Here is a 115,343-nt window from a genome sequence, read left to right as displayed (position 1 = left end):
GAAGTTAGTAGGTATCTGAAAACTACTGATTTTGCTCGGGATTATTGTTATTATGTCTCGCTAGGGTCAACCAATACAATTGCTAAGCAAATAGCTGAATCAAGTAATGCGCCAGAAGGGACTGTCATTGTAGCAGAGGAGCAAACAGAAGGTAAAGGAAGAATGGGGCGGCAATGGGTTTCTTTGAAGAATAAAGGGATATATATGTCGATTATTACGAGACCTAAGATTCCTATTAATAGAGCACCGCAAATAACACTTATGCTTGCTACAGTTGTTGCAAGATTTATTTCAAATCATTATCATGTTCCTGCTAAGATTAAATGGCCGAATGATATTCTTATTCACCAAAAGAAGGTTTGTGGGATTTTAGTAGAAATGTCATCAGATCTAGACTCCATTCACTATGCAATTCTTGGAATTGGCATTAATCTTAATCAAACTGCCGGAGAACTTAATATGATAGAAAATCAACATTATATGCCAACATCGATTCGAAATGAGACCGATATTGTGGTAAATAGAAGGGTTTGTTTCGCGAATCTCTTACTGGAGTTAGAAAGGGCATACCAGGCTTTTATTGAAAATGGCTTTACTGCATTTAAAGATTTATGGGAAGAATATGCGTATTCAATTGGTAAAGAGATTACAGTTCATACACATTCCAGTATCATTCAAGGAACTTTACTAGGTATTACGGATCAAGGTGCATTATCACTGGTCGGGAAAGATGGAGAAACACAGGTTATCTATAGTGGTGAAATTGTTTTATAGGTTGATTTATTCGACCATACCATATATACTATGTCACATAAGGTGGTATCCGTGGGAACTGCACTTATTGATATTGTAATATTATAACTTTTCCCATGTCGTATCGCCTTCTAGCGTAGCTAGGAGGCTATATTTGTTATTTTGGCCAAAAGCAAATCTTTCAATGATTGGGGATAATATATTGAAAAAAATTACGACTGCTACTATACGCAATATGAAAAATAAAGAACCTATTACCGTGTTGACAGCGTATGATTATCCAACAGCGAAAGCTTGTGATGAAGCAGGTATAGAAGTAATACTAGTGGGAGATTCGCTAGGAATGGTGGTTCTTGGATATGATTCTACGATACCTGTAACAATTGAAGATATGATTCACCATGGGAAAGCTGTTGTTAGAGGCGTTAAGAGATCTTTAGTTGTAATTGATATGCCATTTATGAGTTATCATATAAGTTTAGCGGATACTTTAGCAAATGCTGCTAAAATCATGCAACTTACGGGTGCAGCGAGTGTGAAACTGGAAGGTGGTTCCGAGATATCCGAAACAGTACGTGTTTTGACCAGTTCAGGCATTCCTGTTATGGGGCATATCGGTTTATTACCACAGTCTGTTCATCAGTATGGTGGATATATGGTTCAAGGAAAAGATATAGAAGCTGCTAAGAAATTATTACTGGATGCTAAGGAACTAGAAGCTGCGGGAGCATATGCAATCGTTTTGGAATGCGTACCTTTCGAACTTGCAAAGTCTATCACAGAACAAATCAATATACCAACGATTGGTATCGGTGCTGGAAATAATTGTGATGGTCAGGTGTTAGTAATCCACGATATGCTCGGCATTCAAGGAAATGTATCACCTAAATTTGTAAAGCAATATAATTCTCTCTCAACAGAGATACAAAATAGCCTTCAACAATATATTCATGAGGTCAAGAACAGACTTTTTCCTCTAAAAGAGCATAGCTTTGATATGACCCAAGAGGTATTGAATCAGTTATATGGGAGAAATGAATCATGATACCTATTCTTTATACAATTCAAGAAGTTAGAGATATAGTTTCAAAATTAAAATGTGCTGGGAAACGTATAGGTTTTGTACCTACTATGGGATATTTACATGAAGGTCATATTTCATTGGTAAATGAGTCTATAAAAGAAAATGATATAACAATTGTGAGTATATTTGTGAACCCAACTCAATTTGGTGAAAATGAAGATTTCTCGCAATATCCTAGAGATTTAAAACGGGACATCAGTTTATTAAATGATAGCGTAGATTATATTTTTTCACCATCAGTGGATACGATGTATCCTGGAAAACGTTTTACAGAAGTAATAGTAAATCAATACAGTGAAGGGTTGTGTGGCAAATCTAGGCCAGGACACTTCACTGGGGTAGCTACGGTTGTAGCTAAACTTTTAAATATTGTATCACCAGACCAGGCGTATTTTGGTCAGAAAGATATACAACAAGCTCTAATTATTAAACAAATGATTCGGGATTTGGACTTTCCAGTGAAGATTAGAATATGTCCAATTATCCGGGAAGCTAACGGTTTAGCCATGAGTTCCCGCAATGTGTATTTAACAGATGTACAAAGAGAAAACGCCAGCGTTATTTATCGATCTTTTAAAAAAGCATTAATAGCTTTAAAGCAAGGTCAAACAAATGCGAAAATGTTAGTTTCAACTATCAAAGATATGATAAACAATGTTGAAGGTGCAGAGATTGACTATATTGAAATTCGAAATTTGGGCACATGGGATATTGCGAGTACTATAGATACTCAAGAATATGTCATTGCAGTCGCAGTAAAGTTTGGAAAAACACGACTGATAGACAATATGATTATTAGGGGTGATTCGATTGTTTAGAACAATGATGAAGTCTAAGCTTCATCGCGCGACTGTTACAGAAGCTAATCTTAACTACGTAGGAAGTATTACAATTGATGAAGAGCTACTAGAGGTAGCAGATATCCTACCTAATGAAAAGGTAGCAATCGTTAACAATAATAATGGAGCCCGATTCGAAACCTATGTTATACCAGGGGAACGTGGTAAAAGAGATATTTGCTTGAATGGTGCCGCTGCTCGACTAGTTCAGCCAGGAGACCGAGTGATTATTATCTCTTATGGTATGTTTTCAAATGAAGAAGCGAAACAGCTTGTTCCAAAATTGATTCTTCTAGATGAAAATAACGAATTTTCTTTTATAGATCAAGAATTACCGAAGACAGTGAAATAAAATGTATAAAGCACACCCCACATACAAAAACTGATGAAAAATGATGTGGGGTGATTTTTTTGTCCTCTAACTACTATTTCGATGATTTATTCGAAAAGCTTGTTCAGATCCATGAGAGTTTGGATACAGCTTCCGTAGAAGAAAAAATACAACTTAATGATGAAATATCAATGATTTTAAAAGAAGGAGACGATATATATAAACAATGGATGATTTTACAAGAGTATGTTGAAATCTTAAATAATGAATATAAATTAACGAATCATAAACAAAATCAAGATGGTTCTAAGGAACTCAATGAAACAAAATTATCAGCAACAAATACAAATACTGTGTACTGGATGGCTGATGAAGATTCAGTGGCAAAGTTCCGCAAAGGACTTGGCTACTTTGATTTGTTAATGTTCGAAAACAGTGTTCCTTACTTCAAACAAACCGTCGAACAAGATCCGAATTTTATTATGGCGCGTGTGTATCTGGGAATTTCTTATATGAGTATCGGAAAAGAGAAAGAAGCTGAACAGGAATTGAAAAAGGCTTTATTATTCTCTGAACCCCATGACCCATACTTCGCTTTAACAAATCACGCGATAGGTTGTTTATATGCACAAACAAAGCAATATGATTTATCACAAAAGTACTTTGAACAAGTCGTAGAAAATGCGCCTGATTTCAAAAATGCATATTTTAATTTAGGGGCGACTCATTATAATCGAAAGAAATATACTGCAGCGATTCCTATTTTTATGCAAGGACTTGAATCGAATCAAAACGATTGGGAAATCGGTTTTTTACTTGGAAAATGTTACTTATATACATTAGATTTTAAACAAGCAATTTACCACCTTAAAAGAAGTTATGATCTTTCTTTAAAGACCGTAGTAGGTTTGTCGTTAGGGAAGGCTTATGAGCTTACAAATCAATTAGAAATGGCAAATCAACTATATTTACAATTAGCGGATTTGCATCCATTAGACTCACAAATTCAATATCGGATAGCATGGTTATCAATTTTTAAAGAGCAATATAATATAGCGAAAATGAAAATATTAAAAGCAATTACTTTAGATCCAGAAAATAAAACATATGCATTTACCCTCGGATGGATTTATTTACAAAGTGGAGAAAGTCTTTTAGCAGAAAAAACATTTCAACTTTTATATAACCATGAACAACCAAAATTTTTTGCTTTGATTGGGCTGTCAAAAGCATATACACTACAACATCAATATGATAGAGCTTATCAATATTTAATTGATGGATTGCAACAAAACAAGGAAAAAAATTACTTAGGAATTCTAGCCTATCATTTAGGTTGCTTATGGTTAGAACGGAAAGACTATAAGAAATCTTTAAATAGCTTCAAAGCATCACTCAATTACTCACCAAAAATTATTGAATCTTCTTTCTATATCCAAGTGTTAAATAAAATCATCCATAGAAAAGTAATGAAAACCTGCAGTTAAAAAACTGTAGGTTTTTTGTTATACTATCAGAAGTATATATTTTGATGTCGACAGTATAGCTGTGCAATAGCAACACATCAGCAGTAAACTGCTGTGTTAATGCGTCAGTGTAACTAAGGCATTCTCTCGCCAAAGGCTTGACGAATGCCAAGTTTTCTTTATGATACATATAATGAATGTTTAAGGAGTTAACCATGAGCAGGTATAACCATATATGTATTTATTTAAAACCGAATCAGTCTTTTGAATATTGTCTTATAGATTCCAGTGAATCATGTGAAGTGAAAGCAATAGATGAACAGGAAATCAATGGAATACTTCCGCTGTTGTATCAATATAATCTTGTATTGTTAAATCATAACCAAATGAGTTGTTTAAATTCTTTATTGACCGCAGCTGGTTACGGCGAATTTACAGGTTCGTATTTAGATTTACAAGAGCTTTCTGCAATTTTCTTTCCTTCTTGCGAAATACCTACCTCTATACCAGTATTTAAAGACTTAGTCGATCTTTATACTGAATTACAAGTAAAGATAGAGGAGACACCTTTATTAATAATTCAAAGGCTACAGGAATTATATAAAAGAAATAGTCATTCATTTTTAAGTCACTTCTTATTTCAAGTAGAAGAGATGAAATTACAACAGTTAGGTGCAGATTCTTTGTCATCAAATCTTGTTGCATATCATCAATATATCTTTACGAAATACGAGTTATCATTTCATAATGAGCAAAATTTGTCTTTGCATTCCAATGTTCATTTAAGCACTCTAGAGAATTCTAAGGAAATTTTTAATGAATATGAAACAAGACCACAGCAACAAGAAATGTTTCATTTGGTTTATAAAGCATTAACAGAGAATAAGCATGCAATGATTGAAGCTGGGACCGGTACTGGCAAGACATTGGCATATCTGATTCCAGCACTTAACTTCTCGTTGCAAAGCCAGGAAAAAGTTATCATTTCAACGCACACTATTCCATTACAGAGACAGATTTTTACTCGTGATATTCCAGTACTTAAAAACCTATATTCCCATGATTTTACGGTTAGTATACTAAAAGGTAGGGCTAACTATCTTTGTTTAAGAAAATTCAATCATAGCTTTTACGACCACAACATATATGACCAATCGAAATTTACTTTATTAGCAAAGATTTTAATCTGGCTTACTGAGACAAGTACTGGAGATATTGAGGAACTAGCTTCTGATTCGGCCAATCATATGTCTACTTTAGTAAGTGACACCGAGACCTGCTTGAATAAAAAATGCCTATGGTTCTCTTACTGCTATTACCATCGGGCAAAGGTAAAAGCACATTTTGCGAATATAGTAATTACAAATCATGCAATGGTTTTTACTGACATTAAAATGGAACACCAAATCCTACCACCTTATGATTATATTATCTTTGATGAGGCTCACCATATAGAAGATGAAGCAGGGAAACACCTAGGTATTAACCTTTCTTATCAGCAGTACAAAAATATTTTTTCTTATTTATACAAAGATGAACGAACTGGTGCTATTCCAAAAGCTACTGAATATATAAAGCTGCTAAGTAATCAGGGTAATGATGAAGTAGATGAATTCCAGAAACTTCTATATAACTTTACTCAACAGCTATTTCAAGCAAAAGAATATATTGATCATCTCTTTCAAGAAATCATAGTATGGATTAAAACCCTAAATTCTGCCCATAGCAATGATAATATTACGATCCGTATACGCCAGCACCATAAAGCCAAAATTACGTTTCAAAATATACTAGACGATTTCCAGCTGGTATCTAAAGCAATGAAGCAAACTTTTAAAAACCTAGATGACCTTTTATTACGGTTAGAGGATTTAGATAGGAAATTAGATGAATACGTTAAAGATATTTTGTCGCAGAAAAAACAATTCCAAGCACTTGAAGAACAATTACTATTCTTTTTTGCTGAAGAAAATTTAGATTATGTATACTGGATAGAAAGCGAAACGAGAGCAAACTATTTCCAAGTCACGTTACATGCAGTACCTATAGATATAGGTTCATTACTCAAAGAACACATATTTACACACAAAAAAAGCTGTATAATGACATCCGCCACTTTAGCAATTCGCGAATCATTCAAATATTCAATTAAGCGCTTTGGTTTAACTGAAGATTTTGCAGACGATCGATTATTAACATTAGCATTAACTTCACCTTTTGATTATCAAAAACAAAGTATATTATATATACCTTCAGACTTACCATCTTTAAAAATGGAAGACGAGTTTTGTCAATATGTTAGTCAGTCATTAGCAGAAGTGATTCAAGCAAATCATGGTCGTGCATTAATTTTATTTACATCTAATAAAATGCTTAGCACTGTCTACTATCAACTAAAAGACCTGCTTTCAGAAACAACTATTAAGTTGCTAGGACAAAACATTGACAGCAAAAATCGATCACAATTGATAAATAGCTTTCAAGAAATCGATCACGCTGTATTATTAGGAGCGAATTCATTTTGGGAAGGAATCGATATTCCAGGTGATAACTTAACGTGCGTTTGTATTATCAAACTTCCTTTTTGGCCTCCTAATCTTCCTGTTATAGAAGCACGGACGGAACTACTTGAAAAACAGAAGAAAAACTCGTTTATGGAGTACTCGGTACCTGAAGCAATCATTCGTTTTAAACAAGGGTTTGGACGTCTAATTCGATCGAAATCAGACAAAGGAATTGTAATCATTTATGATCGTAGAATTATCGATAGTAACTATGGTAAGTATTTTATTCAATCATTACCTCAACCAAGAATTAAAATAGCTCCACAAAATGATATTATTCAGGAAATCCATGAATGGAAGTAACTTTAGAGGCATAGTAATTACATATAAATAAAAAGAGGAAGGATTACTATGTCTCGATTTTGGTATTTTACGATTATATTATCAATGGTTACATTTATGTTATCCTCCTTCACTTGGATGAGCCTGCCCGTTACAAAGCAAGAGAAGTACATTGAAAGATATACGAAAAAGGATTCTGAAGATACACCCAATGAAAAGAGTTTCAAAAGCTATTATCTCGATTTAGGTAGAGGTGAATCCACAATCATGCTTACTCCGACAAATCAGGTAATACTTATAGATGTTGGGAATGTAGAGAGTTTTAATAAATTATCATTTATTCTTCAAGAACTTGGTATAACGACCATTGATTTTTTGTTTATTACTACAAATGAAATTGATCATAGTGGAGCTTTACCAGAACTCGCAAAAAAAATTGCAATAAAAAATCTATTTATATCTAAATCTATGACTGAAGGAATGGAAGATAATGTAAAACAGACAATAAGTAAAATGAGCAATGTAATCACAATGTCAGATGGGAAAAAGATACATATTGAAGATCAAGTAGAGATTGTCGCATATTTTGAAAATCCATTAGTACTTTCCATTAGGCATAATGAAATTACCTATCTTCATATGTCTGATGGTAATTTTGAAACGGAAGAAGAATTGATAAAAAAATATCCTAAACATATAAAAGCCCATATCTTAAAAGTTGGGAATCATGGACAGAGCCTTACTTGTAGTGATGAGTTTATTAAAACAGTAAATCCTCAAGTAGCTATTATCCTTGGTGGGGATCGTGAAGATAATAATAGACCATCCTATGGAGTATTAGAACGACTGACAGAATCTTGGATTGATGTGTATCAAAATGATGTGAAAGGCACAATTCTTATAACATCTGATGGTGCTAAATATGATGTAAAAACTCATATTACTGCCTATTAGAGTATAATTCACTAGCTTGACTTTTTTATTTTGGATTGATTTAATGAACCTAGGCATTTGCCTAGGTTTTTTTGCATAATCAGAATTTATAAAAATTCTGATTATAAGTAACGGCAACTAAGGCATTCACCTACGTCTTAAGGACTTGGCGTATGCCAAGTTTTGTTTAAGTTGAACTTAAGGAGTTGATTTTATTGGAAATAAAAATTCAAGCGGATATTGCAATCATAGGTGGTACCGGGGTTTATGATCCGGAGCTTCTGATAGATACCAAAGAGGAATTGCTAAATACGAAATATGGATGTGTAAATGTCATTCACGGTTCGTACGCTAATAAAAAAGTTGCATTTATTGCAAGGCACGGGAAAGAACATCATACACCACCACATAAAGTAAATTATCGCGCGAATATAGAAGCAATACATAAGATTAACGCAAAAAAAATCCTCGCTACTGCTGCAGTTGGGTCACTTAGGCTAGATTATAGGCCTGGCGATTTTGTGATTTTAGATCAGTTCGTTGATTTTACGAAAAGAAGGAATTATACTTTTTTCGATGGGGATGACGGTGTGGCACATATCGATCTAACAAACCCATACTGTCCCAAGCTGAGAGATCGTTTAATACAAGCTTCTCAACAATTGAATTTAAACTTTCATAAGCGCGGTACCTATATCTGTACTGAGGGTCCTAGATTTGAGACCCCAGCAGAGATTTCATTATATGCGAATTGGAATTGCGATGTGGTAGGTATGACCAATGTTCCTGAAGTAATATTAGCTCGTGAAAAGGAATTATGCTATGCTACTGTTGCAATGGTAACCAATTATGGTGCTGGGATATCGCAGCATCCATTAACACATAAAGAAGTTTCGGAAGTTATGGCAAATAATATCAAAGGAATAAGAGAATTATTTTTCTACATGATTGAAAATGAAGATCTTATTAGAGATTGCAATTGCCAATATGCAGCTGCTGAATTAGGAAAATTTTAATCAGGGGGTTTAAATATGCGTCCTATGTTATGGGAAAATAGAAGATTAAAGCTGATCAATCAGCTTTTACTACCAAATAAAGAAGAATGGATTGAGTATAGTGACTATGAAGATGTTGCCTTAGCAATCAAAAATATGATTGTTCGAGGAGCACCAGCAATAGGCGCAACAGCAGCGTTTGGATTAGCACTAGCTGCACTAAAATATAGAAATTTGGAAAAAGATGAATTTTTGGAGAAAATAGATAATGCTGCAAAAATTCTTGCGAACACACGACCTACCGCAGTAAATTTATTCTGGGCGATCCAGCGCATGAGAAATCTTCTTGAACTGAATAAAGATAATTTTACTGTACCTGAGTTAGTGGAGAAAATCGTAAGAGAAGCAGAAACGATAGCAGAAGATGATGTTCAAATTAACAAAAAAATGGGTGCCTATGGAGCTACCTTAATTCCTGAAGGAGCTCAAATATACACCCATTGTAATGCCGGTGCATTAGCGACAGTTGATTATGGTACTGCTTTAGGTGTCATTCGCTCAGCCCACGAACAAAACAAGAACATTCATGTTTACGCTGGTGAAACTCGTCCATATTTACAAGGATCAAGATTAACGACATTCGAATTAATGAAAGATAACATTCCAGTGACTTTAGTAACTGATAACATGGCCGGTTTTCTGATGAAGCAAGGGAAAGTCCACTGTGTAATTGTCGGTGCTGATCGTGTTGCAGCAAACGGCGACGTAGCGAATAAGATTGGTACATATTCTTTATCAGTTCTTGCCAAAGAACATAACATACCGTTTTATGTAGCAGCTCCAATTTCTACTATCGATTTACAAATTGATTCTGGTGATGAAATCGAAATTGAAGAGCGGGGTACTGAAGAAGTCATTAAAGTATATGATACGTTTATTGCTCCAAAAGATGCAGTTGCTTACCACCCAGCATTTGATGTAACTCCTCATCAGAATATTACAGCAATTATAACGGAAAAAGGCATTATTCATAAACCGTCGAAAGAAACAATGAGTTCATTTTTTTAAAACTTATGATTTTAGGGGTAATGAGTTAAATGTATAGAACAATTGCACAAGCTCAAAAGGCTGTTTACGAATCTGCTATGGATATGGTCCATAGCAAGTTAGTTGCTTCAACTTGGGGAAATGTAAGTGCCAGGGTAGAAGAGGATAATCTAATTGTAGTTACACCATCTGGAATCGATTATAAAAATCTTACGCCACAAGACTTGCCTGTCATTGATATGCAAGGTCAACATATAGAAGGTAAATATCAGGCCTCTTCTGAAAAGGCCTTACATATCGCATTGTTAAAAAACCGCCCAGATGTACATGGTGTTATGCATACACATAGCGTTTATGCTAGCGCATTCTCTGTTATTCGCGAGCCAATCCCGCCAATCATAGAGGATATGATACAAATTGCTGGGGGATTCGTACCTGTTGCTCCATACTATCTTCCAGGAAGTAGTGAATTAGCGGAAGGGGTCGTACAATCGATTCAAAATCAATATGGAGTATTGCTTGCAAATCATGGATTTGTAGGAATAGGTCGAACGGTACACGAGGCTTTTAAGGTATGTTTAGTAGTTGAAAAAGCTGCACAAATCTATTCAATTGCTCGATCCATTGGAAAACCACATATTTTAGATGAACATGATGTGAGTATCATGAGGGATGCTTATTTAAATCAATACAGTAAATTAGATATGAAAGGGGAGAGCTAAGTGAATCAATTACTTTACAATGGTTTAGTATTAACGATGGAAAAAAATTGGAAGCCAGAACTACTTGATATTATCATAGAAGGACAGATCATTAGGAAAGTTAAGAAATTATCGTCTGATGAAATACAAGAATATAAGAATAATAATTATGAGTGCATCGATTTATCTGGTAAAGTCATTATGCCTGGTTTTGTAAATACACATGGTCATGCGGCAATGACTTTATTAAGAGGTTATGGAGATGATTTGCCACTACAAGAATGGCTAGAAACGAAAATTTGGCCATTTGAAGGTCAATTATCCGATGATGATATATATTGGGGCACTAAATTGGCTGTAATTGAGATGATACAATCTGGCACTACTTGCTTTGCTGATATGTACTTCTCTATGGAACATGTAGCTAAAGCTGTTGAGGAGACAGGAATACGTGCTTGCTTATCCAGAGGGTTAATTGGTTTCTCACCTAATAAAGATATTGCTTTGCAAGAAAGTAAAGATTTTATTAAAAAATGGCATAATAAATCCGAAGGACGTATTACATGTACATTAGGTCCCCACGCTCCATATACATGCCCGCCAGAGTTTTTAGATAGAGTTATAGCCCTTGCTAATGAGTTAGATACACCACTCCAAATCCACATTTCTGAAACGAAGAAGGAAGTGGAGGATTGTTATAATCAATACGGTATGAGTCCAGTAGAGCATCTGGAAAAGGTAGGGGTGTTTACTAGACCAACAATAGCAGCACATTGCGTACACTTAAGTGATAATGATATAGAAATTTTCAAAAAATATGACGTAAAAATTTGTCACAATCCTGGTAGCAATTTAAAATTAGCCAGTGGAATTGCTCCCATCCCGAAATTATTACAAGAGGGGCTAACTGTTAGTATTGGAACTGATGGTGCATCAAGTAACAACAACTTAGACATGTTAGAAGAATTGAGGTTAACAGCGTTAATTCACAAAGGGGCTAGTTTTGATCCTTTGGCAATTCCTGCTCGAACAGCTTTAGAAATAGCTACGATAGAAGGTGCCAAAACACTTCGAATCGATCAACAAGTAGGCACTATAATAGAGGGGAAACAAGCAGATATTATTGCATTTGATACTGAATATGCCCACTATTATCCCAAATTTGATTTAGTATCACATATTGTATATTCTGCAAATTCTAGAGATATATCGCACGTCTGGGTTGCTGGCAAACAATTGCTGAAAAATCGTGAATTACATATGGATACCGTCAAAGTATTTAATAAATGTGAAGAAATTGCACAACGTATCATCGCGGAGTTAAAAAAATAGCGGCTTCTCAGCCGCTTAACAGAAATTGTTGTAGGAAGAAATTTTGAATAGAATTACCAATAGAAAATCATACTAATTAAAAAGAACTTCTTATCATTACGATATCTTCTGAATCATCGCAATGAGAAATGCATGCCCATTTCTCACATCGGACCTTTGGAGCCATTCCCAATTCCTCAGCGACTTCGAATTGGAAGTTCTCTATTACGTCCTTTGAAACTTGGAACATTTTGTTTGTCATTCTTGCCATTGCAACTTCACCTCCTCTAAAGGTGCATTCATAGTATGGCATGATACTTTATGTTTATGTCTAACATATTCAGGCAGAATAAACAGAACATACATCTATGCTTTTATTGAAATGTCCTTATTTATAGTACAATTAGGGCATTTTTATTTTTTTTGTGATAAAATTTACGTAATTTATTATAATATTAGGAAAAATATACAATGTTAAAATAGGAGGAATACATGAATATTTTAGTTACGAATGATGATGGAATTTATGCTGAAGGTATATTACACCTAGTAAATAAGCTGAAACGAGTTGCTACCGTTTTTGTCATAGCTCCAGACCGTGAAAAAAGCGCAACAGGTCATGCCATCACCATTCATGATCCTTTAAGAGTAACTAAATTTCATGGGTTTTCAGATGGTGTAAAGGCGTACCATGTGGATGGGACACCTGCAGATTGTGTGAAATTAGGTGTTAGTACATTATTAGATGATAAACCGGATTTAGTGATTAGCGGAATTAATGCGGGCCCAAATTTAGGATTAGATGTTTTATACTCAGGAACTATTGCGGGTGCTATTGAGGGTGTTGTTCAAGAAGTACCTAGCATTGCTATATCTCTTGGTGGTCACGATGATTTTAACTTTGAAAAAGCATCAGATATTGTAATGACTATACTACTGCAGTTATTGGAAACAGATTTCCTTTCAAAAAAAACAGTTGTAAATATCAATATACCTCCATTAAATAGCCAAGACATCAAAGGTGTGAAATTTACAAAACTAGGTATTAGAAAATATACTAACTTCTACGAACATCGTTCAGACCCTAGAGGAAAATCGTATTATTGGTTAGCTGGAGATTTAATGGAACTTACTAATACATTGGATACTGATGTACACGCAGTCGATAATTATTATGTGAGTATTACACCTTTGCATTTTGACTTTACCAGTCATAAAGATCTTGAACGAATGAAACAATCGAATTTTCATCTATAAGATAGAACAATCATATTGCTCCTGCTTTCCTGCATAGAATGTAGACAAGGGGGAGGAGCATATGAATAACTATAACCTTTATTTAAGAAATATAGTGTTAACAATTTTCTTCGTCACGCTTTCTGCCATATTAATATGGTTCATTCTTTTCCCTCCCAATACCTCGAATCAATTAACAAATCCATTTGATAATAGTAGTGAATTTTTAAAATTCCTCCAAAGAACCATTAAAAATGAAACCATGCACTTAGAAGTAACAATAAAAGAATATGAGATACCCAATGTTGATAAAATTCATGATTTCTTGCCATTATTAAAAACTAAGAGAAATCCTAACTATATTATATATACATATCAAACGATGTTGCTCTTAAAGCCTACAGACGACGCTTGGACGATACTAAAAAATAACAAAGAATACTATATGAAAAGTATTGAACAATGGATACCAATCGAATTTAATCCCGGTGAAATAAACCCTGTACATCATATACGTAACGCTTTGAATTTGCAGATTACTGAGAGTTATGATTTACCAAGTGAGGTTTATTATCTACAAACAATCCCGAGCGATACATTTTCAAACTTACATATAACTCAAGAACCAATTGATTATCAATCATCACAATATAAAATACACTTTATTTATAAATTCTCTAAAATCCATAGCAATCTAGAAGAATTCTCAATTGTAATTACAGATACCGCCAATAATTTTGTGGAAATTATACAGTATGCTTGGCTTCCAACCCAAGATAAAATAATAGCAGAGCAATTTAATTAAAAACGTAATGAATATTTATCTTAATTATGCTTCTATATTTTGGACAAACTTTCTAAACATATATTATGCTATAATTTTATCTATACGTCATTTATATATTTGTTTATACACTTAGATGGTCAGGTAAATTAGAAGGGTAGGGGTAGCATGAAGAAGATGCGTATTTATTTAATTCTTATATCCTTTATTGTTACAACAGCTACTTTAACATTGGGTTTTTATGCACATCAACATTATCTTGTGATACAACCGATTGAGAAAGTTTTAGATACTATGGGAGGCATAGAAAGTTACGAAATAAATGTCACGAGAAAAAGTAAAAACATTATAGTTACTATGAAGTCCGAACAATTTATGGAAGATTACAACGCTATTCACACGGCATTAAATGAACATCTTTCTAACCAAGCCTTTGTGATTACGCTGAAAGACAATAGAGATGAATTGCTTACAACGTATTTAAATGATATAAGCTTTCAATTATTTGAAGCAATCGAGACAAAGCAATACACATTATTACAGGCATTGAACCAAGATAAGAACACAACATTTGTAATGAAAGTAGAAATAGATGAAAAATTTATCTATTTAAATCTTAAAAATGGAGATAATTATCTTTATGAGCTAATTCCAAGAGTATAATGATTGGGTGGTAAAATGACAAAAGAGATAATTATCGGAATTATTCCTGCAGTTTTTATTTTTCTTATCATTATTGGTGTCAATGTTACTCCATTATTGTTATTTTTCATCATCATTAGCGGAGTGTTATTTTATATTTATACTAAGGATGGTTTTGCGAACTTCACGAAGCAAGATTATCGAATAAAAAATACTGAATCCAATTTTGACGATATAGGTGGTCAAAAACGCGCAAAAAGGGAATTAAAAGAAGCTTTAGATTTTATTATAAATGCTAAAAGCTATAAAAAAATAGGTATAAGACCGTTAAAAGGCCTTATGTTAGTGGGTCCTCCTGGAACAGGTAAGACGTTATTAGCGAAAGCCTCGGCGAATTTTACTAACTCTGTATTTTTAGCTGCAAGTGGTTCGGAATTTGTAGAAATGTATGTAGGGATGGGCGCGAAAAGAATCCGCGATCTTTTTAATAGTGCGTATAAGATTGCTGAAAGAGAACAAAAATCTAGCGCAATCATCTTTATTGATGAAATTGATGTAATTGGACAAAAAAGAGAATCAGGAATGGGCAACAAAGAATATGATCAGACACTGAATCAGTTATTAACCGAAATGGATGGTTTGAAAGAACACGATTCTGTCCAGATTCTTATCATAGCAGCAACAAACCGAGTCGATATTCTAGACCCAGCGTTACTTCGTCCTGGTAGATTTGACAGAAAAGTTATCGTTGATTTGCCAGATCGTGAAGGTCGCGCTCAGATTATCAAGATCCATGCTAAGAATAAACCTATTGATTCAGAGGTGACGATAGAATATATCGTATCCAAAACGTTTGGGTTTTCTGGAGCAGAATTAGAAAGCTTACTAAACGAAGCTAGTATATTATCTTTGCGAGATGATAAGGATACGATTACCAAAGACCATATTTCAGAAGCGATTGATAAGGTACTTATGGGGGAGAAAACCGATCGCAAAGCTTCTATTAAGGAATTAGAGCGCATCGCGTATCATGAATTAGGACATGCTATAATATCTGAAGAAGTAAATCCAGGTACTGTTGACTATATTTCAATAACCCCTAGGGGTGGAGCATTAGGGTATGTTCGGCATTCACAACAAGAAGATCACTATTTATACACAAGAGAAATGATTGAAAAGCAAATTATGATTGCTCTTGCTGGCTCGGTCGCCGAGCTAGAATTTTTAGGTAGTAAAAGTACTGGGGCGCAAAATGATTTTCAAAAAGCAGTCGATCTGTCCAAAAAAATCATTAACTCAGGTTTATCTTCAATAGGTATTATTGATGAGAAACTGAATAAAAAAGAGATTAATGATGAAATAAATTCCATAATTAAAAACCTTGAAGAGCGAACTACGCTGCTGATACAGAAACGTAGGAATGTAATAACAGGTATATTTAAAAAAATTATGGAGTTAGAATCACTTGACGGAGACGACTTGCGAGATTTAATTTCAAAATATAAACAATAAAACAGAATGAAATATTTAGTAAAACAGAGTTAGTACTCAAAAACTAGCTCTGTTATTATTTAATAGTCATTACTAAGGAATTCTTACCATATTTGAAAAATTACAATCTGATTTTTATGTGATAATATTACTGCTATAAGCTGATAATACAAATAAAAATAATTAATAAGGGGTGTCTTGGGTGAAATTATTAGTACTAAACTGTGGAAGCTCATCTTTAAAATATCAAGTATTTAATATGCAGGATGAATCTGTTTTAGCAAGTGGAAGAGTAGAAAGAATCGGTATGGAAGATGCGATATTAACACATGAGCCAGCAGGTAAAGAAAAGATTAAACAAGTAAAACAAATCCTTGAGCATAAGACTGCAATTCTTGAGGTATTAGAAGTACTAAGAAGCAAGCAAGCAGGAGTAATTCAAGATTTTTCTGAAATATCCGCCGTTGGACACAGGATTGTCCATGGAGGGGAGGATTTTTCTGCTTCAGTTTTAATTACACCAGAAGTCATGAACACTATCACAGAATGCATTGATCTTGCTCCATTACATAATCCGGCAAACATATTAGGGATCGAAGCTGCACGAGAATCTATGCCTGATACACCACAAGTAGCTGTATTTGACACAGCTTTTCATCAGACCATGCCAAAGAAAGCGTTTCTATATCCAATACCAATGCAGCTATACAAAAAATATAAAGTTCGAAGATATGGGTTCCACGGTACTTCCCATAAATACGTATCCGAAAAAGCTTTAGAAATCCTTAATATTCCACTTGAAAGCTCAAAAATCATTTCTTGTCATATTGGTAATGGCGGAAGCGTCACCGCTATCTTAGATGGGAAGTCTCTTGATACTTCTATGGGCATGACACCATTGGAAGGATTAATGATGGGAACTCGTTCAGGAGATATTGACCCAGCGGCTGTTTTGTATATAATGAATAAAGAGGAGTATACATTACAAGACATTAATTCTATGCTAAATAAACATAGTGGTCTTATAGGTATCTCTGGAATTAGTAGTGATATGAGAGAAATTGAAGAAGGATTATTAAATGGCAATGAAAATGCAACATTAGCATTTGATATGTATGAGTATAGAATTCGAAAATACATTGGTGCTTATGCTGCCGCCATGAATGGGGTAGATGTTCTTATATTCACTGCAGGTGTTGGGGAGAACTCTCCGATTTTACGGAAGAAAATTTGCGAAAATCTTACATACTTAGGAGTAGAGTTGGATTCACAAGCAAATGAAATTTTCTCTAAATCGGCAAGGATGGTTAGCACACCAAACTCTAAAGTGAAGGTTTTAGTAATACCGACTAATGAGGAACTTGTAATCGCAAGAGATACACAGAGAATCGTTAGTTCATAAAATATATAAATGTCACTGGGAGGATAACAATGAAACTTTCTAAGCGTGTAGAGACACTAACGCCATCAACTACATTAGCAATCACGGCAAAAGCGAAGGAATTAAAGCAGCAAGGAATCAATGTTATTAGTTTTGGAGCTGGGGAGCCAGATTATAACACACCTGAACATATCATTGAAGTTGCTTATCAATCAATGAAAGATGGTCAAACAAAGTACACTCCTGCTGCCGGGTTACCAGAGTTACGCAAGGCAATTTGTGCGAAACTTAAAGCAGACAATAATTTACAATATGAAGTTGCTAATGTATGTGTATGTAGTGGTGCGAAACATGCTTTGTATAACATTTTTCAAGTCATTTGTAATCCTGGTGATGAGGTAATTATACCGATTCCTTTCTGGGTGAGTTACCCTGAGCAAGTAAAACTAGCTTCAGCTGTTCCCGTTTATGTGGAGGGGATAGAATCTAATCTGTTTAAAATTACTGCTGAGCAACTAGGTGCATCTATTACTGATAAAACAAAAGCATTAATTCTTAATTCGCCAAGTAATCCTTCTGGAACTGTATACTCTAAAGAGGAATTAGAAGCAATTGCAGCAGTTTGTGTAGAGAAGGATATATTAGTTATTTCTGATGAAATATATGAAAAGCTTGTCTATGACGGAACGGAGCACGTAAGCATTGCAAGCCTAAATGATGAAATATTCAAACGAACATTAGTAGTAAACGGTGTATCAAAACCATATTCCATGACTGGCTGGAGAATTGGTTATGTAGCAGGTGATAAGGAAATAATTAATGCGATTATTGACTTATCAAGCCATAGCACATCCAATCCCACTACAATGGCTCAATGGGCTACATTAGAAGCCATTACTGGAACCCAAGAACCGCTAAATGAGATGGTTCTAGAGTTTGATAAACGCAGAAAAGCTATGGTTGATTTATTGAATCAAATCGATGGTATTTCTTGCGCAATGCCTACTGGTGCTTTTTATGCATATGCTAACGTACAAGAACTTTTAACTGATGATGTGAAAACTGCAGATGCATGGGCTGCAAAGTTATTAGAAGAAGCAAATGTTGCGGTTATTCCAGGATCTGCTTTTGGTTCTGACATTCATATTCGCCTATCGTACGCAACAAGTATGAAAAATATTGAAGCTGGTATCCAAAGAATTAAGGAATACGTAGAAGCATCAAATAAGTAGTATTTTATATTTACCACAATTGTAGTTTCAATATTTATTAAATCGAGTATGTTAATGAACAATATGGCTAGAGCCCTTTCTAGTCATATTGTTTTTACTTTCACTTCTTTTTCTTTCTTAGAATTATATTTCCACTGGAATTATTTTAGCTGGCTGATATACTTGAAGTAATAGAAAAGTTGTTTTGTTTTTATAAAGAGGAGTTACATCGATGAAAAGAAAAACCCAAAGTGTTATTAAGAGAATCATAAAAAGTTGTTGGGAATATAACGATATTCCTGTACCTAGCGCCTTATTAAAATACTACAAAAAACTTGGCTTAAACGAGCAGGAAGTCATGTTTATTCTTCATATTGTTCATTTCCAAAAACTTGAGGACGAGCTATTTCCAAGTTTAGAAGATTTGAAAAATAGAATGACAGCAAACGAATCGCAAATTATGAGTATGTTACAACGATTAATCAACGGCGGTTATTTAAAAATTGATGAAAGTAAAGATGATATTACCGACATGCATTATGAAGTATATAATACTCAACCACTATTTGATCAATTAAGTGGACTGTGGCTTAAAGAAGAAGGCTGGATGGAGCAAATAGAACGCATCTATTTGGAAAGTCATGCTAAAAAAGAGAATCGTGATATGTCGAGTTTAGATTTGTTAAAAGAGCATGAAGAGCAAGATCTTTTTACAATCTTTCAAAAAGAATTTGGTAGACCTTTATCACCAATGGAATATGAGAGAATCGTAAAATGGATTCAGGAAGATCAGTTTCATAAAGAATTAATTACAGAAGCTTTAAGACAAGCTGTTCTAATCGGTAAATTTAATATGCTGTATATTGATAGAATTCTTTTTGAATGGAAGAAGAAAAATATTCGTTCTATACATGAGGCACAAGCAGATCAGCAAATCTTCATGGAAAGAAAGAATACTAAACAGCAAAATCAAGCGGAAAGTAAACGTAGTACCAATCATGATAAGGATAAAGAACTCTGGTACTGGTTAGACATAGATTCAAAAGAGGGTAGGTGAGCTGTTCATGGAGCCAATCAATCAATTAATTAAGAGTTATAAACCCACGATTGATAGAAATGATAGAAAACAATCACATCAAGATTCTTATCAATGTAATGATTGTAAAGATACCGGCTATATTTTAGAAGGTTCTGGCCTTGATATGTTCGCGCGAATCTGTAACTGTCAAAAAAGAAAGAACATTGAGCGAAAAGTAAAATCTGCTAGATTATCTAAATTACTAAGGACGTGTACTTTTGATAAATTCGACTACCGATTTTATGCAAAAACACAAATTAAGGAAAACCAATTAACATATAGAGACCTAGCGGAGAAAGCTATGGAAGCATCTGCATGCTTTGTCTATAATATTATTGAAAATCGCACTTCTGATAGCTTGCTCTTTGTTGGTAAAACCGGTAGAGGGAAGACCTATTTAGCTGGTGCAATAGCGAACGAAATATTAGAACAAAAGCCATCGACACAACTTTTATTTGTTGTTGTACCTGATTTGTTAAACGAAATACGTTCAAGCTATGGGAAAAATACTGATAGTAGCGAATTTGAAATCATGGATGCTGCACGTAGTTCTGAAGTGTTAATTCTCGACGACCTAGGTGCACATAATTATAGTGATTGGGTGAAAGATAAGCTATACAGCATTATCGATTATCGACTACAAGAACAGCTACCAACGGTAATCACCACAAATTTACTAGACCCTCCAGCTATGGATTTAGTACTCGGAGAACGAATTACATCTAGAATATTCCAATTATGCTCCGTTTATCGTTTAATGTGTGAGAGAGATATTAGATTAGTAAGATCTCACGAAGATATGCTCAATGTGTTTGCAAAGAATGAAAATAATAAAGATTAAACGATTGCCTAGCGACATCAGCCATCAGTAGACATAATATTTATTATGTCTACTGATGGCTTTTATTTGAAACAGGTAGAATCGAGGGATACACAATGGGTTCTTTTTGCAAGTGGGAAATATATAATATTTTGAATAAAGATTCTAGGATTAACATGTTTTTACCAGAAGCTACACTTTTAACAAATGTGGAGCTAGCATTTGATTATTTACATTGTTATAAATCGATTTTTATTAAACCATGTGTACCACATGTCGGATTCCACGTGATTCATATTGTTAGAATTAAACGAGATGTGTACCATTACCATTATTATTGTAATGGTCAAATTTGCACAAGTACTGTAGGATATATAGAAATTGAAACGATGCTATTAAAGCAAATGAAATTTACTAAATGTTTTGTACAAAGAGGGATTAAAGTAACTTCATATAAAGGCAGTTTAATCGATTTAAACGTAAAAGTAGGACGTAAATTGGATGGTAGCTGGAAACAACATGGTATATATGCAAAATTAGCTGCTGCAAAATCAACGATTACTAGCCAACGTTTTGGTGGAAAAGTTTCCAGTCTTGATGAAATTACAAATTTATCTGGTTTATCAAAATCAGTATTTCAAAGTGAAATCTTAGAATATTCTTCTACAATCGTGAACATCTTAGATCCAAAACTTAAAAATGTAAATACAGGATCTTGGTTAGGATATGAAGTAGATTTTGCCATTGATACTGTTGGCCGGATCTGGAGCTTAGGAACCAATCCAATGAACATGCATTATGGAAATGCTTTAGAACTTGGTTTAGATATTTATAAAGAAATTAAAAAAATCAAGAAATAGAAGAGATACCAAATATATGTTATATTCAATTTATCATGTGTTCGTATAATGCAAATTAAACGAACACATGATAAAAGTTAATTAATAAGGTACCATCATAACATGATATAATATTTTACAAGCGAGTATAGTTTTAGGAGGTGCTTTTATGGCTGATTTTATAAATCAACTAACGAAAAAACAACAAGAAATTTTTAAAACATTATCTAAGCAACTTCCAAACTTTTGTGAGGTTGTAATAACCACTAAATTTGTCATTGAGGGTCGCTTAAGGTCTACTCTCATTCATTATATGCGCGACTGGCATTTGTTTTTTGAATACTATATTTCAAATGTCTCACCGAATGATGATTTACTTGTCAATGAACTTACTGTAGAACACATGAATAGTATTCAATTTGATCATCTAATGGCATTTGAGCAATGGCAACTGAATGAGCGCAATGTAACGAAAACTACTCAAGCACGTCGTAGATCATCATTAAAAGTATTATTTCAAACATTACATAAGAAAAACAAGATTCTGAATAATCCTACAAGTAATTATGATCATTTAAAACTAAATAAAAAAGGTATTATTGCTCTCGCTCCCAATGAACAAGTAACATTATTAGATGCGATTGAAAGTGGCTTTGGTTTAACGGATAAACAACGTAAATCCCGTACTGCATTATCAATTTCTCGTGATTTAGCATTGATTACATTATTATTAGACACTGGAATGCGTGTTGGTGAAGTATTTATACTAGATGTGAATAGTATCGATTTTCAAAACCTTGAGATTACGGTGTTAGGAAAAGGTGCGAAAGTTCGTACAATAGCCTTTTCGGAAGAATCAAAATCCTCCATTAATGCATATTTACATCACCAACAGCGTCCTAGACCAATGTCAAATGATCCTTACGCTATATTTTTAAATCGGGATGGTGGGCGGTTAACAATCCGCAGTATGCAAAAGATAGTGAAAAAGTATGCAAAAGCTATTGGAAAATACAATATAACTCCACATAAACTACGCTCATCTGCTGGTCTATCTTTATATGAAGCAACTGGGGACATTCGTGTTGTTGCGGCTCAACTAGGTCACGAAGATATTGCTGTAACAGCTAAGAAATATGTAGAAGCTTCCAAACATAGATTACATGATGCTATTCGAAAACGTGGCTCTATAAGGTGAAAATCGAACTTTTGTTTGCCACTTAAGAAAATTATGCTATAATTTGTATATACATATCCTCTTGCTCTTATTCATTTATTTTACAATCAACTAGGAAAGGATGAGCAAACTCAATGAAACCAATAAGTAAACGTCAGACTAATATATTAAATTTTATAAAAGCAGAAGTTCAAAAAAAAGGATATCCCCCTTCTGTTCGTGAGATTGGTGAAGCTGTAGGGCTTGCTTCAAGTTCAACAGTCCATGGTCATCTTTCAACTCTTGAGGAGTTGGGATATATTAGAAGGGATCCAACAAAACCAAGGGCCATTGAAATTTTAGATGGGACTGGTAAAGAGGATTTCTCCTTAGATCATACATATATACCTGTCATTGGTAAGGTTACTGCTGGCCTGCCAATTACGGCTACCGAAAACATTGAGAATTATTTGCCATTATCGAACTCCCTTGTACGGGACGATAATGTTTTTATATTAAGTGTTAGTGGTGACAGTATGATAGAAGCTGGGATATTAGATGGAGATTATGCTATTATTCGTCAACAAATGAGTGTAGAAAACGGGGAAATTGCAGTTGTTATGACAGAAGATGATGAAGCTACAGTTAAGCGTATCTATAAAGAAAAAGGAAGATTCCGTATTCAACCAGAGAATTCAACTATGGAAGCAACGTATTATGATCGTGTATCCATCTTAGGAAAAGTAATTGGTATATATCGAGAATTTTAAACAAAACGCCCTCAAACAATCCGTTTGAGGGCGTTTTGTTATTTCTCTATTTTAAGAATTTAAGAATTTAAGAATTTAGGATTAACTTAAGTATTGAATTACATTAGAACTGAGCCATATATTGCTCTCTCTCCCACTCATGGACTTGCGTGCGGAAGATATCCCATTCAATTTGTTTTGAACTGATGAAATGGCTATATGCGTGCTCGCCTAATACATCTTTCATGACTTGATTTTTCGCAAGTTCCTTAATCGCCTCTTCTAAGCTACCTGGTAAAGAATCAATTCCAGCTTCTTTAAGCTCTAAGTCGTTCATAACATAGATGTTACGATCGGTCGGTCTAGGAGCTTCTAGTTTGTTCTTAATTCCATCTAAGCCTGCTTTTAACATAACAGCTAAAGCTAGATAAGGATTGGTAGCTGGATCTGGGAAACGAGCTTCGATTCTCGTGCTCATTCCTCTTGCCGCAGGTACACGAATCAATGGACTACGATTTTTAGCAGACCATGCAATATAGCAAGGAGCTTCGTAGCCTGGAACTAAACGTTTGTAAGAGTTAATCGTTGGATTAGTAATCGCTGTCATACCACGTGCATGCTTTAGTATACCTGCAATGTACTGCTTTGCCGTAACACTTAAGCCTAGTACATCACTCTCGTCATAAAATGCATTTTCATTGCCTTTGAATAATGATTGATGACAATGCATTCCAGATCCATTAATACCATAGAAAGGCTTTGGCATAAATGTTGCATGCAAACCATGCTCCTTAGCTACTGTCTTTACAATTAATTTAAATGTTTGGATATTATCAGCTGCAGTAATTGCATCTGCATATTTAAAATCTATTTCATGCTGTCCAGGTGCCACTTCATGATGCGATGCTTCAATTTCAAAGCCTAATGATTCAAGTGTTAATACAATATCTCTACGGCAATTCTCCCCTAAATCTACAGGAGCCCAGTCGAAATATCCACCCTCATCATTCATAACATTCGTTGGCTTACCATTTTCATCAAGCTTTAATAGGAAAAACTCAGGCTCAGGTCCTACATTAAAAGATGTATATCCCATTTCCTTAGCTTCCTGCATAGCTCTCTTTAATATCCCACGAGGATCCCCAAGGAAAGGAGTACCATCAGGCATATAGATATCACATACAAGTCTAGCTACTTTTCCTTTGTTGGCAAACCATGGAAAAATAACCCAAGTATCTAAATCCGGATATAAATACATATCAGATTCTTCAATTCTTACGAATCCTTCAATCGAAGAACCATCAAACATCATTTTGTTATCTAGTGCTTTGTCTAATTGACTAATAGGAATTTCTACATTTTTAATAATACCCATTAAATCAGTAAACTGTAAACGAATAAAAGATACATCATTCTCTTTTGCTAATTTCATAATATCTTCTTTTGTATAACGACTCATGAACATTCCTCCCAGAATAATATTAACTTATTCACTACTTTCGATAGAACCTAGCTAACTGACCCTGAATTAATGGATTCCCTATACTAGGTCTAGCGATTTGTTCAGAAATATGAGCTTGTAATAAATCGTGAAGTTCTTTATCTGTAAGATCTACTTTAGGTTCTGTCTTCTCAGGAGCCGTAGGAATTGGCTCTTCATCAATCGTGCCTAAAACAGTCTTAATACCAGCGATATTAACTCCTTGATCAATTAAAGATTTAATCTCTAATAGTCGATCTACATCTTCAAAAGAAAATAGTCTCTGATTCCCTTCTGTACGCATTGGCTGTATTAATTTATGCTCTTCGTAGTAACGAATTTGCCTAGCAGAAAGGCTTGTTAATTTTTTAACAATCCCTATTGGGAAAAGTGGTTGTTTACGTCTATCGTTATTATCCATTGTTTCTCTCCTCTAGAAAATCAATGAAATGCATGAATAAATTAATTATAAACTTATCACATAAAGCTGTCAACAAATGTTAAATAGATTTACATGAGCATGTACATTGATCATTGATTTAATTGTTCGTTAAATTTTTTAAGTTTGTAATAGCTTGTAAAATTGCAATTTTTACATGATGATACGTTAGACCACCTTGCATATAAGCAGTATAAGGTTCTCGCATGGGACCATCTGCACTTAATTCAATACTTGCCCCTTGTATAAACGCACCCGCCGCCATAACAACATCATCAGCATATCCAGGCATATAACTAGCTTCCGGTTTCACATGAGAATCCACCGGCGATGCCTTTTGAATGGCCTGGCAAAAAGCTAATAAATTGTCCGGTTTTTGCAAGTGAATGGCTTGTATAATGTCTGTTCGCGGATCGTTCCATAAAGGATCCGTCTGATACCCTAATTCTTCTAAAATAGCAGATGCAAAAACAACTCCCTGAAGTGCTTGTCCGACTACGTTAGGGGCTAGAAATAACCCTTGAAACAACTCTCTTGTAGTTCCAAGCATAGCACCACCATCTCTTCCTATACCTGGGGAAGTAACACGGTAACTGACTTTCTGAACTAATTCTTCTTTGCCAACAATATAGCCACCAGAACGTACAATACCTGCACCTGGATTTTTAATCAGTGAACCAGCCATAATATCTACACCCACGTGTGTAGGCTCTAGAGTCTCTACAAACTCACCATAACAATTATCAACAAATACTATAAGATCTGGTCTAATTGCTTTACAAAATTCCACCATCTTCTTAATTTCTGCTATTGTAAATGACGGTCGATTGGCATAACCTCTAGATCTTTGTATTCCAATCATACGTGTATTCGGTTGAATACTTTCTTTAATTCCTTGATAATCTATTGTATTACTTGCTGTTAAAGGTAACCAGCTATAATCAATTTGAAATTCCTTTAATGATCCTTGATTGGAACCACGCTCACCTACCACTTCTTCCAAAGTGTCGTAAGGTTTACCTGTTATGTATAGTAGATGATCTCCAGGTCTAAGAATGCCGAAAAAGACACTGCTAATGGCATGAGTACCAGAAACCACATGAGGTCGAACAATGCTCGCTTCTGCTCCAAATGCGTTTGCATACACTTGCTCTAATACCTCACGACCTAAATCATTATGTCCATATCCTGTAGACTCTACAAAGTGATAGTCACTAACTTGATTTTTTTGAAAGGCTTCTAATACACGATATTGATTACTCTCCACTATCATTTGTATATTCTGGAACACAGGAGCTATTTTTTTTTCAATAGAATCCTTAAGTTTTAATATTTCTGAATCAAACGGTAAACTCATGATTTTCACGCTCCAGAATCTCAATACTGTTCATGTGTTTCTTTATAAATCCTTCATTTGCGCTCTTTCTAGCGAATATAGCCATTATCCAACCATGTTCATCTTCCTGCTTCGATAATACTTTGCCTATCTCATGAGCAGCAGCATATATATCAGAGCGATGATATGGAATAGATAGTGTGTTTTGGCTATAGTCTTGGAATATGTATTGTAATATTAGCGCTCGCAATTGATCAATACCATTTTGATGCAAAACTGAGACCTGTACACTGTTTTCAGTTACTACAAGTTCATAATCTTCACTGTAGTTAGACCTGATATCAATTTTATTATATACATAAATAATTCTTGGATCTGTGACTCCTAAATCTGTTAAGACCTTCTCCACAGTTTCAATTTTATCATTATGGTGAGGATCACTTACATCTACTACATGAAGTAGTACGTCAGCATATAATACCTCTTCCAAAGTAGAACGAAACGCTGCTACTAGATTGTGCGGTAAATCCTGAATAAAACCAACTGTGTCAACCATAAGTGTGGAAATTTTAGGCTCTAATTCGATAAGTCTTACAGTTGTATCTAATGTAGCAAACAGCTTATTTTCTACTAATACCTCGTCTTTTGCAGACGCTGGATTCAATTGCTTATACAATAGGTTGAATAAAGAACTTTTTCCTACATTCGTATATCCCACTAATGCTATAACAGGAACATTGTTTTTTATCCTAAGGTTACGTTCAATTTGGCGTTGTTTTTTTATTTGTTCAAGATCTTTAGAAATTTTGGTCACTTGATCTCGAATTTTTCTACGATCAACCTCAATCTTCGTTTCACCAGGTCCTCTAGTTCCTATCCCTCCACCTAGACGGGACATTTCAGTTCCTTTTCCAGTAAGACGTGGCAATAGATATTGTAATTGCGCTAATTCTACTTGCAATTTTCCCTCATGAGTACGTGCACGCAATGCAAAAATATCTAGTATTAGTTCCGTGCGATCTATTACTTTACACGGCACAATCTTTTCAATATTTCTTTTTTGCTTAGGAGATAGTTCACTGTTAAAGATGACAACATCAATTTCATTCTCTTCCACGTATAACGTAATTTCTTCAAGCTTGCCCTTGCCTACTAAGGTGCTAGAGTCATAACCGTCCCGATTTTGTGTAAAAACCTGAAGTACTCTAGCACCTGCAGTATCGGCGAGTTGTTCCAATTCTTGCAAAGATTGTTCATATTGCTCTTGAGTCTGGTGTCTCTGTGAGAGATAAGCACCTACTAGTATAGCCTTTTCCTCTGTTGCGATGGACTGAATGGTTGAAATAAGAATCACCTACCTAACAATGGTTGTTGCATGACTGTTTTAATTTGCTGAAATACATGGAAAAAACCTTCTTTATATATTGATGAAATAGGGTGAATTGGTAATTTAGTTTTTTTCTTATAGTCTTGAAATTTAAGCATTGTTTTTTCTAAATCTGTCTTGTTTATTAACATCATATAAAATCGCTTTTGCTTACCTATATTGTATAGCTCTAAATCAATAGGGTCTAAACTCTTTTTATCAAGGTTATTATGATCAATAATATGGATTAAATTATCACATTCCATGATAGCTTGAAGGGAGGTTTTAATATTTTGTCTATCTATGCTATTATACTGTATTCCATCAATTAAACCATACGTATCAGTGAATTTTAATAATTTATCTTTAGAGTGAGTAGACATTGTTATACTCTTAGGAAGATTGTTCTTTCCGATATCCTCATTGTAAATTTTAATTGCATTACCTATGTCCGATATTTTTCGTAATTGAACGCCTTTTGAGGATTGATATAAACAATCATATCCGTTTTCTTTAGCAATATACTCTGAAAACTGCAACATAAAAAGTGTCTTACCAACTTCTTTTCTCCCGGTAATTAAGAATTCTATCATTAGAAGTCCCTCCTGTGGTTTCAATATCTAGATCAGAAATCATCATTAATTCGCTTCTACTTAAAAGACTTGCCTGGTTTTCTCTTATCAAACGTGTCGCTTGCTTGCGAATAGCCTTTTCAATAAGATTACGAACAAATCTGGCATTACTAAAGTTCTGATTTCGAAGTTGGTGGTTTCTTTCTAGTTGGTTGCGTAGTTTTAGTCGAGCTTTAAAAGTAAACTTATATTGTCGCTCCTCCAACATTAATTCTGCGATGTCCATAAGCTCAGTTATTGTATAGTCAGGAAAATTTATATTGATAGGAAATCGAGATGGCAACCCGGGATTTGACATAAGAAAATTATCTATTTCCTCAGAATATCCAGCTAAAATAAGAATAAATTCGTTTTTGTAATCTTCCATGCCCTTTACTAATGTATCAATTGCTTCTTTCCCAAAGTCCTTCTCGCCGCCACGATTTAAAGAATAGGCTTCATCTATAAATAATATTCCACCAAGAGCTTTTTTTATTTGTTCTCTAGTCTTCTGAGCTGTGTGACCAATATATTCACCAACCAGATCAGCACGCTCAACTTCAATCATATGGCCTTTCGATAAGATATTCATTTCCTTAAACATTCGTCCAAACACCCTTGCAACAGTTGTTTTTCCTGTGCCTGGATTACCTTTAAAAATCATGTGTAAAACAAGCGCATCAGATAGAAGACCATTCAATTTGCGCTGATTTTGTATTTGTAAAAAAGAAAAGATTTCCCTCACTAAACTTTTTACTTCTGCTAATCCAATTAATTGGTCCAGTTCCTGATATATTTCTTGAATCGAAGTATTTGGTATATCTAAATTTACATTTTGTATGGATTGATCATGATTGAGGAAACGCATGGTTTCAGCTAAATTGATTTTGCCAGTTTCGTATTGGTCTAATATTGTTTTCATCCCTCTTTCAATCAAAGTATCCTGTTTTTTCAACATATTCACCCCACACCTCAGTTCGTATATTATCTTATGTATCAACGAAGTAATAGGTGATTGCCCAGAAATGAAAAAAACTTCACATTCGTGAAGTTTGTATACTGAATTATCTATTTGTTATGTTATTTAAGATATTGGTTCTAGAATAATCTTGTGATTGACGAGAGCCATTTCTTTAATAGAAGCTTTAACGATCTTCTGTTCTCCAAAAATATTTTTTAAGAAGATCCCATCTTCGTGGGGAACTATTTTATCCACTCGTTCTAGCAGCAACTCTTCTTTGCCATCTTTAATAATATAAGCATTTGCTTCGCACATGCCAGACCCCTCCTTACTCTTAATATTATCAATATATTGATACAAAATCTCGATAGATTCTTTTACTAAATGTGGAAGTGGTTCATTATTTAATCCTACCAACGAGTAATTTCCTCTCGTTAACGGAATTAAAATCTTGTATGGTTTAGAACAAGCTATTATGCTCGCAATACTTGGAGTAATCTCACCTAGAAATGAATGTGGGATTACAATCCCTATTGGTCCAATGACAACATCCACATGGGCAATTCCACGAGCAATTGCATTTTCTCCAGAAGCACCTTCATTTGCCCCCGCTTTTAACATAACAGAAGAAGCCAATGCATTCGTACCTAGGGCCACTAGATATACCTCTTCACCTAGTGCTTTTCGAATGTGCTCAGTTAATACCTTTCCGATTCCTCCACCTTGTCCATCAATGATGGCTACTTTTAACATAACCAACCTCCGCTACGTAATTATTCTAGTCTCTCTAGTATTTCAGTCATCTCTATATGCTGAGCAAGCTTTTGAATATCTGCAGGAATTTTTGCAGAAATACATTGTTTCCTATCGTCTATCGGGTGTGTCCATTGCAACTGATAAGCGTGTAATGCTTGTCGAGTAATATTTCTGTTGGTACTTCCATAAAGGCGATCACCTGCTACCGGATGACCTAAGTGTGCAAAATGAACACGAATTTGGTGGGTTCTTCCAGTTTCTATTTGAATTTTAACAATAGAATAATCTTTCGTTTTCCCTAAACATTGATAATGAGTGATTGCTTCTTCTCCATTCTTAGATACACATCGCTTTGTTTGATGCGTTGGACATCGATCAATAGGCAAGTTAATAGTATCTACTTCTTCCTGAATGGCTCCTTCTATTATAGCAATATATGTTCTAGAGATTCTATTATTTTTCAGTTCTTTGTCAAATAATTGGTGGGCATAGCTATTTTTAGCGACCATAATAGCGCCAGATGTCCCAGTATCTAATCTATGGACTAAATGAATGCCAGCTTGTCTTTTTTGCGACTGATAATAGAACTGAATTGCATTTGCTAACGTTTGTACATCATTTGCGTGAGTTGGATAGACTTTTAAATCTGGAGCTTTATTAATGACCAAAATCCATTCGTCTTCATACATCACTTCAATTGTACGATTAAATATTGGTATATTAGGATTGCTTTCTTCCACTCGTACTTTAATCTCGTCATGCGTTTTTAATTTCTTTTCAAGGAAAGCTTTTTTTTGATTTACAAAAATACCCTTCATACGAGTGAGCCTTTGAATGGATCGCCCTGATAAGGACATTTTATCTTTTAGTATTTGTTCTAAAGATTGACCAGCATCCTCATCTGTTAATACAAATGTTAACCATTTGCCTTTCATATGTATATTCACTCGAACTCTCCTAATATAATCAAAGTATTCGTTATAATATAAGAAATAAAAAAAGAATTTACAACAATACTGTAAACTCTTTTTATAAAAAATGCAAAGCTATGATTAATAATAAATCGTTGCAATCCCTATTACAACCATTGTAAATGCAGCCAGTCTAACGAACATTAACTGCTGACTCGATGGGTCAACATTTTTCGTAAATACCACCCTTGGAAAAACGAATAGGAAAATGTGGAAGATAATAAATAATACCAGGAAGACTACAAACATGTTTTCACCCACTTATATCGCTAAAGTTTTCTTCATAATACTAATAATAATGATATTAGACACATTAGGCAACATTCTTTTTAGTTAAATTATAATAGTATCATGTTACTATTTTTGTACTAGTAGTAGGTTGCAATGATTGTGTTTTTCCATTGAAATGTATATGATGTATGTCAGTTAATATATAACTTTTGAGGAGGTATAGCCTTGGATAACAAACAACAACAAGTGGCAGTTCCTAAAAGAGAGACAATCGAAGACAAATATAAATGGGATTTAACCAATTTTTTTACAGATGATGGGGCTTGGGAAGCTCAATATGATGAAGTTAAACAGCTTTTACCTAAAATTGATACATACATAGGTTCGCTAAATCACTCTATTGATTCACTTGTCGAATTCTTGACAATGCGTGAAAAGATTATGATTGGAACAGGACAACTGTATACATATTCCAAAATGAAGTGGGATGAAAATACAAAAGGTCTCAAATACCGTGGGCTTTTTGATCGTGCACAACATTTAAGTACTGAAGTGGAAACTAAATTCTCTTTTGTAGAGCCTGAGATACTTGAACATTTCGAACAAATAGAGTCCTTTATATCACAATCTAATGAGCTCAAAAAATATCAACGATATTTTGACAAAATTAAAAACCATCGACAACATATTTTGTCTGATAAAGAAGAGGCTATTATTTCTGAGGCAAGTGCTCTTTTTCAAGGACCTGAAAACATTTTCAGTGTCTTATCAGATAGCGATATAGAATTCCCTATAGTGAAAGATGAAAATGGTAATGAGAGAAAGTTAAGTCATGGTAGGTTCATTCAATTTCTAGAAAGCTACGACCAACGTGTCCGTAAAGATGCATTCCAAGCTATGTATACTACCTACAGCAAATACATAAATACCTTTGCCACGATTATCAATGCTCATTTAAAAACTGACGTGTTTACCGCGCGCGTGAGAAAATACGACAACTCTTTACAAGCTGCTTTGAAGCCAAATGAAATCCCTGTAGAAGTATATACGAATTTAATTTCAACAATAAACGAGTCGCTCCCTGTACTTCATAAATACTTGTCATTACGAAAACAGCAATTAAAGCTGGATGAATTACATATGTATGATTTATATGTTCCTATGGTACCCAATGTTCAGTTCTCTATATCGTATGAACAAGCGTGTGAATATATGGAACAAGCGTTTCGACCATTAGGGAATGAGTATATTTCAATCATTCAAAAGGCTTTTCAGGAACGATGGATTGACGTTTATGAAAACGAAGGTAAAACAAGTGGAGCTTATTCTTGGGGAACCCATAACACTCCCCCATATATCTTGCTAAATTACCAGGAGAATATCAATTCTGTATTTACACTTGCCCATGAATTGGGACATTCTTTACATAGCTATTATTCAAAGCAAGAACAACCATTTGCTACTTCAGAATACGTTATTTTTGTTGCGGAGGTTGCCTCAACGGTCAATGAAACATTGCTCTTCCATTATTTGTTCCAAAAAACTGAAGATAAAAAATTAAAAGCGTATCTCGTTAACCATTATTTAGAAGGCTTCCGGACTACAATTTTCCGCCAAACATTATTTGCAGAATTCGAAAAAGTCATTCATGAAGCATTAGAGCAAGGGGATGCTTTAACTAGCGAAGATTTGTCTGAAATATATTATAAAATCAACCAAAGTTTTTATGGCGCAGTTGTCATCGTTGACAAAGATATTGCGTTAGAGTGGGCTCGTATTCCTCATTTTTATTACAATTTTTACGTGTACCAATATGCTACTGGCTATTCTGCTGCCACTGCATTAGCACGTAAGATTCTACAAGACGGTGACGAAGCAGTTAAAAAATATCTAGAGTTTCTATCAAGTGGAAGTTCCAAAGATCCGATAGAGCTTCTAAAAGTCGCTGGCATTGATATGACATCTGCTGAACCGATTAAGGCTGCAATAAAAGAATTTGATATGTATACCGATATATTAGCAAATTTATTAAAAGATATAGAAAACGAATTATAAGGCGAACAAAAAAGAAGCAACAGAATGTATTACATCTGCTGCTTCTTTTTTGCATTATCAAAATTTATAAATTTAATGTTGATAGTATTAGCGTAACTAAGGCTATCTCTTCGCTAAAGCTTGGCGAAGCCAAGGTTTCTTTTATGTTTTTCAGCTTTTAAAACACTTATGTAGCAATGCCATCCTTACGTACAATCCGTTTCTCGCCTGTCGAAAATAACCAGCACGATGATCCTGATCAACCTCTATCTCGATTTCTCCAGCTCTCGGAAGTGGATGTAATATCACGCTATTTGACTTGAGCTTGTCCAATAAACCTTTATCCACAACATATTTTCCACTAGCCAATTGATAATCTTCAATAGTTGGAAATCTCTCTTTCTGTATTCTCGTCTGGTACAAGACATCAATTTTTGATGCAATCGAGTTTAAATCATCTACTTCCTGATACCATACTCCTTTTTCTTCTAAAAACTTCTTTACATATTGCGGAATCTGCACATTTTCAGGTGCTGTATAATAAATTTTGATATTATTGAAATACGATAGCAGATAAGAAAGCGAATGTACGGTTCTACCATACGTTAAATCACCAACCATGGCGATTGAAAGACCATCCACATAACCAAGCTCTTTCTTGATTGTATATAAATCAAGAAGCGCTTGTGTAGGATGTTCTCCTGCCCCGTCACCAGCATTTATAATTGGTACTGTCGCTACATCGGCAGCCCGGTTAGCCGCACCAATTTCTGTATGACGTATAACAATTACATCACAATAATTAGAAATAACACGAATTGAATCTTCAATTGTTTCACCTTTAATGGCTGAAGAAAATTGCGCTGCGTTTTCTGTACCAATAATCTTTCCTCCGAGTCTACACATAGCTGACTCAAAAGATAAACGAGTACGAGTACTAGGTTCGAAAAATAAAGTAGTCATAACTTTATTGGAATAAAGATTAGAGCCTCCATTTTTCTCGATTTCTTCCATATCTTCTGATATTCTAATGATCTCTTCTAACTCTAATCGATTAAATTGTTTAGCACCAAGAACATGATATAATGACATTCTTATAAGTTCCTTTCTCGTGTGATATGCATCTATTATAATCAATGTCGTTATGATAGTAAAAGATATATTTTAATTAAAAAGAAATGCAGACCGATTGGAAATCGCTGTCTGCATTCTAATTTAATCTTTTAATTAGTTAAGCTCTTGTTGTAAATTAATATTACGGGAAGGAATGAATGTAGAAATTGCATGCTTATATACTAGCTGCTGTTTTCCTTCTGCTTCAATAATAACCGTAAAATTGTCAAAACCACGAATTAATCCACGAATTTGAAATCCATTCACTAAATATATAGTTACAGGAATATTTTCTTTTCGTAATTGATTAAGAAAAACATCTTGAATAATTATTTGCTTCGTTGTCATAATCGCGTATCCCTCCGCATTTCTTTTTTTTATACTTATTATGTATATTCTCTAATTAGTTAAACTTTCCTGCAATAAGCACATCAATTTTTTCAACTATTGTAGACCAATCCATCTCATCCACATGAAACCATTGAATTCTAGGGTCACGTCTGAACCATGTCAATTGCCTCTTGGCAAAACGACGAGTATTCATTTTAAGTGTTTCTACACATTCCTCTAGACCTATTTCACCTTTTATATACGGAATGATTTCCTTGTATCCAATTCCTTGCATTGCATTGCTAGTCTCAGATATTCCATTATTTAATAAAAATCGTACTTCTTCCACCAGCCCCTTTTGTATCATAATGTCAACTCTTTGATTAATAATTTGATATAATTTAGAACGTTCCATATTTAATCCAATATACAAAAGATTATATGGTGATTCTTTTTTATGAGCTAAAGATGAGAGTTTCTTACCATCTGTGAGATGATATACTTCTAATGCTCGCATAATACGTTTTGTATCATTTGGGTGAATTTTGATAGCTGATTCAGGATCTTGTACTTGCAACATCTCGAAGAGCACTCTTTCACCCTTCTCTTGCATAACTAACTCCAACTCTCCACGGTAAATATCTGACCTTTGTACGTCCGTAAAGCCGTAGTCATCAATTAAAGATTGTACATATAGTCCAGTACCGCCGACTAAACAAGGCAACTTCCCCCGTTTATGAATGTCGGAAATAATAGGTGGGACCATTTCCTTAAATCGAGCAACGGAAAAATCCTCCCGTGGGTCTATTACGTCTATGAGGTGATGTGGAATACCCTGCATTTCATCAATACTAACCTTAGCAGTACCTATGTTACATTCCTTATAAACCTGCATAGAATCTCCAGAAATGATTTCGCCGTAATGTTTTCTAGCAATCTCAACACCTAATTTAGATTTCCCAACTGCCGTTGGCCCAATGATAACTAATAAATTATCCATTAACATCCAACCTCCACGTCTATTACTCCATAGGAAAAGGATGCATTAGATCTATAAATTTCCGTGAAACCTAGTCTAGAAAACTCACGACTTCTTGATGTTTCTTTTAAGATTACTTTTTTCCTTGCTACTCTCTTTGCGTGCTCTACAGATTCTATCGATAAAGGTGAATTACAACAACGACTTTTCATATGTTGAATACTACTAGAAGAGTCGACTGTTCTTCTAAACATTGGATCAAAATACACAACATCAAAAGAATCGTTTGGTGAGTCTTTTAAGTAATCTTCGTAATTTGAACATATCACTTCTATCTTTCTCATCGCTTGTTTGATATCATCGTCTTCAGATTGATAGGTTTGTAACCCTCTTTTGGTAAAGAGTGCTAGCAATTTCTCTGATTCTAACCCAACCACTTTACCTGAAGTAGCTACAAATTGCGAAACTATCGCATCGCTTGCCATACCTAATGTACAATCTAACAAATTTGAAGTAGGCCCAATGTTTAAAAAATCTATCATAGGATCATGTTTTCCAATTTTTAGCCTTTTTATACGAATAATCGACATCCCAGGATGATATTTAATTGGTTCATGGCCTTTTTTATACCATTTAATATTAAGCTGATGATCAAGTACGAATATATCTTCCATCTGATATTGTTCCATTAAACCTAACACTGAAGTTTTATGTCTAGAAACAAAAGGGATTCCCCACTCAAGTGAAAGTTTTTTTGCACCTGGTTCTATTTCTTGTTGGTTTCTAGAAGCTGTTGTCATCATTACATTCATTCTATTAATTCTTCCTTTTAAATAGTTTTTCTAATTCATAAACACTATAATGTATGATGATTGGCCGTCCATGTGGGCATGTGTATGGTAATGACGTATTCATTAAATCTTCGAGTAATTGATTTGTTTCCTCTATTGAAATCCGTTGATTTGCCTTAATTGACATTTTACAAGATAGCTGAATACATGCGTCTTCTTGTAATTCAATCACATCAATTTCTTTTTCTCGTAATATCATACTATCAAAAATAAAAGAAATATAAGTCTGAATACTATCGTGTGGAATCCAATCAGGATATTCGCGAATCACTATCGTTTGCGAACCAAAGCTTTCAAAATTTATACCAAATTTCTCAATTAGCTCTTTTTTTTCCTGAATGATTGTTAGTTCTGTAATAGAATAAGTTAACGAAATAGGTATCAGTAAATCCTGTTTCTTAAACTGATAATTTCTTAGTCGATTCAGGAATCTTTCATAATTAATTCTTTCATGGGCAGCATGTTGATCAATGATATATAAGCCATTTTCGTTTTCTGCTAGTATATAAGTTCCATGAAATTGCCCTATAACACGAAAAGTTTCCTTCGGTTTAATTTCAATAGTTTTAGCTTCTATTAGAGGTTGATTTTGTTCTACGCTTTTATTAATAGGCTTGTATTGGAATTCATTCAGAACATTTTCCGAAGGGTTTAAAGTTAATTGCAAATTCTTACTTTTTTCTTTTACTAGATCAATCTTCTTGTGCACTAAAGGCTGATTGTATTGCGATACTATGCTTGAATGTTTTTTATCTGCTAAGATTTTAGGAATTAATGATTGATTCATTAAGTTCTTATGGATGGTCTCATATAAGAACTCTTTTAATTCTTCTTCTTTGCTAAAGCGTACCTCTAGTTTAGAAGGGTGTACATTCACATCCACAAGTGTGTAGTCCATATCGATATTTAGAATCGTAATTGGAAAACGGTTAATCGGTAATAACGTGTGATAAGCATGGATAATAGAATCTGCAAGTTTCGTACTGCGAACATATCGGCCATTTACGAAAAAAGTTATGTGTTGCCGATTCGCGCGGTTCAGCTCAGGTTTTGATATAATTCCGGATATTGCATAATCCATATTTTCATTTTTAATAGAAATCCATTGTTGGTTTGTCGGAGCACCATACACCCTTAAAACAGTGCTATAGATGTTTTGATCCCCAAAGGTTTGTAGAATCTGTTTTCCATTATGCCACAATTCGAAACTAATATGCGTATGTGCTAAAGCAATTCTACTAATATATTCACTGATGTGCCCTATTTCTGTTGTTAATGACTTAAGATACTTCAAACGAGCGGGTGTATTGTAAAATAAACTTTTAACAGAAATTTCTGTACCAATTGGACAACCAATTGGCTCGTATTTGAGACTTTGGTTTCCTTCAATTCGTATATGTGAACCAATGGTTTCCTGTTGCGTTCTTGTTTTCACTTCTACTTTACTAATGGCAGCAATACTAGGTAAGGCTTCACCACGAAACCCTAATGTTGATATTTTAAATAAGTCTCTTGTATTACGAATTTTACTAGTAGCATGTCTCTGAAAACATAACTGAGCATCAGACGAATCCATACCAGCACCGTTGTCCAAGACTCGTATTAGCTCTAAACCAGCTTGTAATAATTCTATTTTAATTCTTGTACTTTTTGCATCAATGCTGTTTTCTACAAGCTCTTTAACCACAGACATTGGTCTTTCTATCACTTCACCAGCAGCAATTTGATTGGCTATATGATCTTCTAGAATATGAATAATTGACAAGAAATCACCTACTAATTCTTAATCTTAGTTTGTAAACCATGTAATAGGTTCAGAGCGTCTAATGGTGTCATTCGATGAATATCCGCTTTTTGTAATGTTTCAATAATATCTAGATATAGATTTGTATGAGAATCTAAAAATGATAATTGCATAGATGATGTACGCTCTTCTGTTGGTTTAATTTCTGCCTCATGCTTTACGTCATTACTTTCATAATCCTGAAGAAGATATTTCGCTCGATCAATAACACCCTTAGGCATACCAGCGATTTCTGCAACATGAATCCCATAGCTTTTATCTGCTTTCCCTCGTATAATTCTTCTCAAGAATATTACTTTGTTGTCTTTTTCCATACAACTCGCATGGTAATTTTTTAGTTTTACGAGACTATTCTCTAAAGATGTGAGCTCATGATAATGCGTCGAAAATAACGTCTTAGCGTGGATATGATTATGAATATATTCTATTAGTGAGTGTGCTAAAGCCATACCGTCATATGTCGAAGTACCCCGACCAATTTCGTCTAATAAAATTAAACTGCGATTTGTCGCTTCATTGATAGCATCTTTAGCTTCCACCATTTCTACCATAAAAGTACTCTGACCACTAGCTAAATCATCACTAGCACCAATCCTAGTAAAGATTCTATCAACTATTGATAAATTAGCACTCTCAGCAGGAACGAAGGAACCTATTTGAGCCATAATTACAATTAATGCTACCTGCCTCATATATGTGGATTTACCTGCCATATTCGGTCCCGTAATCAATTGTATCTGATGATCTGCAGAGTTTAATAATACATCGTTCGCAACATATTGTTCGTTTTTTAACACTTTTTCAACTACAGGATGTCTTCCTTGAGTGATTTCTAATAACCCATCCGTGTTAAATGACGGCTTTATATATTGATTTTCTAATCGAACAAATGCTAAAGATTGTAGAACATCAATGGTAGCTATAGCCTTAGCAATTGTCTGAATTTGTGGTAAATACTCTATAGCTAATAATCGTAATTCGGTAAAAATTTGATATTCTAAATCAATCAATCGTTCTTCCGCTTTTAGAATTAAATCTTCCTGCTCTTTTAATTCTGGAGTTATATACCTTTCGGCATTGGCTAATGTTTGTTTTCTTTCATAATAGTCAGGCACAGAAGTAATATTGGATTTTGTCACTTCAATATAATAGCCAAAAACCTTGTTATACCCTACCTTTAAAGATTTAATATTAGTTTTATCCCGTTCTTCTTTTTCTAAATTCAATATCCAATCCTTACCGATTTTACTTGTATTTTTATATTGATCTAAGAGTTCGTAATAACCTTCACGAATCATCCCACCATCTTTAACAGAAATAGGTGGTTCTTCTGTTAATGCTTTTTCAAGGATGTCTGTTAAAGCACTTATATCAATAAGTTTTTCATTCATATCTTTTAGTAATTTAGCTTCACAATGATATATTGTATTTTTTACCATGGGTACAATTAATAATGATTTGCTTAATGCTGCTAAATCCCGGGCATTGGCATTCCCGTAAGCTAATTTTCCCATAATTCTTTCGATATCATATACATTTTTCAGTTGATCTTTAATCTCTGATAACAAACAATAGTTATTACTTAGCTCTTCGACTGCATCCAAACGGCTCTCTATATGAGATAGAGACTGTAAAGGATTTTCAACCCAGGATCGTAACATTCTCCCTCCTATTGATGTATGGGTTTTATCTAGTATCCATAGGAGAGATCCTTTCTTTTCTTTCGTGCGAATTGTTTCAATTAATTCTAAGTTTCGTTTCGCATTACCATCTAACAACATTTTATCGTTAGGTATATATCTTTGTATTTGATTGAAATGTTGGCAATCTCTTTTTTGTGTTAGATAGATATATTCTAATAACCACCCAACTGCCAATTTCTCTACCTCGTGAAATAAATGTATATTAATCCGTTCTTGGAAATGCTGAATAAATGTTTGCAACGGTTGAAAACATTTATTAGTATTTTTATATAATTGTGTTGTATAAATACTTGTATCTTCTAATAGTTTCTCCCATTCTTTGTTCTCTTCAATGATAATCACTTCTTTTGGTGCAAATGACATCATTTCATCCATTACCCTTTTAAGAGTGCTATTATCCAGTGAGCAGACAAACAGATCACCCGTGGTAATATCTGCAGCTGCTAATCCATAAGAATCCTGATGTTGAATCATACAACTAATAAAGTGGTTGTTTTTATCCTGTAGCATCTTTTCTTCCATTACAGTGCCAGGGGTAATGATACGGACAACATCTCTTTTTACTACACCTTTAGCTTCCGTTGGGTTTTCTAATTGCTCGCAAATGGCAACTTTAAGACCCTTTTCTACTAGTTTAGATAAATAATTATCTAATGCGTGATATGGTATACCGCACATCGGAATTCTATCTGCTTGTCCAGCATCCCTACCAGTTAATGCTATATTTAAAATTTGTGAGGTAATCTTAGCATCTTCAAAAAACATCTCATAAAAGTCACCAAGACGAAAAAACAAAATACAATCTTGATATTGGTTTTTAATATGTAAATATTGTTCAATCATAGGAGTATATTTAACCATAGAAACCTCCAAGTACAAATATAACTTATTATATCATACTAGAGTGTAAAGAAAACTACGCTTTCACCTAGCTTTTGCGAAGGTAAGCAAGGTATAACTTTCGCTCTATGCCTTGCATAAGTCACGCCTTAAGAGTGCCTTCTCTACTTCATACTTATATTTTTCTAATACTACAAAAAAAAGCAAGTAGCGGCATCAGCTGCTTCTTGCTTCTCTATTGGTTGCCATAACTTCTTTAGACGTCCAATTATTTTTAAAGTCACCAAGCTCATTCCAAATCTCATCTTTATCAATCATATCTCGGAGAATTTTAATATTCTTATAAATATTTATGAACCCAGGGATTTTCTCTAGTTCCTCCCAAGTTTGGATGAAGTACTTTTTTAATAGATTTCTATCAGTAGCGTAGAATTTCTGTTGATTGTTATAGGTTAAGAACAGATCTTTTCTTAACTGTGTGTAGTTCTGAACTATGAAATAGCTCAGATGTAGGGCTGCCTTTGTTATTTTAGGACAAAGGATCCAGCTACTCAATGTTCGATATTCAAAACCACCATGGAACTGTGTGCGTACATCACCAAGGGTCCCATATTTCTTTCTTCTCTTTTTAGCGATCTCCGCATCTTCTATTAAAGAAAAAGGAATGGCTAGATAATTATCTAATGCGCGAACCATTGGAGTGTTTAATTTAACATCACTAAAGTGAATGTGCCCTCCTACAGTGTATCCTTTAAAGGGCATACTTCCTGCTACCCACTCGATACTAGATACATTTACTTTTCTTATTGCATCATTAAAAATTTCATATATATTATCTAGTACAATATCTGGTTTTGTACTAGGATCTGGCCTAATTTCAGCTAATGGTCTTTTCTTTTGATCTCTATTAATTGTCCTCGCATCACAACCTATTTTGCCGTTTTTCGGAAAATATTTAGAAGCAAGTACCATCTTGCCTTTTCTTCTTAACATAAATTCAGCATCTGCACCTATCACAGGTAATGTTCCGTTAAGATCGTTAGTATAATTAACTATAAATTGAACAATCGCTTCGTAATACAGTTTTTTTCTTTTTAGATTTAGAATAGGTGCACTATCGACATTTAGAACCACTCTTTTTTTATCGGAATCTATACCGATCCATACTTCACCAAAATCTAAACCTAAGGAAAAAACTGCTTTTTCAGCCAAACGGGCAACTTTTTTAGTTTCTCTATTGGCATCTTCTAGCACTTGGTAATATTTAGTTAGTGGCTGCTGTGTATTTGCTGATAACCATACTAAATTATCATTGGAACGATAGATAATTAGTGTCTGAAATTGGAAAACGAATATTCGGTAGTTTCTAATTGTTTTAATATTGTTAATTTGATATTTAGATAATCCATTGGGCCTGGCTCCTGTTTTAACAATTTCTGGTATATCAATGTTGTTAAGTTGCAATATTCTAAACATTCGCAGGCGATTATTCGTATTTTCGATTCCGACTGTAGGATTTAATGTATATAAATAAGGATTGTTAGTGTTATGTTCACTTTTTCCCCATTGTATGAGGTATTGTTTATTATTATGCACATGTTGTGATGCAATGTTTTCATTGATTTCCTTTGATAATTGTTTTACAAAGGATTGGTTACTATGAACAATTTTACATTCCACAATGTCTTGTGCCCCCTTTTTACATATCGGGCATTTCATCCCAGCTGCTAAGATATGAAATGTAGTGTGTTAAATTTTCTACTGACTTTTTCTGAATTTCAGGTTCATCAAAACGCATTGGTTTTGCATTGATTTCAATTAAGTACATTCTATATTCTCTACTAATCCCTATATCCATAGATATTTCACCGAAATGAAGACCAAGTTCTCTTTCTAATGTCTCTGGAATAACAACAGCTATTTCATCCAGCTGTTTTTGAAGCTTAGTAATAACTTCTTGTTTTCCGATAGTTTGCGTGAAAATATGAGTTAGATTGAAAATTTCGCCCCCGTTCGGAACATGCGTCATAAATGCATTCGGAGCCGCAACCCTAGCTCCTGCTCCTGTCAATTGCCAGTTACCCTTGGAATTTTTTTGTGCAAGAGCACGAATATCAAAAATACGATTGTTATATTGAAGCAACTCTATACCTTGTTGTATTAAATAGCCCTTATGCCGATGCACCTGAAAAAATTTCATAATGTCTGATTTGCTTTTCAAAGTATAACTGACAAATCCATTATCCTTTTTTGCTTGTAGAGAAAATTTTCGGTCGTTCATTTTTTTAAGACGTAGGATTCCAACTCCTAAAGAATTCCTAACAGGTTTTATATAAAGTGAATCATATAGATTTAACATTTCCTTTAGGGTCTTTAAAGAATATTTTCTGGTGTCTAATAAAAATGGGGTTGCATTGGGATTATTTTGAAGAATATCGTAGGATGTGAATTTATTAAGAAAACACGAATTGAAAAATCTCTTTCCTAAACGGCAATTTAAAATTTCTTTTGCGTTTTGCGACACTTTAAATGCTTCCCAATTTCTTGCAGAAATTTGATTATAGACAACCTTAGGAAATGGGAATACTGCCTTTTGCCAATTTGTTTTCATCCGTCTAGGGTCTTTGGTCAAAATATGTCCAGCAATATATTGATCTTCTTTGACAAGAATATCATCGGGTTGAACGGCCGAGATTAAAAACCCTTGAGTCAGAAGGTTGTATGCAAGTTGATTAAGGACTTCCATTTTACCTTTCTTACTTTTAACAGTTTTCCCTTTCACACAGCATGGATCTAATAAGATACTAATAACTGGTGCCAAAAAAATCGTATCACCAATCTTTTGATACTTTATTATAGTAGTGGGAATCGATAATGGTGATGTTTTTAATAACCTAATTTTACTCACTATATTTTCCTTATATTTTTTGCTGGATAATACGCCTAATTTCTCATTACCCCATTGAATCCTAAGCATTTTGTGATGTATTATTTCGGTTACAGCATGAAATTTGATTGATAGCTCATTTTGTTTGATTTGAATAGTGCATAACATGAACTACACCTCATTTTTTCCTATAAAATTTGCTAGAAATCCAGCGTATTCCATAGGCCTTCTAAAAGATTTTTCTACTAATTCTTGAGTGCCTGTTTTCGTCTCAATCGTTTTCCATGGTTTTGAATTTATTTCAATTAACCATATTTGGCCGTTATCCGTAATTCCTAAATCTAATCCAAGTTCCCCATAATGCTTCTCAGATGACTCTTCTATAGCCTTTGCAATCAATCGCGAAATACTTCTTAGCTGTTTTTTTATATTTGCAATTTGATCTGTAGAAAAATTATTAGTTAAGACATCATCTATGGTTTTTGCTTCTCCGCCACGACTTAAATTCGATGTAATTGAGCCTGGTTTAGATACGCGTGCGAAAATTTTTGTTCGAATCCATTTACCTCGTTCATTTTTTTGCATGAGTACTCGGATATCGACTGGACGCTGCTGATAGTTAATTAATGGTAGGCCTTTCTGGATAATGTACTTTCGTTTGCCTATGATATTACTCAGAACTTCTTCGAGTTTTTTATGATTCGTACATTTACCTTCGACAATTGTTCTACCTTGATATTTATAATGATACACTCCATTATGATAAGTTACTGTTACAATGCCTTCCCCTAAGCTCCCATTTACCGGTTTAATGTATGATACCCCTAATCGTTGTGCCTCATTTGGTATCATAGAAATGCTTCTCACTAGTTTTGTATATGGATTAAATCTTTTCGCAATCTCGTGAGCAGATAAGTATTCGTATATTTCCCATTTATTTAAGTATCCAGGATTAAAATAATTTGGAATATGACTATAGAGTTTTTGTAGAGTTGTCACTACTTTCTGTTTTCTTTCATAAGTTCTAGAGCAGTTTTGATCATACATAACATCAGGAAACGGAAAATATCCTTTTACAATTACATTTCTATCATTTGTAAAATATCCATGAATGAGCTTCCTCTTCCAATCTATATCATCCGCAGAAAAAGCATATGCGCAGTAATGTAGATCTTTTGCATGTTTAAAATATTGGGATAGAACAGCTTTTTGAACTATTGATATACTTCCTTTTTTCTTACCTGGTTTTATAAAAATACCTATTAATGGTCCGAATTTTATGAGCCGTTTACTAGAGTCATACTTAGCTAATATTGTCATATTATCTTTTGGAAGATGTAGTTCTCTGGCGATATCTGGAGATATTTCCATGAAATCATATTGAATGTTTTTTACATAATGAAGGTAAACCGTTGGGATACGTACTGTCTGACTCCCGAATTCTAGGTTCATGTCCCTGCTATAACTGTGAATATCTTGAATTTTACTGGCAGTAATTTTAACTTCGTTTTTTAGTTTATGATTAATTTGAATGACAAAAATCTTGCTTTTACTCACTATAATCCCTCCGGATGCGATGAAGCCAAAGTTCTAAACTGTATATAACAGGGTTTTCTATTGATTTATCTCGCAATGCCACGTCTAGCATTTTTAATGCCTTCCGCCCTGGTCTAGGGTTCACTTCAATAATCCATGGTTTACCATTACGGTCGACACCTATATCGATGCCTAATTCACCATAATCCCCATTTTTAGTCTCTAATGTAAAGGCAGTTAAGAGAGCTACATCTTTAATATGTTGAATTAAATGTTCTGGATCTTGCTTTGTTTTCTTTGCAATTTCTTTTAATACCAATTCTCCGTTCTTAACGTTAGCGCCCTTTGAGATATTGCTCGTAATTGTTTGTTGTTGACCGATTCTAGCTACAATCGCCGTTACTCCCCAGCGTAAATTTGGTCGCTTTTGCAATAACACACGGAAATCTATAATTCTCTGGTTAGATTTTGTAAGATCTATACCTTGTTGAATTAATAGCTGGTTTTGTGAAATAGAAGTCAATATAGAGCGACTAATAAACGCTTTGAACTTCTTTAATCCTTGGAATGTATATCGATTGGTGTTGGTCTGAACTAGATACGTATTGTTTTTGGAAGTAACCTTAATTATTCCTTGGCCCATTGTTCCATTCACAGGTTTAATATAGACCTCTTTGTGACGGTCAAGCATCTCAAGTAAGGTGGATTGTGATTTTAACAAATATGTTTCAGGTAGATATTGATTGATGATTGCATTATCTAATAAAATTTTATGAGTGACATATTTGTCTGCGAACCCTGCATTAAAATGTGTTATTTGTTTGATTTGTCTCAATTTAATACGATCCTGATGCGCAACTCTCCATTGATTGGAGTTTCCGTAAATACCACGATCCATTATTATATCCGGCAACGGCATACGTACATAATTCCAAGTATCTTTTTCAAAACAGTAGTATGCAGCATAGGCTTTCTTTTCTTTAAAATCGATGTTTCCAGGAGAGAATACCATACCTGCTAATCCGTTCTTGGCACAGCGTCTCATAAAATCGATTAATAGCTTATTTTGTTGTCCAAAGTTTCCTGTATGTTCTTCTTTCGCATAGATTCCAAACAAAGGTCCTATTCGAATAACTTTCTTGTTTATCAAGACATGTAAAATTGTCGTTGAATATGGAAATCCAATGGCTTGTGCAAGCAATTTTGATAAAATCAATTGGTTGCCTACGTGGAAACGAATCGGTACTTGTAAATCAATCATCCCAAAACTTACTTCGATGATTTGTTTATCTTGATCAGAAACGAGCTGTTGCCATGTAGTAGGTAATATTATACATAGCTCTTTATCTTCCATAACAGAAATCGGTATCTTATATATGTTCATAATAGAAACCTCCTACAACCATCTAGCAATAGTCTATGCATGGAATAAAATATAAGTGAGCGTAATACTTTATTTGGATAAAAAAAAACGGGCGATTACGCCCTAAAAATAATTAATATTATTCTTCGTCATCAATGAGAATTTCTGTTTCGTCTTGATCGTATTCCTCATCATATGCTTCTTGTTCGTCAATCTCTTTATCCTCTGGTTCAAGAACTAATACCGAAATTTTCGTTTCTCCTACTAATTCTACGAAGAACTCTTTTTCCACTTTAATTCGAATACTTGCTCCATCTAGATCAATTTTTGCTTCTAAACAATTTGGTTGCTGCTTTACTAGGGTAATGACTTCCATTTGATTCCCAGTATAGTTTGTGTCAATTTTTTGTAGAGGAATTTCTTCTACATAAGTCACTAACTCTTTTGCTACTGTTGTTTTGGTATTATTATCATAAGAATACCAAATGTTTAAATCATAACTTCCAGCAACCTCGACAATGTCTCCAACCTTTTCTGAGATACATGTGTGATTAATAACCCAAGCTCCTAAAATACTTGTTGGAACGTTCACTGGTTTCACTATATGGAGAGCTTGCGAATACTTACGACCTTTTGCACATACCGCTTTAGTGAAGATTTCGCGAGTATTGACTTGGTTATCTACATAAACCATAAAATTAACCTCCTCTTTCTTTTCGCTTGCAGATAGAGATATAAATATAAAACTGCAAAGAATAAGCCTATAAAAGCTTTTAGTTCAATTGTATGCAGGTTAGGTTCCTATAGTGCATAAAAAAGCACACATTTTTTAAAAATGTGCGCTTTTTTTTATATTATTTTTAGTGACAGCCGCCACAGCCGCCCCCACAGCCACCTGAACTTTTTTCATTAATTGAGATATTAGGTGAAATCGTTTTTGTAAATATATAAATCGTATCTTTGAGAAAATTTTCTACTTGTTCTTGTAATTCCATGTATTCTGAGAATAAAGGGTTGTCCATTAACTGTTTATATAGATGATCAATTACGCTTTGTTTTTGCACACTATCAATTGATGCATATTGTGCATTTTTTAAATCTTTTAGTAATTTTTGAATCGTATCATGTTGATTTACGAGCTCTTCCACCCTTTTATATCTTTGAATAAACTCTACGTTGGAAAGTTTTTTTGCTAATTGTTCTACTTCATCTAATATTGCCACTGTTTCAATTGAATCATTAGACATCGACTAGCACCCCTTCTAAACTCCAAGTCTTTGCATGCTCGATTTTAACATTTACAAATTCACCAATTAATTTATCGTCTCCTGAGAAATTAACAACCTTATTTGTTCTAGTTCTACCTGTTAGTTTTTCAGCATTTGTTTTGCTATACCCCTCAACTAGGACCTCTACTATCGTATCAAGATAAGCCAAATTTTTCTTTTTGCTAATCTCATTTTGCGTTTCAATTAAAGCCTGAAGCCTTCTTTTCTTATCCGTTTGATTAATTGAGTCGATTAAGTTAGCTGCTGGAGTTCCCTCTCGAGGTGAGTATATGAAAGTGTATGCTAAATCAAATTCTACCTGTTTCACAATATCGAGTGTTTTATCAAACTGCTCCTCTGTCTCATCTGGAAATCCAACGATAATATCTGTACTGAGCGATACATTTGGAATGATTTTCTTGATCATGTCAATTTTCTCTAAATACCAATCCCTAGTATGCTTCCTATTCATTCGCTTCAAGACTTCATCGCTACCTGCTTGAAACGGTAAATGTATATGCTCACATAAATGTTTTCCATTTTTAATGACATTCGTTAACTTTTCGTTGAAATCCTTAGGGTGGCTCGTCATAAAACGTATCCGTGGAATTCCTATAGCATCAATTTTCTCTAGTAACTCAGGAAAATCAATACCCTCTTCTAAATCATTGCCATAGGAATTTACATTTTGTCCTAAAAGCATAACTTCTTTATAACCTAGATCTTTTAAATCTTGTAATTCCTTTAGGATATTCTCAGCTGACCGACTTCGCTCTCTGCCTCGAGTATGTGGAACGATACAATATGTGCAAAAATTATTGCATCCGTACATAATCGTTACCCATGCTTTTAATCCGTCCCTTCGAACACGCGGAAGATTTTCCACTACTTCTCCCTCAGTCTGCCATACATCGACGACGGTTTCCTTTGAAAGTATTGCTTGTTCAATTATATCTGGTAACTTATGTATATTGTGAGTGCCAAATACCATATCTACTTGAGAATATGATCTTAAAATTTTGTCTACTACAGGTTGTTGTTGTGCCATACAGCCACATAGTGCTAACAACATGTTAGGATTCTGACGCTTAAGATGCTTCATGCGTCCAATTTCACCGAAAACTTTATTATCCGCATTCTCTCGAACAGAACATGTGTTGAAAATGATTAAGTCTGCTTGCTGCTCTTCAACTGTAGGCGAATATCCTAATTCGTTTAAAATACCTTCCATAATTTCCGTATCGTGTTCATTCATTTGGCAACCGAATGTACGAAACATATATGTTTTAGGGTTCATTGCTATCACTCCTATTGTGTATAGTTCTTAATTTTTCCTAAGTTTTATCATTATAACAAAAATCACATAAAAAAATAAGATTACTCTCTTCAGAATAATCTCAAAAGATAACTAAGTTCAAAAACTGAATTTATACATCTTCCATAACCTCTTCAATTTTGTCATCAATTACAAGGTTTTTTGCTAAAGTAGCATGGCAATGAGGACAATATGGTAAAGCATCTAAAGCTACTCGTTTACAATTTCCACAGACCATTAGGTTCCCTACAGGTCTGATAAGCAGATAGATTCCTAGTCCTATAATCGAAAAAAAGAAAATTATTATCGCCCAAGCAACACCACCTGTGATACCCGCCCTTGCACTTGCATCACGATAGGCAAAAACAGCTAGAATACTGTTGATTAGAATATATATTCCTAACATTAGTAGCATAACTAAAAAACTATTTCCATTACTAGACGTTGAGTTTGGCTCACTCACTTGAGGAGCGACTAATGATGATTCTACTGGTACCTCCATAGGAGGTTGTTCTATTGGTACGTCTGGTGAAGAAGTAATAAGTAGTACAATTGCAATAGCTACAATAGCTACTACCGAGACCCCTAATAAGATGGCCCAGAATTTAAAATAATTTGATTTTTGTTTATACGATAAAAATGTAACAAGTGAAGTGACGAGAAAAATAATTGCTAATATTCCATATAAAATCGCGACCATAATTATTTTCTCTCCCTTTTTCTCTATAATAACTTTATTGAATCATAATTATATAGAGATAGCTATCTCTTTTTTTCAATACCAATAAAAAAAGGTGACTTTTCCTTATTCATTTGTTTATACAAAATAACTCCATAATCATACGAGTTTAATTTAGTCACATACTCTGAAACTAGATTTGCCTCTTTGTCTCCACCATCATGTCCTGGATATAGAACAACGCTTATAAGTCCAGACGTTTCTAATAACTCTAGACCGGACTCTATTGCCTCTAGTGTCGTATTTGGCTTTGTAATGATGCTTACATCTGATCCTGGAAGATAACCTAAGTTAAACATAATAACTTTTACTTTTGAATGGACGTGCCGCTTTAAATTTTCATGTCCTGTGCACAAGAAATGTATCTTCCGATTCGCATTTATAATCTCTTGAGTACCAAATTTGTGTATAATTTTCTCTTTCGTATTGTTTAATGCTTGTTCTTGAATATCAAAAATGTATAAATGAGCATTTTTTTTCATGTGGTTAAGCATGAATAGCGAGTCATTACCATTTCCAGCTGTTGCATCTACGGCATGACCACCAGATTGAAGTTTTGTTGCTACTAATTGGTGAGAAAATTGAATGACTGGAAGTAGCTTTCTCATCGGATATAATACTCCTGTCCTACACTTGCTATAGTAATTGGACCTTTGAAGTTTTGTTGCGCTTCTTGTAATATCAAATCGGTAGAATAATAAGGCCATAGATGCGTCAATAATAGTTGTTTCACATTCGCTTTATGTCCTAATTCTGCTGCTAACCTTGCAGATAAGTGACCACTATCTGGCTTAAAGTCCTTTTCTAGCATGGTAGCTTCAATTATTAATAAGTCTGCATCAGTTGCAAAGTTAAGAATTTCATTGCAGTACTCAGTATCAGCTGTATATACGATTACTTTATTATGATATGTAAATTTCATAGCATAACAAGGAACGGGATGTTTTGTTTTACAAAACACTATATCTACACCTGAAATATTTAACCGATCGTTACAACATATAGGTTGATAGATTAAACTGTCCTTATATTCGAATTTACTATATTCGCTTTTCAGTTCAATCGGGCCATAGAACGTTAAACTATTCTTAGTAATTCCTAAATGCTTAGGAATATCGATGGCATATTTTAATACTGATAAATCACTTATATGGTCTGCATGCGTATGAGAAATAATAACTGCATCTAGTTTATGTGCCTGAATGTGTTTGTGTAATTGGTGAATCACACCACTTCCACAATCGATTAATATATTTCCATATTCCGTTTGTAAAAGGTACCCAGAAGTACCTCCTAATGCTGATGGAAAAGGGCTATAACAACCTAAGATATGAATTTTCATTATTACACCACCCCTAAATATTAAAATAACACCAGGATTTCTCATGGTGTTATCTTAATATATGAACACTAATAATTTCAACTAATTGTCCATTTTTTAAAGAGGCGGCATTCCCCTCATCCGTATCGACATGAAATTCTAAGGAAAATTTATCGCTTACGCGAATTAACACATTCTCGAAAATAATCGAACGGTCTCCTCCAGTTTTAACAAATACTCGGTCTTTATCTTCTAAGCCATAATTCTCTGCATCTTTAGTATGCATATGAATATGCCTTTGTGCTATGATCACACCTTCATCAATATGAACACTACCATTCGGCCCTATAATTTCCAAACCAGCACTACCTTCTACATCTCCTGAATCACGAACAGGTGGATTAATTCCCAATGTAAAACAATCTGTTCTAGAAATCTCAATTTGCGTTTGTCTTCTGGTAGGTCCTAAAACTCTAACCTTTTCTATGAATCCCTTAGGGCCTTTGATTGTTACTGTCTCTTCAGCAGCATATTGTGCAGGCTGCGATAGAGGTTTAAATGGTGTAAGCTCATGATCATCACCAAAAAGAATGGCAACTTCTCGATCTGATAAATGTATATGTCGATTCGAAATTCCTACAGGAACTTTCATTAAACTTAACACCCTTTCAAATTAGTTTAAAATGAATAACTGTACTAAAACTGTATGATTAAACGCAGTACATTTTATATAACAGCTTACAAAAGAAATATGTACTTATCTTTATTCTAACACGTTTCTAGTCATTCTGCACTCATTTTTTATTAAAACTGTGTAGTTCCTCTTATCATTTTGTACTATAAAGTACTAGTTGCTAAAAACCTATGATATAGCTTTTATTATATACAATTATCTTTTTTTATTGTAAGAAATGCATGTAATAATAAAGTAAAATATTTGGATAAAAAAATAAACCTTAATCAAGAAGGTTTACTTTTCTATAGATAGATTTGCTTCTACTTCATCTTTTTTGACCCTTGCCATTAGGTTCTCAACAGCTTCTTTAGCGTTTTTATTATTGAATAAAATTTCGTATAATTGTGTTGTAATTGGCATTGTTACATGGTGCTTCTTAGATAATTCATAGGCTGCTTTCGTTGTTCTTACGCCCTCTACAACCATCTCCATTTTAGCTATTGCTTCCTCTACTGTATTACCTTCTCCGATTAGTTTGCCAGCTCGGTAATTACGACTATGAATACTCGTACATGTAACAATCAAATCACCAACTCCTGCTAGTCCAGCAAATGTTGATGGATCCGCACCTAAATGTACACCTAGCCTAGTAATCTCCGCTAATCCTCGCGTTATCAGAGCCGCCTTTGCATTGTCCCCATATCCTAAACCATCAGAAATTCCAGCACCTAATGCGATAATATTCTTGAGAGCGCCACCAAGTTCAACTCCAATGGTGTCAGTGTTTGTATATACACGGAAATTTTGATTCATAAACATATCTTGGAACGTTTCTGCTACTGTAATACTTTTTGAGGAAATAACTACTGTTGTCGGTTTACGTAAAGCAACTTCTTCGGCATGACTTGGCCCTGACAAAATAGCTAAATTTTCAGGAAGGAGTTTAGGCATATAAGTAAGTAGTATGTCGGAAACACATAAAAGTGATTCGGGATCGATACCTTTAATCGCATGGACTATTTTGGTCTCATTAGATATCCATTGATTAATAATTGGTGCAAGATCATACAAAGAATGAGACGGTGTAACCAAAACAATATATTGGTTTTTGGTTAATGCCATTTCAAGGTCAGTCGTTGCAATTAAATTGTGTGGTAAAGGAATGTCTTTAATGTACTTTGGATTCATATGATACTGATTGATAAATACAGCTTGGTCTTGAGAGCGAGTCCACAAGGTCACTTCCTGCTGATTATCAGCAAGGACCATCGACAAAGCAGTACCCCAACTACCTGCTCCTAATACAGTAACTCCGTACTTCATACATACACCTCGTTAATATTACCTTGATTTTTCGCCGAACTTTCTCTCCGTACCTTTTAGTAATCGCTTGATATTTTCTTTGTGACGTAGACAAACTAGTATCGCAATTAAAATTGTAAAAATAATATATGATAGCGAGTAACCTAAAAATATAACAAATATCGGTATTAAAATTGAAAAAACAATGGATGCTAGCGACACATATCGAGTAGTAACCAGAAGAATGCTTGCAATAAGTGCTGAGTATAGTGCTGGCCAGAATACCAAGCTAGCAACAACACCAATTGTTGTTGCTACGCCTTTACCGCCTTTAAATTTCAAATAAATTGGCCAATTATGACCTACAATTGAAGAAATACCAGCTACTATCATCACCAACGGATCTCCAGATGAGATAAACTCAGCAATTAGGACCGACATCACACCTTTTAACCCATCAAAAATAAAAACAATGATACCCGGCCCTACTCCTAAAACTCGCAAAGTATTGGTTGCTCCAGCATTGCCGCTACCAAAATTCCGAATATCTATACCAGCCCAATATTTACCTACTAAATAACTGAAACTAATACTTCCTAATAAATAACCGATTAAATTGCTTGCAATCATTTCTCCTATACCCCTTTAAAATTCGAGCTTACTAAAAATTACTTATGTTTTTTGTCGGACAAAAAATTTGATTGGTGTAGCTTCAAAGTTAAAACGCTCACGAAGTTTATTTATAATAAAACGTTCATAGGAAAAATGTAATAACTCTTGGTCATTCACAAAAATTACAAATGATGGTGGCTTTACAGAAACTTGAGTCATATAATATATCTTTAATCTTCTGCCTTTATCAGTTGGTGGTGGGAAAATCGCCATAGCATCCCTTAAACATTCATTAAGTAAGTGTGTTTCAATACGTAAATTATGTTGTTCGGCGGCAAATTTAACCATCGGTAATAAAGTATGTAATCTTTTCTTCGTTAATGCTGATAAAAACACAACTGGTGCGTAATCCATAAATATAAATTGTTCATGGATTTCTTTAGTCATTCGATCATATGTCTTATCGTCTTTTTCGACTAGATCCCACTTATTCACAATAAATATGCAAGCTCGTCCTGCTTCATGAGCATAGCCTGCAATTTTTTTATCTTGCTCAATGATTCCCTGGGCTCCATCAATAACTATTAAACAAACGTCAGCATTCTCTATAGCAGACATTGCACGTAACACGCTGTATTTCTCTATCTTTTCATAGACCTTCCCACGTTTTCTTATTCCAGCTGTATCGATTAAAACATAGCGCTGATCATCAGCCTCAAACGGTGTATCGATAGCATCTCGAGTAGTCCCAGCAATATCACTTACAATTACCCGATCCTCACCTAAAATTGAGTTAATAAGAGAAGATTTGCCAACATTTGGTCTTCCAATAACAGCAACACGTATTACATCTTCATCATAGCTGTTAAGTTCTATGTTAGAAAAATGATCTGTTACTGCATCTAATAAATCTCCTATCCCAATACCATGTACAGATGAAACCCCTACTGGATCTCCAAAACCTAAAGAATAAAATTCAATCGTATTATTTAACATTTCTGGATTATCAATCTTATTAACTGCTAACACAATCGGCTTATTCGAACGATACAATAGTTTTGCTACTTCTTGATCTGAAGAAGTAATCCCCATTGTTCCATCAACAACAAAAACGATTACATCAGCTTCATCGATTGCTATTTGAGCCTGCATACGAATTTGGTTAATAATCTTATCATCATCGACTATCTCTATACCACCTGTATCGATAATATTAAATTGGTGATCTAACCAATCCGTCTTTGCATAGATTCGGTCTCTTGTTACCCCTGGCTCATCCTCTACTATCGACAAACGTTCTCCTATAATTCGATTAAATAACATAGACTTTCCAACATTCGGTCTTCCTACGATTGCCACTACATGTTTACGCAAAAAAGTCACACCCTTTCATATCGTTGTGAGCGGTGTAAATGCATTTGATAATCTTCTTCAAAGTATGATGGTTTATAATCAGGAAAAGAACAATTATAGATTTGTTCTAATAGCCCCTTTGGTGTTGTAGGTACAACACCAATAGGTTTCCTGATAGTTTCTTCCACATCACAAATCGTCAAGTTGTCCAAAAAGACATCTTCATCATCTTTTAACATTACATCTGGAATAATAATTTCGTCGACATTGCAATATCGGTCTAGCTCTTTTATTGTTTCCCACTCTTGAATAATATCATAACCAGTAACTAAGCCAGTAACAGTTACCTGTTGTCCAAAATATCTATTAGGTATCACATGATACAAAATCTCCACGTCTTTCAGTTGATTAGTCAAAATTGCTGAAATATTTCGTATCATCGACTCTGAAGAATTCCCAGTGAATAATAAAATTCTTTTGGGTTGATTATTATAGGTTGGTAACTTATCCATATAATAATTAAATTCATCTAAGAATAATCGTAATAGCCCGATCCCATTCTCCGTTTGCTCAAACGAATCATACATAATTGAATTAGGTACTTCTTTACCTGCTATTACATAGAACTCATCAGCAGCATATACAAAAGCAGCACCAAAATCTTGAATGTTTTTCTTTTGCCAATTTTCTATTTGCTTAATGGTAAGTTCCGCTAACTCCTTACTAATCGGTGCAATATTGGGTAAGTTTTCTCTATAATCTGTCAAACCAACTGGTACAATCGAGAGAGTCTTTACAAAAGGAAATAATCTTCTCAAATCACCTATAGTACGATCTAATTCAACTTGGTCATTGTACGAAGGACATAGCACGACTTGTGTATGCACTGTGATACTATGGTCAGTCAAATATTGAATTTGATTCATTATTTCGCCTGCGCGCTTATTTCCTAACATATTTCTTCGCAAATCAGGATTTGTTGTATGTACTGAGATATTAATTGGTGATAGATGGTATTGAACGATTCTTGATAGTTCATCCTCTTTTACATTCGTGAGTGTAACAAAGTTACCATGCAGAAACGATAAGCGATAATCGTCATCTCTAATCTGTAAGCTACTCCGCATATTGGGTGGAGTTTGATTGACGAAGCAAAAAACGCATTGATTATGACACGTACGTAATTTATCAATCGTTGGCGTCAACCATTCAACACCTAATGGTTCATCATAATCCTTATCAACCTCTAATACCCATATTTCACCAGACTTCTTTTTTACTTCTAACTCTATATATTCATCACTTAATAACATATGTAAGTCTATAATATCAACAAAACTCTGGCCGTTTACACTAAGAATAGCATCTCCCGGCTCTAAATTTATTTCTTCTGCTAGGCTTTCAGGCTGAACTTTTGAAATGATGGACAAAAAGTCATCTCCTTAGTACTTTAAACATACATTATTTAATTATCTCCTAATCCCAAGTAAGAGTCAAGGTGCTAGTCTTTATTTAAGACAATTGTCTTCCGACGAATCATACGAGCAACAGGAAATTCTCTGATTTTTACTATCACGGTTAGAAATAACAAACTAATAGCAAATAAATCCCTTGCATATGCATCACCAATATATCCTATATGTTCACGTGGAATCAGTAAAATAGAGAGTATATCTAATATAAGGACAGACAATGTGATACTTCCAATTGCTTTATAATACACGTTCGAGACATTGCTTAATGGATTTTTCAATATGACTAAAACAGACAATACTAAAACCGCTTGGTAAATGATAAGATGATCAAAAATAAACAGTTTTGGATCTCTAGGGATAACCTCATGTAACAATAGAATCAAACTGGAAGCTAGAAAACTAGCGCTAATTGAATCTGTTATCTCTGTACCCTTGAGCATTTTTATATATATCCATAACAAACTAGCGATAAGTATTGAAACTCCTCCAACGTTTATATATACAAGTGAATAAGGTATTGGAATCCACAGATATGTGGTTATGATAATACTGACTATGAAGTAAACAATCCAAGAAGATTTTAAATAAAATTTCAGAAAAAATTCTGCGAACCAGTCTGTAAGCAATAATATTATAATACTAATAAATATAATACTAGATATGGTGCCGTGGTTCATAGATTCTTTTCCTTCTTTAAATATTCTTTAATTTTATTCCCTATCTTTCCGCATTGTTTAGAGGATATATCCCCCCAATCATCACCAATATATTTATCGATACCATTCTTCTTTGCTAGTTCGTATTTTAGTTGTTCTAAATCCCATTCTGATAAATGTTTTTTGATATGCATATTCCTCACCTTTCTTTAACATCTTTATTATTATAGTTTGCCATATCTTTCTAAAAAAATACGCAAGCTTCTTCTAATTTGAGAAGAGCTTGCGTTGATATGCATATGTATACAATGAATGCTTAAGTACAAATGGAATGTTTTTAATTTCATCAACCTTATTAGCACCAATTAAGGCCATCCCGATTTTAAATTCTCGATGCAACTTCGAAACTTCTTGGTCTAAGTGTTCTATAGATTTCAAATAATATGTCCTTAAGAAATGTCCGGCTATACCCACTGCACTAGCACCTAGCGCAAGACATTTCACAATTTCTAGTCCATTCTCAATCCCACCGGAGGCAATCACGTGTACATCCGTATGTAACGCTCGTATCCTTTGATATTCTATTAAACTTTCTGCTAATGTTAGACCCCAGTCAACAAATGTATCGTCTTGGATACCCTGCCTTTGCAACTCTATCCAGGCAAAGTTAGTTCCCCCTTTGCCACCAAGATCAAATATAGCAGCACCCATCGATATCATTTCCTTCATAAATTCCCTACTCATTCCAGACCCTACTTCTTTCAAGATTACTGGAACAGGTGAATGAATAAGAATTTTTGATAACTCCTCTTTCATATGTTGAAAGGTGCGATCTCCTTCATTCATTAGTAATTCCTGTGGTAAATTGAAGTGATATTGGATGGCATTTGCTCGTAACATTTCAACTGCCTGCATTGCCATGTCGAATGTCGAATCCATCCCAATATTTGCTATAACTATTCCATCTGGGTTATTTTCTCTAACTATGCTATAAGTGTATTGCATTACTGGATCTTTTATTGCTGCTTTTTGTGAACCAACAGCAATCGCTAAATTATGTTTTCTTGCAATTAAGCTTAAGTCTTTGTTGATTTGATAAGCCTCTTTCACGCCTCCAGTGATTGCATTAATAATAATCGGCGAACTCAAACAAAGTTCACCGATTTTTGTTTCAATATTGATATGATCAGCGTTTGCAATCTTTGGAAGCGAGTTAGGAATCAACTGTATATCGTTCAAACCATTCGAAAGCGTAAGACATTGCTTTAATGCTAAATCAATGTGCTCTATTTTTCTCTGCATAACTTTTCACCCTATGTTATTTTAAGCTTTTCAACTTATCTCCTAACATTTCCCCTAATGTAAAGGTTGTTGGACCTTGATCTGCAGTTAATTTGCGGATCTCTTCAGCTTCTTGTTTAGCTTTCACATCTTCTGTTGTTTGGCGGATACTTAAACTAATGCGTTTTTCTGCTACGTTATAATCTAAAATCTTAACTTTCACTTGTTGACCAACTTCTAGTACCTCATTAGCCGAACCAATATGATCATGGGAAATTTCTGAAATATGCACAAGACCCTCGACACCCTGAATAAGTTCTACAAAAGCGCCAAAACTAACGAGACGTTTCACAACTCCATCTACGATATCGCCTTGTTTATATTGATTGCTTATTGTATCCCATGGACCTGCCTGAGCAGATTTTAGACTCAGACTGATTCGTTCTTTTGATGAATCAATACTTAGAACCTTCACCTGAACTTTATCACCTTCTTTTACTACATCCGAAGGGTGGTCTACCCGATACCATGCAAGTTCTGATACGTGAATTAAACCATCGATGCCACCAATATCTACAAATGCCCCAAAATCTGTTAACCGTTGGACAGTTCCATCAATTATAGACCCGATCTGTACACGAGACATCGCTTGTGATTTAAGATTATTATTTTCAGCTTCTAAAACCATTTTTTGCGATAAGATAACCTTTTTATTTTCAGGGTCGAATTCAATAATTTTCACTTGAATTGATTTACCCTTGTATTCAGAAAAGTCTTCTACAAAATGTCTTTCCACATGAGAAGCCGGTATAAATCCTCTAACCCCCAAATCAACAACCAAGCCACCTTTTACTACATCCGCTACTTTTACTTCAAAAGTAGTACTATTTTCATACTTATTCTTTAGATCTTCCCAAGCAAGTTTTGCATCAATCGTTTTTTTAGATACAACTACCTTTTCCTTGTCATCATTTATACGTAACACTTCAAGCTCGAATTGATCCCCAACTTTTACAAAATCGCTAGCTTTTTCAATATGCAGATTTGATAGTTCCCCAATTGGAATAATGGCATCATATTTGTAGCCAATATCTACAGTTACCTGATTATCTTCGACATTGGTAACTACACCTTTTACAATATCACCTTGATTCATAGCTTTTACATCAATCATTTCATTTTGCATTTCTTCTACCATTTCAATTACCTCCTTAAGTATCCAATCTGGTGTTGATGCCCCAGCAGTAATTCCAATCGAGTGATTACCAATCAGCCAATCTTTGTTCAAATCAGATTTAGATTCAATCTGATAAGTCTTGGTACCTTGTAAATTACATACTTGGGTTAATTTATTAGTATTAGAACTTTTAAAGCTACCAACCACAATCATTACATCGACCTGTTTTGCTAAGTCAATAGCTGCTTCTTGTCTCTCAGAAGTTGCTTTGCATATAGTGTTGAAAAATTCAATATTTGTATATTTATTTTTCAAGCAGTCAGTAATTTGATTCCAGTTCTCACCAGTCTGTGTAGTTTGAGCAACAACAACTATATCCCCATTGATAGCAGGCAAGTTCTCAATATCATCAATACTTTTAATCACATAACCTTTATCTTCTGTCCATCCAAGAATCCCTTCAACTTCAGGATGTTTTGGGTCGCCAACTATGAGTACAGTTTTGTTTTCTTTGTAAGCCTTAGATGCTAATTTATGTACTGCTTTAACAAAAGGACAAGTCGCGTCTATGTAAGAAATATTATTTTCTTGCAAATTGTCGTATACCAATTTCCCGACACCATGGGATCGTAATACCACCGCTTCATCCGGTTTGACTTCTTGAATACTATCGATGGTTTGCACACCATATTGATATAAATAATCTACTACATGTTGATTATGTACAATTGGACCCAATGTTACAGCCTTCCCATGGTTCTCGCCAACTTTTTTGGCTGTATCAATTGCCCTTTGTACACCTTTACAAAATCCAGCATGACGCGCTAATGTAATAGTCAAGTCTCCACATCCATCTCTCTAACTATATCAAACGTAAAAGTATATATATGGTTACACTTATAGCAGTTAGTATGGATAAAACAAAATAAATCCATACAATATATTTTACCTGCATAAATGTAAAGCGTGCTTTGATTAACGCGGACAATAATAGTTTGCCAAGAAGAATAATGGCAATAATCAATAGGTAAAAACCTACGATTGTGATTAAGACTTTACTTGGCAATGATTTAACTCCTTAATCATAGTCCTAGAAATCGCAACAATTTCTTGAACCACTTCGTCAATTGTTAAATTTGTTGTATCAATGCGTATGGCATCCTCAGCCTGAATGAGAGGTGATTCCTTACGCTCGGTGTCTTGCTTATCTCTATCTGCTATTTCTTTTTGAAGTGCACTTAAATCAATCTCATAACTCTTAGATTGCAGCTCTTCCGCGCGTCGTTTCGCACGTTCTTCTAACGAGGCCGTTAAAAATATCTTCACTTCTGCATTTGGTAGTACATACGAGCCTATGTCTCTACCATCCATAACTACTCCACCAGTAACTGCCAACTTCCGCAAAAGGGATAAAATGTAACTACGGACGCCTGGATAGGCTGCAATAGACGATACATGTGAAGTAACTTCCGGTGTACGAATCGCTTCAGCATATACTTGTCCATTTATCATTAATTTTTGATTTTGATCAAATGCTAATTCATGACGTTGAAGTTCTTCGAGTATCGCTCTCTCATTTGTAATATCAATGCTATTATAGAGAACAATGTAAGTAATTCCTCTATACAAAGCCCCTGTATCTATGTAGTAATATCCTTTTCCTAATAAATCTGAAACTTTCTTTGCAACAGTGCTTTTCCCTGCTCCTGCAGGACCGTCAATTGCTATATTGATATGTGTCATAGTTCCTCCTGTAAAGAAATTTCAGTTCACTATAAAAAAAATCTATAGATTTCCCAATTAAAAAGAGCAGACCTTGTCTGCTATCTAGCAGCATATTTACGCATCTGTAATAGATAATCAGTTCAAAACTTGTCCTAATAAAGGATTTCAAAATATACCATTTATAAAAAGGATATCATAACAATATATCTTATGCAACAAGCCACAAATCAGTATAAACTAGTTATAAAAGGCTTATCGACAGATACCTCTAATACTCTGCCAGGTACTAAAATATTGTGTTCTATTCCACTACTATCGTTTACCTGAATATTATAAATTCCTGGTATTCCTTTAGGGATAATAGAGAGTGTCTGATTATTATTTATTAAAACTCGTTGTGTATCCTTCTGAAATGTACCTACAACTACATCATCAACAAGTATTATGATTTCTTTTCTTGGAGAATCTAATAAACTAAACTCAATCCATTGACTTTGTGTAACTTGCTTAGATGCGGGAACAATCTCAGCATTCTCTATCACCCTACCTTCTAATCGATCTACTTGTGAAATGTACATTCTAGTACTAGGGTGAATTAACAATAATTGAGAGATTAATAACATACTGATTAACCCAATAATTGTCTTTTTTAATATTATTTCTAATGGTTTAAAAATATTTAATATATCGTTCATAAAAAAACCTCCTTATGCACATTTTACGCAACAGGAGATTCATACATACATATTATTTACCGTGTAGTTCAATTTGTCTTTCAAACGTATACTGAATAACTTTACTTCGTTCACTTTCTAGAATTTTCGAAAATTTAAATGACGCCCAAGCTAATGCCTTCGGATTATCTACCACAGGATAAATTACCCTAACGACCTCTCCTTCACCATGGCTGTGATGGATTACTTTATTCTTTTTAGGTAGCACCATCCAGAACTTAATTTTTTGTCCTTCCGTAATCTTAATATCTCTGTTGAACTTAACAGAAAAACCTCCACCACTCAAGTCCTCACTCTTACACAAAACTCTCTCTTTCGTTAAATCTTTTTTTATGATTTCAAGAGAAACCTCTACATGAGCTGGCATACGTATAAAATCGCGCCTTTGATTTTTTTGAATGCTACTTGGATCAGGTTTAGCGACTATAAGCATTGCAATGTTATCACGGTATCTACCAGTGACTTCTGTATCAAAATTTGCCTTCGCACCATCCTTCGTCTGATACCAAACCCGTAATTTAGTACCCTGCATAGGAGCTTCTATGCGTTTTGTTTCTTCATTCATTGGCATTTCTAGAAATAAAGAATCTGATTTTATATCGGCTATTCTTGCCTTATATACTTTTTTATGCTCAGTATCTATAGTCTCTAAGACTAAAGAAGTATTCACTTCATAGCTCACGATTTCACCACCTGCAATTAATACTCAATTCCTTTTCTTGCTTCCAACCTAGTGTGATACGGGTGTTTAATCTCAACTACCTCGGTAACTAGGTCAGCTTTATCTATGAAACGCTTACTCGCTTTTCTGCCCGTTAGTACAACTTCTAAATCTCTTGGCTTATTATGTATAAAATCCAGCACTGCATCTTCTGATATAAGATTAAAATGTATTGCATTTAATATTTCATCCATGATTAAAAGATCGCACTGATTAATTAAATCTTTACACTTCTGCAAACCTTGAATTGCCTCTTGACGATCAATATCTTCGAGTTGATCTTGTAACACCCACCCAGCTTTCCCATAAAAAAATACCTGCAAGTTATTTGGCATATTCTTTTGTAGTAAAGCAAGAGTTTGATTCTCACCCATAGGAAAAAAGCTAGGATTTTTCATAAAAAATACAATACCAACTTTAAAATCATGCCCTAATGCACGAATAGCAAGACCGATTGCAGCAGTTGTCTTGCCTTTTCCATCGCCAAAATAAATTTGTACTAACATATATTTCCCCACGGCCTTTCCAATGGCACTATTATTCATATTATATCATATTAAAAAATATTGCATCAAAAAAAATCCCTGAGCAGGGATTTTTTCATTTTCTAATACCAACTGTTAACTCTTAATAAACCAACTTGCTCTACTTTCTCAACTTTCTCTTCTTCACCGTTTTCAACATTTAAGTATATCTTATACGTATTATTATCAATCGTCCCTATAAATTCATAGGTTAACACTTCTCTACCATCATCAGCTTCAATAATCGCCATTCTTTGCTCTTCCACTTGCAAGCGCTGATTCAAGCGTTTGCTTGCATCATCTATCGAAATTTGTGGACTTTCAATATCTCTTTCCGTATGATTTAGCAAGAATTTTTCGGATGCAAATCCAACGATTTCGCCGTTATCTAAAGCTATTTTAACAGTGATAGTATCTGGATACACTACAATATCATCCACTAGCGAAGAAAATGAGATAACTGCTATATTCTCATAATCATCTATATTAGTAGCAATAGCATTTGTGACTTTTAATTTTTGCAGATACTCTACAGCTTTTTGTTCAGCTTCTTGAAGGTCCATGGTAGGTCTACCTATATTTCTGTCATGTAATAACCATAAGATATTGCCAGCCCTTTCCATAACATCTAAATAAATAATGTCTTCATCACCGTTTGTTACATACACACTATAAGTATTAAACTCTCCACCATCAGGATTTCTAACAATTTCAAAATTCTTTTCAGGCCCTAAGTCAAGAAAATCGGTAACTTTTTTACGGACCATCTCTTCGGTGAAATTTTCACCCTCTAAGCGTTTAATCTTTTCTTGTCTGATTTGTTTAATCGTGTCTATACCAGTCCCCCACTGAATCTCAGGGAAATGATTCACTTCTTCTTCCAACGTACTAAAACCATTTACAATATGATTGTCTAATGGTTCATCCGGATTCTGTTTAAGGCTCATCAGTTCAAAATCTGTCCATTTCAAATTTTCATTTAGAACAACCGATTGGACACCACGAATTTCACCTTGAAGTGTAGAAGCACACTGATATAATTGTTTTAATGTTTGCCATTCTTCTTCTGTAATTGGTTCAACATCTAAATTCCTTACAGCTGCACGATATGTAAAGTCACCAACGCGAGCTAAGAATTCTTCAGTTTGACTAAAATCCATAATTCCTAAAGGGAGATGACCAATGCGCGCTTGTGCGGCATAAGACAATCGCCAAACATTTGATAGGGATTTTCTAAATTGTCCTGGGGTGCTAACAGCAATTGTTTTCCCTAACTCATCTTGGATCGAGTCGACGAAATATCCTAAATCGAAAAATGCTCTTTGATAGTTATTTTCTGAAGTATTATATAAAGCTTCCTTAGTTTGAAATAGTGTATATCCCCAATATCCAATTCCAACAATAGCAATTGCTAGAACTGGAACTAACCAAGCAGCAATTTTTTTATACATATGCATCCTCCTTCTTAGTCACAAAAAATATGCTTCCCAATCTTCTTCTTTTGCGGTCTAGTCCAAATCCAACCTGACGTAGCTGTGTCAGGATTAAAATAATAGGTCGCTCCACTTGAAGGATCCCAACCATTGATAGCGTCTTGAACGGCCTTCCTTGCAGAATCATTTGGCTCCATCCAGATTTGTCCATCAGCAACTGCTGTAAATGCCCTTGGTTCAAAAATCACTCCTGATACTGTATTTGGGAATGTTTCACTACGCATTCTGTTTAAAATAACTGCTGCAACTGCGACTTGACCAATATAAGGCTCGCCTCTAGCCTCTCCGTACACGGCGTTGGCCATAATCCTCATATCATTACTATTGTATTTTCCAGTTGTACTATTCACTGCTGATTGTTGCGCTTGTCCAGGATTTTGTCCTTTTGGTTGCCCTTTTGTGCTTCGTAACAGTGACTCTCTAGTTTGTTTCCCTACAACTCCATCTACTTTTAACCCAAATTCCTTTTGATATCTTCTCACTGCATATAATGTTTGGTGTCCGAAAATACCATCTACATTCGCTTGGTAGAAACCGATCTCTTTCAACCTACTTTGTAGTTGGGAGACATCATCGCCTCTACTTCCCAGAGACAACGTGCGATTTGAAAATACATCTTGGATTTCTCTTGTATCAAAAACATTTCCTTCTGCTAACATAAACGTTAGTGCTAAGGTGGTCAACGCTAGAGCCAATACTGTTTTTTTAGCCATATTTCACCCTCACTTATTTTTGTTTTAATAATTTCTCTTATTTTGCATTATTTTCTTATTTTTATACATATTGTCATTGGACCAAATATAACGGACCATTATATCTCTTAAATTCAGGCATCAAAAAAAGACTACCCATGAAGGTAGCCTTACAATGATTGATAAGATTAAAGTTTAATTCAATAGATTATAGAATAAATTTAGAGAATACAATGCCTGTCAACATGCTTAATATAATAAGAAACACTGGGTGAATCCCTAGAAAAAATACACCGATAAATGCGCCTACCGTAATCAATCCTAAACCCATTGTATAATGATTATACGTACTTTTACTCATCTCATACACCACTTGAAGTAATAAGATAACGATTACTGGTTGTATTGCTTTCATCAAACCTTTTATAGCTGCGGTATCTTTATATTTCATTAAAAAACTAAACAAAAGAATCATTGCAATAGCAGTAGGCCCAACAGTCGCTACAATACTGATAATTGCCCCGCTCACTCCACCAACCTGATATCCAATATACGCCGCTAATTTAGTAGCAATTGGTCCAGGTAGTGAATTTCCTATAGCTAAAGCATTCGCAAATTCTTCATTGGTCATCCATTCAAAAACATCTACAACTTCTTTTCGAATCAATGGAATTGAAGCAGGTCCACCGCCAAATCCAACAATATTTGAACGAAAAAAAGCTACAAATAAATTCCACAAATTCTCCATATTATTCTCCTTATATTTATAACTATAAATATAATACCAATGATTTCTTAAATAAAGTTGATTAACTAACGTATGGATATTCAAAGCAAAACACTTCTCCATGATTTGCAGAGTATTGCCAATAATCCGAAGGCGTACCCTTGTGAATCAACGACTTCAATACTCGTATCACACCACCATGAGTAATTATAAGAAGTGTATTTATATTATGAATATCTTTAACATCATTATATATGTTTTGAATTCCGTTTACTATTCTATCGCTAAATTGTTCTAGATTTTCTCCGTTAAATAGTAACTGATTCGGTTGTTTTAAAAATAAAGCCGCTTGTTTCGGATACTTGTCTTGGATTTCATCAAAGGTCAAACCTTCCCAATCACCAAAGTCGATTTCTCTAAAACTTTTATTAACGATTATATCCGTTTTCACATGTAAACGTTCTTGAACCCTCTTCGCAAGGTACAAACAGCGTTGCAAATCACTGGAAGCTATAAGAATATTACCATTTAGCGGTGCCAAATCACTCAATAAATTTTCACATATTTCTGCCGTTTCGAAATATCCTTTCTGGTTTAACGGGACATCCGTATGTCCAAGGTATTTTCTGTGTAAATTCCAATCTGTTTCTCCATGCCTTACCATTACCACACGCATCTATTCACCCTCTCAGTTAACGAAATTTTGAAACAGCATCTAGTAATTTCTGATTCTCTGCTTCGCCTTTCACTGCTATACGTATATATCCCTTCTCCAAACCTACAAAGTTACTACAATCACGAATCAATATTTTATGTTTATATAAATGAGATATTAGATTGCCGACAAGGTGAGAATCAGTTTTTAAAAGTAGAAAGTTTGTATAAGACGGATAGATTGTAAATAACTTATTACTTTGCAATACAGATTGCAAATAAAATCTCTGCATTCGATTTTGAAAGATGGAATTATTAACAAAATTCTGATCTCTCAACACGTATTCCCCTGCGTATTGGGCAAATACATTCACTGACCATGGCGGCTGATAAGATTCTATTAGCGAAGCTACTGTAGGAGCGCAAATCATGTATCCTAATCGCAAGCCTGGTATACTATAAAATTTAGTCATGGAACGAATTAACAGTAAGTTATGGTATTTCTTTGTATAATGTATCAAACCACAGGTTTCTGTGAACTCGATAAATGACTCATCTACAATGAAATCAATTTGATTGTGAGCGGTGAACTCTAATAATGGTTTTAATTGGACAGAAGGAACATAACTTCCAGTTGGATTATTGGGATTACAGAAATAGATGGCATCGGGTTTGCCATCTATTGTATCAATCCATGTTATAAATTCTTTAACTATAAGAGAAAATTTGTGACCTTCCTCAAGAAAATAATGAATTATTTTTGCACTACTTTTTCTCAAGCTATATTCGTATTCTTGAAAAGTAGGTGTAATAACAACAACTGTCTGATACCGCTTTGCTTGAGCCAGCAAATAGATCAACTCTATAGCTCCATTCCCAACGACTAGACTGTCCATTGCTACTTGTAAATCAATACTTAACTGGTTCTTAAGGTTATTAGCGGTAGGCTCAGGGTAGTGAATAATTTGATCATAAGCTGACATTAAGTGATCTTTTAAACCTCTTGGTGGTCCCCATGGGTTGATATTCGCACTGAAATCTATTGTATCGCTATTTTCGCTATGTACATTTCCTCCATGAATTGGTCGCACAATCATAAAACTCTCCCCCGCCGTTACCTAAATATGTAAACTCAATTTCCCACTCATTTTCTGCTGCAATATGACTTAGTACTTTTTTTTGTGCCATTGATAAATCTTCTTTCAATACATAGCCTTCAATGGAACCACTATGCGAAGGAATGATAGCTTCAATGCAACTTTGCAAAGAAGTAGATAATTGATTATAAAACCCTAACATCGGGTAATATGGTATCTTATATTGGTTGAGATATTCGTGAAGTATATCTCTACTAATCGCACATCCCATTTTAAGAGCAGGTAGATTATTGTAAGCAATTCCATCCCTAATACAACAGAAACTGTCTTTCATTTTATGAGAACGCTCACTCTTTGAATAAAACTTTGCTTGGTCCTTAAGTAATTGATTCCATTCTAGAGTGTTAATATGGATTCCATAATCTATAATAAATACTGGATTTGTAAGGGGGGGGGCTATGAGTAACATCTGTTTGCCATCCCTTTGATTGACTGCAGCAATTCCGTTATACATCACGCCGTCCGAAGGCTCAATCTTTGTGGCTATATCTAAAATTTTACTTGCGTCCATTGGAGTATTGAAGAGTAATTTGCTTACCCCTAATAAAACGGCTGTAATATCAGCAGTACTACTTCCATAACCTTTGTGCATTGGTAGCTCATCAAGAAACTTAACGGTGAAACTACCACTAACTTCAAGTGAATGTAACAATAAAGCTAGCGCTTGATGAACTTTTCTTTTCTCGTGGCTCATCACGAAAGACAAACTAGAACCAACGGTCTGCGGAGAGTATTCTATTTGTACTACAGTGTATTTTTGAATAGGGCAAGTAATCAGAAAAGGTTCCCCATCTATATACCCTTGGGACCATTCCCCGCAAGTACCAGGTACACGAACCTGAATAGTTTGTTGATTCATCTAAAGCCATCCGCCTTTAAATACAAATACAGCAAATAAATAAACGTAAAGTTCAGCAATTACCTGAATTGCTCCATAGGTATCTCCTGTCATTCCACCAACTTGCATGCTGATATATTTCATAGTAAAAATTGAAAACCCCAATACGAGAATAAATAACAAAACTCCATACATTTGCAAAGCAATTACAGATAAACCAATCGTAATGATAAATACAATCGATAATTGGCGAATATTAACTTTTTTTGCAAAAATCCCACCCAAGCCTTCTCCATGTTTTGCTGATGGAAATAAAAACATAGCATAAACCATCATACTTCTACTGATGATTGGTGCTACAAATAAAATTGCTAATATGTATATTTCCGGAATGCTCACAATGGCAGACCATTGTAATAACGTAATAAAAATAGTCATAATAACACCAATTGCGCCTACTCTACTGTCTTTCATAATTTCTAAAATAGCATCTTTCGGTTTCTGGCTGCCGATTCCATCAAATGTATCCATTAAACCGTCATAATGCAGAAAACCTGTAATTACCGCACCAAAAAACAAAACGAATACACCTGCAATCATAGTAGTTAATAACCCTTGGGCCGCAGTATAGATTAGTACATATAATGAACCGATTAACGCTCCGACCACAGGGAAGAATATCACAGATTCTCTGAGTCTTTTTTCTTGATACGGTATCAAGGGCATTGGAATTTTTGTTAAAAACGTAATAGCTACAAATAAAGTTTTTAGTAGTTCCATTTGACACCTCCTACCATACAAGATGAATTAATACGGCTATGATACCTAGCATGCTAACTGTGATCATCATAGTTAAATCTAATAATTGGACTGCTTTCTTGATGTCAATAGGTTCCGATTTTCTCCCAAACTCATTTAGATATGCTCTAAATGATGGGGTTCCTTGATAGTAGTTTGTACCACCTAATTGAACATTTAATGCACCTGCAAAAGCAGATTCAGGTATGCCACTATTGGGACTAGGGTGCTTGGCGGCGTCATTTCTAACAGTTAAAGCAGCTAAGCGAAAGTGAAATTTGCCAATCATTACTGCAAGCATAATAAGAACATAACTAATTCTTGCAGGTATCCAATTCATGACATCATCAATTTTTGCAGCGCAAAAACCAAAGTCAGCATAGCGTTCATTTTTATAACCTAACATGGAATCCATTGTATTAATCGATCGATATACAAATGCACTTGGCATCCCAAATAAAAACCCATAAAATACAGGAGCGATTACTCCATCTACTAAGTTTTCCGATACGGATTCGATGGTAGCCCGGCTGATTTCCGAATCATTTAGTTCTACAGTATCTCTTCCTACTATCATCCCTACTTCATGTCTGGCGTTTTGTACTCGATTATCCATTAATAGCATATAGATTGAGACTGCAGCATCCCTTAATCCCTTCCAAGTCATTGTTAATGACATGAGATATATTGCAATCGCGTAACCAAGCCAATGATGAATGGCGAATACTAATATATAGACGTAGTAAGAGACAACCCAAGTAAAAATAATCACAGTACTAACTAAAACACCACCTAAAAACTTTTTGACGAATGGGGTTCCTGCTAACTGTGGATAAAGAATTTGCTCTAATTTACTAATCATATACCCTATAAGCACTACGGGATGATATCTCTTAGGATCTCCAATAAAACGGTCAACCATAATTGCAAAGATCACAATACTTGATGAAAAAAACATAGATCGCCTCGTGTCTACGATTTTTGTTGTATTTATTTATACAAAGAAATCTGTTGATAAATAGTTTCAATATTCACGTTTTCTCTAACAATATTTGCTAGTTGATCGAATTGATAGTCATGACTACCCTCGTACTTGATAAAATCAGACTGATCCAATGGCTTTTGACCCTTTCGAATCATCATATAATTTATCCACATTCGGCGAAATATATCATTATCAAAAATCCCATGAAAATAGCTACCAAATACATTTCCCATTTGATTCCGACAACCATCCAAACTATCAGTAGGGGTGTTCGAACGTAAACGTATTTTAATGAGCGGAATGGCATTCTCTAAATATTCCGTTCTTCCTGTGTGAATTTCAAACCCTTTTACTGTCTTTCCTAGGCAATTATGCGTGTCGGAGAATAATGAGTCTACAAATTCTCCTACGACCTGTTGCGTAATCTTCGTTTTTTCGAATCGAGTTTCCACAGGAATCAGACCTAATCCTTCTAAATATTCAATCTCCGAGTCATTACTATGCGGATTATAGAGATGTTTGCCTAATATCTGATATCCTCCGCAAATCCCAATCACTAATCCACCATCATTTGCATATTGAATGATTTTTCTATCTATGCCAGAGATCTGAAGTTGATATAAGTCGTCCATCGTGTTTTTCGTGCCAGGTAATATTATCGCATCAAAGTCTAAGAAATTCGTCTCTAGATCAGTTGATTGAATAAATTGTAAATCTATCATTGCTTCTAACTGCAAACAATCAAAGTCTGTAAAATTTGATATTTTAGAGAATTGTATAACCCCAACCCTTACAGTACACTGTTTGAACTTTTGTTGCGAAGATTGATATGTTTTGGTTAACGCAAGCGAGTCCTCAGCTTCGATCTTCAAATTTGTGATATAGGGAACGACACCTAGCACTTTTTTACCTGTACGTTCTTCTAACCATGTAAGACCAGGCTGTAAAAGCTCAATATCCCCACGAAATTTGTTAATAATAAAACCTATAATTCTGTCTCGTTCTTGTTGTGATAGTAATTCTAACGTTCCAACAATAGAGGCAAACACCCCGCCTCTATCAATATCTGCTACAAGGACTACTTTAGCGTCTGCTAGTTCAGCTATTTTCATATTTGCTATATCTCGGTCTTTCAAATTAATCTCTGCCGGACTCCCTGCTCCTTCTATAACAATTACGTCATATTGGTTTTGCAGTCTTTGCAAAGATAAATTAATAGATTGTAATGCTTGATCAATGAAATGATTTCGATATGCTTTTGCACTCATGTTTTCTACAGTTTTCCCGTGAACTATTACCTCTGCCATCATTTCACGGCTAGGTTTAAGTAGAATCGGATTCATATCGACTGTAGGTGTGACTTCCGCTGCAAAAGCTTGTACTGCTTGTGCACGACCAATTTCCCCACCATCAGCTGTAATATAAGAATTTAATGCCATATTTTGAGATTTAAAAGGTGTAACTGCAAACTGATCCTGCTTAAAAATTCTACATAACGCTGTAGCAAGAATACTTTTCCCAACATCAGAAGATGTCCCTTGGAGCATAATAGCAGGTATCTTCATTGAGCATTACACCCCTTCCCACGATATTTTCTTTAAATCAATTGGTATTCCGGAAAGAACAAAAATCTTCTCATCTGCATAATAATTAAGTATTTGATTTGATAAGCCAGCAATATCTCGAAACTTCCGAGATAATTCATTTGATGGTATAATTCCTAACCCAACCTCATTGGTGACAAAAATACATTGATGAGAAGTTGTTTTCATGTATTGGCACAGTGCGTGCAAACGTTCTATTATTTCCTCTTCTGTGTGGTTTCTAACGAGGAGATTTGATATCCATAAAGTCAAGCAATCAATTAGAATGATATTTTCGCTTTTAAAACTAGCAATCATATTTTCTAATTTAATCGGTTCTTCTATCGTTTTCCAATCGCTAGGCCGTTGCTCTACATGTCGCTTTACCCTGTCTGCCATTTCCTCATCAACGAACTCACAGGTGGCAATATATATAACTTCGGTTTGATATTTTTCAGATAATTGCAATGCAAGCGCTTCAGCAAACTTACTTTTTCCACTTCGGGCACCGCCACTAATTGAGTAAATCATTAATATTCAATCCCTCTTCTAGCTTGTATATTTTTCTCATATGGATGTTTTTCTTGACGATAGTGCATAACACAATCTGCTACTTCCATTAGCTCATTAGGCATATCACGACCAGTTAAAATCAGTAACGTTTCCGGTGACTTTAAGCGTATTAACTCTAAGATATCAGTGATTGAGATTAATCCTTTGTTAATTGTATGGGATATCTCATCAAGCACAATTGTTTTGTAACTTGGGTTTTTCACGAACTCGTTTGCCTTAAGCAAGCCATTCTCAGCTTCCCGATAATCATCTTGTGTTGGATTTGAGTTTCTTATAAATTTACCAGTGCCACATGTAAATAAGTCTACTTGTTCTAAATGATAGAATACTATTTTTTCACCAGTGTCTCTTGAGCCTTTAAGAAATTGTACAATACCTGCCTTATTTGGTAATCGCGCAATCACATTCCCGATTGCAGCTGTGGTTTTCCCTTTACCATTTCCCGTATGGACTTGAATATTCAATTGATTTTCAATGCTATTTTGTCTTTGTTTCAACTGATTTCGATACAAGTAAGCGGCATTAACGAACGAAGAGACAAAATCAATATTACTAAGAAAATGTACATGAACATAGCTAGCAAATATATGATTGGAATGATAACCAGATATCTTGCCTGCTTTACGTCCTAAATATTGAAATGCAGGTTTTTGTTGATCTGCTGGTATCTCTGAGGTAAGTTTTGAATAATGAAATTCATGCCCTCTTATAGGAATCCCCTGCATCATAAAACCTTCAGATGCCGTTAATGCTTCTACGTATCCCAATGCTTGAAAACGTGATTCCATGGTAATTTTGCCTGGAACCACACCTACCATTGGAACCCCATCGATAGCTTCTGCCAGATACATATATCCGCCACATTCAGCAAAAACAGGCATTCCATCGTTAATTTTATCTCTTAGATTTTTGATAAAACCAGCATTATGGGCTAATTGCTCTTTATATACTTCAGGATAGCCACCACCAATGTATATAGCATCTACATCGGGAAGGGTCCAATCATTCAGCGGGCTAAATTCAACAAGATTTATTTGGGAAGATTTCAATAGTTCTAGATTCTCATGATAATAAAATTTAAATGCCTCATCTTTAGCAATCCCAATAGTAATTTTTTCGTCACTATGAGATTCTTCAGTCTTAATTAACCTATTTATACTATATTGTATTGTTTCAGTGACTAGCTCTTCCTGAATTGTATTAGAGTTCTGTGGTACTGCTGTATATTGTAACAGTTCTTCAATATTAACATGCTTTTCAATAAAATTAGCTATCAATTGAATTGTCTCTGACCAAACATCAACGTTATAGTCAGTACGTAATCCTAAATGCCTTGAAGGTAGTGTAATGTCAGGATTTTTAGGTAAGAATCCAATCACTGGTACGTTTAAATTTTCTTCGATTAAACCTTTCAATAGGTTTCCATGACTTTCGCTACCGACTCGATTTAGCAGAATACCACAATATCGAATTCCCGAATCCCATTGTAGGAAACCTGCAATATAAGGTACAATACTTCCAGCCATGCCCTGTGCATCAACAACAAGGAGCACAGGCAATGACAGTAGTTTTGCTAAATCGGCGGTACTACCCTTTTGACCAACCCCTTCACTTCCATCAAAAGTTCCCATGACTCCTTCGATGATTGAGATATCACAGTTACTAGCATATTTATGAAATATCTTTCGATTGCTAACCTCATCTAACATCCACGTATCCAAATTATTGGAAGGACGATTCGTCACATACTCATGCAAAATTGGATCTAAGAAGTCAGGACCACATTTAAAACTTTGCACATCATATCCTCTATCTATCAATGCTTTTAATAGCCCTAATGTAATTGTTGTTTTACCACAACCACTATGTGTTGCTGCAATCACAAATTGATTTTTCATATCTAAGCCCTTTGGTTCATTCTTTGTTTCAAAATTGCATTTAAAATAGCAGCAGCCACTGGACTCCCACCTTTTCTTCCGCGTGAAACTATAAATGGAATATTCAATTGTTGCAGTAAAAGCTCCTTTGCTTCTACGGCGCCCACAAAACCAACAGGAGTTCCTATAATTGCTGCAGGTCTAAGGGATTCATTTTCAATGGCAGACAATAACTCAAATAAAAAAGTAGGTGCATTTCCAATGAGTACAATACTATTCGGTAAATAAGGTTTGGCAAACTGTATGGACGCCATTGACCGAGTAATGGATTGCTCCTTGGCTAATGACTCCACTTGTGAATCGGAAATAAAACAATACGTTTGGCAACCAATATTCTGTAATGTCTTCTTGTTCACTCCTGCTAAAACCATTTGTACATCTGTTATGATATTACAACCATGATTAAGAGCTTGTTCGATGACCTGTAGGACCCCATCAGAGAAATGCAGAAGATCTGCATATTCAAAATCTGCAGTGGTATGTATAACCCTATGAATGATATGTTGAAACTCTTGTGGTACTTGTTTTCCCATCTCGTTAAGTTCATTATTAATAATATCAAAACTAGTATCTTCAATTTTCATTGGATTGTGAATATAATTACGCATCAATATCACCATCTACTATTCTTTCAACAGCTATCTCTGCTATTTTTTTATGGGCTCCAATATGCTTTGTTAACGCAAATGAAATGTCCGGATATTGACTACGGTATTCCTGGATCAGTTCAGGAATATCTGTTTGCACATGAACACCTGCAAATAAAAGTAATGGCATAACCGTGATATCTTGAAAGCCATCTTGAATCATTTCATTTAATATATCTTCAAACTTTGGTTCGCATAGTTGAAAAAACGCATTTCTCACTGTATAATCTGGTAGCATTTCTTGAATCATAGGAATCACTTGATTTTGCTCAGCGATTGAATCTTTATTCCTACTACCATGTCCTAAGATAATAATACCTTTCATTACGCCACCTCGTAAATTTTTTTATAGATATCTTCAAATGCATTTGTATAGAATGGATATTGAATATTAGGTCTTGCTATGACGATAGCTTTTATATTCATTTCTAAAGCGGCTTCAACCTTTTCTGCAAATCCTCCAGTAGCGCCACTTTCTTTCGTTACCATTACATCTATTTTATAGTCCTCTAGGATCATTTGGTTCATTTTTTTGGAAAAAGGCCCTTTCATGGCGATAATATGATCGGGTGTGAATCCAAGCGATTCACATATAGTAATCACCTCTGAAGTTGGTAATACACGTACCATCAAGTGTTTATTAGGTGTACGGTAATCAACAAAAACCTTTAAAGTCTTACTACCTGTAGTAAGAAGTATTCTCTCACCTAAAGAAAACGCTACTTTTGCAGCTTCTTCATAGCTATATACAATATGCAGGTTATCATTGGCATGATGAGATAAATTAGAAATGTGTATCGGTTCGCGTTCAAAACGAATGTATTGAATTTTTAACTTTTCCGATGCGTCTATAGCATTAATACTAACCTGGGCTGCAAATGGATGACTCAAATCAACAATACATCTTACCTTTTGCACTAAGCAAAATTGCAACATATCCTCCACGTTCAACCGTTGAATATAGACTTGAGTTCCACATGGTAACAAACTAGCGCCATAAGATGACGTTACTGAAACAATGGTAGAATCAAAAAGATCTGGATGATTGTTTTTCAAATCCATTACGAATTCTCGAGACTCTTGAGTACCACCAAACAATAATATTCGATATCCAAGCGGGTTACTCATGAATATTATAACCCCTAGGAGTAATCATGTGTGTCTTATTCATAAAAGTTGATTGATTTCCTATAATAATGGTAGTAAACATATCAATCTCATGCTCTAGTAATGACTCCAAACTCGAAATATGTACTTCTTCCCCTTCACGATAAGCGGATTTGACAATTCCAACAGGAGTATCTGTTTTTTTGTATTGTAACAAAATATCAACTGCTTCTTGTATTTGCTCGATTCGCTTCTTACTCTTCGGGTTATATAAAACAATTACAAAGTCCCCTTGAGCTGCATGATGAATCCTTTTTACAATTGTCTGCCAGGGAGTTAGTAAGTCACTCAAACTGATACATGCAAAGTCGTGCATTAACGGTGCCCCTAATCGAGCGGCAGCAGCTTGTACGGCTGAAATCCCAGGTACAATTTCCACCTCTATATATTCTTCTAGATTATTCTTATACAATAACTCTAGAATTAATCCTGCCATCCCATATATCCCTGCATCTCCACTAGAAATTACTGAAACGACCTTACCAGCTTTCGCTTCTTCTAGTGCTTCTAGAGCACGTTCTACTTCCTTTTTCATATGCGAACGGATTACCGTTTGATGAGGAGCGATTATATCTTGGATCAACTCTATATACGTAGTGTAACCTACAACTACTTCTGACTCCTGTAATACATGCTTTGCTTGATAACTCATAAGCTGATGATCCCCAGGTCCTAAGCCAATAACCCAAACTTTTCCTCGACTAACGCGATTGTGACACCTTTGTAAATTGTTTTTGGCAAGATTACTTTCCCTTGATTCGCAACAATCATTGCTGCTGGTTCGCATACACAATTCACTCCTACCTTGTCTTTTACTTGCTGTGACTTAGAAAATTTTCCTTCGTGATGCTGTTCCCACACTAATATTTGTTCCTTCGTGACAGTAAGAAAAGAGCAATTATATTTTTCCGCTACGTATTGTATTCCTAACTCATCCTGTTTTAAATCTATCGATGCAATCGCCCGTACTGAATCAATACTAACGTTCGCTTGATGACAAGCATCTAATATACACTGTTCAATCATATCAGCTGGTGTATTGCGCTTACAACCAATACCAAGAATAATGTTTCTTGGCGTTAGGATATAATAATTGGAATTCAAGTTTTTATCAATTAACAGTTCCTTGATATTACTATTCAATAACAGATTGTGATTCGAATTCGTGATAATCACATGAATCGGTTCCCTGTATTTTCCACAATTAACTCCATTTGATGAATCTTTAACCAGCTTTGTAACTGTCGGATGATGATTCTGATGATAAATAATTTTTGTAAAATGTATATGTTCATGCTGATTGAATTGACAATAAGCATCCAATAAAACGTCCGCTTCCCAATCACTCCAAAAGTATACAGGCATTCTATGGATGATAGCGCTATTAATAGCTAAAACTGTATCTCTAGAGATCCTAGTATTAATATTTTTCGCTATGACATCAACAGCTGGTAACATCCAAGTATCTGTACCAGTAGTAATCACGGGCACAGCATTGATAATTGTAGCTATATATTTTGTGAATTCATTGCCCCCACCCCAATGACCGGAGCATACAGCGACTGCAAATTGACCCGCATCATCAATAACTGTAATCGATGGATCAGAAAATTTATCGATTAAGACAGTTGGTGCCATTCGAAATACAATACCTAAAGACATAATCATAGTCCAGTGATTATATTCATGAAATTTGCTTTGGAACGTTTTTTTCAATCCTATATCATCATTTATAATCTGAACGTACTTTCCCAACTCGGAGTCTACAGTAATAGAATCATAGCATCTGCTCGTCACAAAAATAGTAGCTGCTGTATCTTCACGCAGCTGTTTCACGATTTGAGTTGCCATATGATAGCCATTTTGAGTAAGGCAAGTAATCGCTATTTTCATAGTTTCACTCCCGTACGGAACTCGTGTTGAAAGGATTGATCGTATAATAAAGAGCAAGTTGCTAGTTCATCATTTAATGCATTCCCTACAAGAATCATAGCTGTTTTTTTGATTTCTGCCTCTTTAACCTTCTCTGCAATATTGTTTAAAGTACCTTTGACTATCCGTTGCTCAGGCCAAGATGCTTTTTCAACAACAAAAATTGGTGTCGATTCTGGATAACCTGCTAACAATTTATCGACTACTTCTTGTATGTAATGAACACTTAAGAAAATACACATGGTCGCTTGATGCATACTCAACAATGCTAAATCTTCTTTATTTGGAACAGGAGTTTTGCCTGATATTCTAGAGATAATAATTGTTTGTGATACTTCCGGAAGTGTTAGTTCTTTTTGTATAGAAGCGGCAGCCGCAGTAAATGAACTGACACCAGGAATCACCTCAATAGGGATATTATTTCTCCTTAATTCCCTTATCTGTTCATCTATCGCTCCGAAAATACTAGGGTCGCCTGTATGAAGCCTTACAACCTTATAGCCCTTATTATAATGATCAACTATACAACCAACGATTTCTTGTAAATTCATAGTAGCACTATTAAAGATTACTGCGTCTTTCTTTGCATATGTAAGGATCTCAGGATTAATTAAGGAACCAGCCCATATAATTATGTCTGCTGATTGTAATGCCCTTAACCCCTTTAACGTTATTAATTCAATGTCTCCTGGTCCTGCACCTACAAACATAACTGTGGACATTCCCACACCTACCTTTTTTTCTTAATCATCATAGTTGTTAAATAATCCAATTTACCATTCAATAATTCTTTAGGTTGGTTCGTAATGATACTGTCTTCCATTCCAATCCGTTGACCGACCCAACAACAATCTAGTAATTGCATCTCGTCCAGAAGTTCTACTATGGCCGGATAATCTTTGTTTATCTTCATTAAGATAATATTATCATGTAATTCAATCGCTTTTTTCACTTCATCAAGAGAACGAATCACTGGAATAACGACAAGATTTTCATCACGTTCTGCAATTGGTATTTGTGCCATTGCCGATAAAGCTACAAATGAAGGAATCCCCGGTACTACTTCAATCGATAAATTCGAAAGTTGCTCTTGAATAGAATGTTTAAGATATATAAAAGTACTATACAAAAGCGGGTCCCCTAACGTGATAAAGGCAACAGTTTTTCCTTCCATGAGAAATTGTGCTAAATCGTTACGCGCTTCTTCCCAAGCTACTTGTAACCGTATCGGATCACTTGTCATCGGAAAAATAACCCTATGAATTTTTTGGTTTGTGATATATTTTTCAACAATAGATAACGCGATACTTTGTTTATCTTGATTAGAGATTGGTGTCATTATTATATCAGCCTCTTGTATTACATGAACTGCTTTCATAGTTAACCAATCTGGGTCACCTGGCCCAACACCTACCCCATAGAGTTTCATATCTATAATTCTCCTTTACAACCCCATATGATAAATACAGGATTATTAGATTTCCAAAGATGATAAGATCCTGATTGACTTGCTCTTGAAATGTTAACAGAACAGATATCCACTTTCATCCCCAAACCTTCCAATATTTGTGTTGCAAGGTATGGGGTTTCAAGAGTTACACCAGTAATCGCTAGGATTCCATTAGCTTTCAATTGCTTATAGGAAGAGTGCAGAATTTCTTGCAGGTACCCTCCACTGCCCCCTACTATTATGCCATCTGCTAATGGTAATTCGGGGATAATCTCAGAAGCCTCTCCGTGATGTACGTGAATATTATCTACTGCAAATTTTTGTATATTTTGTTTTAATAGTTGGATTGCCGCATGGTTTCTCTCCATAGAGTGAACCTCTTGAACATCTTGCATGAGTCCTAGTTCTATAGAAATAGAACCTGTACCTGCGCCAATGTCATAAAAAACACCGTGTTTTGGAAACACAAGCTTAGATAAGAGAATCGAACGTATTTCTTGTTTTGTCATAGGAATATCACCTTGTATAAAGTGACAATCATCTATCCCGGGAGCAAAAATCCTATGACCTTTGTTTATATGTTTTTCTTTATTCGTTTTTTCTTTGTGCAAATCTATTAAAAGAACACTATTCGTAAATTGTTGGTTCCAATGGATAATATCCTCTGCTAGTCCTTTTACAAGAGTTTGTTTGTCAGTTCCTAAACAATCCCCAATGTGAATTTCCGCTAAATGATATCCGTAATCTATAATCTTACTAGCAATCTCTTGCACAGTCATATCCTGATCTATTAATAAAGCGAACCTTGAATACTTATGGATATAACTATCAAGTAATGACTTATCCCTTCCATGAATAGAAACAACAGGAGCATCCTGTTGAGGTATTTTAAACTTGCTATAAGCAATTTGTGCTGAGCTAATTCCTGGTATTACCTCAATAGATTCTTGGCTAAAATTTTTTTGTAGATATGGTAAAATACTGTAACATAACGGGTCACCACTTACTAAAAAAGCTACATCTTCTTCCATTTTTCTTACAAACTCTATCGTTGATTTTATATTTTTATTTAATACAAGTGTCGTATGTTGATCTTGTGCGTACATATCTAAAATACGTTGAGTTGCTATTAAAATAGCTACTTTTTTAATTGTTCGCAAAGCGATTGGTAAGATATAGTCACGATCACCCGACCCCATACCAATGACATATATTTTTTTACTTGACTGAGTATTCACTACTTCACCACCATTGATCTACGGAATTACTCTTTGCAACAATTTTGCCATCTATATCAAGAAATACTACACCTATCTCTATTTCATTTTGAATATAATCAGCGGCTTTCATCGCAGCTTTTTCACAAAGCTTTTGCAGAACTACATGATACCCATGTTCTTGTAAAAGCTTTACACTCGCTTCAATCGTCACTTCATTGCGTAATTGAAATAATAAATCAATAGGAACTTCGTTGAGCGCAGCTTCACTGATTAAAATCTCAATACGCGCATCCGCGACGCGATGATGTGTATGAAAAATCCCCCCGGCAAGTTTGATTAACTTTCCTTGAGTGCCAAACAAAATGACTTTCTTAAATTTCCGAATTTGACACTCTTTCAACATATACCCAACAAAGTTACTCATTTGAACCGTCTGTTCTAAAGGAATTCCGAAAGAATTCAGTGTTAACTGCCCGCGCCTCCCAGGAGTAAGAAAAACAGTATCATATCCTAAAGCTTGTACCATATCTAACTGCGGGACTAAGGATTCTTTATATGCTTCCTCCGACATCGGCTCAACAATTCCTGTAGTTCCAAGAATTGATATACCACCGATAATACCTAAGGCAGGATTTAATGTTTTATGAGCAATTTTCTCTCCCTCAGGAACAAAAATGGTAATATTAATAGTCTTTCCCCTTTGAGCATAGGTTTTAGCGACATTTTTTATCATTTGCCTTGGTACTGGGTTAATTGCATGCTCTCCTACACGAACTTTCAGACCTTGTTTAGTTACGATTCCTATTCCTGTACCACCATTAATGTGTATAGCTTGGTTAGATTCGTCTAAAGTTGTATCCGTATGGTTAAGAAATGAGACATATTTCACTGTAGCACCAATTTTTATACCATTCGTTACATCCGGGTCGTCTCCCCCGTCTTTAATAACGAATGCCGTAACGGAGCCATCTTTATTATAAAAGCAACTATCAATAGGTATAGAGACAGTATATTCTTGTTGCGTTGGCAGAGAAATATCAACTTTGGATGATACGAATTGCCGGCTAAGTAATTCTAATGCAGCTTTAGTAGCAGCTGTAGCAGCCGCCCCAGTTGTAAATCCCCGTCTTAGTTTTCTGCCTTCCACTAACCGATACGGTTGCCATTCCATAATCGACACCTCATAACTCATTCAAACACTCTAGTTACCTCAACAAATGTACTAAAAAAGATTGGTCCATCTCCCATATCTGAAAGTTGCTGAGAAACAAATTGGTTTAAATTACTATTGTCTATATATGATTCATTCCACCATAAACCTAAACTGATTACAGTACCCTGTGGAACGTCCTTAGTAACTCTTATGTGAATTCTACAGGATCCTCTCTCGTTACGAATCTCAACAACTGAGTTGTCGTCAATACTCCTACTGACAGCATCCAAAGGATGCATTTCTAACATTGGTCGTCCTTCATATTCTTTAGAGACACTAGCATTAGCGAAAGTGGAATTTAGAAACATGTGATTCGGTGCATTGATTAAAACGAGCGGATATCTTGTCGTATCCTGTAAGACTAACTCTTGAATTCTAGTAAATGATGGCACAGACGAGTGCCCTTCATTCTTCATAGCAATAGAATCTAGCTCAATCCTACCACTTGGCGTCTTTAAGTTCGATAGAAATTCTGTACAAGCATTCTCTGACTTAACTTTGATATATTGTTTTTCTTTTAGTACTTGTAATATTTCACGACCAGTTTTATTGGGAATCATATCTGATAAAGCCTGAATCATTAGCTCCTCATCAGAATCTGTAAAACATGATTCGTGAAAACCAAATCGTTTCGCTAAACGCCTGAATAATTCAGTATTATGAATCGCTTCCCCTTGCAATGGAATCACTGGTTCAGATAATTGTAAGTATAGATGCCAATATGACCTATATAAATCTAAATATTCAAAGCTTGTTGGAGCTGGCAAAACAATATCAGCATATTTAACTGTGTCTGTAATAAATTGTTCATGGACAACTGTAAACAGGTCATCGCGCATAAACCCTTGTATCACTAGATTTTGATTAGGAACTACTGTTACAGGGTTAGAATTATATACGAAAATGCAATGAATGTTCGGATTCGAAGCATTTAACAGTGCTTCTCCTAGCTGATTCATATTTATACTTCTAGCAGGTTTGATATCCATATTTGCATATTCTAAATGTTTTTTATTTATATTGAAGTATTCTGAATTGCTTTTTAATGCTCCGCAGCCCTTATATTTCCAGGCTCCTGTTAGAGCAGGCAAACAGGATATATTTCTAGTTGCCATACCGCCATTTACATGATGCTGTAACCCATTCCCAATTCGTATAAAACTTTTCTGATTTTTGCCATATTCTCGAGCAAGCTGAAAGATATGTTCACTTGATATTCCCGTAATTTTCGCTACTGTTTCTGGATCATAAGACTGAACTTGCATTTTTAATGAGTCAAATCCTGTTGTTTTGTTTTCTATAAATTGTTTATCTATAAAGTTATCGTTAATTAAGACATGCATGATTGCCAATGCTAAGGCACCATCAGTTCCAGGGTTTATTTGCAAAAACCAATCTGCTAATTTTGCCGTTTTGTTTCTATGTGAATCGATTACTACTACCTTGGCACCCATTCTTTTTGCACGATTGACATACTGCCATTGATGCAAATTTGTACTTACAGTATTAGTTCCCCAAATAATAATATATTCAGCATTTACTGTATGCTCAGGGTCAACACCTTTACTTTCACCCATTGTATAAAAATAACCAGTACAACCAGCAGAAGCACAAATTGTACGATCTAATCTACTAGCTCCTAATCTATGAAAGAACCTTCGATCCATCGAACTGTTATTGATGATCCCCATTGTGCCAGCGTAACTAAAAGGTAAAATACTTTCTGACCCGTATTTATCAATAGAATCTTGAAATCTATCATATATGATGTCAAGCGCTTCATCCCAAGAAATCGGTTCGAATTTAGCTTCTCCTTTTTTCCCGATTCTTTTGAGCGGTGTTTTAATTCGTTCAGTATGATAGATACGATCCTTATAAAATCTCATCTTATTACATATTAAACCTTGAGTTATGGGATGCTCTTTGTCTCCTTCAATGCTTTGTATCATATGTTGATCATTAATTTTTACTTTTAAACGACATGTATCTGGGCAATCAAGCGAACATATTGCAAACGTTTCCTTTATCATATCAGTCACCCCAATGGGAAAAGTTAATTTTAACTATTGTAATCAATAATTATAGGATTGACAATTATAATCTAGTAGCGTATTCTCATTTATATGTTAACTCGAAATAACGAAACGGTTAACATATGTTTGATTTATAATCATATACTATACATAAAAGGGAGGTGAAGCAATGGATTTAACACACAATCACCAAAAACAAAAAATTAGAACTTATTATATTGTACTTGTTCCGATGTTTACTGCTCTTACTATTATTGGTGCATTTATTAAGATTCCTACGCCGATTGTAAGTCTAACGTTTCAAACGTTGTTTGTTATTTTATCCGGGGCATTGCTTGGTAGTAGAATGGGAGCATTAAGCCAAATTTTGTATGTCACACTTGGACTTATTGGAATTCCCGTATTCACTAAAGGTGGCGGATTCGGATATATATTCCAGCCAACTTTTGGCTATCTTTTAGGCTTCGTTGTTGGGAGTTTTATCATTGGTAAGATTATTGAAATGAGGAAAGATAAGAATCTCATAACATTCTTACTAGCTAACTTAGCCGGCCTAACAGTGATCTACACAATTGGCGTTGTCTATTTATACTTAATATTAAATTATGTATCATTATCGCCAATTAGTTTTGCGAACGCAATTAAGGTTGGAGTCTTAACTCCTCTTCCAAAAGATTTAGCTTTAGTGGTAATTGTTACTATCGTTGCGCAGAAAGTTTTTAAAAGGTTAGCCCATTTCCGCGTCAATCAGTAAAATTTAAGCAATAAATTAGGCGTATGCATCGCTAAATCTGCATACGCCTAATTTTACATTGTTAACACGCTAAACACTTTAACGACTCAACTCACCAGCAAGTCCCGCCAGTCCCTCGGCTAACATTGCAACGTTTTCTGAAGCATCTTTAATTTGTTGCGCAATATTCGCGTTATAATCAATCCCATCTGCTACTCGTTCAGTAATCTCTAAACTTGATTTAACAGAATCGATGATACTCTTAAATCCTTCAATCGTCTGCTCAGTTATATCGGTACCCTCATTGACTGATTTACTAGCTCTTCCCATTGCAACAAGCACTTCCGTTGTATCTTTACGGGATTTTTGTATTTTAATCGCAATGTCTTTAAGCGCCTTATCCGTGTCTTCAGCTAATTTTCTAACCTCTTCTGCTACAACTGCAAATCCTCTACCATGCTCCCCTGCCCTAGCTGCTTCTATTGACGCGTTCAGCGCTAAGAGATTGGTTTGACTCGCGATTTGGCTAATTGTATCAATAATCTTAGCAATCTGTTCTGAGCTTTCATTTAACCCAGATACATTTTTTTGCATATCTCCAAAATCTTCTTCAATTTCCTTCATTGCTTCAGTAACTGCTTTTATCTGTTCCCCACCCTTTTTAGCTAGTTCCATTACTTTATTAGTAAATGATGCTGCCTCTAAGGCTTCTTGACGGATATTTGTCATTGTATGTGACATTTCATTTGCTGATGCAGTCGTTTGTTCTGCTGCGGCAGCAAGGTTTTGACTATCGTTTTGTAATTGAAACTGAATTTGTTTCACTTGATCTATCTCTAACATTTGAGATGTAAAACTCTTAATGTATTCCTCAATCATTAGTATATTATCAAAAGAAGTTATATTATCTAAAGCAATAATTGAATCTGATAAGGTTTGTGGATCATGTTGATATTCATCTACAATTAGAGGAATGATATTTTTTCTAAGAATATGATAAGCTCCCATAAACCATTCCGGCTTAAGATTCACATGATCATGTACTTGACCAACTTTTTGTCTTTCTTTGACATATTTATCATTAATACTATCTTCGGCGATAGAATTTAAGTACCACTTAAAGGTTTTCCGTAGTTTATCTACGTTACTATTTTTTTGAATAATCTGCTTAAGCTCTGGTACCTGCAGAATCTCATCATAAAAAGCGTTTACAATATAATCCGCATGTACGTTTAATAAAGCTTTCATGTTGCCCATTTTCTCAGTTTGTAGATTCGATAATTTCATGAAGCTAATTTTAGTTTGAACGGTTTGGTCTGAAATTCGATAGAGAGTACCTGTTGTAGGGAAATTAACAATTTTAATTTTTGCTTTCGGTTGTTGTTTCTTTGAGAAAAAAGGCATTATCGAACCCTCCAAAAAAATTATCTTTTCTTAATATTGTACTATATAAGTACTATATAAGAAAGCATAACATTTTTCTAATCTTATGTTGCGATACTCTTCTAATCTTGAGTTTAGTAGATTATGATATTTTTATAGGTTATGATATAATGTACAAAAAAATGAATAGGAGAATTAAATGAGGAAAGTATCTACTAGAATACTCATATTATTCACTTGTTGTCTATTTATAGGTTTAGGAAGCACCACTGTTTACGCAGAATTATCAGTACCTATCAACCAAGAACAGACTCCTATCAATGGGCAACAAGAACAAATTGAACAAGTAAGCGAAGATAATTTAGCTGAAGAGCCTGTAGAAATAAATCATCATCCATATTTTATTGATGTTCCTTTGAATCATTTTGCCTATGAATCTATTGATCGCCTCTACTCTTTAGGTGCTATTAATTATCGAGTAGAACAGCAATTCATGCCTAGTGCTCCTATTAGTCGAGCTGAGTTTGTTCATATGCTTTTATTAGCAAAAGGACTTTATTGGGTAGATTTTGACCCACCTTCTTTTTCTGATGTTGATATGAATGATGCTTTTGCACCATATATTAACATAGCGCATCGATTAGGAATTGTAGATGGTGTTGGGAATCAACAGTTTCGACCTGGAGATCCTGTTCGCAGAGATGCATTAGTAAAAATGTTAACTACTGCTTCAGGAGAATTGAATGTAAAGCACATCCTAGGGTGGCAAGAACGCAGAGATTTACTTGCAAATTTTAAAGATAAACAATCGATTGTAGAATGGGCAGAACATTATTTTGCTTACGCTATCAAAAATAATTTTGTTTCTGGATACCCAGATCAAACGATTCGCCCAAGTCAATTTACGACCCGAGCTGAGGCTGCAGTTCTGATTGATAGAGTTATTTTATCAAATAATTCAATACAACAAGATTCTAATACGATTTCAATCAATGGAGTTCCTGTCGCTTATACAAAACAACTCACTATGCAAGCGACTGCTTTTAATAGTTCTGAGACAAAGCTATCAAATGTAACCTATACTGGACTAACTACTAGAGTAGGAGTCGTAGCTGTTGACAGGAGTGTAATCCCGCTTGGCACACACTTGTATGTTGAGGGCTATGGATACGCTGTGGCTGCAGATATTGGCGGTGCAGTAAAGGGTAACAAAATAGACTTATATACTGCAACTCTACGCGAAGCCCGAACTTTTGGTAGACAAAATGTTACTGTGTATGTTTTACCATAATAATTAGACGAAATATAGTATATCGCTTAGCGACTATAAACATAGCTTAGCATTCGCTAAGTCCTTTTGCGAAACGATTGCTTTAGTTGCCGTTACTTATCGTCAGAATTTTTATTAATTCTGATGATGCCAAAAGAAACGGTCTCCCAACTTAGGGTTAGACCGTTTCTTTCTTCTCAAGCTTTAATTTCATATACTCTGTATGTAACTTGTCTATTTTTTGGCTTAATTCTAACATCCGATCTTTATCTAAAAAATATCCATCGGAGTCCACAAATTGATTCAATTCTACGCGAAGAACCTCAAATTGCTCTTCCAATAATCTTTGCTTATTGTTTGCTTCCATAGTTTCTTTGAATTTTTTCCTCATATAATCATCCTCATATTTTCTAATATCTTACAAGACTCAGAAAATCATAACTAATTGTATCATGTTCTTCTCAATAATGATAGATGTAAATTTCTACCTGCTACGTAGAAATTTTAATATTATAAATCAAACAAGCAACTGCCACCAATAAATTCTTTTAAAAATGAAGTGCATGGGATATATGTGTCTTCTATCGGTTCGACGTAGCTTAAAAACCGTAATAATCTTTGTGCTTCTACGTACTCAAATGATTCTAGAGGGATCTCGTAAAGTAATTTTTCAGCAAATGTCTTTAGGACTGAAATTTCATACAATAATGTAGAATTAAACATAATATCCGCTTCTTCTTGAAAAGGAAAAATGTTTTTCTCTTCACCCTTTCTTACAGATTGCCACATTCGAATCGTATTTTGAGCGGAATTGCCACGATACTGATGGTCACGAACAATACGTCTTAGTAAACGTAAATCTGCAGTAGGAATACGATTATGTCGATCAAAGTTCAAAGATGTAAGAGCACTCACATAGATTTTATACTTATTACCTTTTGGTATGTATTTCGTTAATCTTTCATTTAGACAATGAATTCCTTCAATAATTAGTGGCTGATTCGGAAGTAACTGGATAGACTTTCCTCTATACTCTCTTTCACCAGTCTTAAAGTTAAAAGTTGGTAATTCAATCTGAGACCCATTGATTAATTCACTTAAATGTTCGTTGAACAATCCAATGTCAATTGCTTCTATCGATTCAAAATCAAAATTACCGTCTTCATCTATAGGTGTCTGTTCTCTATTCACAAAATAATCATCCAATGAAATTGGAATAGGGTCAATTCCATTGACTTTTAATTGTATTCTTAATCTTTGAGCAAAACTAGTCTTACCTGATGATGAAGGTCCAGCAATTAATATTAACTTTAAGCGATCTTTAGAGCTAGCAATAGCATCTGCAATCTTCGCAATTTTTTTCTCGTGAAAACTTTCATTAATTAGTATCAGCTCTTGGACCATTTTAGCCCATATTTGTTTATTTACGTCAGTTACAGTATGTATTCCCAATACATTATTCCAACGCTGAGACTCCCGAAATATTTCAAATAGTTTCGGTTGCTCCAAATATTCAGGAAGCTTTGTAGGTTCACTTGCATCAGGAAACCTAACAATAAAACCCGGAATATAAAATTTCAAACCAAAATACTTCAAAAACCCTGTCGTCGGTACTAATGTTCCAAATAAATAATCCTTATAATCTTCTAACCGATACATCGTAAGACTTGTTTTATCTCTAAAGCTTAAAAGCGCTGCCATATCGTCCCGTTGGTTATGTATAAAATAATCTCGAGCATCATCAATATCTTCATTAAGCTTCACAAAAGGTAGGTTCTGATCTACTAAATTGCACATGTAAGATTCTATGTGTTTTATTTCTTTATTCGATAGTTGAATCACTTGGTTTGTCATAGAATGATGTAATTGACAATATACTCCTTTACCTAAAGAATGTTCCACAGATAAGACATACTGCGGATATAAGTCGTAAATTGCTTTTAATAGCAATAATTTTAGGCTTCGCTGATAAATCCTCTGACCGTCAGGATCCGTATAGTCAATAAACTGTACACTTCCAGATTTCAGTTCATCCTGCAAAAGACTTTTTATTTGACCATTCACTTTTGCAGCAAAGATCTGCCCCTTATAATGTACTTGTAACTTTTTACTAAGATCGTACAATGACCCTTCTTTTTGTATTTTTTTGCCATCTGGTAAGATGATATTCCAACTCATTAAATTCCTTCCCTTCCGACTAAAATATATATAATGACAATAATGTTCATATTTTCAGTGAATAATTCTTTTCCACTATGTAATTATAGATTATAATATAATGAATATTCGAGTTTAAAATCATAAGATCCACAATAGGAGGTTTTTCTTTTTTATGACGAAAAGAATTTTCAACTTTAACCCAGGGCCGTCCACAATTCCATTATCAGTATTAGAACAAGCCCAAAGTGAATTATTAAACTATAATAACACGGGAATGTCCGTTATAGAAATCAGTCACCGTTCAAAAGACTTCGAGAATATCATCTTTCAAGCGGAAACCCGTTTAAAAAATCTTTTAAACTTAGATGATAATTATCGTGTCCTCTTCTTACAAGGTGGGGCTTCTAGTCAGTTTTCAATGATTCCCCAAAACCTATTAACAGAAGGAAAGCAAGCAAACTATGCAATCACTGGTAGCTTTGCTAAAAAAGCTTGCGAAGAAGCGAATCTGTTTGGTACGACACATATAGCTGCATCTTCAAAAGATCAAAACCATAACTATATTCCTTTAAAGGACAAGTTTTCTCTTAGCGAAAACCCTGCATACTTACATATTACAACAAATAATACCATATATGGTACTCAATACAAAGAATATCCGTCGTTCGATAATATTCCGTTAATCGCGGATATGTCAAGTGATATTTTATGTAAGCCTATTGATGGAAAGCAATTTGCGCTTATCTATGCTGGTGCTCAAAAGAATTTAGGCCCTTCAGGTGTTACAATCATAGTGATTAGAAAAGACTTACTTGAAATAAGCAACAAAACGATTCCAACAATGCAAAGATACGACATTATGGCAGATAATAACTCCTTATACAATACACCACCGACTTTCAGTATTTACTTATTAAACCTAGTGTTAGGATGGATTGAGAATCAAGGTGGAATCACTGCTATTGAGGATCATAATGAAAGTAAGGCAAAAATCATTTATGATGCGATTGACAATAGTAATGGATTTTATATGGGACATGCTGTTCCAGAATTCCGTTCGACAATGAACGTAACTTTCACACTACAAAATAGTGATTTAGATAAACAATTTATTGCAGAAGCAAGCGAAAAAGGAATCATTGGTATTAAAGGCCATCGTTCCGTCGGTGGAATGCGCGCTTCTATTTACAATGCAATGACTCAAGAAGGCTGCCAAGCTTTAGTCGACTTCATGCTTTCCTTCCAAAAAAATAATAAATAATTTAAACCAAATACAAAGAGCCACTGGTTATGAGTTATAACTCCCCAGTGGCTCATTTTCTATCTATTCAAACAAACGTTTTAATAATGACACGATTTCTTCGGTTTTAAGACCTTCCCAGAATAACTGCCCGTGAATCATAATGTCTAAATGTAGATGAATGCCTTCATCATTACCTATGACGCCATAACTAGTTCCACTATTCCCCGCTGTTCCGATTGCTGTTCCCTGCTTGACTTCTTCCCCTACTACTATGCTTTCTGAAATACGATCTAAATGTACATACCTTGTAATGACTCCATTTGTATGCTGAATCCAAACAGACTTTCCTCTTAGTTGATCTAAAATATACTCTGGAGTAATTGGACGATGCTTAGCAAGCTCTAAAATTACATTTCGATCAGAATCCCCAAGCTCTGTATACCCGAAGTCTGCACGAATGACAACTCCATCTGCCATTGCTAAAATTGGTGTTTGTTTATTAACAATCATCCCTGAAGTTCCAGTATAGAAATCTAATCCTTCATGAACACCATTCCTATAGCTCCGTGGCGCTCCTGGCCAATGAGATGCCCTAGTGCTAATAGATGTACCTGGTATAGGGTTAATAAAGCCCTGTAATATATTGTAGCGTTGTTCTATATTCCAGTTTCTTATTGGTATATCGCTTGAAGTTGTAATAACTTCTTCTTTAATTTGCGGTTCTAAAGCTCTTTCTAAATCATGAATATAAATTACATTCGAATGTTCTTGGACTTTCAAGCCAAATCCATATGACAAGACGTCACTAGAAATGTATAATTCTGTACCAGTCTCATTCTCTAAGGTTTGAATGATACCACCACGCATTGGAAAGAAACGCGCACCCTCCTGTCCAATATCAGTTCCGTTAACGACATAAAAAATACGCGGCCCTATTGTAAGGATATATATCTTGTCCTGCTCAATATAAGACCACTGGACAGGTTGATTCAATACTGACTGTAAATCGGTACTTAAAATATACCCAATCGATTGTTCATCGAATCGATTATGAATGAACGAGCTAAGTAAATGATTTTCTATAAAAAATAATGGTAGCAGAGCTTTAGGAAATATAATTTCTTGACTTTCTAAATCGTTGATTTCTGTAATTGTTGCAACAACTGCTTTTTGATTTTGTTGATAAATTAGTAATCCACTACCTATTACCAATATAAAAGAGCAGATGATGACTGATAGTAGAATTGGACGTAGGTTCAATTTGATTTCTCCTAGCTATATTGACGTATATATTTAAAATATACCTAAAAATTAAGAGAATTGCTATACATAATCACTGTATAAATTTCCAAAAGATAATTTCCATGGTTAATTAATGCATGATTTTACTCTCTTGTACAAATAATACTGCTAGTAATAAACAAGGGAGGTAAATTTATGAGCCGCAAAAAGGTAATATCCTTATTGGTGTTCGTATTTTTAATCAACATCGTACTATTATCCTTATTTGATATCCAGTCTGCACAGGCAAATACGATACGATACGGTGCACGTGGCAACGACGTAATCGAATTACAACAGCGTCTAAATCAATTAGGTTACTATAAAATGAATGTCGACGGGATTTTTGGTTGGGGTACCCACTCTGCAGTGCGAAGGTTTCAATCGGATTATGGATTAACTGTCGATGGTATCGTTGGACCACGAACTTGGAATGCGTTGCGAAGTAATACGGCCCAAACTCCCGCTAGAGCAACAGCAGGTGGTTTTTCAGCACAAGATATCAATCTGTTAGTTCATCTTGTAAATGGTGAAGCTCGCGGTGAACCATACATAGGTCAGGTAGCCATTATTGCTGTTGTGATGAATAGAGTTCGTAGCCCTATATTCCCTAATACGGTATCAGGGGTTATCTTTGAACCACGTGCATTCACAGCCGTTGACGATGGACAAATTTGGTTAACTCCACAAAGCCCTCAATTACGCCAAGCTGTTTTAGATGCAATCAATGGATGGGATCCTAGTGGAGGTGCTTTATACTACTTTAATCCGATAACAGCAACAAGTAAATGGATATGGAGTCGTCCGCAAATCAAACAAATTGGCCGACATATATTTTGTAGGTAACAAAAATCTCAGTGCTATTAAAGCACTGAGCATTTTTGTTTATTCGCTATTTACACTTAGTTAATGACTGATGTAAATCATTTATCAAGTCTTCTGCGTCTTCAATACCGATCGATAATCTCAATAAATCATCTGTGATTCCTAGTCTTAGACGATACTCTTCAGGTATATCCGCATGTGTTTGGCGAGCAGGTAAAGTGATTAAAGACTCTACCCCACCTAAGCTTTCAGCAAAGGAAAAAATTTGAATATGCGATAGAAGTTCAATCGCTAATTCACTGGTTTTTAGACGAAGTGAAATCATAGCACCATCACCGCTTGATTGCTGGGTATGAATGTGATAATTTTGTGATTCTCTTGCTCCAGGATAATAGACAGTATCAATCCACTGACTACCTTCGCTTTCAGCCCATTCCACTATCCGTTTCGCATTACTTTGTTGTCTTTCAATTCTAAGTCCTAATGTCTTTAAACTTCTAAGCAATAACCAAGAGTCTCCTGGTGATAAAACACTGCCTGTTGTGTTTTGTATAAATCCAATTCTAGTAGCAAGATCTTGATCATTTACTATCACAACACCGGCTAATAAATCATTATGTCCCGCTAAATATTTCGTCCCACTGTGTATTACAATATCCACTTGAAAATCTAACGGATTTTGATAATACGGTGTCAAGAAAGTATTATCAACAATGCACAAGGCATCATTTTGTTTGCAAATTTCTACGCATTTTTTTATATCGGTTATTTTCATTAATGGATTGGATGGCGTTTCAATGAGCAATGCTTTTGTGTGTGTTTGCCAACATTGCTCAAGCTGTGAAATATCCGATGTGTCAACAAAATCGGATTCAATTTCAAAGGTAGAAAAATATTGTCGCAACAAACGATATGTTCCACCATATAAATCTTCTGATAAGATAATATGATCTCCCTTTTTAAACAATCCAAAAATAGCAGTTAAAGCCGCCATCCCAGTCGGGAAAGCAAAACCATAATTACCATTTTCAATTTTGGCAACAGCAGCCTCTAACTCTTTTCTCGTTGGATTGGATGTCCTTGAATAATCAAAACCTGTGCTTTGTCCTACACCTGGATGACGAAAGGTTGCCGAATGGTAAATTGGTGTACTAATTGCGCCATACTGTTCATCTTTAATTACTCCTAACTGTGTAATCATAGTATTTTTTCTCAACGTGGTAACCCTCCATTTTCCCCCATAATTAATGAGAATATTAAATTTACTGTACCAAAAAAGCTTTCTCATAGTGAGAAAGCTTCGGATTCGTATAAACCATGACTTTCTCTTATCTATCAGATTACTGCAGGAATTAGCACCTCATATTAAATACAGGTTGCCGGGTTTCATCGGGCCAGTCCCTCCACCTCTCTGGATAAGAGTTGATATTTATTTGTCTTTATGAAATCATAGCAAATTTATCAGAAAAGTCAATATTATTTATTGTATTTTTTTTGTGCGATTTGAACGATTTTCTCTAACATATCTTCATATGGTAGACCTACACTTCTTGCTGCATCAGGAAATAAACTCGTTTCCGTCATTCCTGGCAAAGTATTGACTTCTAAAATCACGGGGTCGCCAGTCTCTGGTATGATGAAGTCTACACGTGAATATGTTTCACATCCTAAAGCCTTGTGAGCAGCAACTGCCCATTTTTTTGCAGTGTCAGTAGCAGATTCATCGATACGCGCAGGTATAATATGCTCAGAACCACCTGGAGCATATTTTGACTCATAATCGTAATAATCGTTTTTAGGAACTATTTCGATGACAGGTAATGCTTCGATATATTGATCCGAACCTAGAACAGCAACAGTGATTTCTACACCTTTAATATATTCTTCCAGTAAAATATCTGAAGCACATGTAACGGCTAGCTGTAAGCCTTCGAGAAGAGAGTTTCTATTATTAGCAATCGTTAATCCAATCGTGGATCCTTCTTCATTTGGTTTGATTACAACGGGATAATTAAACGTACTTTCAATTTCATTAACAATCTCAACAAGCCTATCTTCAGAGAAATCACGTTTGCGATAAACTTTTTCTTTTGCTACACGAATACCAGCGAATTCAAAATGCTTTTTCGCTAATGATTTATTCATTGCTAGTGCGCTTGCTAATACACCAGAACCTACATATGGGATATCTAGTAATTCTAATAAGCTTTGTATTCGACCATCTTCACCATATCTACCATGTAACGCAATATAAACAAAATCTGGTTTTTTATCTAGAAGTTCTTTTAACAACGTCTTATGACATTGATACTCCATTGGAATCACTTGATAACCTTTATTTTGAAGAGCTTTTATTACACCTTTCCCACTTCTTAAAGAAACATCTCTCTCATTAGAGATACCTCCGTATATGACAGCTATATTTTCCATGTTCTGCCTCCTTAATTTGCCCTTAAATAAAATGTATATACCGCTAAATACGCTATCTTATGCTATAATGATAGAAAATGATAGATGGGAGCTCATTGAATGATTTCAACTAAGAGACCACAAACGCATTTCATTATCTGCATTATAACACTCTTAACAGTCGTATTCTTATTTGCATGCCAAAATAAAAACTTAAACTCAAACAATGAACAGCTAGACCAACAACAGCAACCAGAACATTTGCAGGAAAGTGCTAACCTGCCTATTAGTAACAGTCCTGTTGACAGTACTATAGAAGAAACTGAAACAGTTGTTTCAGAGGATATTCTACGTTCTCACAAAGTGAATGAGCTAGGCCAAGTTATGATTCTCATGTATCATATTATTGGCGATAAGGAAGATGAATGGGAACGTACCAAAAATAATTTCAAAAACGATCTAAAAACATTATATGAAGAAGGCTATTATCTAGTGACTGCTCGTGACTTTGTCTCTGGTAATATTAATGTTCCGCTTGGAAAAACACCCGTAGTGCTTACTTTTGACGATGGAACGGAAGGCCATTTCCGACTAATAGAAAAAGAGAATGGCGAATTCTTTGTGGATCCCGACTGTGCTGTAGGTATTATAGAAAATTTCGCAAAAATGCACCCTGATTTTGGTAGCGCTGCTTCATTCTACGTCTACTACCCTGTCCCATTCCGTCAAAATGATAGGCCTGAATGGAGACGGTATAAATACGAATATATTATAAATTTGGGTATGGAAATCGGGAATCACACATTTGGACATGAATTCCTCAATAAGTTAACGGATGAAGATGTACAAAAAACTCTTGTAAAAAATATTCAAGCTACACAAAAATTACTACCAGACTATCCAGTGGATACATTTGCATTAACCTATGGAATCTATCCAAAAAATAAAGAGCTAGCAGTGAAAGGTAGCTTTGAAGGGTTTACCTACCATCATAAAGGCGTTTTTTTAGTAGGCTCCCATCCAGCTCCTTCACCTTATTCAATAGATTTTAAAACAGAGGCAATACCTCGTATTCGAGCTGCAAGTGTTCCATCAGATTTCTTCCATCAATGGATTGATTACTTTAAGAAGAATCCAGATAAACGCTTTGTTAGCGACGGTGATGCAAAAACAATAACAGTACCTGAAAGTTTAAAAGATCAACTCAACGAAAACAACATGATAGATAAATTGATTAGAACGTATCCCAACGATTAAAATGAAATTTTACTTTGTGCTAGTTGTTTGATTGCTTCTTTAATTTTGTTATCATTTTGTACTAAAGCAATACGAACATACCCTTCACCCATAAGACCAAAAGCATCTCCAGGAATTACAACAATTCCTGCTTCCTCTAGTAAAGAATACGCAAACTCTCTAGAGGTTAATTGTCCAGGGTTCTTAGCCCAGACAAACATAGATGCTTTTGGTTTCTCTATTTTCCAACCTAAATCATTAAACCCCTCGATTAATAAATCTCTTCGTTTTTGATAGATTTGTGCCATGTCTGCACAATGGCTACCATCTTCTTCTAATGCTGCGATAGCACCAGCTTGAACCACATGAAACACACCATAATCTATATTCGACTTTAAAGTTCCAAGACTCTGAATAATATCTCTATTTCCTACCATAAAGCCAAATCTTGCACCAGCCATATTATAGCTTTTTGAGAGTGAATTAATTTCTACACCTATATCTTTTGCACCAGTAACTTGTAGAAAACTTGGCGGCTTGTAACCATCAAAGGCTAATTCAGAATATGCTAGGTCATGTACAACTACAATTTTATTTTGTTTAGCAAAGTGGACCACTTTTTGAAAAAAATCTAAACCTGCAATGGCAGCAACAGGGTTCGACGGATAATTAATGATCATCAATTTTGCTTGTTGAGCTATATCTTTAGGAATCTTATCTAAATCCGGTAGAAAGCTGTTTTGTTCCATTAACGGCATAGGATAAATCTTTCCTCCAGCTAATTCAACACTGCCTTGATAAATTGGATAGCCGGGATCTGGTACTAAAACAATATCTCCTGGATCAATTAAAGCTAATGGCAGGTGTGCTAGCCCATCTTGAGAGCCAATCAAATCTAAAATCTCCGTATTAGTATCTAATATAACTGAGAAGCGCTTTTGGTACCAAGAAGCAATCGATTGATATAATTGTTGAGAACCCTTTAGGGAATAATAAAAAGCATTATAATCACTTAAGGCATCTGCCATCGCTTGAATCACTACCGATGGCGGTGGTAGGTCCGGCGTGCCAATGCTTAAATCAATAACGTTTTTTCCTTTAGCAATTTGTTGCTTTTTGCGATTTGCCATTTCAGTGAAAATAGCTGACCCTAAATTATCGATGCGTTTTGATTTATACATAAACGGCTCTAATCCCCCAAAATATATTTTCACATGTTATAATAACATAAAATAAGTATGCTTGATTATACTAAATCTTTTTGAGGTGCTAAAAGAATGAATCCAATAAAAATTCTTATTATTTATGCTCATCCGGATGATGAAAGCTTTGGTAACGCTGGAACAATCGCAAAATATACTACAGAAAAAAATGTAGAGTTTCATATTGCTTGTGCAACTCGTGGAGAAGCCGGTAAATTAGGGGACCCTCCCTTAACAACAAGAGAAGAATTAGGGGCTTATAGAGAAATGGAAATGGCTCAAGCTACTCGTATATTAGGGGTAAAGCAAATCCATTATTTAGATTTTCTCGATGGTACTCTTCATATGCTCTCTGATACCGAGAACGAACAACTTGTGAAATCAATTGTAAAAGTTATCTTAGATGTTAAACCCCACATTATTATTACATTCCCTGAAGATGGTATATCTCTTCACAAAGACCACATAGCAATACACTTTGCTACAAAGGCGGCCTTAGATATTGTAAAAAATACATACACGATTCCTAAAGTATATTACTCCGTTGTACCAAAAAGCATATATCATAGTCGAGGATTGCTAGATAGAGGCGTGGATGATCAGTTCGTCACAATAAAGGAAGACATAGATCTGTATCGTAAACAGAAACTTGAAGCATTAAAAAAGTATAAGACACAAATCTTCTCAGTGAATAAAGTATACCCTGGCTTATTAGATAGTAATGATTGGAGCATAATCCCAAAATACGAATTTTATCAATTGATTCGCCTTTATGGTAAATCTGTTGACGGATCAACTTACCATGAAACAAGCATCTTGGATCATTTAAGTGATTATGCATAATGGTTTATGTTGGTAAGCGTAGCAAAGCCCCTAGGATATCCCTAGAGGCTTTTTTTACTGGTTGTGGCAATTACTCTTGACTTACAACGATTTTACCATGACCAACAATCTTACTCTGACAAGCTAAGCGTGTTCCCTGTTCTAATTCATCGGAGATTTCTTCCTGCTCCTGGTCGGATGGATCACTTAAAAACATCATGCCTTCTTCCACTAGTACTCTACATTTTCTACAAACCCCTTGTAAACATGCATGTTTGATACTTATTCCGTTGGAAAATGCTATTTCTAATAGTGTTTTACCAACTTCATCGGCTACCTCAAACTCTTTACCCTCAATTATAAAATGAATCATAATTTTTACCCTCCTCATTGTCACCTAATCATTATTTTTTACTATTATAGTATAAAATATTACCATTTCGACAAAATCTTACAAGCTTTACGTATTTCCTTTAATGTGGAGATGTGTTACAATAATATCAAAATCTAGCGACAATTGTATGACAGAAATAGGAGTGATCACCTGTGTCAAATCAATTATTAGAAATTGGATTGTTAGCATCAGATAGTGATACATGTAACAAGTCATGCGAAATTAAAAGTGCAAGCTCTACTGAGAATAAAATGGAATCCAACCTTCCTTCTTGGTGGAAAAAAATCAGAGCAGTGCAAGTACTAGAGAAAAAGATATAAATAATAAACCTTATCATTTTCATGATAAGGTTTTTCATTTCTAAAACTGTATTTTTTATATCCAATGACATACCAATGATTATTAGTGACTTATACTATTAATATAAGGAATTAAACGTAAATATACCTCATGATCTAACTCCGTTTGCCAAAATCCAAGCACGATTGCAGTAAACATAACACCAAAATAAATTCCCAGAATACTAACAGGTAGAGCCCAACGTTTGAATGAATTCTGATTGCTAACAAATTGATATTGAAGTGCCTCCTGCTTTGGACAAGCGTCTATACACGCCATACAACTTGTGCATTCTGGAGAATATACTTCTTTCTTATTCATTATATCTAATCGATTCATACAAACTTTATTACATTTACCACAATCGATACAATGATCTGCGTTTCTTGCAATCACAGAAGGACTAAACCATCCAAAGATGCCCATAAGAGCCCCGTATGGGCAAAGGTAACGACACCAAAAGTTTTTAATATAAAAAGTTGAGGCAATAATTATTAAAAATCCAATAAGCGTATTCTTAGACATATCAAGTAAAAACATCAGCATTTTTACGTCAGATACCTTATTATAATCCGAGTTAAGAAACATGTACGCAACCATACCATTCATCTGAAAGAAAATAGTCCATACAAAAAATCCTAAAATTAAGTATTTAATACTTCGTAATGGTATATCTAACCACCTAGGTAATTCCCATTGTTTCTTAATTGTTTTATTTGCTAAGAAAGCTAACTTCTCGGAGATCCATCCAAACGGGCAAATCCAGCTACAAAAAGCTTTTCTAAAAAGAAAAGAGATTACAATAAAAGTCAACAGTAGGATAACTCCTGCAGGATGAATCGTGTCAAAGATTCCGTTAGAAAACCAACTTTTCACACCTACTAATGCACTAATCGGTAAAAACGCTTCTACAGAATGCGGGCGACCAAAATAAATTCCTTCTCCCCCATTGTTATAATACGTGTAGAAAATATAAAACCTTACTCCCACAAAGACACTAAAAGCTAAAAATAGAAATTGTACACTTTGACGTATTTTTGTATGCATAAATCAACCTCCTACACAACATTATTGCATAAGAGGCTGGATAATAGTGTGATGCACAACACATTTTAAAGATTGTTCAAAAAGATTTCAAACTTATTTCAAACCTCGACTTCCAGGCTTCTTCATTTCTACTCCTTGCGCGCATAATGGACATTGTGCAGGATCATACGTTTCAATATTGATCTTTAATAACGATATAAGAGGAGCTCCAAAATCAACTTCTTGAGGACTTCTGTTTACTAATACCCCAACTCCTACTACTTCTCCCCCTTGTTCCTTTACTATTTCGACAACCTCTTTAACAGATCCTCCTGTTGTAATAACATCTTCTACAACAAATACTTTTTGGCCTGGCTCTACAAAGAAACCCCGTCGGAACACCATTTTACCATTCTCTCGTTCAGCAAACATTGTTTTAGTACCTAAAATTCTTGCTGTCTCAAATGCTAGAATAATGCCCCCAGTAGCAGGTCCTATAACTAAATCTACTTGCAAGTTTTGGTTCTTAATATATTCAACAAATTCATTACATAATTGGCTTGCTTTATCCGGGTACTGAAGCACTTGAGCACATTGCATGTATTGCCCACTATGTTTCCCCGATGTTAAATTAAAATGTCCTGTTTGTAATACGTTTGTCTCTTTTAAAATTGTCAGTATTTGATCTTGAGTAAGCATTCTACATCCTCCTAATTCGATCCATAAAACAATCCTAGTTCAAAGATTTTATTATTTCATGGACTGTATAATATCCTTAGCTGCTTGTAAACGATTCGATGCATCAGTAATGTTACGGCCTATTACCATATAATCAGTACCTAAGTCCATTGCTTGTCGTGGCGTAGTAATTCTCACTTGATCATGTACTTCACTATTAGACATACGGATTCCAGGTGTTATGGTAAGGAACTCTTTACCACAAGCCTCTTTTATAAATGGAACTTCCTGTGCTGATGCGACCACACCGTCTAGCCCAGCTTGTTTCGCTAGTTTCGCATATCGAACCACACAATCTTTGACTTCCCCAGGAATCCCAATATATTGATTCATAATATTTTGACTTGTACTCGTCAATTGCGTTACACCAATAACAATAGGCATCGGAATGTTCAATTGATTAGATATCTCTTGGGCTGCTTCTTTGGCTTTCTGCATCATTAATAACCCGCCTGCAACGTGTACGTTCCACATCCAAACTCCGTGACGGGTTAAAGATTTAGCAGCACCTATAGCAGTATTCGGAATATCATGAATCTTTAAGTCAACAAACACTTCCATACCTAAGGAACTCAATTCATTTACAATGGAAGGCCCCTCACTATAATATAGCTCCATCCCAACCTTTACACGACGAATTACAGGCGAAATCTCCTTTGCAATATCTAATGCTATCGCTGGATTTGGTGTATCAAGTGCGACAATAATACGTTCTGCTGGTTTCAACTATATCACTTCGCTTTCCCTATCAATTCTTGAATGTCTGTAATTGATTTTGTACTTAGAAATTCTTCTAACTCCTGTAGGATGTTGATGCATGCATAAGGGTCTACAAAATTAGCTGTGCCAATTTGAACTGCACTTGCCCCTGCTAAAAGGAACTCTACGACATCGTTCCCTGTGGTTATACCACCAATCCCAATCACAGGAATCTTAACAGCCGAAGATACTTGCCATACCATTCGTAAGGCGACAGGCTTTACAGCTGGGCCAGAAAGACCACCCATAACATTAGCAAGAACTGGCTTTTGTCGATGAACATCAATCGCCATCCCTAGTAGGGTATTTATAAGAGATACTGCATCTGCTCCAGCTTGCTCAACTGATTGAGAGATTGATACAATATCAGTAACGTTCGGTGATAATTTCGCTATAATCGGGTACCTTGAAATATTTTTCACTTCTCGAATGACTTTTTCAGCCATTACGCAATCCGTACCGAAGGCTAGTCCACCTGCTTTTACATTTGGGCAAGAAATATTGACTTCTAATGCTGCGACATTCTCCGCTTGGTTTAACTTCTCAGCTACTTCAATATATTCCTCCAATGTACTACCAGCAATATTGACAATCACTGGTGTATCATACTGCTTAAGCCAGGGTAATTCTTTTTCCAATACCACTTCCACCCCAGGATTTTGTAACCCAATTGCATTTAACATTCCTGCTGGAGTTTCAGCAATTCTCGGCACTGAATTTCCAAGTCTTTCATGGGGTGTGGTTGCTTTTACAACAATTGCACCTAGCTTGTTTAAATCATAATATTGTGCATACTCCTTACCAAAACCATAACATCCAGAAGCAGGCATAATCGGATTCTTCAGTTGGAGAAAACCTAAGTCAACGGCTAGGGAAGGCTTTAGAGTCATTTAGAATACCACCCTTTCTGCTGGAAAAACTGGTCCACAGTCACAGACTTTTCGATATTTCCACTCTGAATTCTCATCAGATATAGATATTTTTGTAACACAACCCATGCAAGCCCCAATGCCACATGCCATATGTTCTTCTAACGATAGATAGCCGTTAGCTGTTTGTAAAAGTTCGTGATTTTTAATTGCTTGTAGCATCGGTTTAGGTCCACATGCCAAGTACAAATCAGGCTCTTTTGTGATATATTCTGTTACGAATCCTTGCTTACCATAACTGCCATCGACTGTTGTTACAATGACATCACCAAGTTCTCGAAACTCATCTTCCAAAATCACTACTTGATGATTCGCAAATCCTAATATTGCAGTAATAGAGGCGCCTTGTTTTGCTAACTCTTTCGCAGCGTATAATAGTGGTGGTACACCGATTCCACCACCGATCAATAGCATGTTACGCTTCGCTTGATTTTCAGTTGGAAAAGTCCCTCTACCTAAAGGTCCTAAAAGGTCAATCTTAGTCATTTCTTTCGATTTTGATAATATTTTTGTCCCTTTTCCACCAGCACGATAAATAAAACGGACCGATCCACGTTTTTTATCAACGTCACAGATGGAAATAGGACGTCTCAGTAATGGATCTAGAGAATCTATTACTCGAATATGCACAAACTGCCCAGGATGGGCGGTTTGTGCTAGTTTCGGAGCGATTACAATCATTTCATATAAATCTTGACCAATCGTTTTATGGCTTTTTACTTCGACACTATGTTTCATTATGTGTCCTCCCTATTTTTTGTATTGAATTGGTTGGACAGAAAAGTTTATTGTTTCTAAAACTGTCAAAATTGCAGCAGCAGTATCTAAAGATGTTAAACATGGTACACCATTTTCCACCGCTTCGCGACGAATTCTAAAACCATCTCGTTCTGGTTGTTTACCTTTAGTTAATGTGTTAATAACCATGTTGGCATTTCCAGTTCTAACGATTTCAAGAATATTAGGCGAACCTTCATCTAATTTGTTTACAATCGTAACTTTTAATCCTTTGTCAATTAAATACTTAGCCGTGCCTTTTGTAGCAATCACTTCAAAACCTAAGTTAATAAATCTAGTTAAGATTTCCCCTGCTTCTTCCTTATCCTTATCAGCAACTGTCGCAATAATTTTCCCATGGGTAGGAATATGCATACCGGCTCCTAATAACCCTTTGTATAGAGCTTTAGCGAAATTAATATCTTTACCCATTACTTCTCCAGTAGATTTCATCTCTGGACCTAATGTAGTGTCTACACTGCGTAATTTTGCAAATGAGAATACTGGCACCTTAACAGATACCTCTTCTGCTTCTGGCCATAGTCCAGTTGTATACCCCATTTCACTTAACTTCTTACCAAGAATCACTTTGGTAGCGATATTCGCTAATGGCAAACCCGTCACTTTACTCAAGAAAGGAACCGTACGTGACGACCTAGGGTTTACTTCAATAACAAACACTTCATCATTATGGATAACAAACTGTATATTTAGCAAACCTTTCGTATTCAAAGAAGTCGCCAATTTGATCGTATGTTCCACAATCTGAGCTTTGATCGTTTCCGATATTGTCTGTGTCGGATACACAGCAATTGAGTCACCACTATGCACGCCAGCACGTTCGATATGTTCCATGATGCCAGGAATTAACACGGTTTCTCCATCAGACACAGCATCTACTTCAACTTCTTTACCAAGTAAATAACGATCAACTAACACTGGATGCTTGGATGAAATTTGTACTGCTTTCTTCATATAATTGAGTATGTCATCCTCATTATAAACAATTTCCATCGCACGACCACCCAATACATAAGATGGTCTCACAAGTACTGGATAACCAATAGTGTTCGCTACTCGAACTGCCTCTTCTACTGAGAAGACAGTTTCTCCCGCCGGTCGAGGTACGTTCAATCTTTGTAATAAATCATCAAACTTTTCTCTATCTTCAGCTGTATTAATATCTTCCATATTCGTTCCTATAATCGGAATGTTTAATTCTGATAATGGTTCCGCTAGGTTAATTGCTGTTTGACCACCAAACTGGACAATTACTCCATCAGGCTGTTCACGATCAATGACATTTAATACATCTTCCAAGGCTAACGGTTCAAAATATAGTCGATCCGATGTACTAAAGTCTGTAGATACCGTTTCTGGATTGTTATTTATAATAATTGCTTCATACCCAGCTTCTTTTATAGCCCAAACAGCATGCACAGAAGCGTAGTCAAATTCAATCCCTTGACCAATACGGATTGGACCAGAACCTAGTACTAAAATCTTCTTACGATCTGTAATTTGAATTTCATCTTCCGTATCATAACTTGAATAATAGTATGGTGTGAAAGCTTCAAATTCAGCTGCACAGGTATCAACCATTTTATATACAGGTGTAATGCCATGTTCCTTCCTTATATTACGGATCTCTAAATCACTTACACCTACTAATTGGCCAATATATTGATCAGAGAATCCCATTTCTTTCGCTTTACGAAGAATGAGTTGTATGTTCTCAGTCCCCTGTTCATTGTGCCAAATTTCTTTAAAAATACCTTCAAATTCTACTAAGTCATAAATCTTGTTCAAGAAGAAATAATCAATCTTAGTCATTTGTTGAACGGAATCCACTGAAATTCCACGTCTAAAAGCGTCAGCTACAAGAAATAAACGTTCATCATCAGGCTTTCTTAGTCGCGTTTCTAAGACTTCTTGACTAAGTTCTTCCACTCCCTTTAAATATAAGCTGTCAATGTCAATTTCTAAAGAACGAATTGCTTTTTGCAAAGATTCTTCGAAAGTACGGCCAATCGCCATAACTTCTCCTGTAGCTTTCATTTGTGTACCTAACTCTCGATTAGCTGTCACAAATTTATCAAAAGGCCAACGCGGAATTTTCGTAACTACATAATCTAAAGCTGGCTCAAAGCTAGCAAATGTTTCTTTCGTAACTGGATTGACAATCTCGTCTAAAGTTAATCCTATACTAATTTTTGCAGCAACCTTCGCGATTGGATAACCAGTAGCCTTTGACGCTAATGCACTGGAACGACTCACACGAGGATTCACCTCGATTACATAATATTGAAAACTATCAGGATCTAATGCATATTGAACGTTACATCCACCTTCAATTTTCAACGCTCGAATAATATCTAAGGAAGAACTTCTTAGCATTTGGTACTCTTTATCAGACAAAGTTTGACTCGGTGCTACAACAATACTATCTCCCGTATGAACACCTACTGGATCAATATTCTCCATGTTGCATACAACAATGCAATTATCGTTCTTATCACGCATTACCTCGTATTCAATCTCTTTAAAACCTGCAATACTTTTCTCAATTAACACCTGATTAATTGGACTATATTTAATCCCTAAAGCAACAATTTCTTTAAATTCATCCTCGTCATATGCAATTCCACCACCTGTTCCACCTAATGTGTATGCTGGACGAATAATGAGTGGATATGGGACTCGCTCTGCAAATTTTAATGCATCTTCAATCGTACTTACTATATCGCTTTCTGGAACTGGATGCTTAAGTTCATTCATTAGGCTTCTAAATAATTCACGGTCTTCTGCCTTTTGGATAGCCTCAAGATTCGTTCCTAGTAATCTAATTTCATATTCTTCTAGTACACCATGTTTGTGGAGCTCAATCGCCATATTTAAACCTGTTTGACCACCCAAAGTTGGTAAGAGACCATCAGGTCTTTCTTTGCGGATTACTTGTGTCACGGCTTCTAGTGTAATAGGCTCAATATATACTCTATCAGCAATATCTGGATCCGTCATAATCGTTGCTGGATTACTATTGACTAATACGACTTCATAACCCTCTTCCTTTAGCGCCTGACATGCTTGTGTTCCTGCATAATCAAATTCTGCTGCTTGTCCAATGATAATAGGACCACTTCCGATTACTAATATCTTTTTTATGTCTCTTTTCGGCATATTATGATCCTCCTATTCTGCTTTCCATTTCTTAATAGTGTCAACAAATTCATCAAATAAATATCCAGAATCAAGAGGACCAGGTGCTGCTTCTGGATGATATTGTACTGAAGCAAGTAGTCCGCTATCGTGTACTAAACCTTCCACAGTATCATCATTTAGATTGATATGTGAAACTTGTAAGCCTGTGCCATGAAGAGATTCTTTATCTACTGTATAACCATGATTTTGAGAAGTAATATACACGCGATTTGTCCTTAAATCTTTTACTGGATTGTTTCCACCACGATGGCCAAATTTCAATTTAATTGTGTTAGCTCCAGCTGCCAGTGCAATTAACTGATGTCCAAGACATATTCCATACATAGGTAATTTACCGATAAATGGACGTATTTGTTCTGCCGTTTGCATTACACTCTTTGGATCTCCAGGACCATTAGAAATCATAATACCATCGGGTTGTAAACGTTGGATTTGCTCTGATGTTGTGTTATACGGCACTACTGTGACATCACAACCGCGTTTCAATAATTCATGATGTATTCCTAGTTTGGTTCCCATATCAATTAGTACTACACGATAGCCGTTTCCAGGACTTCTAAAAATATTCTTAGTGGATACCCTTGATACTTGATCATACATATATGATGTCTGTTGTAACTCCGCTAATAGAGTAGAAATATCAGCATCAATATTAGTTGTAATCATCCCTTTTAAAGTACCGTGGACGCGTATGATTCTAGTTAACATTCTTGTATCAATACCTGCTATTCCCATGACTCCATGTGCTTTTAAAAATTCATCAATGCTTTCAAGTGAACGCCAATTGCTCGGATGGATACTTGCTTCTTTTACAACAAATCCACTCACATGACTGAACATGCACTCTAGATCTTCTGCATTCAAGCCATAATTCCCAATCAACGGATACGTCATAGTTACAATTTGCCCGCAATAGGAAGGGTCCGTTAGAACCTCTTGGTATCCTGTCATGCTAGTATTAAAAACTACCTCACCTATTGATTTCTTGTTATCAGTTGCACCAAATGCGCAACCGTATAAGACATTACCATCTTCAAGTACTAACATCGCATTTTTCTGCTGTTTCAGTTTATGCAAATATTCTTTAGCTTTATTGCTGATTGTTGATGAATGAGTCATTTTGATTACACCTCTTTATCTTCATGTATTATTTCTCCAGATACTATTGTCATAATAGGCCATCCTTGCAATTCCCAACCTATAAATGGTGAATTCTTCCCTTTCGATGCAAAATTGTTTGCATCTACCAGTTTTCTTTTATCTAAATCAACCAGTACAAGATTTGCTTCACCATTGGGTTCAATGATTCCATTCTTAAATCCAAAAATTTCAGCTGGACGACTTGTCATAGCTTGTAACAGTCTTTCTAACGACACTTTATGTTGCAGTACCAATTTGCTATATAATACGGCAAAGGCAGTTTCTAAACCAACCATTCCAAACGGTGATCCTTTAATTCCTCTGCTCTTCTCTTCTTCAGAATGTGGTGCATGATCGGTTGCAATGATATCAATAATTCCAGATTGAAATGCGGAAATTAACTGATTTTGATCTTCCCTAGCACGTATTGGAGGATTCACTTTGAAATTACCATGGTCTTCTAATATGTCTTGATCATTCATGACCAGATGCTGCGGAGTCACTTCACATGTAACATTGATTCCCATTTTTTTTGCGTGTTCAATCCAACGCACAGATTCTTTTGCACTAAGATGTGCAAAATGCACATGTGCGTTAGCTGCTTCTGCTAGAAGAATATCACGTGCTACCATAACTGATTCAGATGTAGATGGTATGCCCTTAATTCCTAACTCTTCAGCTTTTTCACCGGCATGCATATGCCCGCCTTTGGCTAATGGTTCATCTTCGGCATGGATAATCACTGGAATCTTTAACTCAGCTGCTTGCATAAAAGCATCTTGCATTACTTTAGCGTCTTGAACGCCACGCCCATCATCAGAAAGTGCAATAATTCCTGCTTCTCTTAGCGCTACGAAATCTGTTAAGTCTTCACCACGTTCTGATACAGTAATGGCTGCAATACAATTCACAGAAACACCATTATTGATTGCTGCTTTAGCTTTGATGGATTGCACTGTTTCTATTGAATCTATTACAGGATTTGTATTAGGCATACAACATATTGTTGTAAAACCACCCTTTGCCGCAGCCAATGAACCAGTTTCTATTGTTTCTTTATATTCAAAGCCTGGTTCTCTTAAATGTACATGTACGTCTATAAAACCAGGGGCCAACAATTTTCCATTGCCATTAATTATTTTTAATTCATGCAATATATCCATTGGGATAGATTGTTCATCAATATCGTTTTGAATTAACTGAATCTTATTATTCTTAATTAAAACATCTCTTTCTCCAATTAGGGAATGACCGTCAAATAATTTGACATTTTTAAATAAAATCATTGGTTTTACCACCTCTATCCTTGTCGAATCAAACACGTCCTAATTTTTTCCAATTTCGATTTGTAAAAAAAGCTTCTTATCTTATAACCTTTCCGATAAGAAGCTTTTTAATTATTCTACATTGATTCTTCTAATGATTCTTGTTCTTTAGGTAGTACCGCATTTAATAGTACCCCAGCTAATGTAGCTAAAGCCATACCATGTAACTGTAATTGTCCAAAGTCAAGAACGGCATTTCCTACTCCTAAAATTAAAATTACGCTTGAGATTACAAGATTTCTCTTATTTTTATATTGAATACCGCTGTCTACTAGCATTCTAAGTCCTGAAGATGCGATAATACCGAATAATAATATACTCACACCACCCATAACAGGTACAGGAATTGTGCTAATCAATGCAGCAATTTTACCGATAAATGCCATAATAGTAGCCATGACTGCTGCGCCACCCACTACGTACACACTGTATACACGAGTAATTGCTAATACACCAATATTTTCTCCGTATGTTGTATTTGGAGGTCCCCCAACTAGTGAAGCAAATAATGTAGCAGTACCATCACCTAATAAAGTGCGATGAAGGCCAGGTTTTTTCATAAGATCTTTATCAACGATTTTACTCATTACGAATACATCACCTAGATGTTCTGTAATAGTAACAAGTGCAACTGGTACAATCACCCATAGTGCTAACATATTAGGAACTGGTGTTGTAAATTCTGGAATTGCAAACCAAGCTGCTTCCGACACTTTCTGAAAATTCACCAAGCCTAATGGTATGGAAACTAGATATCCACTTATTATTCCGAATAGAATAGGTACGATTGCAAAAAATCCTCTAAAGAAATTGCTCGCAATAATAGCAACTGCTAAAGATACAAATGCAACGAGTACACTTGTACCACTGTAAACTTTTAATGTAACGGAGTCCTCAGAGATGCCTTGAACACTGCCAGGCAAGCTATTAAATTCTTCAATTGTTGCTGGACGGTCTACATTCGTATAAGTAGTGGTTGCCATATCTACAGCAACAGATGCAAGACCAAGACCAATCACGATAATTACAGATCCAACAACTACAGGTGGTAATAATTTCTTTAACCAATTTACACCAAATTTATAAATGATAAGAGAGCATATTGCGTATACAACACCGACAATCATAGATCCGAATAATGCTTCACCAGGACCACTAGCTGCTGATACTGCGATAATTGGAGCAATGTAAGCAAAGGAAGACCCTAAATATGCTGGAACTTGTCCTTTTGTAATAAAGATAAAAATCAGCGTACCAATACCGCTAGTTAATAAAGCTACTGCTGGGTTTAGTCCTGTTAGAAAAGGAACCAATACAGTCGCTCCAAACATTGCGAATAAATGCTGGAAGCTTAATGGTAAAGTCTGAGATAATGGTAACTTTTCATGTACGTCGATAGTTCTTTGACTCATTTCATTTTCCCCCTAATAGTTATGTAAATAATTATTGCTTGTCCCGAATTACAACCTGGTCTTGACCATCAATTTCTTTGAGCATGACCGCGATTATTTCCGTCTTGGAAGTAGGAACATTTTTACCGACATAGTCTGCTCGTATTGGCAATTCTCTATGCCCTCGATCAATGAGTACAGCAAGTTGAATTCTTTGCGGTCGACCGATGTCAACTAAAGCATCTAAAGCTGCTCTAACAGTCCGACCAGTGTATAGCACGTCATCAATGAGTACCACAATTTTGTTTACCACATCAAATGGAAGCGTAGTTTCTCGGATAATTGGCTGATTAGCTACAACTTCAAGATCATCGCGATATAAGGTTATATCTAGTTCTCCAATTGCGATTCTTTTCCCCTCAATCTCTTCAATCTTGTCTGCTAATCTTTGCGCTAAATAGATTCCCCTAGTCTTAATTCCGATACAAACTAATTCATCAATCCCCTTGTTTTTCTCAACAATCTCATGGGCAATTCTAGTTAATGCTCTTTGCATCGATTTTTCATCAAGGATTTGGGTTTTGTCTAAAACGCTCATCGTTATCCTCCTTCCCTAGAACTTCCATATATGCAAAAATCTCCAACTGTCTAATTAGACTGAAGGAGATCATATCATCTATATACCGCGGCAAAAATACATGAACCGCATGCAAATATTGCTTTACATATAAAGCTATACTTGTCGGTACTAAACTATAACTCCTTGTCAGCCTCACTGGACTGTCCTTAAAGGATATTTTCACATTAAAACAATAATAATATGTGTGATGATAAATGTCAATGCATGTTTCGACAAAAAAAACGATTATTTCAACAAGTTTAAGACTTCTTGAAAATCATCTGGAAGCTCGCTGGTAAAAGTTATGGTCTCTCCAGTACGTGGATGTATAAACCCTAATATCTTTGCATGTAAGGCTTGTCCACGAAGTTTCACACTTTTTCTAAATCCATATACAGGGTCCCCCGCTACTGGATAACCGATATATGCCATGTGAACTCTGATTTGATGAGTTCTGCCAGTTTCTAAAGAAAGCTCTACAAGAGTAAAATCTTGAATGTATTCAAGTACTTTAAAATGCGTAACCGCATGTTTTCCATTCGTAACATCGACTGCCATGTTCTTCCTCAGTGTCTTATGGCGAGCTATTGGTGCATCTATAGTACCCTCTTTGTTTGGTATTAATCCATGCACTAGAGCAACATACTTGCGAATAATGGAATGCTGTTTAAATTGTTCTGACAGACTTCGATGAGCCATATCATTCTTAGCTACCACTAAAAGGCCAGTAGTGTCTTTATCAATACGGTGTACAATACCTGGTCTTAGCTCTCCATTAATACCCGATAGGTCTTTACAATGGAATAATAAGGCATTCACTAATGTTCCATGGTAATGCCCTTGTGCAGGATGAACAACCATCCCCCTAGATTTATTCACTACTATAACATCCTGATCTTCAAAGACAATATTGAGTGGAATATCTTCTGGTCCAATCGTGACCTCTTGTAATTCTGGATATTCAATCGTAATGACATCATGATTTTTAATTTTATAGTTTGATTTAATTGGCGAATCATTCACTAATATATGACCATCTATAATAAGACTTTGAATCTGCGACCTAGAAAGGGAATCGTTTTTAGTATGTAACCATTTATCAATTCTTTCCCCAGTATCGTCTTCCTCCGCAACAAACTGCTCTATATTGCTGATTTCATCTTCTAATATTCCTTCTAAGTCGTTTGATAAATTAACTTCTGGATTCATTGATGTTCTCCTTCTTCTTGTCTTCCTGATATGTAAGCCATGTATCTAAAAATAACAACCCAACACCTATCACTATAGCAGAGTCTGCAATATTGAAAATTGCAAAATTAATTAAACGAAAATCAAAAAAATCAATGACTTGACCTATAAAAATTCGGTCAATCAAATTACCTATAGCTCCACCTAGGAGTAGTGCGATCCCATAAAGCATAAGCTTCTTATCGCTATGGCCTTCATATTTATAAATAATATAAATTACTGTTGCTATTACAATAATAGTTACACTGATAAAGAACCAACGTTGGTTTTGTAATATTCCGAACGCTGCACCTGCATTCCGATGGGAAGTCAGATGAAATACTCCTTCCCAAAGAGGTATAGTGTTAATACCTTTGTTGTCCATAAAGTTAACGACAGCTAACTTTGATAATTGATCAATTATGACAATAATGATTGCAATAATATAGTATGGCAAAATGTAAATCCTCCTAAAAATAAAAGTCAAATAATTCCCCTCTCCGTTTATTATATATCAACTATTTGACATAAGGATAGCATATTGAGATAAATTTTCAAATTTTAGTGTTCGTGTTGATTTCTCAAATACTCTTGATATGCTTGCTGCTCAATGTTGCTAACACCTGTAAAATCCAAGTCATTGGTTGCATTCATTATATCTTCGTCTGTATAGTCATCCTCATTTGGATCAACATAAACATAATTATACTCAATATGATAATGTTTTTCGTTTTCATGACTTTCTTCATACATTTCATTGTAATTAGTTTCTCCGCCTAACATAGTAGCGTCATTAGATGTTCCATATTCCGCTACAGCTTGCCAGCTATCCTCACTGTCAAACTCAGTCTCATGGTTACTATTATCGTAATCATGGGCGCCAAACCCTGGATATAATACATCTTCTTCAATTGGTCTAGTACTCGGTCGATTGTGTGCATCCATTTGTTCATGACACTGATAACATAATCCAGTTTCAGGAACAGCAACTAGCCTATCGGTAGATATCATTTGATTACACCTCTCGCATATTCCATATGACCCTTGTTCCATTCGTTTCAATGCATTTTCAATAAGAGATATTCTTTTTAAAGTTTCTTCCTTAATAGCTAGGTCTTTACCACGTTCAAATACCTCAGAAGCTATATCTGCTGGATGATTATCATAACTACTTAACTCGCCAATTGAATCATTCAAAGCATCTTTTAGACCATAGCCATCATTTTCCGTTACTTGAGATTGTAATTCTTGAAGTGTTTGACTTAAGTTTGATTGAAAATGTTGCTGTAAATCTCTGTCCATCTATCTTCTTCCCTTCTTGTCGTTTTTTTCCCACCTATGTAAGCTAGGGGTTGGGTCGAAGGCCCATTCATATTTTCCTCCTGTATCACGATACATTCCATAATGAAGATGCGGTGGGAATTTTCCTGTCGTACCCTGTTTTCCATATCCTGAGCTACCAACATAGCCAATTACTTGCCCAGGCTTAATGATATCTCCTTCTTTTAGATCCTTAGAGTAGCCTGCTAAATGGGCATAATAATGATAAACGTTATTTAAATCGCGAATCCCTACGCGCCATCCGCCATACTTATTCCACCCTTTGATTTCGACGATACCATGAGAAGTAC

At 35.1% G+C, this 115,343-nt stretch carries 112 protein-coding genes and 1 riboswitch (2 of these 113 cut by a window edge); of the genes, 30 read left to right on the top strand and 82 right to left on the bottom strand.

The features are described from left to right. The 11 genes from BHU72_RS12310 to BHU72_RS12260 form a co-directional block, all read left to right on the top strand. Positions 1–774, top strand: partial view of a biotin--[acetyl-CoA-carboxylase] ligase gene (locus BHU72_RS12310; protein WP_069702924.1) — the 3' portion only. The gene continues 216 nt to the left of window position 1, outside the view; 774 of the gene's 990 nt are visible here — the last part of the coding sequence; its start codon lies off the left edge, out of view; the stop codon is at positions 772–774. 133 nt (positions 775–907) lie between these two features. Next, positions 908–1,798 carry a 3-methyl-2-oxobutanoate hydroxymethyltransferase gene (gene panB / locus BHU72_RS12305; RefSeq protein ID WP_301553534.1) on the top strand — a complete coding sequence of 297 codons (891 nt, stop codon included), beginning with the start codon at positions 908–910 and terminating at the stop codon, positions 1,796–1,798. After that, positions 1,795–2,655, top strand: coding sequence for a pantoate--beta-alanine ligase (panC, locus tag BHU72_RS12300; protein ID WP_218076140.1), 861 nt, complete (start codon positions 1,795–1,797; stop codon positions 2,653–2,655). Before panB ends, panC begins: the two co-directional genes overlap by 4 nt. Further along, entirely contained in the window at positions 2,648–3,028 is a 381-nt protein-coding gene (gene panD / locus BHU72_RS12295) for an aspartate 1-decarboxylase (protein ID WP_069702923.1), read from the top strand. Before panC ends, panD begins: the two co-directional genes overlap by 8 nt. Positions 3,029–3,087: 59 nt before the next feature. Continuing rightward, a complete protein-coding gene (locus BHU72_RS12290; RefSeq protein ID WP_069702922.1) occupies positions 3,088–4,494 on the top strand; it encodes a tetratricopeptide repeat protein in 1,407 nt (468 codons plus the stop codon). Between the two features lie 194 nt (positions 4,495–4,688). Then, complete coding sequence (locus tag BHU72_RS12285; protein ID WP_069702921.1) at positions 4,689–7,340, top strand: helicase C-terminal domain-containing protein; 2,652 nt, start codon at positions 4,689–4,691, stop codon at positions 7,338–7,340. A gap of 48 nt (positions 7,341–7,388) precedes the next feature. Then, positions 7,389–8,273 (top strand): ComEC/Rec2 family competence protein, encoded by an 885-nt coding sequence (locus tag BHU72_RS12280; protein WP_069702920.1) that lies wholly within the window; start codon positions 7,389–7,391, stop codon positions 8,271–8,273. Between the two features lie 194 nt (positions 8,274–8,467). After that, on the top strand, positions 8,468–9,268 hold the full coding sequence (gene mtnP, locus BHU72_RS12275) for an S-methyl-5'-thioadenosine phosphorylase (RefSeq protein WP_245671901.1): 801 nt from the start codon (positions 8,468–8,470) through the stop codon (positions 9,266–9,268). A 15-nt stretch (positions 9,269–9,283) separates the two neighbouring features. Further along, positions 9,284–10,315: an S-methyl-5-thioribose-1-phosphate isomerase gene (mtnA, locus tag BHU72_RS12270; protein WP_069702919.1), complete on the top strand. Its 1,032-nt coding sequence runs from the start codon at positions 9,284–9,286 to the stop codon at positions 10,313–10,315. Between the two features lie 29 nt (positions 10,316–10,344). Next, entirely contained in the window at positions 10,345–11,016 is a 672-nt protein-coding gene (locus BHU72_RS12265; protein WP_069702918.1) for a class II aldolase/adducin family protein, read from the top strand. Continuing rightward, the gene (locus tag BHU72_RS12260; RefSeq protein WP_245671900.1) at positions 11,017–12,327 is read left to right on the top strand and encodes an amidohydrolase; all 1,311 of its coding nucleotides are present in this window, start codon (positions 11,017–11,019) and stop codon (positions 12,325–12,327) included. Positions 12,328–12,403: 76 nt separating this feature from the next. On the opposite strand, the gene BHU72_RS15925 is transcribed toward BHU72_RS12260, so the two are convergent. Beyond that, positions 12,404–12,577, bottom strand: a complete 174-nt coding sequence (locus BHU72_RS15925; RefSeq protein ID WP_176720477.1) for an alpha/beta-type small acid-soluble spore protein — start codon at positions 12,575–12,577, stop codon at positions 12,404–12,406. A gap of 221 nt (positions 12,578–12,798) precedes the next feature. On the opposite strand from BHU72_RS15925, the gene surE reads away from it, so the two are divergent. The 11 genes from surE (at position 12,799) to lexA (ending at position 23,714) form a co-directional block, all read left to right on the top strand. Then, positions 12,799–13,563: a 5'/3'-nucleotidase SurE gene (gene surE / locus BHU72_RS12255; protein ID WP_069702917.1), complete on the top strand. Its 765-nt coding sequence runs from the start codon at positions 12,799–12,801 to the stop codon at positions 13,561–13,563. Between the two features lie 61 nt (positions 13,564–13,624). Further along, on the top strand, positions 13,625–14,347 hold the full coding sequence (locus tag BHU72_RS12250) for a hypothetical protein (RefSeq protein ID WP_069702916.1): 723 nt from the start codon (positions 13,625–13,627) through the stop codon (positions 14,345–14,347). A 147-nt stretch (positions 14,348–14,494) separates the two neighbouring features. After that, on the top strand, positions 14,495–14,989 hold the full coding sequence (locus BHU72_RS12245; RefSeq protein ID WP_069702915.1) for a hypothetical protein: 495 nt from the start codon (positions 14,495–14,497) through the stop codon (positions 14,987–14,989). A 15-nt stretch (positions 14,990–15,004) separates the two neighbouring features. Then, entirely contained in the window at positions 15,005–16,480 is a 1,476-nt protein-coding gene (locus BHU72_RS12240; RefSeq protein WP_069702943.1) for an AAA family ATPase, read from the top strand. 181 nt (positions 16,481–16,661) lie between these two features. After that, a complete protein-coding gene (locus tag BHU72_RS12235) occupies positions 16,662–17,861 on the top strand; it encodes an acetate/propionate family kinase (RefSeq protein ID WP_069702914.1) in 1,200 nt (399 codons plus the stop codon). Positions 17,862–17,890: 29 nt separating this feature from the next. Continuing rightward, the gene (locus BHU72_RS12230; protein ID WP_069702913.1) at positions 17,891–19,072 is read left to right on the top strand and encodes a pyridoxal phosphate-dependent aminotransferase; all 1,182 of its coding nucleotides are present in this window, start codon (positions 17,891–17,893) and stop codon (positions 19,070–19,072) included. A 211-nt stretch (positions 19,073–19,283) separates the two neighbouring features. Next, positions 19,284–20,108, top strand: a complete 825-nt coding sequence (locus BHU72_RS12225) for a DnaD domain-containing protein (protein ID WP_069702912.1) — start codon at positions 19,284–19,286, stop codon at positions 20,106–20,108. Between the two features lie 7 nt (positions 20,109–20,115). Then, a complete protein-coding gene (locus BHU72_RS12220; protein WP_069702911.1) occupies positions 20,116–20,970 on the top strand; it encodes an ATP-binding protein in 855 nt (284 codons plus the stop codon). 95 nt (positions 20,971–21,065) lie between these two features. Then, a complete protein-coding gene (locus BHU72_RS12215) occupies positions 21,066–21,809 on the top strand; it encodes a YheC/YheD family protein (protein ID WP_069702910.1) in 744 nt (247 codons plus the stop codon). 148 nt (positions 21,810–21,957) lie between these two features. Beyond that, on the top strand, positions 21,958–22,986 hold the full coding sequence (locus BHU72_RS12210; protein ID WP_069702909.1) for a tyrosine-type recombinase/integrase: 1,029 nt from the start codon (positions 21,958–21,960) through the stop codon (positions 22,984–22,986). A 113-nt stretch (positions 22,987–23,099) separates the two neighbouring features. Continuing rightward, positions 23,100–23,714 (top strand): transcriptional repressor LexA, encoded by a 615-nt coding sequence (lexA, locus tag BHU72_RS12205; protein WP_069702908.1) that lies wholly within the window; start codon positions 23,100–23,102, stop codon positions 23,712–23,714. Between the two features lie 103 nt (positions 23,715–23,817). Here the strand turns inward: lexA and glnA are convergent, their stop codons facing one another. The 9 genes from glnA to BHU72_RS15920 form a co-directional block, all read right to left on the bottom strand. Beyond that, on the bottom strand, positions 23,818–25,152 hold the full coding sequence (gene glnA / locus BHU72_RS12200) for a type I glutamate--ammonia ligase (protein ID WP_141709314.1): 1,335 nt from the start codon (positions 25,150–25,152) through the stop codon (positions 23,818–23,820). Positions 25,153–25,186: 34 nt separating this feature from the next. Beyond that, positions 25,187–25,594 (bottom strand): MerR family transcriptional regulator, encoded by a 408-nt coding sequence (locus tag BHU72_RS12195; RefSeq protein ID WP_069702906.1) that lies wholly within the window; start codon positions 25,592–25,594, stop codon positions 25,187–25,189. A gap of 118 nt (positions 25,595–25,712) precedes the next feature. Beyond that, positions 25,713–26,969, bottom strand: coding sequence for a methionine gamma-lyase family protein (locus BHU72_RS12190; protein ID WP_069702905.1), 1,257 nt, complete (start codon positions 26,967–26,969; stop codon positions 25,713–25,715). After that, on the bottom strand, positions 26,953–28,302 hold the full coding sequence (gene hflX / locus BHU72_RS12185; RefSeq protein ID WP_069702904.1) for a GTPase HflX: 1,350 nt from the start codon (positions 28,300–28,302) through the stop codon (positions 26,953–26,955). The genes BHU72_RS12190 and hflX overlap by 17 nt, the downstream gene beginning before the upstream one ends. After that, positions 28,299–28,907 (bottom strand): GTPase, encoded by a 609-nt coding sequence (locus BHU72_RS12180; RefSeq protein WP_069702903.1) that lies wholly within the window; start codon positions 28,905–28,907, stop codon positions 28,299–28,301. The genes hflX and BHU72_RS12180 overlap by 4 nt, the downstream gene beginning before the upstream one ends. Further along, positions 28,867–29,793: an AAA family ATPase gene (locus BHU72_RS12175; protein WP_141709316.1), complete on the bottom strand. Its 927-nt coding sequence runs from the start codon at positions 29,791–29,793 to the stop codon at positions 28,867–28,869. Before BHU72_RS12175 ends, BHU72_RS12180 begins: the two co-directional genes overlap by 41 nt. A 216-nt stretch (positions 29,794–30,009) precedes the next feature. Next, positions 30,010–30,639 carry a CooT family nickel-binding protein gene (locus tag BHU72_RS12170; protein ID WP_069702901.1) on the bottom strand — a complete coding sequence of 210 codons (630 nt, stop codon included), beginning with the start codon at positions 30,637–30,639 and terminating at the stop codon, positions 30,010–30,012. Between the two features lie 20 nt (positions 30,640–30,659). Continuing rightward, positions 30,660–31,589, bottom strand: a complete 930-nt coding sequence (locus tag BHU72_RS12165; protein WP_083248454.1) for an RluA family pseudouridine synthase — start codon at positions 31,587–31,589, stop codon at positions 30,660–30,662. A 105-nt stretch (positions 31,590–31,694) separates the two neighbouring features. Beyond that, on the bottom strand, positions 31,695–31,862 hold the full coding sequence (locus BHU72_RS15920) for a hypothetical protein (protein WP_176720476.1): 168 nt from the start codon (positions 31,860–31,862) through the stop codon (positions 31,695–31,697). A 207-nt stretch (positions 31,863–32,069) separates the two neighbouring features. On the opposite strand from BHU72_RS15920, the gene pepF reads away from it, so the two are divergent. Continuing rightward, positions 32,070–33,899 carry an oligoendopeptidase F gene (gene pepF / locus BHU72_RS12160; protein ID WP_069702900.1) on the top strand — a complete coding sequence of 610 codons (1,830 nt, stop codon included), beginning with the start codon at positions 32,070–32,072 and terminating at the stop codon, positions 33,897–33,899. 150 nt (positions 33,900–34,049) lie between these two features. On the opposite strand, the gene pyrB is transcribed toward pepF, so the two are convergent. The 50 genes from pyrB to BHU72_RS11910 all read right to left on the bottom strand — a co-directional run bounded on the left by pyrB (position 34,050) and on the right by BHU72_RS11910 (position 85,259). Continuing rightward, on the bottom strand, positions 34,050–34,970 hold the full coding sequence (pyrB, locus tag BHU72_RS12155; protein ID WP_069702899.1) for an aspartate carbamoyltransferase: 921 nt from the start codon (positions 34,968–34,970) through the stop codon (positions 34,050–34,052). 135 nt (positions 34,971–35,105) lie between these two features. Further along, positions 35,106–35,339 carry an RNA chaperone Hfq gene (gene hfq / locus BHU72_RS12150; protein ID WP_069702898.1) on the bottom strand — a complete coding sequence of 78 codons (234 nt, stop codon included), beginning with the start codon at positions 35,337–35,339 and terminating at the stop codon, positions 35,106–35,108. 55 nt (positions 35,340–35,394) lie between these two features. Then, complete coding sequence (miaA, locus tag BHU72_RS12145; protein WP_141709313.1) at positions 35,395–36,321, bottom strand: tRNA (adenosine(37)-N6)-dimethylallyltransferase MiaA; 927 nt, start codon at positions 36,319–36,321, stop codon at positions 35,395–35,397. Continuing rightward, the gene (locus tag BHU72_RS12140; RefSeq protein WP_069702896.1) at positions 36,321–37,112 is read right to left on the bottom strand and encodes a class I SAM-dependent methyltransferase; all 792 of its coding nucleotides are present in this window, start codon (positions 37,110–37,112) and stop codon (positions 36,321–36,323) included. Before BHU72_RS12140 ends, miaA begins: the two co-directional genes overlap by 1 nt. 4 nt (positions 37,113–37,116) lie before the next feature. Next, positions 37,117–38,916, bottom strand: a complete 1,800-nt coding sequence (gene mutL / locus BHU72_RS12135; RefSeq protein WP_069702895.1) for a DNA mismatch repair endonuclease MutL — start codon at positions 38,914–38,916, stop codon at positions 37,117–37,119. A gap of 11 nt (positions 38,917–38,927) precedes the next feature. Beyond that, positions 38,928–41,519: a DNA mismatch repair protein MutS gene (mutS, locus tag BHU72_RS12130; protein ID WP_069702894.1), complete on the bottom strand. Its 2,592-nt coding sequence runs from the start codon at positions 41,517–41,519 to the stop codon at positions 38,928–38,930. 195 nt (positions 41,520–41,714) lie between these two features. Continuing rightward, the gene (locus BHU72_RS12125) at positions 41,715–43,178 is read right to left on the bottom strand and encodes a putative amidoligase domain-containing protein (protein ID WP_069702893.1); all 1,464 of its coding nucleotides are present in this window, start codon (positions 43,176–43,178) and stop codon (positions 41,715–41,717) included. Positions 43,179–43,197: 19 nt separating this feature from the next. After that, positions 43,198–44,553, bottom strand: a complete 1,356-nt coding sequence (locus BHU72_RS12120; RefSeq protein WP_069702892.1) for a YheC/YheD family endospore coat-associated protein — start codon at positions 44,551–44,553, stop codon at positions 43,198–43,200. 3 nt (positions 44,554–44,556) lie between these two features. Continuing rightward, positions 44,557–45,942, bottom strand: a complete 1,386-nt coding sequence (locus BHU72_RS12115; protein WP_069702891.1) for a YheC/YheD family endospore coat-associated protein — start codon at positions 45,940–45,942, stop codon at positions 44,557–44,559. Next, positions 45,935–47,305, bottom strand: a complete 1,371-nt coding sequence (locus BHU72_RS12110; RefSeq protein WP_069702890.1) for a YheC/YheD family endospore coat-associated protein — start codon at positions 47,303–47,305, stop codon at positions 45,935–45,937. The genes BHU72_RS12115 and BHU72_RS12110 overlap by 8 nt, the downstream gene beginning before the upstream one ends. A gap of 118 nt (positions 47,306–47,423) precedes the next feature. Further along, positions 47,424–47,978, bottom strand: coding sequence for an outer spore coat protein CotE (gene cotE / locus BHU72_RS12105; protein WP_069702889.1), 555 nt, complete (start codon positions 47,976–47,978; stop codon positions 47,424–47,426). Between the two features lie 166 nt (positions 47,979–48,144). Continuing rightward, positions 48,145–48,531 (bottom strand): YlbF/YmcA family competence regulator, encoded by a 387-nt coding sequence (locus BHU72_RS12100; protein ID WP_069702888.1) that lies wholly within the window; start codon positions 48,529–48,531, stop codon positions 48,145–48,147. Next, positions 48,524–49,849 (bottom strand): tRNA (N6-isopentenyl adenosine(37)-C2)-methylthiotransferase MiaB, encoded by a 1,326-nt coding sequence (miaB, locus tag BHU72_RS12095; RefSeq protein WP_069702887.1) that lies wholly within the window; start codon positions 49,847–49,849, stop codon positions 48,524–48,526. The genes BHU72_RS12100 and miaB overlap by 8 nt, the downstream gene beginning before the upstream one ends. A 130-nt stretch (positions 49,850–49,979) precedes the next feature. Beyond that, entirely contained in the window at positions 49,980–50,567 is a 588-nt protein-coding gene (locus BHU72_RS12090) for a hypothetical protein (RefSeq protein WP_069702886.1), read from the bottom strand. 62 nt (positions 50,568–50,629) lie between these two features. Then, positions 50,630–51,214, bottom strand: a complete 585-nt coding sequence (gene mnmM, locus BHU72_RS12085; protein WP_069702885.1) for a tRNA 5-(aminomethyl)-2-thiouridylate-methyltransferase MnmM — start codon at positions 51,212–51,214, stop codon at positions 50,630–50,632. Next, the gene (locus tag BHU72_RS12080; RefSeq protein ID WP_069702884.1) at positions 51,211–51,948 is read right to left on the bottom strand and encodes an MBL fold metallo-hydrolase; all 738 of its coding nucleotides are present in this window, start codon (positions 51,946–51,948) and stop codon (positions 51,211–51,213) included. Before BHU72_RS12080 ends, mnmM begins: the two co-directional genes overlap by 4 nt. Before the next feature lie 49 nt (positions 51,949–51,997). Further along, positions 51,998–52,579, bottom strand: a complete 582-nt coding sequence (pduL, locus tag BHU72_RS12075; RefSeq protein WP_069702883.1) for a phosphate propanoyltransferase — start codon at positions 52,577–52,579, stop codon at positions 51,998–52,000. 318 nt (positions 52,580–52,897) lie between these two features. Further along, positions 52,898–53,926, bottom strand: a complete 1,029-nt coding sequence (locus tag BHU72_RS12070) for an NAD(P)H-dependent glycerol-3-phosphate dehydrogenase (protein ID WP_069702882.1) — start codon at positions 53,924–53,926, stop codon at positions 52,898–52,900. 18 nt (positions 53,927–53,944) lie between these two features. Then, positions 53,945–54,535, bottom strand: coding sequence for a glycerol-3-phosphate 1-O-acyltransferase PlsY (gene plsY, locus BHU72_RS12065; protein WP_069702881.1), 591 nt, complete (start codon positions 54,533–54,535; stop codon positions 53,945–53,947). A gap of 42 nt (positions 54,536–54,577) precedes the next feature. After that, positions 54,578–55,891: a ribosome biogenesis GTPase Der gene (gene der, locus BHU72_RS12060; protein WP_069702880.1), complete on the bottom strand. Its 1,314-nt coding sequence runs from the start codon at positions 55,889–55,891 to the stop codon at positions 54,578–54,580. 5 nt (positions 55,892–55,896) lie between these two features. Further along, entirely contained in the window at positions 55,897–57,300 is a 1,404-nt protein-coding gene (locus BHU72_RS12055; RefSeq protein WP_069702879.1) for a DUF512 domain-containing protein, read from the bottom strand. Positions 57,301–57,371: 71 nt separating this feature from the next. Then, entirely contained in the window at positions 57,372–57,785 is a 414-nt protein-coding gene (locus tag BHU72_RS15660) for a hypothetical protein (protein WP_141709312.1), read from the bottom strand. A 233-nt stretch (positions 57,786–58,018) separates the two neighbouring features. After that, on the bottom strand, positions 58,019–58,195 hold the full coding sequence (locus BHU72_RS15490) for a small, acid-soluble spore protein, alpha/beta type (protein WP_083248450.1): 177 nt from the start codon (positions 58,193–58,195) through the stop codon (positions 58,019–58,021). Between the two features lie 73 nt (positions 58,196–58,268). Further along, positions 58,269–59,303, bottom strand: a complete 1,035-nt coding sequence (gene fni, locus BHU72_RS12045) for a type 2 isopentenyl-diphosphate Delta-isomerase (protein WP_069702877.1) — start codon at positions 59,301–59,303, stop codon at positions 58,269–58,271. Between the two features lie 16 nt (positions 59,304–59,319). After that, a complete protein-coding gene (locus BHU72_RS12040) occupies positions 59,320–61,299 on the bottom strand; it encodes a bifunctional 4-hydroxy-3-methylbut-2-enyl diphosphate reductase/30S ribosomal protein S1 (RefSeq protein ID WP_069702876.1) in 1,980 nt (659 codons plus the stop codon). A 207-nt stretch (positions 61,300–61,506) separates the two neighbouring features. Next, the gene (cmk, locus tag BHU72_RS12030; RefSeq protein WP_069702874.1) at positions 61,507–62,202 is read right to left on the bottom strand and encodes a (d)CMP kinase; all 696 of its coding nucleotides are present in this window, start codon (positions 62,200–62,202) and stop codon (positions 61,507–61,509) included. A gap of 209 nt (positions 62,203–62,411) precedes the next feature. After that, complete coding sequence (locus tag BHU72_RS12025; RefSeq protein ID WP_069702873.1) at positions 62,412–62,879, bottom strand: hypothetical protein; 468 nt, start codon at positions 62,877–62,879, stop codon at positions 62,412–62,414. Positions 62,880–62,931: 52 nt separating this feature from the next. Beyond that, complete coding sequence (locus tag BHU72_RS12020) at positions 62,932–63,600, bottom strand: flagellar brake protein (RefSeq protein WP_069702872.1); 669 nt, start codon at positions 63,598–63,600, stop codon at positions 62,932–62,934. Between the two features lie 17 nt (positions 63,601–63,617). Continuing rightward, complete coding sequence (locus BHU72_RS12015; protein WP_083248449.1) at positions 63,618–64,145, bottom strand: cob(I)yrinic acid a,c-diamide adenosyltransferase; 528 nt, start codon at positions 64,143–64,145, stop codon at positions 63,618–63,620. A gap of 101 nt (positions 64,146–64,246) precedes the next feature. Beyond that, a complete protein-coding gene (gene ypeB, locus BHU72_RS12010; protein ID WP_069702870.1) occupies positions 64,247–65,614 on the bottom strand; it encodes a germination protein YpeB in 1,368 nt (455 codons plus the stop codon). 14 nt (positions 65,615–65,628) lie between these two features. Next, positions 65,629–66,369: a spore cortex-lytic enzyme gene (gene sleB, locus BHU72_RS12005; protein ID WP_069702869.1), complete on the bottom strand. Its 741-nt coding sequence runs from the start codon at positions 66,367–66,369 to the stop codon at positions 65,629–65,631. Positions 66,370–66,556: 187 nt separating this feature from the next. Then, a complete protein-coding gene (locus tag BHU72_RS12000) occupies positions 66,557–67,096 on the bottom strand; it encodes a chromate transporter (RefSeq protein WP_069702868.1) in 540 nt (179 codons plus the stop codon). A gap of 61 nt (positions 67,097–67,157) precedes the next feature. After that, positions 67,158–67,751 carry a histidine phosphatase family protein gene (locus tag BHU72_RS11995; RefSeq protein WP_069702867.1) on the bottom strand — a complete coding sequence of 198 codons (594 nt, stop codon included), beginning with the start codon at positions 67,749–67,751 and terminating at the stop codon, positions 67,158–67,160. Positions 67,752–67,767: 16 nt separating this feature from the next. After that, a complete protein-coding gene (locus BHU72_RS11990; RefSeq protein ID WP_069702866.1) occupies positions 67,768–68,826 on the bottom strand; it encodes a pyridoxal phosphate-dependent aminotransferase in 1,059 nt (352 codons plus the stop codon). Continuing rightward, the gene (locus tag BHU72_RS11985; RefSeq protein ID WP_069702865.1) at positions 68,789–69,745 is read right to left on the bottom strand and encodes a GHMP family kinase ATP-binding protein; all 957 of its coding nucleotides are present in this window, start codon (positions 69,743–69,745) and stop codon (positions 68,789–68,791) included. Before BHU72_RS11985 ends, BHU72_RS11990 begins: the two co-directional genes overlap by 38 nt. Then, positions 69,746–70,504, bottom strand: coding sequence for an adenosylcobinamide-GDP ribazoletransferase (cobS, locus tag BHU72_RS11980; protein WP_069702864.1), 759 nt, complete (start codon positions 70,502–70,504; stop codon positions 69,746–69,748). A gap of 10 nt (positions 70,505–70,514) precedes the next feature. After that, positions 70,515–71,480 (bottom strand): adenosylcobinamide-phosphate synthase CbiB, encoded by a 966-nt coding sequence (gene cbiB / locus BHU72_RS11975; protein WP_069702863.1) that lies wholly within the window; start codon positions 71,478–71,480, stop codon positions 70,515–70,517. Between the two features lie 32 nt (positions 71,481–71,512). Next, positions 71,513–73,072, bottom strand: coding sequence for a cobyric acid synthase (locus tag BHU72_RS11970; RefSeq protein ID WP_218076139.1), 1,560 nt, complete (start codon positions 73,070–73,072; stop codon positions 71,513–71,515). Positions 73,073–73,078: 6 nt separating this feature from the next. Then, positions 73,079–73,621: a bifunctional adenosylcobinamide kinase/adenosylcobinamide-phosphate guanylyltransferase gene (cobU, locus tag BHU72_RS11965; protein WP_069702862.1), complete on the bottom strand. Its 543-nt coding sequence runs from the start codon at positions 73,619–73,621 to the stop codon at positions 73,079–73,081. Further along, a complete protein-coding gene (locus tag BHU72_RS11960) occupies positions 73,621–75,561 on the bottom strand; it encodes a cobyrinic acid a,c-diamide synthase CobB (RefSeq protein WP_069702861.1) in 1,941 nt (646 codons plus the stop codon). Before BHU72_RS11960 ends, cobU begins: the two co-directional genes overlap by 1 nt. A 2-nt stretch (positions 75,562–75,563) precedes the next feature. Next, the gene (locus BHU72_RS11955; RefSeq protein ID WP_218076138.1) at positions 75,564–76,184 is read right to left on the bottom strand and encodes a precorrin-8X methylmutase; all 621 of its coding nucleotides are present in this window, start codon (positions 76,182–76,184) and stop codon (positions 75,564–75,566) included. A gap of 16 nt (positions 76,185–76,200) precedes the next feature. Then, the gene (locus BHU72_RS11950) at positions 76,201–76,572 is read right to left on the bottom strand and encodes a sirohydrochlorin chelatase (RefSeq protein ID WP_069702859.1); all 372 of its coding nucleotides are present in this window, start codon (positions 76,570–76,572) and stop codon (positions 76,201–76,203) included. Then, on the bottom strand, positions 76,572–77,375 hold the full coding sequence (cobK, locus tag BHU72_RS11945) for a precorrin-6A reductase (RefSeq protein WP_069702858.1): 804 nt from the start codon (positions 77,373–77,375) through the stop codon (positions 76,572–76,574). The genes BHU72_RS11950 and cobK overlap by 1 nt, the downstream gene beginning before the upstream one ends. Continuing rightward, positions 77,368–78,066, bottom strand: coding sequence for a precorrin-3B C(17)-methyltransferase (gene cobJ, locus BHU72_RS11940; RefSeq protein ID WP_069702857.1), 699 nt, complete (start codon positions 78,064–78,066; stop codon positions 77,368–77,370). The genes cobK and cobJ overlap by 8 nt, the downstream gene beginning before the upstream one ends. A gap of 20 nt (positions 78,067–78,086) precedes the next feature. Beyond that, positions 78,087–79,307, bottom strand: coding sequence for a cobalt-precorrin 5A hydrolase (locus BHU72_RS11935; RefSeq protein WP_069702856.1), 1,221 nt, complete (start codon positions 79,305–79,307; stop codon positions 78,087–78,089). Further along, positions 79,304–80,068, bottom strand: coding sequence for a precorrin-4 C(11)-methyltransferase (gene cobM / locus BHU72_RS11930; RefSeq protein WP_069702855.1), 765 nt, complete (start codon positions 80,066–80,068; stop codon positions 79,304–79,306). Before cobM ends, BHU72_RS11935 begins: the two co-directional genes overlap by 4 nt. Before the next feature lie 8 nt (positions 80,069–80,076). Further along, on the bottom strand, positions 80,077–80,775 hold the full coding sequence (gene cobI / locus BHU72_RS11925; protein WP_069702854.1) for a precorrin-2 C(20)-methyltransferase: 699 nt from the start codon (positions 80,773–80,775) through the stop codon (positions 80,077–80,079). A 2-nt stretch (positions 80,776–80,777) separates the two neighbouring features. Beyond that, a complete protein-coding gene (locus BHU72_RS11920) occupies positions 80,778–82,034 on the bottom strand; it encodes a bifunctional cobalt-precorrin-7 (C(5))-methyltransferase/cobalt-precorrin-6B (C(15))-methyltransferase (protein ID WP_069702853.1) in 1,257 nt (418 codons plus the stop codon). 4 nt (positions 82,035–82,038) lie between these two features. Further along, positions 82,039–83,208: a cobalt-precorrin-5B (C(1))-methyltransferase CbiD gene (gene cbiD / locus BHU72_RS11915; protein WP_083248446.1), complete on the bottom strand. Its 1,170-nt coding sequence runs from the start codon at positions 83,206–83,208 to the stop codon at positions 82,039–82,041. Further along, entirely contained in the window at positions 83,205–85,259 is a 2,055-nt protein-coding gene (locus BHU72_RS11910) for a molybdopterin oxidoreductase family protein (protein ID WP_069702851.1), read from the bottom strand. Before BHU72_RS11910 ends, cbiD begins: the two co-directional genes overlap by 4 nt. A 172-nt stretch (positions 85,260–85,431) precedes the next feature. Between BHU72_RS11910 and BHU72_RS11905 the strand changes: the two genes are divergently transcribed. Then, positions 85,432–86,016 carry a biotin transporter BioY gene (locus tag BHU72_RS11905; protein ID WP_069702850.1) on the top strand — a complete coding sequence of 195 codons (585 nt, stop codon included), beginning with the start codon at positions 85,432–85,434 and terminating at the stop codon, positions 86,014–86,016. A gap of 78 nt (positions 86,017–86,094) precedes the next feature. Here BHU72_RS11905 and BHU72_RS11900 read toward each other — a convergent pair whose 3' ends face one another. Further along, positions 86,095–87,399, bottom strand: coding sequence for a globin-coupled sensor protein (locus BHU72_RS11900; RefSeq protein WP_069702849.1), 1,305 nt, complete (start codon positions 87,397–87,399; stop codon positions 86,095–86,097). A 178-nt stretch (positions 87,400–87,577) separates the two neighbouring features. On the opposite strand from BHU72_RS11900, the gene BHU72_RS11895 reads away from it, so the two are divergent. Beyond that, positions 87,578–88,669, top strand: a complete 1,092-nt coding sequence (locus tag BHU72_RS11895; RefSeq protein ID WP_069702848.1) for an S-layer homology domain-containing protein — start codon at positions 87,578–87,580, stop codon at positions 88,667–88,669. Positions 88,670–88,826: 157 nt separating this feature from the next. Here BHU72_RS11895 and BHU72_RS11890 read toward each other — a convergent pair whose 3' ends face one another. Together BHU72_RS11890 and BHU72_RS11885 are read right to left on the bottom strand one after the other, a co-directional pair. After that, complete coding sequence (locus tag BHU72_RS11890) at positions 88,827–89,039, bottom strand: Spo0E family sporulation regulatory protein-aspartic acid phosphatase (protein WP_069702847.1); 213 nt, start codon at positions 89,037–89,039, stop codon at positions 88,827–88,829. Between the two features lie 119 nt (positions 89,040–89,158). Further along, a complete protein-coding gene (locus BHU72_RS11885; protein ID WP_069702846.1) occupies positions 89,159–90,826 on the bottom strand; it encodes a nucleoside kinase in 1,668 nt (555 codons plus the stop codon). Between the two features lie 154 nt (positions 90,827–90,980). On the opposite strand from BHU72_RS11885, the gene serC reads away from it, so the two are divergent. Beyond that, positions 90,981–92,069: a 3-phosphoserine/phosphohydroxythreonine transaminase gene (gene serC / locus BHU72_RS11880; protein ID WP_069702845.1), complete on the top strand. Its 1,089-nt coding sequence runs from the start codon at positions 90,981–90,983 to the stop codon at positions 92,067–92,069. A 63-nt stretch (positions 92,070–92,132) separates the two neighbouring features. Here the strand turns inward: serC and BHU72_RS11875 are convergent, their stop codons facing one another. Next, entirely contained in the window at positions 92,133–93,311 is a 1,179-nt protein-coding gene (locus BHU72_RS11875; protein ID WP_069702844.1) for a M23 family metallopeptidase, read from the bottom strand. Between the two features lie 177 nt (positions 93,312–93,488). On the opposite strand from BHU72_RS11875, the gene sleB (BHU72_RS11870) reads away from it, so the two are divergent. Next, positions 93,489–94,178 (top strand): spore cortex-lytic enzyme, encoded by a 690-nt coding sequence (gene sleB / locus BHU72_RS11870; protein WP_069702843.1) that lies wholly within the window; start codon positions 93,489–93,491, stop codon positions 94,176–94,178. Positions 94,179–94,224: 46 nt separating this feature from the next. On the opposite strand, the gene BHU72_RS11865 is transcribed toward sleB (BHU72_RS11870), so the two are convergent. Next, the gene (locus BHU72_RS11865; RefSeq protein WP_141709311.1) at positions 94,225–95,373 is read right to left on the bottom strand and encodes a trans-sulfuration enzyme family protein; all 1,149 of its coding nucleotides are present in this window, start codon (positions 95,371–95,373) and stop codon (positions 94,225–94,227) included. Positions 95,374–95,482: 109 nt separating this feature from the next. Continuing rightward, positions 95,483–95,579, bottom strand: a riboswitch (SAM riboswitch). Positions 95,580–95,633: 54 nt separating this feature from the next. Then, on the bottom strand, positions 95,634–96,587 hold the full coding sequence (locus tag BHU72_RS11860) for a D-alanine--D-alanine ligase family protein (protein ID WP_069702842.1): 954 nt from the start codon (positions 96,585–96,587) through the stop codon (positions 95,634–95,636). A gap of 99 nt (positions 96,588–96,686) precedes the next feature. Here BHU72_RS11860 and BHU72_RS11855 point away from each other — a divergent pair, with 99 nt between their 5' ends. Then, entirely contained in the window at positions 96,687–97,823 is a 1,137-nt protein-coding gene (locus tag BHU72_RS11855; RefSeq protein ID WP_069702841.1) for a polysaccharide deacetylase family protein, read from the top strand. Here the strand turns inward: BHU72_RS11855 and BHU72_RS11850 are convergent. Then, a complete protein-coding gene (locus BHU72_RS11850) occupies positions 97,820–98,983 on the bottom strand; it encodes an aminotransferase class I/II-fold pyridoxal phosphate-dependent enzyme (protein WP_069702840.1) in 1,164 nt (387 codons plus the stop codon). The genes BHU72_RS11855 and BHU72_RS11850 overlap by 4 nt on opposite strands. A 96-nt stretch (positions 98,984–99,079) precedes the next feature. Here BHU72_RS11850 and BHU72_RS11845 point away from each other — a divergent pair, with 96 nt between their 5' ends. Then, positions 99,080–99,847 (top strand): PIG-L deacetylase family protein, encoded by a 768-nt coding sequence (locus tag BHU72_RS11845; protein ID WP_069702839.1) that lies wholly within the window; start codon positions 99,080–99,082, stop codon positions 99,845–99,847. A gap of 70 nt (positions 99,848–99,917) precedes the next feature. On the opposite strand, the gene BHU72_RS11840 is transcribed toward BHU72_RS11845, so the two are convergent. After that, positions 99,918–100,199 (bottom strand): 2Fe-2S iron-sulfur cluster-binding protein, encoded by a 282-nt coding sequence (locus BHU72_RS11840; protein ID WP_069702838.1) that lies wholly within the window; start codon positions 100,197–100,199, stop codon positions 99,918–99,920. A gap of 173 nt (positions 100,200–100,372) precedes the next feature. On the opposite strand from BHU72_RS11840, the gene BHU72_RS15915 reads away from it, so the two are divergent. Next, positions 100,373–100,540, top strand: coding sequence for a hypothetical protein (locus tag BHU72_RS15915; protein WP_176720475.1), 168 nt, complete (start codon positions 100,373–100,375; stop codon positions 100,538–100,540). A gap of 82 nt (positions 100,541–100,622) precedes the next feature. Here the strand turns inward: BHU72_RS15915 and BHU72_RS11835 are convergent, their stop codons facing one another. From BHU72_RS11835 to BHU72_RS11770, 14 genes are all read right to left on the bottom strand, one after another. Further along, positions 100,623–101,606: a 4Fe-4S binding protein gene (locus BHU72_RS11835; RefSeq protein ID WP_069702837.1), complete on the bottom strand. Its 984-nt coding sequence runs from the start codon at positions 101,604–101,606 to the stop codon at positions 100,623–100,625. Positions 101,607–101,699: 93 nt separating this feature from the next. Beyond that, positions 101,700–102,284 (bottom strand): orotate phosphoribosyltransferase, encoded by a 585-nt coding sequence (gene pyrE / locus BHU72_RS11830; protein ID WP_069702836.1) that lies wholly within the window; start codon positions 102,282–102,284, stop codon positions 101,700–101,702. Between the two features lie 51 nt (positions 102,285–102,335). After that, on the bottom strand, positions 102,336–103,049 hold the full coding sequence (pyrF, locus tag BHU72_RS11825) for an orotidine-5'-phosphate decarboxylase (protein ID WP_069702835.1): 714 nt from the start codon (positions 103,047–103,049) through the stop codon (positions 102,336–102,338). Between the two features lie 5 nt (positions 103,050–103,054). Beyond that, complete coding sequence (locus BHU72_RS11820) at positions 103,055–103,972, bottom strand: dihydroorotate dehydrogenase (RefSeq protein WP_069702834.1); 918 nt, start codon at positions 103,970–103,972, stop codon at positions 103,055–103,057. Beyond that, positions 103,973–104,749, bottom strand: coding sequence for a dihydroorotate dehydrogenase electron transfer subunit (locus tag BHU72_RS11815; protein WP_069702833.1), 777 nt, complete (start codon positions 104,747–104,749; stop codon positions 103,973–103,975). 12 nt (positions 104,750–104,761) lie between these two features. Continuing rightward, positions 104,762–107,968 (bottom strand): carbamoyl-phosphate synthase large subunit, encoded by a 3,207-nt coding sequence (carB, locus tag BHU72_RS11810; protein WP_069702832.1) that lies wholly within the window; start codon positions 107,966–107,968, stop codon positions 104,762–104,764. 12 nt (positions 107,969–107,980) lie between these two features. Further along, entirely contained in the window at positions 107,981–109,057 is a 1,077-nt protein-coding gene (carA, locus tag BHU72_RS11805; RefSeq protein WP_436796458.1) for a glutamine-hydrolyzing carbamoyl-phosphate synthase small subunit, read from the bottom strand. Positions 109,058–109,134: 77 nt separating this feature from the next. Beyond that, a complete protein-coding gene (locus BHU72_RS11800; protein WP_069702831.1) occupies positions 109,135–110,436 on the bottom strand; it encodes a dihydroorotase in 1,302 nt (433 codons plus the stop codon). 116 nt (positions 110,437–110,552) lie between these two features. After that, positions 110,553–111,887, bottom strand: a complete 1,335-nt coding sequence (uraA, locus tag BHU72_RS11795) for a uracil permease (protein WP_069702830.1) — start codon at positions 111,885–111,887, stop codon at positions 110,553–110,555. 31 nt (positions 111,888–111,918) lie between these two features. Then, complete coding sequence (gene pyrR, locus BHU72_RS11790; protein ID WP_069702829.1) at positions 111,919–112,464, bottom strand: bifunctional pyr operon transcriptional regulator/uracil phosphoribosyltransferase PyrR; 546 nt, start codon at positions 112,462–112,464, stop codon at positions 111,919–111,921. Between the two features lie 267 nt (positions 112,465–112,731). Next, on the bottom strand, positions 112,732–113,694 hold the full coding sequence (locus tag BHU72_RS11785; protein WP_083248440.1) for an RluA family pseudouridine synthase: 963 nt from the start codon (positions 113,692–113,694) through the stop codon (positions 112,732–112,734). Continuing rightward, the gene (gene lspA / locus BHU72_RS11780; RefSeq protein ID WP_069702828.1) at positions 113,678–114,169 is read right to left on the bottom strand and encodes a signal peptidase II; all 492 of its coding nucleotides are present in this window, start codon (positions 114,167–114,169) and stop codon (positions 113,678–113,680) included. Before lspA ends, BHU72_RS11785 begins: the two co-directional genes overlap by 17 nt. 104 nt (positions 114,170–114,273) lie before the next feature. Then, positions 114,274–115,014, bottom strand: a complete 741-nt coding sequence (locus tag BHU72_RS11775; protein WP_069702827.1) for a TraR/DksA C4-type zinc finger protein — start codon at positions 115,012–115,014, stop codon at positions 114,274–114,276. Then, positions 115,015–115,343, bottom strand: partial view of a M23 family metallopeptidase gene (locus BHU72_RS11770; RefSeq protein ID WP_083248439.1) — the final stretch only. Its footprint extends 652 nt past the window's final position; the window shows 329 of its 981 coding nt (coding positions 653–981); the start codon falls outside the window, past its right edge; it ends in the stop codon at positions 115,015–115,017.

Source organism: Desulfuribacillus stibiiarsenatis (genome assembly GCF_001742305.1).
Classification (GTDB): Bacteria; Bacillota; Bacilli; order Desulfuribacillales; family Desulfuribacillaceae; genus Desulfuribacillus_A; species Desulfuribacillus_A stibiiarsenatis.
The sequence above is the reverse complement of the archived record's forward strand: the minus strand, read 5'-3'. Positions and strand labels throughout refer to the sequence as shown.

Bases quoted from the DNA above. Each gene is read 5' to 3' on its own strand.
- panC (WP_218076140.1), top strand. From the start codon at position 1,795: ATGATACCTATTCTTTATACAATTCAAGAAGTTAGAGATATAGTTTCA.
- BHU72_RS12285 (WP_069702921.1), top strand. From the start codon at position 4,689: ATGAGCAGGTATAACCATATATGTATTTATTTAAAACCGAATCAGTCT.
- BHU72_RS12280 (WP_069702920.1), top strand. From the start codon at position 7,389: ATGTCTCGATTTTGGTATTTTACGATTATATTATCAATGGTTACATTT.
- mtnA (WP_069702919.1), top strand. From the start codon at position 9,284: ATGCGTCCTATGTTATGGGAAAATAGAAGATTAAAGCTGATCAATCAG.
- BHU72_RS12265 (WP_069702918.1), top strand. From the start codon at position 10,345: ATGTATAGAACAATTGCACAAGCTCAAAAGGCTGTTTACGAATCTGCT.
- BHU72_RS15925 (WP_176720477.1), bottom strand. From the start codon at position 12,577: ATGGCAAGAATGACAAACAAAATGTTCCAAGTTTCAAAGGACGTAATA.
- surE (WP_069702917.1), top strand. From the start codon at position 12,799: ATGAATATTTTAGTTACGAATGATGATGGAATTTATGCTGAAGGTATA.
- BHU72_RS12250 (WP_069702916.1), top strand. From the start codon at position 13,625: ATGAATAACTATAACCTTTATTTAAGAAATATAGTGTTAACAATTTTC.
- BHU72_RS12245 (WP_069702915.1), top strand. From the start codon at position 14,495: ATGAAGAAGATGCGTATTTATTTAATTCTTATATCCTTTATTGTTACA.
- BHU72_RS12240 (WP_069702943.1), top strand. From the start codon at position 15,005: ATGACAAAAGAGATAATTATCGGAATTATTCCTGCAGTTTTTATTTTT.
- BHU72_RS12230 (WP_069702913.1), top strand. From the start codon at position 17,891: ATGAAACTTTCTAAGCGTGTAGAGACACTAACGCCATCAACTACATTA.
- BHU72_RS12225 (WP_069702912.1), top strand. From the start codon at position 19,284: ATGAAAAGAAAAACCCAAAGTGTTATTAAGAGAATCATAAAAAGTTGT.
- BHU72_RS12220 (WP_069702911.1), top strand. From the start codon at position 20,116: ATGGAGCCAATCAATCAATTAATTAAGAGTTATAAACCCACGATTGAT.
- BHU72_RS12215 (WP_069702910.1), top strand. From the start codon at position 21,066: ATGGGTTCTTTTTGCAAGTGGGAAATATATAATATTTTGAATAAAGAT.
- BHU72_RS12210 (WP_069702909.1), top strand. From the start codon at position 21,958: ATGGCTGATTTTATAAATCAACTAACGAAAAAACAACAAGAAATTTTT.
- lexA (WP_069702908.1), top strand. From the start codon at position 23,100: ATGAAACCAATAAGTAAACGTCAGACTAATATATTAAATTTTATAAAA.
- glnA (WP_141709314.1), bottom strand. From the start codon at position 25,152: ATGAGTCGTTATACAAAAGAAGATATTATGAAATTAGCAAAAGAGAAT.
- BHU72_RS12195 (WP_069702906.1), bottom strand. From the start codon at position 25,594: ATGGATAATAACGATAGACGTAAACAACCACTTTTCCCAATAGGGATT.
- BHU72_RS12190 (WP_069702905.1), bottom strand. From the start codon at position 26,969: ATGAGTTTACCGTTTGATTCAGAAATATTAAAACTTAAGGATTCTATT.
- BHU72_RS12180 (WP_069702903.1), bottom strand. From the start codon at position 28,907: ATGATAGAATTCTTAATTACCGGGAGAAAAGAAGTTGGTAAGACACTT.
- BHU72_RS12175 (WP_141709316.1), bottom strand. From the start codon at position 29,793: ATGCGTTTCCTCAATCATGATCAATCCATACAAAATGTAAATTTAGAT.
- BHU72_RS12170 (WP_069702901.1), bottom strand. From the start codon at position 30,639: ATGTTAAAAGTAGCCATCATTGATGGACAAGGTGGAGGAATCGGAAAG.
- BHU72_RS15920 (WP_176720476.1), bottom strand. From the start codon at position 31,862: ATGTTTGTAGTCTTCCTGGTATTATTTATTATCTTCCACATTTTCCTA.
- pyrB (WP_069702899.1), bottom strand. From the start codon at position 34,970: ATGTCATTATATCATGTTCTTGGTGCTAAACAATTTAATCGATTAGAG.
- hfq (WP_069702898.1), bottom strand. From the start codon at position 35,339: ATGACAACGAAGCAAATAATTATTCAAGATGTTTTTCTTAATCAATTA.
- miaA (WP_141709313.1), bottom strand. From the start codon at position 36,321: ATGGATAATTTATTAGTTATCATTGGGCCAACGGCAGTTGGGAAATCT.
- BHU72_RS12140 (WP_069702896.1), bottom strand. From the start codon at position 37,112: ATGAATGTAATGATGACAACAGCTTCTAGAAACCAACAAGAAATAGAA.
- mutS (WP_069702894.1), bottom strand. From the start codon at position 41,519: ATGGTTAAATATACTCCTATGATTGAACAATATTTACATATTAAAAAC.
- BHU72_RS12120 (WP_069702892.1), bottom strand. From the start codon at position 44,553: ATGTTATGCACTATTCAAATCAAACAAAATGAGCTATCAATCAAATTT.
- BHU72_RS12110 (WP_069702890.1), bottom strand. From the start codon at position 47,305: ATGAACATATATAAGATACCGATTTCTGTTATGGAAGATAAAGAGCTA.
- cotE (WP_069702889.1), bottom strand. From the start codon at position 47,978: ATGGTTTATGTAGATAACCAAGTCAATACTCGCGAAATCTTCACTAAA.
- BHU72_RS12100 (WP_069702888.1), bottom strand. From the start codon at position 48,531: ATGTCTAATGATTCAATTGAAACAGTGGCAATATTAGATGAAGTAGAA.
- miaB (WP_069702887.1), bottom strand. From the start codon at position 49,849: ATGAACCCTAAAACATATATGTTTCGTACATTCGGTTGCCAAATGAAT.
- BHU72_RS12090 (WP_069702886.1), bottom strand. From the start codon at position 50,567: ATGGTCGCGATTTTATATGGAATATTAGCAATTATTTTTCTCGTCACT.
- mnmM (WP_069702885.1), bottom strand. From the start codon at position 51,214: ATGAGAAAGCTACTTCCAGTCATTCAATTTTCTCACCAATTAGTAGCA.
- BHU72_RS12080 (WP_069702884.1), bottom strand. From the start codon at position 51,948: ATGAAAATTCATATCTTAGGTTGTTATAGCCCTTTTCCATCAGCATTA.
- pduL (WP_069702883.1), bottom strand. From the start codon at position 52,579: ATGAAAGTTCCTGTAGGAATTTCGAATCGACATATACATTTATCAGAT.
- BHU72_RS12070 (WP_069702882.1), bottom strand. From the start codon at position 53,926: ATGAAGTACGGAGTTACTGTATTAGGAGCAGGTAGTTGGGGTACTGCT.
- plsY (WP_069702881.1), bottom strand. From the start codon at position 54,535: ATGATTGCAAGCAATTTAATCGGTTATTTATTAGGAAGTATTAGTTTC.
- BHU72_RS15660 (WP_141709312.1), bottom strand. From the start codon at position 57,785: ATGCTCAAGGGTACAGAGATAACAGATTCAATTAGCGCTAGTTTTCTA.
- BHU72_RS15490 (WP_083248450.1), bottom strand. From the start codon at position 58,195: ATGCATATCAAAAAACATTTATCAGAATGGGATTTAGAACAACTAAAA.
- fni (WP_069702877.1), bottom strand. From the start codon at position 59,303: ATGCAGAGAAAAATAGAGCACATTGATTTAGCATTAAAGCAATGTCTT.
- cmk (WP_069702874.1), bottom strand. From the start codon at position 62,202: ATGACACATATCAATATAGCAATTGACGGTCCTGCAGGAGCAGGGAAA.
- BHU72_RS12025 (WP_069702873.1), bottom strand. From the start codon at position 62,879: ATGAACGATATATTAAATATTTTTAAACCATTAGAAATAATATTAAAA.
- BHU72_RS12015 (WP_083248449.1), bottom strand. From the start codon at position 64,145: ATGTTAGTACAAATTTATTTTGGCGATGGAAAAGGCAAGACAACTGCT.
- ypeB (WP_069702870.1), bottom strand. From the start codon at position 65,614: ATGTATAAAAAAATTGCTGCTTGGTTAGTTCCAGTTCTAGCAATTGCT.
- sleB (WP_069702869.1), bottom strand. From the start codon at position 66,369: ATGGCTAAAAAAACAGTATTGGCTCTAGCGTTGACCACCTTAGCACTA.
- BHU72_RS12000 (WP_069702868.1), bottom strand. From the start codon at position 67,096: ATGGAGAATTTGTGGAATTTATTTGTAGCTTTTTTTCGTTCAAATATT.
- BHU72_RS11995 (WP_069702867.1), bottom strand. From the start codon at position 67,751: ATGCGTGTGGTAATGGTAAGGCATGGAGAAACAGATTGGAATTTACAC.
- BHU72_RS11990 (WP_069702866.1), bottom strand. From the start codon at position 68,826: ATGATTGTGCGACCAATTCATGGAGGAAATGTACATAGCGAAAATAGC.
- BHU72_RS11985 (WP_069702865.1), bottom strand. From the start codon at position 69,745: ATGAATCAACAAACTATTCAGGTTCGTGTACCTGGTACTTGCGGGGAA.
- cobS (WP_069702864.1), bottom strand. From the start codon at position 70,504: ATGGAACTACTAAAAACTTTATTTGTAGCTATTACGTTTTTAACAAAA.
- cbiB (WP_069702863.1), bottom strand. From the start codon at position 71,480: ATGTTTTTTTCATCAAGTATTGTGATCTTTGCAATTATGGTTGACCGT.
- BHU72_RS11970 (WP_218076139.1), bottom strand. From the start codon at position 73,072: ATGAAGATACCTGCTATTATGCTCCAAGGGACATCTTCTGATGTTGGG.
- cobU (WP_069702862.1), bottom strand. From the start codon at position 73,621: ATGATTTACTCAATTAGTGGCGGTGCCCGAAGTGGAAAAAGTAAGTTT.
- BHU72_RS11960 (WP_069702861.1), bottom strand. From the start codon at position 75,561: ATGAAAAATCAATTTGTGATTGCAGCAACACATAGTGGTTGTGGTAAA.
- BHU72_RS11955 (WP_218076138.1), bottom strand. From the start codon at position 76,184: ATGAAAATTGAAGATACTAGTTTTGATATTATTAATAATGAACTTAAC.
- BHU72_RS11950 (WP_069702859.1), bottom strand. From the start codon at position 76,572: ATGAAAGGTATTATTATCTTAGGACATGGTAGTAGGAATAAAGATTCA.
- cobK (WP_069702858.1), bottom strand. From the start codon at position 77,375: ATGAGTAACCCGCTTGGATATCGAATATTATTGTTTGGTGGTACTCAA.
- cobJ (WP_069702857.1), bottom strand. From the start codon at position 78,066: ATGAGTTATCAAGCAAAGCATGTATTACAGGAGTCAGAAGTAGTTGTA.
- BHU72_RS11935 (WP_069702856.1), bottom strand. From the start codon at position 79,307: ATGAAAATAGCGATTACTTGCCTTACTCAAAATGGCTATCATATGGCA.
- cobM (WP_069702855.1), bottom strand. From the start codon at position 80,068: ATGTCCACAGTTATGTTTGTAGGTGCAGGACCAGGAGACATTGAATTA.
- cobI (WP_069702854.1), bottom strand. From the start codon at position 80,775: ATGAAACTCTATGGGGTAGGTGTTGGGCCAGGTGACCCAGATTGGTTA.
- cbiD (WP_083248446.1), bottom strand. From the start codon at position 83,208: ATGAGTTATGAGGTGTCGATTATGGAATGGCAACCGTATCGGTTAGTG.
- BHU72_RS11910 (WP_069702851.1), bottom strand. From the start codon at position 85,259: ATGATAAAGGAAACGTTTGCAATATGTTCGCTTGATTGCCCAGATACA.
- BHU72_RS11905 (WP_069702850.1), top strand. From the start codon at position 85,432: ATGGATTTAACACACAATCACCAAAAACAAAAAATTAGAACTTATTAT.
- BHU72_RS11900 (WP_069702849.1), bottom strand. From the start codon at position 87,399: ATGCCTTTTTTCTCAAAGAAACAACAACCGAAAGCAAAAATTAAAATT.
- BHU72_RS11895 (WP_069702848.1), top strand. From the start codon at position 87,578: ATGAGGAAAGTATCTACTAGAATACTCATATTATTCACTTGTTGTCTA.
- BHU72_RS11890 (WP_069702847.1), bottom strand. From the start codon at position 89,039: ATGAGGAAAAAATTCAAAGAAACTATGGAAGCAAACAATAAGCAAAGA.
- BHU72_RS11885 (WP_069702846.1), bottom strand. From the start codon at position 90,826: ATGAGTTGGAATATCATCTTACCAGATGGCAAAAAAATACAAAAAGAA.
- serC (WP_069702845.1), top strand. From the start codon at position 90,981: ATGACGAAAAGAATTTTCAACTTTAACCCAGGGCCGTCCACAATTCCA.
- sleB (WP_069702843.1), top strand. From the start codon at position 93,489: ATGAGCCGCAAAAAGGTAATATCCTTATTGGTGTTCGTATTTTTAATC.
- BHU72_RS11860 (WP_069702842.1), bottom strand. From the start codon at position 96,587: ATGGAAAATATAGCTGTCATATACGGAGGTATCTCTAATGAGAGAGAT.
- BHU72_RS11855 (WP_069702841.1), top strand. From the start codon at position 96,687: ATGATTTCAACTAAGAGACCACAAACGCATTTCATTATCTGCATTATA.
- BHU72_RS11850 (WP_069702840.1), bottom strand. From the start codon at position 98,983: ATGTATAAATCAAAACGCATCGATAATTTAGGGTCAGCTATTTTCACT.
- BHU72_RS11845 (WP_069702839.1), top strand. From the start codon at position 99,080: ATGAATCCAATAAAAATTCTTATTATTTATGCTCATCCGGATGATGAA.
- BHU72_RS11840 (WP_069702838.1), bottom strand. From the start codon at position 100,199: ATGATTCATTTTATAATTGAGGGTAAAGAGTTTGAGGTAGCCGATGAA.
- BHU72_RS11835 (WP_069702837.1), bottom strand. From the start codon at position 101,606: ATGCATACAAAAATACGTCAAAGTGTACAATTTCTATTTTTAGCTTTT.
- pyrE (WP_069702836.1), bottom strand. From the start codon at position 102,284: ATGCTTACTCAAGATCAAATACTGACAATTTTAAAAGAGACAAACGTA.
- BHU72_RS11820 (WP_069702834.1), bottom strand. From the start codon at position 103,972: ATGACTCTAAAGCCTTCCCTAGCCGTTGACTTAGGTTTTCTCCAACTG.
- BHU72_RS11815 (WP_069702833.1), bottom strand. From the start codon at position 104,749: ATGAAACATAGTGTCGAAGTAAAAAGCCATAAAACGATTGGTCAAGAT.
- carB (WP_069702832.1), bottom strand. From the start codon at position 107,968: ATGCCGAAAAGAGACATAAAAAAGATATTAGTAATCGGAAGTGGTCCT.
- carA (WP_436796458.1), bottom strand. From the start codon at position 109,057: ATGTTAGTACTTGAAGATGGTAATGTCTTATACGGTTGCGCATTTGGT.
- BHU72_RS11800 (WP_069702831.1), bottom strand. From the start codon at position 110,436: ATGATTTTATTTAAAAATGTCAAATTATTTGACGGTCATTCCCTAATT.
- uraA (WP_069702830.1), bottom strand. From the start codon at position 111,887: ATGAGTCAAAGAACTATCGACGTACATGAAAAGTTACCATTATCTCAG.
- pyrR (WP_069702829.1), bottom strand. From the start codon at position 112,464: ATGAGCGTTTTAGACAAAACCCAAATCCTTGATGAAAAATCGATGCAA.
- BHU72_RS11785 (WP_083248440.1), bottom strand. From the start codon at position 113,694: ATGAATCCAGAAGTTAATTTATCAAACGACTTAGAAGGAATATTAGAA.
- BHU72_RS11775 (WP_069702827.1), bottom strand. From the start codon at position 115,014: ATGGACAGAGATTTACAGCAACATTTTCAATCAAACTTAAGTCAAACA.